Genomic DNA, 95,931 nt, shown 5'->3' with positions numbered 1-95,931 from the left:
TCTGGGCTACGCCTGCGGCAGGCGCGGCATCCAGTCGATCGGCGTGAGCCCTTGCTGCTCCAGCAGCTGATTGGCCTGCGAGAAGTGGCGGCAGCCGAGGAAACCGCGGTGGGCGGAAAGCGGCGATGGGTGTGGCGCTTTCAGCACGTGGTGGCGGTTGCGGTCGATAAAGTTGCCTTTCTTCTGCGCGTGCGAGCCCCACAGCAGGAACACCACGCCTTCGCGGTTCTCGTTCAGGGCGGCGATCACCTTATCGGTAAAGGTTTCCCAGCCCAGATTGGCGTGCGAGTGCGCGCGGCCGCCCTCTACCGTCAGCACGGTGTTGAGCAGCAGCACCCCCTGTTCGGCCCAGCTTTGCAGGTAGCCGTGATCCGGGCGTTCGAAACCGGGAATGTCGGTCGCCAGCTCTTTATACATGTTCACCAGCGACGGCGGCGCCGGCACGCCGGGGCGCACCGAGAAAGAGAGGCCATGCGCCTGATTGGGCCCGTGATACGGATCCTGGCCGAGGATGACGACCTTGACGTCCGCCAGCTCGGTAAAGCGGAACGCGTTGAACACGTCTTTCTGCGGTGGATAAATGGTCTTACCGGCCTGACGTTCAGCGGCAACAAAGGCGAGCGTTTCAACAAAATAGGGCTGCTCTTTCTCTTTGCCGATCACGTCATGCCAGGTGAGGGAGGTGGCCATAAACGCTCTCCTTTGTTTTCTTTAGCAATTCATGGGCTATAGCTTACCGTGTCGGCTCGCGCAGCGAAACCCGCTTTTCATTTCTCGCCTCCGCGCGCCATGCAATTATTTTTGAAAATTTACAAAAATAATTGGTTTTTGCCGCGGTGGGAAAATTGATATAAAACATAAATTTGCCCCTTCACGCCCTGCGCCTACCCGGTAAAAATTGACTTTAATCAAGGAACTGGCCCGGTCAGGCTGGTATACAGAACAACAAGACAACAATGGTTTTACCAAATGGCCGAAACCAGGATTGGGTTTTCTCACGACGTGAATTTTTACGCCCTTGTACGGAGGCAACATAATGATTACCGGTATTCAAATTACCAAAGCGAACGACCAGGCGCTGGTGAACTCTTTCTGGCTGCTGGACGATGAAAAAGCGGAAGCCCGCTGCGTGTGTGCCAAGGCCAACTACGCGGAAGATCAGGTTGTCGCGGTGAGCGATCTGGGCCAGATCGAATACCGTGAAGTGCCGCTGGAAATGCAGCCGACCGTGCGCGTGGAAGGCGGTCAGCACCTGAACGTCAACGTGCTGCGTCGCGAAACCCTGGAAGACGCGGTCAAGCACCCGGAAAAATACCCGCAGCTGACCATTCGCGTGTCCGGTTATGCGGTGCGCTTCAATTCCCTGACGCCGGAACAGCAGCGCGACGTTATCGCCCGCACCTTTACCGAAAGCCTGTAATTTGCGGCGCAGTCAATCAGGGAGCTTCGGCTCCCTTTCTTGCGTTTGACGGCCGAAAACGGAATGCGGATCACATTCTGTACAAAGATAAGCATTTCTAATACAGAACTCATCCGACCTGCCGATAGCTAAATCAGCACCTATTCAGGTGCTCAATAAAAAGTCTATCGACAAGGAGTCGGCATGAGTATGCCTTTAAGTTTTACCTCTGCAGTATCCCCGGTGGCCGCGATCCCTACACCTCGCGCCGTTGCCGAGACGGCGACGGCGGCGCAGTCTGCGGCAGCGCCGGCAAATCCGGCGCCGGTGGCCACTCCCTCTCAGAACTCGCTCAATGCGCAGGCCCTGTTGAATACGCTGGTCGGCGATATCTCCGCGGCGGCGCCGACGGCGGCGGCAGCGCCGGGCGTGACCCGTGGGCAGCAATCGCAGGAAGGTGATTATGCGTTGGCGCTGTTGGCCAAGGACGTTTATTCACTGAACGGTCAGGGCGCCGCTGGGTTCAACCGCTTGAGCGACAGCGCGTTGCTCGGGTTCGGCATCGATCCCGCCAGCCTGCACGACGCAGGCAGCGGTTTCCAGGCCGGGGTTTACAGCAACGACAAGCAGTATGTGTTGGCGTTTGCCGGCACCAACGACTGGCGCGACTGGCTGAGCAACGTGCGGCAAGCGACGGGCTATGATGATGTGCAGTACAATCAGGCGGTTGCCGCCGCCAAAAGCGCCAAGGCGGCCTTCGGCGATGCGCTTGTGATCGCCGGTCATTCGCTCGGCGGCGGTCTGGCGGCCACGGCGGCGCTGGCGACCGGCACCGTCGCGGTCACCTTCAATGCGGCCGGGGTGTCAGATTACACGCTGAATCGCCTGGGTATCGATCCGGCGGCGGCGAAGAAAGACGCCGAAGCCGGCGGCATCCGTCGTTACAGCGAACAATATGACATGCTGACCAGCACCCAGGAGTCGACTTCGCTGATCCCGGACGCCATTGGCCACAACATCACCCTGGCCAACAACGATACCCTGACCGGTATCGATGACTGGCGGCCGAGCAAGCATCTGGATCGCAGCCTGACGGCGCACGGCATCGACAAGGTGATAAGCTCGATGGCGGAACAAAAGCCGTGGGAGGCGAAGGCCAATGCCTGAAGGGCGTCGCTTGCGGCGGGCGCTGGCGATAGCCTTACTGGCGCTGGCCGCGGTGACCGGTTTACTGATGATGGCTAAGGAGCAACAGATGGGGCAGGAGATTTCACCGTTTGACGGCCGCGGCAACCTGGCGCTGGCTCAGGCGGTGGCGCGCGGCGATGCGCAGGGCATCCATGCGCAGGCTACGCAGGATCGCTTGCGCGAACGGGGCGATCGGCAGGTCACGCTGTTGCAGTGGGCGGTGCTTTCGCAGCAGCCGGCCAGCGTGCAGGCGTTGCTGGATCTCGGGGCCGACCCGTCGGTAGCGGGGCTGGACGGCAACAGCGCGCTGCACACCGCGGCGATACTGCAAGACGCGCAGTATCTGCGGTTACTGCTGGCTGAAGGGGCGCAGGTGAACGTGCGCAATGCCGTTACCGGCGCCACGCCGCTTGCGGCGGCGGTGCTGGCCGGGCGCGAGGAGCAACTGCGGTTGTTGCAGGCGGCCGGGGCGGACACCACCCTGAGCGATCGGATGGGGGATACCCCGCTGCATCTGGCGGCGAAGATCAACGCGCCGCATCTGGCGCTGTTGCTGTTGCAGGCCGGGGCCGATGCCCAGGCGCGCAATCAGCAGGGTTATGCGTTCCAGTTTTATTTCTCGCAAACGCCGGCGCATTTGCAGAATGACGAGCTGAAGGCGCAGTTCCGCGAGCTGGATAAATGGCTGCAGGGGCGCCGCCTGGCCACGCATTACGCACAGCAGTAAACGCCCATAAAAAAACCGCCTGTACAGGCGGTTTTTTCTTAGGCAGCGGTGGTTATTCTGCGTCGCCGGCCGGTTTGGCCTTCGCCTGACGGCGTTTGCCGACGTTTTTGGCGTCGCGATGGCGCACTTTCACCTTGGCCTTCTCTTTGTTCTTCGCTTTATCTTCCGCGCGTTTGGCCAGCACTTTCTTCGATGGCTTGCCGTTGCTCTTCTCGTTCGGCACCTTGGTTTTCGGCCGCAGTTCGTCGATCACGCGCGCTTTCAGCGGCTCGTTCAGATAACGTCCCACTTTGCCCAGCAACAGATGGTCGTGCGCTTCCACCAGCGAAATGGCGGTGCCTTTGCGCCCGGCGCGGCCGGTACGCCCGATGCGGTGCAGGTAGGTATCCGCAGTGCGCGGCATGTCGAAGTTGAACACGTGGGTGATATCGAGGATATCCAGGCCGCGCGCGGCAACGTCGGTGGCGACCAGCACGTTAACCCGGCCATCCATCATGCGTTTGACCGCTTCGTTGCGTTTGGCCTGCACCATCTCGCCTTCGAGATAGCAGGTGTTGATGCCCGCTTCGCGCAGCCAGGTGGCCAGCTCATGCACGCGCTCGCGCTTGCGCACGAAGATCACCGATTTCTGTACATCCGGCTGCTTCAGCAGGTGGATCAGCAGCGCGGTTTTGTGCTGCACGTCATCGGCGCGGTAGTACCACTGCAGGATCTTCTTGCGTTCGCGGCGCGACGGATCGGCCTCCACTTCCACCGGCTCTTTCAGGATGCGTTCGGCGAATTCGCGGATCGCTTCGCCTTCCAGCGTGGCGGAGAACAGCAGCGTCTGGTTGCGCCAGCGGGTTTCGGCGGAGATGGTTTCGATGTCCTGCGCGAAGCCCATGTCGAGCATGCGGTCGGCTTCGTCGAGGATCAGGGTTTCCACCGCGCGGCAGTCGAAATTCTCTTCTTTAATGTATTGCAGCAAGCGGCCGGTGGTGGCGACCACCACGTCCTGGTTTTCGCTGAACACTTCCGCGTGGTTCATATAAGCGACGCCGCCGGTGATGGTGGCGATATCCAGCGAGGTATGAGCAGCCAATTCACGCGCCTGGTCGGCGACCTGCATCGCCAGCTCGCGCGTTGGCGTCAGGATCAGCACGCGCGGCGGGCCGGATTTCTTGCGTGGAAAGTCCAGCAGGTGCTGCAACACGGGCAGCAGGAAGGCGGCGGTTTTGCCGGTGCCGGTCGGAGCCGAACCTAAGACGTCGCGCCCGTCCATCGCCGGCGGGATCGCAGCGGCCTGAATGGCGGTGGGGCGATCGTAGCCTTTGTCGCGCAGCGCGTCGATCAGGCGATCATCGAGTTCGAGTTCGGAAAAAGTGGTTGCTGTCATGGTCTACCTCTACTTGGGGCGCCGATTATAGACGGGTTGGCCGCGATCTTCACCTATTTAAGCGGAAAGCCGCTCTTTTCCCGCCGATCAGATTGCCTTATGCTACGCCAGTTTTATAGCCAGGTGGTGAGTGTGAGCAAGCGATCGAAAGCCGATTTTACCCCGCGCCGCGGGGGTTTTACCTTTAAACAATTCTTTGTCGCCCACGATCGTTGCGCCATGAAAGTGGGCACCGACGGGGTGTTGCTCGGCGCTTGGGCGCCGCTGGGGCAGGCGCGCCGGGTGCTGGACATCGGCAGCGGCAGCGGGCTGATCGCGCTGATGCTGGCGCAGCGCAGCGGCGACGAAGTGACCATCGACGCGGTGGAGCTGGATGAAGCCGCCGCCGGCCAGGCGCGCGAAAACGCGGCGGAATCGCCGTGGCCGCAGCGCATCCGCGTGCATGCGCAGGATATTCACCATTATGCGCAGCAGCATGCCGCTGAGTATGATCTGATCGTCAGCAACCCGCCGTATTTCGAGCCGGCGGTGGCCTGCCGCGACCAGGCGCGCCACAACGCGCGCTACACCGAAACCCTGACGCATGAGGCGCTGTTGGCCTGCGCGGCGCAGCTGCTGGCCGCGCAGGGGACGTTTTGCGTGGTGCTGCCGCACGACATCGGCGCCGAATTCGAACGCCTGGCGCAGCAAAGCGGCTGGCACACGGCGGCGAAAGTGAACGTCAGCGATCGCGCCGATACGCCGCGGCACCGGATGCTGCTGGCGCTGACCCGGCGGGAAACGCCGCTGCGGGAGCAGGCGCTGGCGATCAAACAGGCCGACGGCGGCTATACCGACGATTTCCGCCGGTTGATCGCCGACTTCTATCTGTTCTACTGAAAGGAAAAGGGCGCCGATAAGGCGCCCTGTCGCTTCGTTTAAGGCTGCAAAATGGTCGGCAGCGCTTCCGGCAGCAAATTCGGGTAGTCCAGCGTGTAGTGCAGGCCGCGGCTCTCTTTGCGCGCCATGGCGCTGCGCACGATAAGCTCGGCCACCTGCACCAGATTGCGCAGCTCCAGCAGGTTGTTGGAGATGCGGAAGTGCGCGTAGTACTCGTCGATTTCCGCCTGCAGCGTGTTGATGCGGCGCAGGGCGCGCTCCAGCCGCTTGGTGGTGCGCACGATGCCGACGTAATCCCACATGAACAGCCGCAGCTCGTGCCAGTTGTGCTGGATCACCACCCGTTCGTCCGCATCATCCACCCGGCTCTCATCCCAGTGCGGCACCTGTTTGGCCTGCTGGATGAACGGCAGGCGCTGCAGAATGTCTTCCGCCGCCGACCAACCGTAAACCAGGCACTCCAGCAGCGAATTCGACGCCATGCGGTTGGCGCCGTGCAGGCCGGTGTAGCTGACCTCGCCGATGGCGTACAGCCCGTCGAGATCGGTGCGGCCGTGTTGATCGACCATCACGCCGCCGCAGGTGTAGTGCGCCGCCGGAACGATGGGGATTGGTTGCCGGGTCAGATCGAAGCCCAGCGTCAGCAGCTTTTCGTGGATCATCGGGAAGTGCTGAGTGATGAATTCCGCCGGCTTGTGGCTGATGTCCAGGTACATGCAGTCGGCGCCCAGGCGCTTCATTTCATGGTCGATGGCGCGGGCGACGATATCGCGCGGGGCCAGTTCGCCACGCGGATCGAAATCCGGCATAAAGCGGCTGCCGTCCGGGCGCTTCAGGTAAGCCCCTTCGCCGCGCAGCGCTTCGGTCAGCAGAAAGTTGCGCGCCTGCGGATGGAACAGGCAGGTCGGGTGGAACTGGTTGAATTCCAGGTTGGCGACCCGGCAGCCGGCGCGCCAGGCCATGGCGATGCCGTCGCCGGAAGAGATGTCCGGGTTGGTGGTGTATTGGTACACCTTGGCCGCGCCGCCGGTGGCCAGCACCACCGTTTTGGCTCGGTAGGTTTCCACCCGTTCCAGCTCGCGGTTCCAGACGTAAGCGCCCACCACTCGGCGGGTGCCCGGCAGGCCGATTTTGTTCGAGGTGATAAGGTCAACCGCGTTGCGGCGTTCCATCACGCAAATATTGGGGTGAGCGCTTGCTTTCCCCACCAGCGTGGTCTCTACTTCCTTACCGGTAGCGTCCGCGGCGTGCAAGATGCGGCGATGGCTGTGGCCGCCTTCGCGCGTGAGGTGATAATGCGCCTCGCCCTGCGCGTTGACCTCGGTGTCGAACAGCACGCCCTGATCGATCAGCCACTGCACGCAGTGGCGCGCGTTGCCGGCGATGAACTCGACGGCCTCTTTGTCGCACAGGCCGGCGCCGGCAATCAAAGTGTCATCAACGTGTGAGGCAATGCTGTCCGTCTCATCGAACACCGCGGCGATCCCGCCCTGGGCGTAAAAGGTGGCGCCCTCGCTGAGCGGCCCCTTGCTGAGGACGGTAACCTTGCAATGCTGCGCCAGGCGCAGCGCCAGTGACAGGCCCGCAGCGCCGCTGCCGACGATCAGGACATCGCTAACATGTTCAGATGATGGTTGCATAACGTATGATGTGTGCAGAAGAAGAGTGAATTTCATGTTAGCCTAACTGTCCGGGCAAAAGCCACGGATAGGGTGACATCAACAGAAAAAACAATGGCGATATGGAACTTCGTGTTCTATATGAACTCCAAGCGAGTGCTTGCTCAGGAAAATAATGTATGGCTGGCAGTACAATTTTACGCGTGGAGACGGATTTGGGGAGAGTTTACCTCGGATGAGCGAGCAGTTAACGGATCAAGTTCTGGTCGAGCGGGTCCAAAAGGGCGACCAGAAGTCGTTTAACCTACTGGTAGTGCGCTATCAGCATAAGGTGGCGAGTCTCGTTTCCCGCTATGTGCCGCAGGGCGATGTGCCCGATGTGGTGCAGGAGTCGTTTATCAAGGCCTATCGCGCACTGGAATCGTTCCGTGGCGACAGCGCTTTTTATACCTGGTTGTATCGAATCGCCGTGAACACGGCAAAGAATTATCTGGTTGCTCAGGGGCGCCGTCCGCCATCCAGTGATGTGGACGCCAACGATGCGGAAAATTACGAAAGTGCGGGCGCACTGAAAGAAATTTCGAACCCTGAGAACTTAATGTTGTCAGAAGAGCTGAGACAGATAGTTTTCCGTACCATTGAGTCGCTCCCTGAGGATCTTCGCATGGCGATTACCCTGCGGGAGTTGGATGGTCTAAGCTACGAAGAGATAGCTGCCATCATGGATTGCCCGGTCGGAACCGTACGTTCGCGTATTTTCCGCGCCCGGGAAGCTATCGATAATAAAGTTCAACCGCTGATCCAGCGTTAGCAATGGCGGGCACAGGAAGGGTACTTAGGCATGCAGAAAGAAAAGCTTTCCGCTCTGATGGATGGTGAATCGTTCGACAGCGAGCTGTTGAGTTCTCTGTCGCAAGATCGAACGCTTCAACAAAGCTGGCAGAGCTATCACCTGATACGTGACACACTGCGAGGTGATGTCGGGCAAGTGATGCATCTCGACATCGCCGATCGCGTCGCCGCTGCACTTGAGAAAGAACCCGCCCGGCTGGTGCCTTCCGCCGTTCAGGAATCTCAGCCGCAGCCTCACACCTGGCAGAAAATGCCGTTCTGGGACAAAGTGCGTCCTTGGGCGAGCCAGATTACGCAAATCGGCATGGCGGCCTGCGTGTCGCTGGCGGTGATCGTCGGCGTGCAGCAGTACAACCAGCCTTCTGCGCCATCGAACGCGTCCGAATCGCCGGCCTTCACCACGCTGCCGATCATGGGCCAGGCCTCGCCGGTCAGCCTGGGCGTGCCTGCCGAAAGTTTCTCCACCGGCAGCGGCCAACAGCAGCAGGTGCAGGAACAGCGCAAGCGTATCAACGCCATGCTGCAGGACTATGAACTGCAACGTCGCCTGCATTCGGATCAGCTGCAGCTTGAGCAAGGCAACCCGCAACAGGCTGCCATTCAGGTTCCCGGAACTCAGTCTTTAGGAATGCAACAGCAGTAATGAAGCAAATCTGGTTCTCCGTTTGTTTATTGACGGGCAGCCTGCTCTATTCCAGCATCGCCCCGGCGCAGCCAACTGCGTCCGGGGCGTTATTGCAACAGATGAGCAGCGCCAGCCGTTCTCTCAATTACGAGCTCGCCTACATCAGCGTCAGCAAGCAGGGAATCGAGTCGTTGCGCTATCGCCATGCGGTGATCGGCAACGTGCCGCTCGGCCAGCTGCTGCATATGGACGGCCCACGCCGCGAAGTGTTGCAGCGCGGCGGCGGGATCAGCTACTTCGAACCCGGTCTGGAACCGTTCACGCTCACCGGCGATCACATCGTCGATGCGCTGCCGGCGATCGTCTATGCTGATTTCACTCGTCTGGCGAAGTATTACGACTTCATCTCCGTGGGCAGCACCCGCATCGCCGATCGGCCGTGTGAAGTGCTGCGCGTGGTGGCGCGCGACGGTTCCCGCTACAGCTACATCGTTTGGATGGACGAAGACACCAAGCTGCCGCTGCGGGTGGATCTGCTCGATCGCGACGGCGAAACGCTGGAGCAATATCGGGTGATCTCCTTCGCGGTCGGCGCCGACGTGCAGGGCGCGATGCAGGGGCTGCTCAAAGCCAATTTGCCGCCGCTGCTGTCGCTGCCGGCGGTGGAAAACGTCCAGCTCAGCTGGAGCACCGGCTGGCTGCCGGCCGGCGTGGATGAGGTGGCGCGCAATCGCCGCAAATTGCCGAACGTCGCCGTGCCGGTGGAGTCCCGGCTCTACAGCGACGGTCTGTTCAGCTTCTCGGTCAACGTCAGCCCGGCGGGCAGCGGCGCCGGGCAGCAGTACTACCGTCAGGGGCGCCGCACCATTCAGACCGAAGTGCGCGCGGGCAACGAAATCACGATTGTGGGCGAATTGCCGCCGGCGACGGCCAAGCGCATCGCCGACAGCATTTCTTTCAAGGTATCGCCGTAATGATGAAAGAGTGGGCCACGGTGGTTTCGTGGCAACAGGGCGTAGCGCTGCTGCGCTGTGAACCCAAGGCCGGCTGCGGCAGCTGCACCGCGCGCTCCGGCTGTGGCGCGCGTGCGCTGAACGAGCTGGTGCCGGAAACCGAGCATCAGCTGCAGGTACATATCGATCAGCCGCTCGAACCGGGGCAGCGCGTCGAGGTCGGCATCGCGGAAGGCAGCCTGCTGCGCTCCGCCATGCTGGTTTACCTGACGCCGCTGCTGGGCATGATGTTGGGCGGCACGTTGCTGCAATATTGTTTCGGCAGCGACGCCTCGGCGGCAGTCGGCGCCGTATTGGGCGGTGGTGCGGCCTTTATGCTGGCTCGCCGCTTGGCTCGACGTCTGGGTGAGCAGGCCGATTATCAGCCGGTGGTGCTGCAGATTGGGTTGCCGCCTACCGCGATGCGCATGCAGGCGGAAAACTCCCCGCTGATTTAAACCGATGGCCGCGTCATCGCCGGGTTGTGATAGGCGGGGATGCGGTTGTGGATCATATGCTCCAACAGCGCGATGAACAGATCGGCGCTGAGCAGCGAATCGTAGTTAATCGCGAACAGCACATTTCCCTGGCCATCGAATAAGCGGATGCCGCGCTGCGGATGATTTTCCAACGTGCGGATCTGTTCGATAGGCACGTTTCCCCGTTCCGTCGTCAGCAGGGTGGCGCTCAGCCGCAGCGTTTCGGCCGGCGTGCCTTGCCGCTTGCCGAGCAGCAACTGCCACAGCCAGCGCGCGTCGCCCTCTATGGTGTGAAACGACACCGTCCCCCCCTGATAGAGCGCATTTAGCGCCAGCGGACCGCGCTGCTGCAGCTGTTGGTCGACGATTACGTCCGCCAATCGCCACGAGTGGGCGACGTTGCTGAAAACCGTGCACCAGGGCTGATCCGCACCGGCGCGGAACGCCGTAACGTCAAACAGCCCGCCGAAAGCCTGGCCGCCGCGAAAGCGATAGATGTCGCTGATCTTCTCAAACGGGATGAAACGCTCTTTGTGATGGTGGCTGTCAAAGACCCGCACGCCGTGCTCGTACAGACGATAAGTCAGCGCCGGACGCAGATAATGCCGCAGCGCCAGCAGCGTACAGCCGAGTAAAATCGTGCCCGCGCCGGCCTGCAACAGCGTGATGACCTGGCTCTCGTCAATGCTGCTCAGCAGCGGCAGCACCAACAGCGCCGCCCCCACACTAAACAGCAGCGCCGCCGCCGCCAGTATGCCCCAGTTGACCTTTGAAAAATCGTGCCGGCTCAGCATTTGCCCTTTATCGATCATAATGCACCTTCCAATCAACGTACGCAGATATGCTGGTGAACCCCGGTGGGCTGCCGATGTAGTGCCCTGAATAATGTTTTGTCGCGGAGCTCATGCCCTTTCTATCCGAGGGACGGTGGTGGCGTATATGGGGTTTTTCCTAAAGGAAGTGGGGCAAAATGGAATTCTAAGAGGTTGATCCAAATATTCTTTTTTTATAATTTCGGAGAGGGTTTATTGCGCTGTGGCCGGTTATGTATTAGTGCCGGAGTTTGACGGCCACGAAGCACCGGCAAGCCTTGGGTTCAGGCCGCATCGTCCGCGTTAACATCTGTTTTCACCCGCCGGGGCGCCCTGTAACATTTAGCGGCGCATAATAGAATGCCTTCACTGCACCGATCGCTAGGTTTTCAGTGGTGTGGCATGTAGAATGCAGCGATTCAGGTGCAAGACGGCCTCACCCATTCACTGTCGCTTTAGGTCCATGCGGGTTTCTATAGGCGAGTAATTCAGAAATACCAAGGCAGAAAAACTTTTATAATGAAGCATATACGAAATTTCTCCATTATTGCCCATATTGACCACGGTAAGTCGACACTGTCTGACCGCATTATCCAAATCTGCGGTGGCTTGACCGACCGTGAAATGGCTGCGCAGGTGCTCGATTCCATGGATCTGGAGCGTGAGCGCGGCATCACCATCAAGGCGCAGAGCGTGACGCTGGATTATAAAGCGCAGGATGGGCAGACCTATCAGCTTAACTTTATCGACACTCCCGGCCACGTTGACTTCTCCTATGAAGTTTCCCGTTCGCTGGCGGCCTGCGAAGGCGCGCTGCTGGTGGTGGACGCCGGCCAGGGCGTAGAAGCCCAGACGCTGGCCAACTGCTACACCGCGATCGAAATGGATCTGGAAGTGGTGCCGGTGTTGAACAAAATCGACCTGCCGGCCGCCGATCCGGATCGCGCCGCGCAGGAAATCGAAGACATCGTCGGCATCGACGCCACCGATGCCGTGCGCTGCTCGGCCAAAACCGGCGTCGGCGTGCCCGACGTGCTGGAGCGCCTGGTGCGCGACATCCCGCCGCCGCAGGGCGATCCGGATGCGCCGCTGCAGGCGTTGATCATCGACTCCTGGTTCGATAACTACCTGGGCGTCGTGTCTCTGGTGCGCGTTAAGAACGGCACCCTGCGCAAGGGCGACAAGATCAAGGTCATGAGCACCGGTCAGGTGTATAACGCCGATCGTTTGGGCATCTTCACGCCGAAGCAGGTCGATCGCGACGTGCTGAACTGCGGCGAAGTGGGTTGGCTGGTCTGCGCGATCAAAGACATCCTCGGCGCGCCGGTGGGCGATACCCTGACGCAGGCGCGTCAGCCGGCGGATAAAGCGCTGCCGGGCTTCAAGAAAGTGAAGCCGCAGGTGTACGCCGGTCTGTTCCCAATCAGCTCCGACGACTATGAATCTTTCCGTGATGCGTTGGGCAAGTTGAGCCTTAACGACGCTTCCCTGTTCTACGAGCCGGAAAGCTCCACCGCGTTGGGCTTCGGCTTCCGCTGCGGCTTCCTCGGTCTGCTGCACATGGAGATCATTCAGGAGCGTCTGGAGCGTGAATACGATCTGGATCTGATCACCACCGCGCCGACGGTAGTCTACGAAGTGGAAACCACCGGCAAAGAAGTGATCTACGTCGACAGCCCGTCCAAGCTGCCGCCGCTGAACAACATCCAGGAACTGCGCGAGCCGATCGCCGAATGTCACATGCTGATGCCGCAGGAATACCTGGGCAACGTCATCACCCTGTGCGTTGAGAAGCGCGGCGTGCAGACCAACATGGTTTACCACGGCAACCAGGTGGCGTTGACTTATGAAATCCCGATGGCGGAAGTGGTGCTCGACTTCTTCGACCGCCTGAAGTCCACGTCGCGCGGTTATGCGTCGCTGGATTACAACTTCAAGCGCTTCCAGGCCTCCGACATGGTGCGCGTGGACGTGCTGATCAACAACGAGCGCGTGGATGCGCTGGCGCTGATCACCCACCGCGACAACTCGCAGTATCGCGGCCGTGAACTGGTGGAGAAGATGAAAGATCTGATCCCGCGTCAGCAGTTCGACATCGCGATTCAGGCGGCGATCGGCACGCACATCATCGCGCGCTCCACCGTGAAGCAGCTGCGTAAAAACGTGCTGGCGAAATGCTACGGCGGTGACGTCAGCCGTAAGAAAAAGCTGCTGCAGAAACAGAAAGACGGTAAGAAACGCATGAAGCAGGTCGGCAACGTCGAGCTGCCGCAGGAAGCGTTCCTGGCCATTCTGCACGTCGGTAAAGACGGCAAGTAACCGCGACGAGTTCGCGAAACGAGGGAGTTTGCATGGCGAATATGTTTGCCCTGGTCCTGGCGTTGGCCACTCTGGTCACCGGGATCATCTGGTGCTTCGAGCGCTTTAAATGGGCGCCGGCCCGCCGCGCGAAGATCGCGGCGGTCAACGAACAGACCGCGGGCGCCGTCGACGATAAAACGCTGGCGAAAGTGGCGAAGCAGCCTGGCTGGGTAGAGACTGGCGCATCGGTGTTCCCGGTGCTGCTGCTGGTCTTTGTGGTGCGTTCGTTTATTTACGAACCGTTCCAGATCCCGTCCGGATCAATGATGCCGACGCTGTTGATTGGCGATTTCATTCTGGTGGAGAAATATGCCTACGGCATTAAAGATCCGATTACCCAGACGACGCTCATTGAAACCGGCCATCCGAAGCGTGGCGATATTGCGGTATTTAAATATCCGCTGGATCCGAAGCTGGATTATATCAAGCGCGTGATTGGCCTGCCGGGCGACCGTATTACTTACGATCCGGTGAATAAGCGCGTTACGGTGCAGCCGTCCTGCAACAGCGGGCAGTCCTGCGATACCGCGCTGGCCGTGACCTACGCCGATGCGCAGCCGAGCGACTTCGTGCAGCTGTTCAGCCGCAGCGGCATGGGCGAGGCCAGCAACGGCTTCTATCAGATCCCGCTGAACGATAACGTGCCGTCGGGCGGCATTCGCATGCGTGAGCGCCAGGAAAGCCTCGGCAACGTTACGCATCGCATCCTGACCGTGCCGGACGCGCAGGATCGGGTGGGCGCTTACTATCAACAGCCGGGCAAACCGTTGGCGGAGTGGGTGGTGCCGGCCGGGCATTACTTCATGATGGGCGACAACCGTGACAACAGCGCGGACAGCCGTTACTGGGGCTTTGTGCCGGAGAAGAATCTGGTGGGCAAAGCCACGGCCATCTGGATGAGCTTTGAAAAACAGGAAGGCGAGTGGCCTACCGGCGTGCGTTTCAGCCGGATCGGCGGCATTCATTAATCGCTGATTTATTCCCTGTCAATTTCACGCCGCAGCCTACTGCGGCGTGAAAGATTAAGGGGATATAAACACAGCATTATGTTTCCACTCGTTGTAGAATACTTTCTCGAGCGATAAAAGTTGGCTCCTGCTGGGAGCCACTGCAAACGAAACAGCTTTGGATCGGCTTTCGGCGAAGCAGGCCTGTTCCGTGTGCTGCAAGTTTTTGACGCATTCTTGATCTATTGGTAACTCATGAACCCCATCGTAATAAACAGGCTGCAGCGGAAGCTGGGCTACACTTTTCAACAGCAGGAGCTTTTACTGCAGGCTTTGACTCACCGCAGCGCCAGCAGTAAACACAATGAACGTCTTGAGTTTCTGGGTGACTCGATTCTGAGCTTTGTCATCGCCAATGCGCTCTATCACCGTTTTCCTCGCGTAGACGAGGGCGACATGAGCCGCATGCGCGCCACGCTGGTGCGCGGCAACACGCTGGCGGAGATGGCGCGCGAGTTTGACCTGGGCGAATGTCTGCGGCTTGGGCCGGGCGAATTGAAAAGTGGTGGGTTCCGCCGCGAGTCAATCCTGGCGGATACGGTGGAGGCATTGATCGGCGGCGTGTTCCTGGACAGCGACATCCAGACCGTCGAGCGCCTGATTTTGGACTGGTATCGCAGCCGGTTGGACGAAATCAGCCCCGGCGATAAGCAGAAAGACCCGAAAACCCGTTTGCAGGAATTTTTGCAGGGGCGTCATCTGCCGTTGCCTTCTTATTTGGTGGTGCAGGTTCGCGGAGAAGCGCACGACCAGGAGTTTACCATCCACTGCCAGGTGAGTGGTTTGAGCGAGCCCGTGGTGGGCACCGGCTCGAGCCGCCGTAAAGCCGAGCAGGCGGCAGCGGAACAAGCGCTGAAAAAGCTGGAGCTTGAATGAGCGAAGTAAAACAACACTGCGGGTTTATCGCCATCGTCGGCCGCCCGAACGTGGGCAAATCGACGTTGCTGAACCAACTGCTGGGGCAGAAGGTTTCCATTACGTCGCGTAAGCCGCAGACGACCCGTCACCGCATCATGGGCATCGACACCGATGGCGCCTATCAGGCGATCTACGTCGATACCCCAGGGCTGCACATCGAAGAAAAACGCGCCATCAACCGTTTGATGAACCGCGCGGCCAGCAGCTCAATCGGCGACGTTGAGCTGGTGATCTTCGTGGTCGAAGGCACCAACTGGACCGCCGACGACGAAATGGTGGTCAACAAGCTGCGCAGCCTGCGTTGCCCGGTATTGCTGGCGATCAACAAGGTCGATAACGTTACCGACAAATCCAAGCTGTTGCCGCACATCGCGTTCCTCAGCCAGCAGATGAATTTCCTCGACGTGGTGCCTATCTCCGCCGAGAAAGGGATGAACGTCGACACCATCGCCGGCATCGTGCGCAAGCTGCTGCCGGAAGCGGAACACCACTTCCCGGAAGATTACATCACCGATCGTTCCCAGCGCTTTATGGCGTCTGAGATCATCCGCGAGAAGTTGATGCGTTTCCTGGGCGAAGAGCTGCCGTACTCAGTGACGGTAGAAATCGAACAGTTCGTGGCCAACGATCGCGGCGGCTACGATGTGCACGGCCTGATCCTGGTTGAGCGCGAAGGCCAGAAGAAAATGGTCATCGGCAACAAGGGCGCCAAGATCAAAACCATCGGCATCGAAGCGCGCCAGGACATGGAACAGATGTTCGACGCTAAAGTGCATCTGGAGCTGTGGGTGAAAGTGAAATCCGGTTGGGCGGACGACGAACGTGCGCTGCGCAGCCTGGGCTATGTTGACGATCTGAAGTAACGATCCGTGGACGGCTGGGAGCGCGCTTTCGTCCTGCATGGGCGGCCGTACAGTGAAACCAGTCTGATGCTGGATCTGTTTACCGAAGGTCATGGGCGGGTGCGCTTGCTGGCAAAAGGCGCGCGCAGCCGCCGCTCCAATCTGAAGGGCTGCCTGCAGCCCTTTACCCCCCTGTTAGTGCGCTGGGGCGGCCGCGGCGAAGTGAAAACGCTGCGCAACGCCGAAGCGGTCTCTCTCGGTTTACCCCTCAGCGGCATGATGCTTTACAGCGGCCTGTACGTGAACGAACTGCTGGCGCGCGTGCTGGAGCAGGAAACCAACTACTCGGTGCTGTTCTTCGACTACCTGCAATGCCTGCAGGCGCTGGCGGCGGAAGACAGCTCGCCGGAACAGGCGTTGCGCCAGTTCGAGCTGGCCTTGTTGCATCATCTCGGCTACGGCCTCGATTTTCTGCACTGTGCCGGCAGCGGCCTGCCGGTGGATGACGCCATGACCTACCGCTACCGCGAAGAGAAAGGCTTTATCGCCAGCCTGGTGGTGGATCATTACAGCTTCACCGGGCGCGAACTGCGCGCGCTGGCGGAGCGGCAGTTTCCCGATGCCGAGACGCTGCGCGCCGCCAAGCGCTTCACCCGCATGGCGCTGAAGCCCTACCTCGGCGGCAAGCCGTTGAAGAGCCGCGAACTGTTCCGCCAATTCGTGCGCAAACAGCCGAATACGCCGGTTGACGACGCCTGACCTTTTCCCCTTTTGCCGCCCTGCGCCCGCGTGTAAACTGCTGGCACTGAAAATCGTATTTAGAGGTTGTCATGGCTGATTTGCTGCTGGGCGTCAATATCGATCACATCGCCACGTTACGTAACGCGCGCGGAACCCAATACCCGGATCCGGTTCAGGCGGCATTCATTGCCGAACAGGCGGGGGCCGACGGCATTACCGTGCATCTGCGCGAAGATCGCCGCCATATCACCGACCGCGACGTGCGCTTGTTGCGCCAGACCATCCAGACGCGCATGAACCTGGAGATGGCGGTGACCGACGAGATGCTGGACATCGCCATTGAGCTGCAGCCGCATTTCTGCTGTCTGGTGCCGGAAAAACGCGAGGAAGTGACCACCGAAGGCGGCCTGGACGTCGCCGGCCAGCTGGACAAAATGAGCGTGGCGGTCGAGCGCCTGGCGCAGGCTGGCATTCTGGTTTCGCTGTTCATCGATCCCGATCATCGCCAGATCGACGCGGCGGTGGCGGTGGGCGCCCCTTACATCGAAATCCACACCGGCGCCTACGCGGAAGCGCAGGGCGAGCTGGCGGTACAGGCCGAGCTGCGCCGCATCGCGGTAGCCGCCGCCTACGCGGCCGAGAAGGGGCTGAAGGTCAACGCCGGCCACGGCCTGACCTACCATAACGTGCAGCCGATCGCCGCGCTGCCGGAAATGCACGAGCTCAACATCGGCCATGCGATTATCGGCCAGGCGGTGATGAGCGGGCTGCCGGCCGCGGTTGCCGACATGAAAGTGTTGATGCGGGAAGCGCGCCGGTAATGGCGGTGCTCGGGCTGGGTACCGACATCGTCGAGATGGCGCGTATCGAAGCGGTGGTGGAGCGCAGCGGCGATCGTCTGGCGCGCCGGGTGCTGAGCGACGCCGAGTGGGCGCTGTATCAGCAGCACCAGCAGCCGATCCGCTTTCTGGCCAAACGTTTCGCGGTGAAAGAGGCCGCCGCCAAGGCGTTCGGCACCGGCATTCGCAACGGCCTGGCGTTCAATCAGTTCGAAGTGTTCAACGATGCGCTGGGCAAGCCGAATATTCGTTTGCACGGTCGCGCCGCCGAACTGGCGGGGGAGATGGGGGTCACCGCGATCCACGTTTCGCTGGCCGACGAACGGCGTTATGCCTGCGCGACGGTGATCGTCGAAAGCTGAAAAGAGAAAGGGCGCCTGTGGCGCCCTTGTCAGTCCTGCGGCGATTAAATGCGATCGGCGTGGTGCAACACCACGAACTTGTCCCACAGCTGCTCATTAGTCTCGCGATGCTGCGGATCGGTGATGATGGTGTTGTCGATAGGGCAAACCTGCTGACAGGTCGGCGTATCGTAATGACCAACGCACTCGGTGCAGCGATCGGTATCGATTTGGTAAATGTCATCACCCATCGAAATTGCCTGGTTCGGGCATTCCGGCTCGCACATGTCGCAGTTGATGCATTTCTTGGTAATCAGCAGTGCCATTGTCAGTTATCTTTCCATCGGTGTGCTCGGGCTGGCGCGCAATCTATCATAGAATCGCCGCGCAACGGGCACTTTTTCGTCATCTTACCGCTTAGGGTAACTCAGGCGGATCGTCAGCCAACTGATCGAAATCAACCATTCTCTGCCCGTCAAACACCCAGCGTTTATCTGCATCTGCGATGCGTATCGTAGGCATCACTTCGGGATGGGCAATCCGTATTCCCGCCTCTTGGGCAAACAACCCGATAAAATCGAACGCGCTTAAGGGATCATCAATGATCTGGTGCTGTTGGTCGCGATCGCTCAGCATCAGAAACGGCACCTGGTAATTCTGCCGGGTATCGCCGCTGTGGCGTAAAGAACGCCCACCGCCGATATCCTTGTGGGAAAGGCCGTGATCGGAGAAATAGAACAGTTTAAACGGTGCGCCGCTCTGTTTCAGGCTGTGATAAACCTGCTCGATAAAACGGTCGGTCTTGCGGTAGGTAGAGAGATAGCAGGCCAGCTCCTTATTCGGCGACTCGACGCTCGGCGGTTCGCCGTTAAGCCGTTCGCAAAAGTCGGCGTGCGAGCCCATCAGATGCAGCACATACAGATTGCCTTGTCCTTGGCGACGCAATAATGGGTCAAATATCGGCAGCAGCGCATCGTCATCGGTATTGCGCGATTGGAAGTCGCCTTTCTTCAGGAAATAATGGCTATCGCTGAACATGGCGATTTTTGATACCGGCGTATCGAATTGTCCGAACATGCCCTGATTGGACAGCCAGTGGGTTTTGAGACCGGCTGCTTTTGCCAGGGTGATGATATTATCTCCGATGGCAATGTTGTGGCCGTTGCTCAAAGCCAGCGTGCGAGGAAGCGATTCGAACGTATTTGGCGCAGTGGAAATATAATTGCTGTAAAATCGTCCATTGGCATTATCCAGAAACGGCGTAGTGGACACCGGATAACCAAATAATGACATATGATCTTTGCGCATACTTTCGCCGACGATAATGACATAGTTTCCATTTGTCGGTGCGCCTGCGGTTATTGACCAAGTATCCGGTGTTGTAGCACCGGCACTTAATTCATCAACCTGCTGTTGGTATTGATGGTAAGCCGAGTAGAGGGATAAAAAGAAGTCAGGCAATTTAAGATTCGCCACACCGCCATTGAAGGCTCTGGCGATAATGATAACCATCAGCAGGGCTAGCAAGGGAAGTATAGTTTTTTTTGAAATGGCTTGCCGCCAAATAAATAGGCCGAGAATGGCCAGCATAACCAGAATGGCGGCGGGCAGCAGATAACAACTGGCCGGCAGGGTCTGCAAAAACTCCCTCGCTTCTATGAGGTTGGTTTGCAACAGGGCGGACATCACGGCAGCGGAAGGGGTACCGTAAATGGCCCCGACCGGCGCATACAGCGCGCACAGCAGAATAAACGGAATAATCAGGCCGTATCGGGTAAACGAATGAATAGATAATAATAGCAAAGTAAGCGCAATAAAAAGAATATCAATACCTTTTCCACCGCTGTATCCCATCGCCTTGATTAGAATCAATGCAGTAATGACATAGAGCAAAAAGGTACGCAGAATCGGATGCGTCACGGAATGCCGCAACTTATCTAAAATAACAGTGTGTGTATTCATAATGGTATCGTTAAATAATGCTGTCCATGCACGCCCAATTATTGATCGATAATTGAGCAGGTCACCGCCCGCATATTATTTTTCGAATGCAGAGAAGGGAAATAATTGAACTGGCGGCGTTTTATCGGCCGCCATTATACGCGTCAAACCAACTTTTTCATTAACTGTTCGCTGTGTTTGATGCGATCGCGGGCATGATCGAGGTCGTGCTGGATCAGCGCCATAAACAGCAGGTCGGTGAGGGCGAACTGGGCCGTGCTGGAGGAGATGGCCGCGCTGCGGGTATGGGGCTCTTCGGCGATGGTATAGAGGCAATGGTCCGCGCGCTGCTGCAGACCATTGGGCGAGAAGCTGGTCAGCGCCAGCACCCTGGCGCCGGCCTGGCGCGCCTCTTCCGCCGCCAGATTGATTTCACGCCGTTCGCCGCTGAAGGAGATAGCCAGCAGCAGATCGCGCTTGTCCAGCGCCTGCACCGCCGCCAACTGGACGTGCATATCCGCTTCGGCCACCGCCATCACGCCGATTTTCAGCAGCTTGAAGGAAAAATCCTTGGCCACCAGCCCGGAGGCGCCGATGCCGATCAGCATCACCCGGCGCGCCTGGCGCAGCATGTCCAGCGCCTGATGCAGCCGTTCTTCGCTGTTGATGTCCAGCGTCGCGCGCAGCGCCGCCTGCTTTTCCGCCAGCAGCTTTTCACCGACGGTTTTCAGCGTGTCGCTGCTGAGGATGTGGTTGTGAACGGTCACTACCGGTTCAACCTGTGGCTGAGCCAGCGTCTCGCTCAGCGCCAGCTTCAGCGCCGGGAAACCTTTATAGCCCAGTTTTTGGGCGAACTTCACCACGCTCGACTGGCTGATGCCGGCCAACTGGGCCAGCTTTTGCGAGCTGAGATGGCGCGCCTGCTCGGCGTTATTCAGCAGAAAGTCCGCCAGCTTGCGGTCGTTTTGCGCCAGTGTCGGATACATCTGGCGAATGCGCAGAAGGGTACTCATTGTTCTTTCCCTGGAAACTAGCGGCCATTTTGCCATGCAGAGGGCGAAAACGCGCGGTGAAAATTTTTGTGAGCTCACCGTTAAAATAGCAAATAGCGCTCGCTTTGTTGAATAAAATATTCAAATATTGATTAAGTTTTGTGAATTAAAAATTCAAAGGTGAACAGATGAACTTAGGCGCACTGGTATCGGAAACCCGCAACCCGGCCACCATGGGGCTGGATGAAATGTCGACGCTGGACATGGTCCGTTGCTTTAACCAGGAAGATCGCAAGGTGCCGGAGGCGATTGAACAGGTGCTGCCGGCGATTGCGCAGGCGGTCGATTTGGCCGCGGCGGCGTTGAAGGCCGGCGGCCGGTTGATTTATTTGGGCGCCGGCACCAGCGGCCGCCTGGGGGTATTGGATGCCTCCGAGTGCCCGCCGACCTTCGGCGTGCCGCACGGCGTGGTGGTGGGGCTGATCGCCGGCGGGCCGGGCGCGCTGCTCAAAGCGGTGGAGGGGGCGGAAGATGACGAGACCCTGGGCGAAGCCGATCTCCGGGCGCTGAACCTCAGCGCCATCGATATGGTGGTGGGGCTGGCGGCCTCGGGGCGCACGCCCTACGTGATCGGCGCACTGCGCTATGCGCGCGGGCTGGGCTGCCCGACGGCGGCCATCTCCTGCAACCCGGATTCGCCGATTGCGCACGAAGCGCAGGTGGCGATTTCGCCGGTGGTGGGGCCGGAGGCGCTGACCGGTTCGACGCGCCTGAAATCCGGCACTGCGCAGAAACTGGTGCTCAACATGCTGTCGACCGGCGCGATGGTCAAACTGGGCAAGGTCTACCAGAACCTGATGGTGGACGTGAAGGCCACCAACGTCAAACTGGTGGATCGCGCCTGCCGCATCGTGGTTGAGGCCACCGGCGCCGAACGCGCTCAGGCGGAAGCGGCGCTGGCGCAGACCGGCTTTGAGGTTAAACCGGCGATCCTGATGCTTTTGGCCGGCGTCAGCGCCGAAGAGGCGCAGCAGCGGCTGCAGCGGCACGATGGCTACCTGCGCGCGGCGCTGGCGCGTTAATTCACGGTGGGGGCGGCGATGGACAAGACAACGGCATTGGCGACACAGATCCTGGCGGGCGTGGGGGGCGAGGGCAATATCCTCAAACTGGAGAACTGCATGACGCGGGTGCGCGTTGAGGTCAGCGACGAGCAGCGTCTGGACCTGGCCGCCCTCAAGCAGCTGCCCGGCGTGAAAGGCTATATCAAACAGGGTGAGCAGCATCAGTTTATCGTCGGCCCGGGCGCCGCCGCCAAGGTGGTGGACGCCATGCGCGGGCTGTTGAGCGGCAGCGCGCAGCCCGCCGTCGGTGACGCCGCCCGCACCAAGGCGCAGGCCAAGCAAAAATATGCTGCGCCGATGAGCGGCGCGCTGAAAAAGCTGGCCGATGTCTTTATTCCGCTGATCCCGGCGTTTATCGCCTCGGGCCTGATCACCGGCATCATCAACCTGCTGAAACGGCCCGACATCGCCGGTCAGCTGGCCGTGGACTACCCGAACGCGCTGGGGCTGCTGGCGATCTTCGGCAGCGCGGTGTTCGCCATCATGAACATTCTGGTCGGGGTCAACGCCGCGCGGGTATTCGGCGGCTCGCAGGCGATGGGCGGCGTGATGGCCGGCATTCTCTCCAGCCCGGCGCTGGCGCAGATCACGTTGTTCGGGGAGGCGCTGCAGCCGGGGCGCGGCGGGGTGATCGCCGTGCTGCTGGTGGTGGCGTTGATGTGCTGGGTGGAGAAACGCCTGCGCACGCTGTTGCCGGAGTCGGTCGAGCTGATCCTTAACCCGCTGCTGACCACGCTGGTCACCGCCTCATTGGCGATCCTGATCCTGCAGCCGATCGGGGGTTATATTTCCGATGCCATCGCCCACGGCGCCAATCTGGCGATCGACAAGGGCGGGCTGCTGGTGGGGGCGTTGCTCTCGGGGCTGTTCCTGCCGCTGGTGCTCTCCGGCCTGCATCAGGGGCTGGTGCCGATCCACGTCGAGCTGGTGCAGGCGCACGGTTCCAACCCGCTGCTGCCGATCCTGGCGATGGCCGGCGTCGGTCAGGTGGGGGCGGCGCTGGCGGTGCTGTTGAAAACCCGCAACGCGCGACTGAAGAAGGTGATCAAAGGGGCGTTGCCGGTCGGCATTCTCGGCATCGGCGAGCCGCTGATCTTCGGGGTGACGCTGCCGCTGGGCCGGCCGTTTATCGGCGCCTGCCTCGGCGGCGCGGTAGGCGGCGCGCTAATCAGCTACTGGAAAGTGGCGACGGTGATTACCTTCGGCATTTCGGGGCTGCCTTTGGCGTTGACCATCGTCTCAGGTAAGGTGATGTTGTATCTGGCGGGGATGCTGATTACGATTATCGCCGGTTTTCTCTTCACCTGGATGATGGGGTTCAACGATCCCGAGGAGTAGCGTTTGAGCGACAAGCAGCAACAACCGGCCGCAGAGGGGCGCCGCGTGGTCTTCTTTGATCTGGACGGCACCCTGCATCAGGAGGATATGTTCGGCAGTTTCTTGCGCTTTCTGCTGCGCCGCTTACCGCTGAACCTGTTGCTGGTGATACCGCTGCTGCCGCCGATCGGGTTGGCGCTGCTGCTGCTGGGGCGCGCCGCGCGTTGGCCGATGAGCCTGCTGCTGTGGGCGATCACTTTCGGGCGCTCCGAAGCGACGCTGAAGGCGCTGGAGCGGCAGTTTATCGAGGCTTTCCGCCAGAAGGTGACCGCGTTTCCGGTGGTGCAAATGCGGCTGCGGCAGTATTTGGATGAACACGATGCCGAGGTGTGGCTGATTACCGGCTCGCCGGAGCAACTGGTGGAGCAGGTGTATCGGGATTCGGCGTTTCTGCCGCGGGTGCGGTTGATCGGCAGCCGCATCACGCGACGCTGCGGCGGTTGGGTCTTGACCTTGCGCTGCCTGGGGGCGCAGAAAGTGGTGCAGCTGGAACAGCGGCTCGGCGCGCCGCTGAAGCTTTACAGCGGTTACAGCGACAGCAAGCAGGACAATCCGCTGCTGTTTTTTTGCGAACACCGCTGGCGGGTAAGCAAGCAGGGCGAGCTGCAGCAGCTGGAATAAACAAAGGGCGGAGAATTCCGCCCTTTGCTGTTATCGCTGCCGCGATCAGTCGTCGGTTACGTCGTGCGGTTTGCGCCCGAGCTGCCAAATCTTCTCCGCATAATGCCCCAACGCCCACAGGCTCAGGCCGAGCAGCGCGAAGAAAATCGCCTTCGGCATGCTGTCCCAGAAAAACTCGAACAGGCGGGTATACAGGTTGATGCCGAGGAAGGTCAGTCCGAAACCGCGCAGCATGGCGTCGTCATGCTTCAACCCCAGCCAGATGGCGGCGAGGGCGGCCAGCCCGAACAGCAGGCTCCAGTGGAACAGCTCAATCTGGCGCGCGCGGTACCAGCTGTCGAGATCGCCGTAGTTGCCGAAGATGGACAGCAGCCACAGCGCGATGAACAGGTACAGCAGGCCCATCGCCAGCGACACCCGCTGCAGGCCGCGTTGCGCCAATAGCGGCCGCAGCAGCAATGCGGAGGCGATCAGCACCGCGCCGAAGGCGATAAAGCGGATCGGGTAGCTCATGCCGAGCCAGTAGGCGCCCCAGCCGGACAGGTAGCCGGTCTCGGCGCCGAAGGCATTGCCGAGCGATAGCAGGGCGAACCACCACACCAGCCCGGAGCGGCTGAACCAGCCGATCGCGCCGTACAGCAGCGCGGCGACCAGCAGCAGTACGGAAATCCGGCCGCTGCCGTTATCCAGCCAGACCCCCAACTGCCATAAGGCGCAGGCGGTAAGCAACACGGCGACAAACAATGCCGCCTCGTTGCTGTAGCGTTTTTCCGGGTGCCGTTGGCGGCGGCGCAGCGCCCAGACGTAGGCCAGCGCTGCCAACACCCCGGCGATCGCCATGCGTACCGGCGCGTCGAAGCGGAACAGTTCGCTCAGCCATGCAAGCAGTGCGCTGTCGGCGAACAGGCTGGTGACGGCGATCAGCAGCGAGGCCAGCGCGGCGAGAAATGCATAGCGCGCCAGCCGCCGCCAATCGAAAGGTTGTACGTCCACATGCAGCAGCAACTGCTGCCGTTGTTCGGGCGTCATGGCGCCTTCCCCAACCCAGCCGTCCAGCGCCTTGCGCACCACGACGGCGTTCTTTTTACTGAGTTTCATGTTTCTTGTCCCTGAATCACATGCTGATTCGGCCAGTATAGCCATTGGCGGGCGGCTACGACAAAGGGAGGCTAGTGTGTATAATGCCCGCCGCAAAAGCGCACGAGGAATTATGCGATGACTGAATATAACGATGAGTACTGGATGCGTCAGGCATTGCAGCTGGCCCTGCGCGCGCAGGAAGAGGGCGAGGTGCCGGTGGGTGCGCTGCTGGTGCTGGACAATCAGGTCATCGGCGAGGGCTGGAATCGCCCGATCGGCCGACACGATCCTACCGCGCACGCCGAGATCATGGCGCTGCGCCAGGGCGGCGCGGTGCTGCAAAACTACCGCTTGTTGAACGCCACGCTGTACGTCACGCTGGAGCCCTGCGTGATGTGCGCCGGCGCGATGGTGCACAGCCGTATCCGCCGGTTGGTGTATGGCGCCGCCGACGAGAAAACCGGCGCGGCCGGTTCGCTGGTGGATATTTTGCGCCATCCGGGCATGAATCATCAGGTGGAGATCGTCTCGGGCGTGCTGGCGGACGAATGCGCCGCCACCCTGAGCAATTTCTTCCGTCTGCGCCGCGAACAGAAAAAAGCGCTCAGGCTGGCGCAGCGGGCGGCGGATAAGCCGGAATAATCAGTAGTTGAGCGCCAGTTCCGGCATCACCGTCGGATAGCCTTTTCCCAACGCTTCCTGCTCGGCGGCCGCTTGCGCCGCCTTTCTCTCTTTTTCCTGCAGATAGCCCACCAGGCTGACCTGGTAGCGGCGGATATTTTCTACATAGTTGTAGGCTTCACGCCCGCGCGCATAGCCGTAGGTCAACTGCGGGTAGTAGCGCTTTTGGCTGAGCATCGGCAGGCGCTGTTTGACGTCGACCCAGCTGTCCGGGTTGCCTTTTTGCGTCTTGGTCAGCTTGCGCGCGTCCAGCATGTGGCCCCAGCCCATGTTGTAGGCCGCCAGCGAGAACCAGATGCGTTCGTCTTCCGGCACGCTGTCCGGCACCTTGGCCATCAGCCGCTGCAGGTAGAGCGCGCCGCCCTGAATGCTCTCTTCCGGATCGAGGCGGTCGTTGACCCCCAGGCCGTCGGCGGTGGCGCGGGTCAGCATCATCAGGCCACGCACGCCGGTGGGGGAGGTGGCCTGCGGATTCCAGTGCGATTCCTGATAGGCGATGGCCGCCAGCAGCTTCCAGTCGATCTCGTTGGCGTGCTTCTCGAACAGCGGGCGGAAGTTGGGCAGCACCGAGTCGATGGCCGACAGGAAGGTTTTGGTGTCCACATAGTCGAAGCTGCCGACGTGGCCGAGGTACTTCTCTTCCAGCCGCGCCAGGGTGCCGTCGTCCACCATTTGACTGTAGAAATCCAGCATCGCCGCGTACAGGCTGTCGTCGCCGTCACGTTTGAGATACCAGGTGACCGGCTCTTCGTCAGTGACGTCGAACGCCACCGCCAGCTGCGGATGGATGCGCTGCAGCAGCGCGATGGTCACCGAATCGCCGAGGGTGTAGTCCAGCTTGCCGTCGGCAACCCGCTCCAGCAGCTCTTTGGAGGTGAGATCGCTGGAGGACTCCCAGGCGAGATCCGGGTATTTATCCTGCTTGAGCTGTTTTAGCGTGCTGACGTGCGCTGAACCGGAGGCGACCGCCAGCTTGCCTTTGATGTCGGCGAAGCTTTTCGGCCGCGGGGTCCCCAGCCGGTACACCAGCTGTTGGGAAACAGAGTAGTAGGCCGGGCCAGTGCGTGCGCGGCTGAGGCGTTCCTGGTTGTAGATAAGGCCCGCCGCCAGCAGGTCTGCGTCGTCGTCGTCCAGATCGTCGAACAGGTCATTGATGTTCTGATGGGGGATCACCACCAGCTTCACCCCGAGGTAGTTGGCGAAGCGCTTGGCCAGTTCGTAGTCGAGCCCACCTGGCCCTTGCTTGGTGTTGAAATAGGTCAGCGGGGAGTTCAGCGTGCTGATACGCAACTCGCCGCGGGAAATGATCTCCTGGAGTTGCCCGCCCTGGCCGCTGCGCCAGGTGATATTGGGCCACAGCGCGAGAGCCAGAAGCAGGGTGACAACGCCGATGAGGATGTAGTTTATTTTAAGACGTTTCAAATAGTTATCCAGTGGTGGTACAGGTACGCCGGCGACGACAACCGCGACTTTTCTCATGGTTAAATCACCAGTGCGGGGGGCATTTTGCGCAACAAAACGCCAGTGTGCAACTTTTTGACACGTTATGACAATTCGACGGTGCGGCATGCTTTTATCAATAATCCCTACGCAAACGGTTTCGTCGGCGGCGAGGATTCTCTATAATGACGCGCGTTTTCCCCTGTTGCGCCCAATGAAGCGTCTTATCCGTCGCTTCGAAGACGAGAGAACTTTGATTATGGAAATTCTGCGTGGTTCGCCCGCTTTATCGGCTTTTCGCATTACCAAACTGCTGTCCCGCTGCCAGGACGCTCACCTGCCCGTCAGTGATATCTACGCCGAGTACGTCCACTTTGCCGATGTCAGCGCACCGCTAAGTGCCGAAGAACACGCCAAGCTTCAGCGTCTGCTCAAGTACGGTCCTTCTCTCGCCGAACACGCTCCCGAAGGCCGGCTGCTGCTGGTTACGCCGCGCCCGGGCACCATTTCTCCCTGGTCTTCCAAAGCCACCGACATCGCCCACAACTGCGGTTTGCAGCAGGTGCTGCGGTTGGAGCGCGGCCTGGCGTTCTACGTCAAGGCGCCCGAGCTGACGGAAACCCAGTGGCGCCAACTCGCCGCGCTGTTGCACGATCGCATGATGGAAACCGTCTTCAGCGAGCTGCAACAGGCCGAACAGCTGTTCGCGCACCATCAGCCGGCGCCGTATCAGTCGGTCGACGTGCTGGGCGCAGGGCGCACCGCGCTGGAGCAGGCCAACGTCCGGCTCGGCCTGGCGCTGGCGCAGGACGAGATCGACTACCTGCTGAATGCCTTTACCGGTTTGGGGCGCAACCCGACGGATATCGAACTCTATATGTTCGCGCAGGCCAACTCCGAGCATTGCCGCCACAAGATTTTCAACGCCGACTGGATCATCGACGGCGAACAGCAGCCTAAATCGCTGTTCAAAATGATCAAGAACACCTATGAGCAGACGCCGGACTACGTGCTGTCGGCGTATAAAGATAACGCCGCCGTGATGGAAGGTTCGCAGGTCGGCCGCTTCTTCGCCGCGCCGGACAACGGCACGTACGATTACCATCAGGAAGACGCGCACATCCTGATGAAGGTGGAAACTCACAACCACCCGACGGCGATCTCGCCGTGGCCGGGTGCCGCGACCGGCTCCGGCGGCGAGATCCGCGACGAGGGCGCCACCGGCCGCGGCGCCAAGCCGAAGGCCGGCCTGGTGGGTTTCTCGGTGTCCAACCTGCGCATTCCCGGCTTTGAACAGCCGTGGGAGCAGGACTTCGGCAAACCGGAACGCATCGTCACCGCGCTGGATATCATGACCGAAGGCCCGCTGGGCGGCGCGGCGTTCAACAACGAATTCGGCCGTCCGGCGCTGCTGGGCTACTTCCGCACCTATGAAGAGCGCGTCAACAGCCATAACGGCGTCGAGCTGCGCGGCTACCACAAACCGATCATGCTGGCGGGCGGCATCGGCAACATCCGCGCCGATCACGTCCAGAAAGGGGAAATCACCGTCGGCGCCAAGCTGGTGGTGCTGGGCGGCCCGGCGATGAATATCGGCCTGGGCGGCGGCGCGGCATCATCGATGGCGTCAGGCCAGTCCGATGCCGATCTGGATTTCGCGTCGGTGCAGCGCGACAACCCGGAAATGGAACGCCGCTGTCAGGAAGTGATCGACCGCTGCTGGCAACTGGGCGACCAGAACCCGATCCTGTTTATCCATGACGTCGGCGCCGGCGGCCTGTCCAACGCCATGCCGGAGCTGGTGAGCGACGGCGGCCGCGGCGGCCGCTTCGAGCTGCGCGATATCCTCAACGACGAGCCGGGCATGAGCCCGCTGGAAGTGTGGTGCAACGAATCGCAGGAACGTTACGTGATGGCGATCGCCCCGGCGCAGATGGCGCAGTTCGATGAGATCTGCCGCCGCGAGCGCGCGCCTTACGCGGTGATCGGCGAAGCGACCGAAGAACAGCACCTGACGCTGAACGACCGCCACTTCGACAACCAACCGATCGACATGCCGCTGGACGTGCTGCTCGGCAAGACGCCGAAGATGACCCGCGACGTGACCCGTCTGCAGGCGCAGGGCCAGGCGGTGCAGCGTGAGAACATCACGCTGGCCGACGCGGTGAAGCGCGTGCTGCATCTGCCGGCCGTCGCGGAGAAAACCTTCCTGATCACCATCGGCGACCGCACCGTCACCGGCATGGTGGCGCGCGACCAAATGGTCGGCCCGTGGCAGATCCCGGTGGCCGACTGCGCGGTCACCACCGCCAGCCTGGACAGTTATTACGGCGAGGCGATGTCGCTCGGCGAACGCGCGCCAGTGGCGCTGCTGGACTTCGCCGCTTCCGGCCGCCTGGCGGTCGGGGAAGCGCTGACCAACCTGGCCGCTACGGAAATCGGCAGCCTGAAGCGCGTGAAGCTGTCCGCCAACTGGATGGCCGCCGCCGGCCACCCGGGTGAAGACGCCGGCCTGTACGAGGCGGTAAAAGCGGTGGGTGAAGAACTGTGCCCGGCGCTGGGCATCACCATTCCGGTGGGTAAAGACTCCATGTCGATGAAAACCCGCTGGCAGGAAGGCAATGAACAGCGTGAAATGACCTCGCCGCTGTCGCTGGTCATCACCGCCTTCGCCCGTGTGGAAGACGTGCGCCATACCGTGACGCCGCAATTGCGCACCGATAAGGGCGACAGCGCGCTGCTGTTGATCGACCTGGGCAACGGGCATAACGCGCTGGGCGCCACCGCGCTGGCGCAGGTTTATCGCCAACTGGGCGACAAACCGGCCGACGTGCGCAACGTCGCGCAGCTGGCGGGCTTCTTCAACGCCATGCAGCAGTTGGTGGCCGATCGCGCGCTGCTGGCTTACCACGATCGCGCCGACGGCGGCCTGCTGGTGACGCTGGCGGAAATGGCCTTCGCCGGTCACTGCGGCGTAGAGGTTAACCTCGATGGCCTCGGTGACGATGCGCTGGCGGTGCTGTTCAACGAAGAGTTGGGCGCAGTGATCCAGGTGAGCGCCGAACGTCTTGACGACGTGAAGCGGGCGTTCGCGCAGCACGGGCTGACCGACAACGTGCATCACATCGGCAGCGCGCAGGCCGGCGATCGTTTCGTCATCAACCAACATGGCAAGGCGCTGTACAGCGAAAGCCGCAATACGCTGCGCACCTGGTGGGCGGAAACCACCTGGCAGATGCAGCGTCTGCGCGACAACCCGGCGTGCGCCGATCAGGAACATCAGGCCAAGCAGGATGAACAAGATCCCGGCCTGAACGTGAAACTGACCTTTGCGCCGCAGGAAGACATCGCCGCGCCGTACATCGCCAAGGGCGCTCGCCCGAAAGTGGCGGTGCTGCGCGAGCAGGGGGTGAACTCCCACGTTGAAATGGCGGCGGCGTTCCACCGCGCCGGCTTTGACGCGGTGGACGTGCACATGAGCGATCTGCTGGCAGGGCGCCGCGATCTGCAGGACTTCCACACGCTGGTGGCCTGCGGCGGCTTCTCTTACGGCGACGTACTGGGCGCCGGCGAAGGCTGGGCGAAGTCTATCCTGTTCAACGAGCGGGTGCGTGACGAGTTCGAGGCGTTCTTCCACCGTCCGCAGACGCTGGCGCTGGGCGTATGCAACGGCTGCCAGATGATGTCCAACCTGCGCGAGCTGATCCCGGGCGCCGAACACTGGCCGCGCTTCGTGCGTAACCTGTCGGATCGCTTCGAGGCGCGCTTCAGCCTGGTGGAAGTGGCGGCCAGCCCGTCGCTGTTCATGCAAGGTATGACCGGTTCGCGCATGCCGATCGCCGTTTCCCACGGTGAAGGGCACGTCGAAGTGCGCGATGCGGCGCATCTGGCGGCGCTGGAAAGCCATGGCCTGGTGGCGCTGCGTTTCGTCAATAACGCCGGTCAGGTCACGGAGGCTTACCCGGCTAACCCGAACGGTTCGCCGAACGGCATTACCGCCGTGACCAGCGCCAACGGGCGCGCCACGGTGATGATGCCGCACCCGGAACGCGTGTTCCGCACCGTCAGCAACTCCTGGCACCCGGAAGAGTGGGGCGAGGACAGCCCGTGGATGCGCATGTTCCGCAACGCCCGTAAGCAACTGGGTTAAAAGCGGCCACCACCGTACAGAGGGCGCAAGCAATTGCGCCCTTTTTTATGGCCGGCGTTCGCCGTCTGGCGGCAGTGTCTGCATTTTGCGACAGGCGCTATTTTTCGTGTCGCTAAATGGAGACATTTAACTATTTGATTTTATTGGTGGTAAGCAGGTTTGACTTTAGTTGTCTGCATTTGGCGACAGCGCGGCGTTTTTTTCATCATTCATCACCGTGTAATGGACGAGGGAATTTGCTGATTTTATTTTATTTTCAAATAAAATCATTGTGTTATGATTTTTATTGCAAAATTGGCACGCTACGTGCATTATTCTCGGCGGCTGCTCATTCACCTTTTTATGACGGCGCCGTCATTAGACGGCAAATCGCCTCATAAGCCTCCGAATGATGCCAAAGAAATGGTGCCTATCGTCCAACCAAACCGATAACAGACCGTGCAAGCGGCTTTATCAAGCATCGGGCGACACGTGGAGTGAGGCACCGCCTGTATCCAACTGTGATGAAGGGTTCATCAATCCTGGATACTTACGGATGCTATTCGTCCTGTTCGATGCCAGCCGCTGCGCTACATCACCCTGGGGACGAGGTTTAAGGGCATCCACACTTTCCTTGCGTTGGGGCAAGTTTCTTGCCCCGATGTCAATTCTCAACGCTGCGCTTATGCCCGTTTCGTTGCCTATGTCCTCGAACGCAGACGCTATCCCCACACGCTCGTTTTCGCACCGGTTGATGTTACCGGGGCCGCATGCCGTCGGCAGGCCAGGCCCATGGGCGCGGTTCGCCGATTCTGCCGCTTTTTCCTTGTGCGTTCAGGATTCTCCCCTGCCGGGCTTTTCTCTTTCCGGCGAGTCAGTTAGCATCGTGACAGAGCTGAGAGAATGAGATGATTTCGTTGAAAAAATGGCGTTTATTCCCCCGTTCGCTGCGGCAATTGGTGCTGCTGGCCTTCCTGTTGGTGCTGCTGCCGCTGTTGGTGCTGGCCTATCAAGCCTACCAGAGCCTGGATCACCTCAGCGCGCAGGCGGCGGACATTAACCGCACCACGCTGGTGGACGCGCGGCGCAGCGAGGCGATGACCAGCGTGGCGCTGGAGATGGAGCGCAGCTATCGTCAGTACTGCGTGCTGGTCGATCCTACGCTGCAGAAGCTGTACCAGAACCAGCGCAAACAGTATTCGCAGATGCTGGACGCCCATGCGCCGATTCTGCCGGACGAGCGCTACTACCAAACGCTGCGTCAGTTGCTGACCCAGCTGGCGGCGATCAAATGCCATAACAGCGGGCCGGACCAAGAGGCTTCGGCCTTGCTCGAATCGTTCTCCCGTTCCAACGCCGAAATGGTGCAGGCCACGCGCGCGGTGGTGTTCTCGCGCGGCCAGCAGCTGCAGCAAGCCATCGCCGAGCGCGGCCAGTTCTTCGGCTGGCAGGCGCTGCTGCTGTTCCTGGTCAGCGTGCTGCTGGTGGTGCTGTTTACCCGCATGATCATCGGGCCGGTCAAGGCCGTGGAACGGATGATCAACCGCCTGGGGGAGGGGCGTGCGCTGGGCAGCACCGCATCGTTCAAAGGGCCGCGCGAGCTGCGTTCGCTGGCGCAGCGCATCATTTGGCTGAGCGAGCGGTTGGCGTGGCTGGAATCGCAGCGCCACGAATTCTTGCGCCATATCTCGCACGAGTTGAAAACGCCGCTGGCCAGCATGCGCGAAGGCACCGAGCTGCTGGCCGACGAGGTGGCGGGGCCGCTGACTTCCGATCAGAAAGAGGTGGTGGCGATCCTCGACAACAGCAGTCGCCACCTGCAGCAGCTGATTGAACAGCTGCTGGATTACAACCGCAAACTGGCCGATGGCCCGGCGGAACACGAGAACGTCGAGCTGCGCGAGATGGTCGATTTGGTGGTCGCCGCGCACAGTTTGCCGGCGCGGGCGAAGATGATTTCCACCGAAATCGCGCTGGAGGCGGAAATCTGCTGGGCAGAGCCTACGCTATTAATGCGCGTGCTGGATAATCTCTACTCCAATGCGGTGCACTACGGCAAGGAATCCGGTAACATTTGGATCCGCAGCCGTCAGGTTGGACAACGGGTGCAAATCGACGTCGCCAATACCGGCACGCCGATCCCCGAGGCTGAAAGAGCCATGATTTTCGAGCCTTTTTTCCAGGGTAGTCACCAGCGAAAAGGGGCGGTAAAAGGAAGCGGACTGGGGTTGAGCATCGCTCAGGACTGTATCCGTCGCATGCGCGGTGAGCTGCAACTGGCGACGGTCGCCGGTGCAGACGTCTGCTTCCGCATTGAACTGCCGTTAACCGCCGAGAATGAATAAATAATGTACACATGGTCTAAGCGCCTTCGTCTTTCACAGACCGAACGTTCACCGCGTGCCACGCACAGAGCGCCGCTCGGCAAACGCCCGATCAGCTGGTTGGGCGCCGTTTTCTTTATGCCGCTGTTGCTGGCGGGCTGCGTCGATCGCGCCGTCAGCGGCGGCCTGAGCGCTCAGCAGCAAGAGGCGATCCCGGATACCAAGGTGATCGATTACCGCACCGCGGCTTGCGATACCCTGTGGCAGTTGGACGACAAGGATGCGCTGGATAATGCGCTCTACTGGCTGCGCGCGATGGACTGCGCCGATCGCATCGGCTCAACCCAGGCGCGCGCGCTGGCGAAAACGGTGCCGGGCGACAGCTGGTCCGGCGTTTTCAAACAGAGCATCCTGCTGGGGAGCGCACAGCCGACCTCCGGCGAACGCCGCCAGATGATCGACAGGATCAACAGCTACCGGATGGAGTTCCCCGGCTCGCTGCGTCCACTGACGCAGCTGTGGCGCCAGCAGCAGATGCTGCAGATCACGCTGTTCGATGAGAAAGCGCGCTATCAGCATCTGCAGGAGAGCAGCGACAGCCAGATCGATTCGCTGCGCCAGAGCCAGGCGCGCTTGCAATCGCAGCTGCAGGACACCTCGCGCAAGTTGGAAAACCTGACCGACATCGAGCGCCAGCTCTCATCGCGCAAGCAGTTGCAAGGGGAAATACCGGACAACGGCGCGGGCTCGCAAAAGGGCGACGCCGCCGGTAAAAACGGCGCGGCCGCCAAAGGGGCTGAGCCGCAGGACGAACCGGAAAAGGGCACTGCGCTGCCGGTTGAACCGGAAGACACCTATACGCCGCACCCCGCCAATAAGGAGTCCCACGCGCAATGACCGCACGCAAACCGGCCAACCTGTTATTGGTTGACGACGATCCCAGCCTGCTGAAGCTGCTGGGCATGCGCCTGACCAGCGAAGGTTTTCACGTCACCACCGCCGAAAGCGGCCAGGAAGCGCTGCGCCTGCTGGCGCGCGAGCAGATCGATCTGGTGATCAGCGATCTGCGCATGGATGAGATGGACGGCATGGCGCTGTTCGCCGAGATCCAAAAACATCAGCCGGGCATGCCGGTGATCATTCTCACCGCGCACGGTTCGATTCCCGATGCGGTGGCCGCTACCCAGCAGGGGGTGTTCAGCTTTCTCACCAAGCCGGTGGATCGCGATGCGCTGTACAAGGCCATCGACGAGGCGCTCGCGCTGTCGGCCAGCCCGGCCGGCGACGATGCCTGGCGGGAAGACATCGTTACCCGCAGTCCGTTGATGCTGCGCCTGCTGGAGCAGGTGAAAATGGTGGCCCAGTCAGACGTCAGCGTGTTGATCAACGGCCAGAGCGGCACCGGTAAAGAGGTGGTGGCGCAGGCGATCCACGCGGCCAGCCCGCGCGCCAGCAAGGCGTTCATCGCCATCAACTGCGGCGCGCTGCCGGAGCAACTGCTGGAGTCCGAACTGTTCGGCCACGCCAAGGGCGCCTTCACCGGCGCGGTCAGCAGCCGCGAAGGGCTGTTCCAGGCGGCGGCGGGCGGCACGCTGTTCCTCGACGAGATCGGCGATATGCCGCTGTCGCTGCAGGTGAAGCTGCTGCGCGTGCTGCAGGAACGCAAGGTGCGGCCGCTCGGCAGCAATCGCGATCTGGACATTGACGTGCGCATCATCTCCGCCACCCACCGCGATCTGCAAAAGGCGATGGCGAAGAACGAGTTTCGCGAGGATCTCTACTACCGCCTCAACGTGGTGAACCTGAAGATCCCGGCGCTCAACGAGCGCGCCGAAGATATCCCGCTGCTGGCCAATCACCTGTTGCGCGAAGCGGCGCAGCGGCACAAGCCGTTCGTGCGCAGCTTCTCGACCGACGCCATGAAGCGGCTGATGACCGCCAGTTGGCCGGGCAACGTGCGTCAGCTGGTCAACGTCATCGAGCAGTGCGTGGCGCTGACTTCGGCGCCGGTGATTAGCGAAGCGTTGGTGGAGCAGGCGCTGGAAGGGGAAAACACCGCGCTGCCGACTTTCGCCGAAGCGCGCAACCAGTTTGAGTTGCACTATCTGCGCAAACTGCTGCAGATCACCAAGGGCAACGTGACCCAGGCCGCGCGCATGGCGGGCCGCAACCGCACCGAGTTTTACAAATTGCTGTCGCGCCACGAGCTGGACGCCAACGATTTTAAAGAATGACAGTTTCCCGCCGGCGCCTGCCACGCAGGTTCTCAACAAATCCGGCGGAATGATTTACACTCCGTTCTCTTTGCCGCGGCGCGCCCCGGCGTAGAGCACCATGGAACGTATTAAGCGGGATCGTACACAAATGAGCAGATCACTTTCCATCGCCCTGGCCCAGCTGAACCTGCTGGTCGGCGACATTGAAGGCAACACCGAACGCATGTTGCAAATCGTGCAGGAGCAGCAGAAGGCGGGAGCCGATCTGGTCATGTTCAGCGAACTGGCGCTGTCCGGCTACCCGCCGGAAGACCTGCTGTATCGCAATGATTTCTATGAGCGCTGTGATGCGCAGCTGCTGCGCCTGCAGCAGGCTTCCGCCGAGACGGCGATCCTGGTCGGCCACCCGTGGCGCGAAGGCGACAAGCTGTATAACGCGCTGTCGCTGTTCGCCGAAGGCCGCCTGCTGACCCGCTACTTCAAGCAGCAGCTGCCGAACTACGGCGTGTTCGATGAGAAGCGCTATTTCCACGCCGGCAACGACACCTGCGTGGTGGCGCTGAAAGGCTACCGTCTGGGGCTGCTGATTTGCGAAGATCTGTGGTTCCCTGAGCCGATCGACGCCGCCAAGGCGGCCGGCGCGGAGATTATCCTGTCGATCAACGCCTCGCCGTATAACCGCGAAAAACCGTATATCCGCAAAACGCTGATGGCCGGCCACTGCCAGCGCACCCAGCTACCGCTGGTGTACCTCAACCAGGTCGGCGGCCAGGATGAGCTGATCTTCGACGGCTGCTCCAAGGTCTTCGACGCCGCCGGCACCATGACCCATCGTCTGGCGGCTTTCGACGAGCAGGTGACCCGCCTGGAATTCAACGAGCTGGATGTGGTGCCGATGGCCGATCCGGCCGCCGAACTGCCGCAGCTGGCGCAGGTGTATCAGGCGCTGGTGCTGGCGGTGCGCGACTATGTGACCAAAAACGGCTTTAAAGGCGCGGTGCTGGGGCTGTCCGGCGGCATCGACTCGGCGCTGACGCTGGCGATCGCCGTGGATGCGTTGGGCAAAGACAAGGTGCAGGCGCTGATGATGCCATTCCGCTACACCGCGGATATCAGCATCGCCGACGCCAAGGAAGAGGCGGAAATCCTCGGCGTAGAGTTCGATATCGTCTCCATCGAACCGATGTTCGACGCCTTTATGGGCCAGCTGTCGCCGATGTTCGCCGGCACCGAGCGCGACACCACCGAAGAAAACCTGCAGGCGCGTTGCCGCGGGGTGGTGCTGATGGCGCTGTCCAACAAACGCCGCAGCATCGTGCTGACCACCGGCAACAAGAGCGAAATGGCGGTCGGTTACGCCACGCTGTACGGCGATATGGCCGGCGGTTTCGACGTGTTGAAAGACGTGCCGAAAACGCTGGTGTTCAAGCTGTCCGAATACCGTAACACCGTCTCCTACGTGATCCCGCAGCGGGTGATCGATCGTCCGCCGTCCGCCGAGCTGGCGCCGGATCAGGTCGATCAGGACAGCCTGCCGCCGTACGATATCCTGGATGCGATCCTGGAAGGCTACGTTGAGCGCGACAAGTCGGTCGCCGATCTGGTGGCCGAAGGGTTCGACGAAGCGATCGTGCGTAAGGTGATCCGCCTGGTCGACATCAACGAATACAAGCGGCGTCAGGCCGCCGTCGGGCCGCGCATCACCGCCCGTAACTTCGGCAAAGACCGCCGCTACCCCATCACATCCGGTTTTGGCCGCAAAAATTGGTAAAAGGAAAGAAGATGAAAAAGATCGACGCGATTATTAAGCCGTTCAAACTGGATGACGTCCGCGAAGCGCTGGCCGAAGTGGGCATCACCGGCATGACGGTCACCGAAGTGAAAGGCTTCGGCCGCCAGAAGGGCCACACCGAGCTGTACCGCGGCGCCGAATACATGGTCGACTTTCTGCCTAAGGTGAAGATCGAGATTGTGGTTGCCGACGACATCGTCGACACCTGCGTGGAAACCATCATGCAGACGGCGCAGACCGGCAAGATCGGCGACGGCAAAATCTTCGTCTTCGACGTGGCGCGCGTGGTGCGCATCCGTACCGGCGAGCAGGACGAAGAAGCGATCTGATCCTCCGCAGGATCATCGGCCATCAGGGCGCAGCGTGCTGCGCCCTTGTCATTTTTGTCCCCCCGCACATCGCACTTCTTAGCCTCGCCGTTTCCCCCTTTTTTTCCGTAGGCATTCTAAAAAAGCGAACGCTATCGCGTTTTTGACACTTTTCCCGATCGCTTCACGGCCGGCGTCTACACTCAACGCAATGTTTTTGCTTGAGGAATCACCCCAATGATGACATTACGCCAAATCCGCCACTTCATCGCCGTGGCGGAAACCGGGTCGATCTCCGCCGGCGCCCAGGCGGTGTTTGTCTCCCAGTCTTCACTGACGCTGGCGATCCAGCAGCTGGAAACCGAGATCGGCGTGCGGCTGTTCGATCGCCACGCCAAGGGCATGACGCTGACCCATCAGGGGCACCAATTTTTGCGCCAGTCGTATCTGATCCTGGCGACGGTGGACAACGCCAAGCGCAGCCTGCAGATCGGCACCGAAAGCCTGACCGGCAAGCTGACTATCGGCGTCACCAGCCTGGTGGCCGGTTACTTCCTGGTGGAGTTGCTCACGCGCTTTAAATCGGCTTATCCCAACGTCACCGTGCAGGTGGTTGAAGACGAACGTCCGTACATCGAGCATCTGCTGGTCAGCGGCGAGATCGATATCGGCGTGCTGATCTTGTCGAATATCGAAGACCGCGACGCGTTGCAGACCGAGGTGCTGATGCACTCGCCGTATCGTCTGTGGCTGCCGCCGCTGCACCCGCTGCTGGAGCACGAGAGCATCAGCCTGGCGGACGTGGCCAAACAGCCGCTGATCCAGCTCAACGCCGATGAAATGGACGTGCACGCGCGGCGCATCTGGGCGCGCGCCGGGCTGAAGCCGGAGATCGCCATGAAGACCGCCTCGACCGAGGCGGTGCGCAGCCTGGTGGCGGCGGGGATGGGCGTCTCCATTCAACCGGACATGGCGTACCGCGCCTGGTCGCTGGAGGGCAACATGATCGAGGCGCGCAAGCTGGACGATTTGCTGGAGCCGCTGGATATCGGGTTGGCATGGCGGCGCGGCAGCGCGCGGCCGGAGCTGGTGACGCCGTTCCTCACCATCGCGCGTGAGAACGGCAGCAAACACGCCGCCGGGCTTAAGCATTCGATTTAATCGAACGCGGCGTTCAGTATTTAGAATTTGTTGCCCGCCAGAGGCTCGCTTAGGCTGATTAAAACTAACTTATTCACATTTGGTTAACGTTTTTGTCACTTAGGGGCGTCAGGCGATGGCGGATGTGCAGGTTCTCTCAGGTTTGTCCTGTCAGCAGTTCATTAACGGTCAGCTTATCGACGGCGAAGGCCAGCAGGAGTGCATCGTCAATCCGGCCAACGGCGAGACGCTGATCGCCCTTACCGAAGCCTCTGCGGCGCAGGTCGGCAGCGCGGTGAAAGCCGCGCAGCAGGCGTTTGGCCATTGGTCGCGCACTACGCCGGCCCAGCGCGCCACGCTGTTGCTGCGCATCGCCGACGCCATCGAGCGGCAGGCGCCGCAGTTGGCGCAGCTGGAAGCCCTCAACTGCGGCAAACCGCTGCATCAGGCGCTCAATGACGATCTGCCGGCGGCGGTCGACGTGTTCCGCTTCTTCGCCGGCGCGGTGCGTACGCAGCAAGGGCAACTGGCCGGTGAGTATGTGCCGGGCCACACCTCGATGATCCGCCGCGATCCGATCGGCGTGGTGGCCTCGATCGCCCCCTGGAACTATCCGCTGATGATGGCGGCGTGGAAGATCGCGCCGGCGTTGGCGGCGGGCAATACCGTGGTGTTCAAACCGTCCGAGCACACGCCGCTGACCATTTTGGCGCTGGTGCCGGCGCTACAGGAGATCCTGCCGCCGGGCGTGCTGAATATCGTCTACGGCGGTGGGGAAGGGGTCGGCAGCCAGCTGGTGGGGCACCCGCAGGTGCGGCTGGTGTCGGTCACCGGCGATATCGTCACCGGGCAAAAAATTCTCCAGGCGGCGGCCAAAAGCGTCAAGCGCACTCATCTGGAGCTGGGGGGCAAAGCGCCGGTGATCGTCTGCGACGACGCCGATCTCGACGAGGTGGTCAACGGCATTCGCACCTATGGCTATTACAACGCCGGCCAGGACTGCACCGCCGCCTGCCGCATCTACGCGCAGGCCGGCATCTATCCCAAACTGGTGGACGCGCTGGGCGAGGCGGTCGCCAGCCTGCGCTTCGCCCGCAAGCGCGATCAGGACAACGAGATCGGCCCGCTGATCAGTGCCCGCCAGCGCGATCGCGTCGCCAGCTTTGTCGAGCGGGCGCTCAGCCAACCGCATATCGAATTGATCACCGGCGCCGCGGCGCACTCCGGGCCGGGGTTCTACTACCAGCCGACTCTGCTGGCGGGTTGCCTGCAAAGCGACGAGATCGTGCAGCGCGAGGTGTTTGGCCCGGTGGTCAGCGTCACGCGCTTCGAACACCTGGAGCAGGCGGTCGCGTGGGCCAACGACTCGGAATACGGCCTGGCCTCGTCGGTGTGGACGCAAAATATCGATCGGGCGCTGCACATCGCCGCTCATCTGCAGTACGGCAGCACCTGGATCAACACCCATTTCACCTTGGCGAGCGAAATGCCGCACGGCGGCCTGAAACGCTCCGGCTACGGCAAGGATCTGTCCAGCGATTCGCTGCAGGATTACAGCGTTGTCAGGCACGTAATGGCGAAGTTCAAAGCCGGCTTCTAACGGTTATATCAAGAAAAATCAGGCGGCAGCCGTTCCCTGCCGCATACCGATAAGCAACACAGGGGTAATTACGATGGGAAAAACTACCGCAGTCACCACCACCGTCTCCGCGCTCTGTCTCACCGTGCTGTGCGGCCTGGCCCAGGCGGCCGATCTGCCGCAGTCGCTGGGCAAAGGCGAAGGCCGGCTGGACATCATCGCCTGGCCCGGCTACATCGAACGCGGCCAGTCCGACAAAAACTACGACTGGGTCACCCAGTTTGAGAAGCAAACCGGCTGTGCGGTGAACGTGAAGACCGCCGCCACCTCCGATGAAATGGTCAGCCTGATGGCCAAGGGCGGCTACGATCTGGTGACCGCCTCCGGCGACGCCTCGCTGCGCCTGATCTTCGGCAAGCGGGTGCAGCCGATCAACACCGCGCTGATCCCGAACTGGAAGAACATCGATCCGCGCCTGCTGAACGGCGCCTGGTATACCGTGGACGGCAAAACTTACGGCACGCCGTACCAGTGGGGGCCGAACCTGCTGATGTACAACACCAAAACCTTCCCGACGCCGCCGGACAGCTGGGCGGTGATCTTCCAGCAGCAGAACCTGCCGGACGGCAAGAGCAACCAGGGGCGGGTGCAGGCTTACGACGGCCCGATCTACATCGCCGACGCGGCGCTGTTCCTGAAGGCCACCCAGCCGCAGCTCGGCATCAGCGATCCTTATCAGCTCAACGAAGAGCAGTATCAGGCGGCGCTGAAGCTGCTGCGCAGCCAGCACGCGCTGATCCACCGCTACTGGCACGACACCTCGGTGCAGATGAGCGACTTTAAAAACGAAGGCGTGGTGGCCTCCAGCGCCTGGCCGTATCAGGCCAACGCCCTGAAGGGCGAGGGGCAGCCGATCGCCACCGTGTTCCCGAAAGAGGGCGTGACCGGCTGGGCGGATACCACCATGTTGCACAGCGACGCCAAACACCCGAGCTGCGCCTACCAGTGGATGAACTGGTCGCTGGAGCCGAAGGTGCAGGGTGATGTGGCGGCCTGGTTCGGGTCGGTGCCGGCTTCGCCGGCGGGCTGTAAGGCCAGCGCGCTGCTGGGTGAGAAGGGCTGCGAAACCAACGGCTTTAACCAGTTCGATAAAATCGCCTTCTGGAAAACGCCGCAGGCGCAGGGCGGCAAGTTTGTGCCATACAGCCGCTGGACCCAGGATTACATCGCCATCATGGGCGGCCGCTAAGCCGCGGGGCGCAGCCCGCTGCGCCCGAATTACATCAGAATGGAGCACAGAAAATGACCATTGCCGTGCAATTCATCGATGTTTCGCGGACTTTCGGCGATGTTCGCGCCGTGGATCGGGTATCCATCGACATTCAGGACGGGGAATTCTTCTCCATGCTCGGGCCGTCCGGCTCGGGCAAAACCACCTGCCTGCGCCTGATCGCCGGCTTTGAACAGCTCACTTCCGGCTCGATTCGCATTCACGGTCAGGAAGCCGCCAACCTGCCGCCGTACCAGCGCGACGTGAACACCGTGTTTCAGGATTACGCGCTGTTTCCGCACATGTCGGTGCTGGAAAACGTCGCCTACGGCCTGATGGTGAAGGGCGTCGCCAAACGCGAGCGGCTGGCGCGGGCGCAAGAGGCGCTGGAGAGCGTGGCGCTCGGTTTCGTCGCCGAACGCAAGCCGGCGCACCTGTCGGGCGGCCAGCGGCAGCGCGTGGCGCTGGCGCGCGCGCTGGTCAATCGGCCGCGGGTGCTGCTGCTGGACGAACCGCTCGGCGCGCTGGATCTCAAGCTGCGCGAGCAGATGCAGGGCGAGCTGAAGAAGCTGCAGCGCCAACTGGGCATCACCTTTATCTTCGTCACCCACGATCAAAGCGAAGCGCTGTCGATGTCCGATCGGGTGGCGGTGTTCAATAACGGCCGCATCGAACAGGTGGATACGCCGCGCGAGCTTTACATGCGGCCGAAGACGCCGTTCGTCGCCGAGTTCGTCGGCACCTCCAACGTGGTGCGCAGCGAGCTGGCGCAGCGCCTGCTTGGCGAAAGCCGAACCTTCTCGATCCGGCCGGAACATATCCGCCTGCTGGAGCAAGGCGGCGCGGCGCAGGACGAGATCCAGGTGCAGGGCACGCTGCAGGAAATCCATTACCAGGGCGCGGCCACGCGCTATGAAATCGCGCTGAACGGCGGCGAAAAGCTGCTGGTCAGCCAGGCCAATCCGCAGTGGATCGCCGAAGGGCAACAGCGGCAGATCGGCCAGCCGATCGTCGCCTGCTGGCCGCGCGCGGCGATGGTGCCGCTGCTGGAGGAGAGGTGAGATGGACATGAGCATCGATTCCCCCCCGGCGCGCGGCGGTACCGTGCGCGCGCTGTCGACCTGGCTCTATCGCCGGCCGACGCTGTATCTGCTGTTACTGCTGGTGCCGCCGCTGCTGTGGTTCGGCGCGGTCTACCTCGGTTCGCTGCTGACGCTGCTGTGGCAAGGGTTTTACACCTTCGACGATTTCACCATGGCGGTGACGCCGGATCTGACCTTCGCCAACCTGGCGGCGTTGTTCAACCCGGCCAACTACGACATCATCCTGCGCACGTTGACCATGGCGGTGCTGGTGTCGCTGGCCAGCGCGGCGCTGGCGTTCCCGATCGCCTATTACATGGCGCGCTACACCAGCGGCCGCGTCAAGGCGTTCTTTTACATCGCGGTGATGATGCCGATGTGGGCCAGCTATATCGTTAAAGCCTATGCCTGGACTTTGCTGCTGGCGAAAGACGGCGTGGCGCAGTGGTTCCTGCAGCACCTGGGGCTGGAGCCGCTGTTGGCTTCGCTGCTGACGGTGCCCGGCGTCGGCGGCAACACGCTGTCGACCTCGGGGCTGGGGCGTTTTCTGGTGTTCGTCTATATCTGGCTGCCGTTCATGATCCTGCCGATCCAGGCGGCGCTGGAGCGCCTGCCGCCCTCGCTGCTGCACGCCTCGGCGGATCTGGGCGCCCGGCCGGCGCAGACCTTCCGCCATGTCATTTTGCCGCTGGCGGTGCCGGGCATCGCCGCCGGATCGATCTTCACCTTCTCACTGACGCTGGGCGACTTTATCGTGCCGCAGCTGGTGGGGCCGCCGGGCTATTTCATCGGCAGCATGGTCTACGCCCAGCAGGGCGCGATCGGCAATATGCCGATGGCCGCGGCCTTTACGCTGGTGCCGATCGTCCTGATCGCCATCTACCTTTCCATCGTCAAACGTCTGGGGGCTTTCGATGCACTCTGAACGCGCGCCCTTAGGGCTGAAGCTGGCCGCCTGGGGCGGACTTGTCTTCCTGCACTTCCCGTTGGCGATCATCGCCATCTACGCCTTCAACACCGAGGACGCGGCCTTCAGCTTCCCGCCGAAGGGCTTTACGCTGCACTGGTTTAACGTCGCCGCCGGACGGCAGGACATCCTCGATGCGGTGCTGCTGTCGGCGCAGATCGCCTGCCTGGCAACCGCCATCGCGCTGGTGCTCGGCACCCTGGCGGCGGCGGCGCTGTATCGGCGCGATTTCTTCGGCAAAGACAGCATTTCGCTGCTGTTGCTGCTGCCGATCGCGCTGCCGGGGATCGTCACCGGCCTGGCGCTGCTGGCGGCGTTCAAGGCGCTGAACATCGAGCCGGGCATCCTGACCATCGTCGTCGGCCATGCGACGTTCTGCGTGGTGATCGTGTTCAACAACGTCATCGCCCGATTCCGCCGCACCTCGTTCAGCCTGATCGAAGCGTCGATGGATCTCGGCGCCGACGGCTGGCAAACCTTCCGCTATGTGATCCTGCCGAACCTCGGCTCGGCGCTGCTGGCCGGCGGCATGCTGGCGTTTGCGCTGTCGTTCGATGAAATCATCGTGACCACCTTTACCGCCGGCCACGAGCGCACGCTGCCGCTGTGGCTGCTGAACCAGCTCGGCCGCCCGCGCGACGTGCCAATCACCAACGTGGTGGCGCTGTCGGTGATGCTGTTGACCATGCTGCCGATCCTCGGCGCTTACTACCTGACCAAAGGTGGGGAAAGCGTCGCCGGCAGCGGCAAATAATTTCCTTACCCGACCTCTGATAAAAGGATAACCCTATGCAAAGCCAACTGTTGATTGACGGCCAACTGGTGAACGGCCAGGGCGCGACCCAGCCGGTGTATAACCCGGCGACCGGCGAAGTGATCGCGCAGGTGGCGGAGGCCAGCCCGGAGCAGGTCGATCGCGCGGTGCTGGCGGCGGACGCCGCGTTCGCCGCCTGGGGGCAAACCACGCCGAAGGAGCGCGCCGAGCATCTGCTCAAGCTGGCGGATCTGATCGACGAGCATGCCGAGACCTTCGCCAGGCTGGAGTCGCTCAACTGCGGCAAGCCTTATCACTGCGTATTGAATGACGAGCTGCCGGCGGTGGCCGACGTGTTTCGCTTCTTCGCCGGGGCCAGCCGCTGCCTGACCGGCATGGCGGCCGGCGAGTATCTGGCCGGGCATACCTCGATGATCCGCCGCGATCCGCTCGGCGTGGTGGCTTCGATCGCCCCGTGGAACTACCCGCTGATGATGGCGGCCTGGAAACTGGCGCCGGCGCTGGCGGCGGGCAACTGCGTGGTGATCAAGCCGTCGGAGCAGACGCCGCTGACCACCTTCAAACTGGCCGAATTGGCCGCCGGGCTGTTCCCGCCGGGCGTGCTCAACGTGCTGTTCGGGCGCGGCGCCAGCGTTGGCGATCGGCTGACCGGGCATGACAAGGTGCGCATGGTGTCGCTGACCGGGTCGATCGCCACCGGTGAGCACATCATCGCCCACACCGCCGCCGGCATTAAGCGCACCCATATGGAGCTGGGCGGCAAGGCGCCGGTGCTGGTGTTCGACGACGCCGATCTGCAGCAGGTGGTGGACGGCATTCGCGGCTTCGGTTTCTACAACGCCGGGCAGGATTGCACCGCCGCCTGCCGCATCTACGCGCAGAAAAGCATTTATCCCGAGCTGGTGAAGCGGCTGGGCGAGGCGGTGGCCAGCCTGAAGATCGGCGCGCCGGACGACGAGAGCACCGAACTGGGGCCGTTGATTACCGCCCAGCATCTGGAGCGGGTGGCCGGTTTTGTCGAGCGCGCCAAAGCGTTGCCGCACGTGCAGGTGGTGACCGGCGGCGAGAAGGTGAAAGGGCCGGGCTATTACTTCCAGCCGACGCTGTTGGCCGGCGCGCGCCAGGACGATGAGATCGTGCAGCGCGAAGTGTTCGGCCCGGTGGTGACGGTGACGCCGTTCGACGACGAAGAGCAGGTGCTGGCCTGGGCGAACGAATCCAACTACGGCCTGGCGTCGTCCGTGTGGACCCGCGACGTGGGCCGCGCGCATCGCTTAAGCGCCCGCCTGCAATACGGCTGCACCTGGGTGAACACCCACTTCATGCTGGTGAGCGAAATGCCGCACGGCGGCCAGAAATTGTCCGGCTACGGCAAGGATATGTCGATGTACGGGCTGGAGGATTACACGGCCATTCGTCATGTCATGTTCAAACATTGATTTTACAGTAATTATCCGCACAATAGCGCGGCCTTCGAGCCGGCTCCGGCCGGCTGATGATAATAAAAATTGAAAGGAAGCCTATATGGGTATCACCAGACGAGATTTTCTCAACGGAGTGGCGATCACCATCGCCGCCGGGTTGACGCCGCTGCAAATCTTGCGCGCGTCGCCGCAAACCGCCAATCAAACCCTGTACTATCCGCCGGCGCTGACCGGGCTGCGGGGCAATCATCCGGGCTCGTTCGAGCATGCGCACCAGCTGGGGCGCGACGGCAAAACCTTTGATTTCGGCAGCGTGCCCGCCGTTGAAGAGTTCGATCTGGTGGTGGTGGGCGCCGGCATCAGCGGGCTGGCGGCCGCCTGTTTCTGGCAGCAGCTGAAAGGCGAGCGGCAGCGTATTCTTTTGATCGACAACCACGACGACTTCGGCGGCCACGCCAAGCGCAACGAGTTCAACAGCGACGACGGCATGCTGCTCGGCTACGGCGGCAGCGAATCGCTGCAGTCGCCGCGCTCCAACTTCAGCCCGGTGGCGATGGGGCTGCTGCGCAAGCTCGGCGTCGATATCGACCAACTGGAGCAGGCTTTCGACACCACCTTCTACCCGGATTTGAATTTGAGCCGCGGGGTTTACTTCGATCGCAAGAACTTCGGCGTCGACAAGGTGGTGAGCGGCGATCCGGGCCGCACGGTGGCGGACGATATTCCGCGCGATCGCCTCAACGGCCGCTCTTATGAAGCGTTCATCGGCGATTTCCCGCTGCCGGAAAGCGATCGCCAGGCGCTGATCGCGCTGCACACGGTGGAGAAAGACTATCTGCCGGAGATGACGCTGGAGCAGAAGGTCGACTGGCTCGACAGCCACAGCTACACCCAGTTCTTGCGCGAGAAGGTGGGCCTGAGCGAACTGGCGATCCGTTATTTCCAGCAGACCACCAACGATTTCCAGGCGGTGGGCATCGACGGCACGTCGTGCAGCGATGCGCGCATTTGCGATCTGCCGGGCCTGAACGGCATGAATCTGCCGCCGCTGGACGAAGAGTCGCAGGCGGATCTCGACGATCCTTACGTGTTCCACTTCCCGGACGGCAACGCCACGCTGGCGCGCCTGATGGTGCGCCAACTGATCCCGGCGGTGGCGCCGGCCGGCAAGGACATGAACGATGTGGTGCTGGCCAAATTCGACTACAGCCAGCTCGATCGGCCGGAATCGCCGGTGAAGCTGCGTTTGAACAGCACCGGGCTGCACGCGGCCAACGTCGGCGACAAGGTGGAAGTCACCTACATGACCGGCGAGAAGATGACCAAAGTGCGCGCCGGACAGGTGGTGATGGCCGGCTACAACATGATGATCCCGTATCTGGTGCCGGAGATGGCGCACGAGCAGCAGGAGGCGCTGAAGCAGAACGTCAAGGCGCCGCTGGTGTACAGCAAGGTGGTGATCCGCAACTGGCAGCCGTTCATCAAGCTGGGCGTGCACGAGGTCTATTCGCCGGCCGCGCCGTACAGCCGCGTGAAGCTGGACTATCCGGTGAGCATGGGCGGCTATCAGCACCCGCGCGATCCGGATCGGCCGATCGGCCTGCATATGGTGTATGTGCCGACGCTGCCGGGCAGCGGCCTCAGCACGCGCGAACAGTCGCGCAAAGGGCGCGCGCTGCTGCTGGGCACGCCGTTCGAAGTGCACGAACAGATGATCCGCGAACAGCTGCAGGGCATGCTGGGCGAGGCCGGTTTCGATCATCAGCGCGACATTCAGGCGATCACTGTCAACCGCTGGTCACACGGTTACTCCTACTTCCTTAACGGGCTGTTTGATGACGAAGACGAAGCCAAGAAAATCATCGAAACGGCGCGGCAGCCGATCGGCAAGATCGCTATCGCCAACTCCGATGCCGACTGGAGCCCGTACGCTAACTCGGCGATCGATCAGGCGTGGCGTGCGGTGAATGAACTGGCCTACGGCAAGATTGCCGCCAAGGAGGGAGCATGAGTCTGCGCTCGCTGTACCTGTTGAGCCTGCTGGCCGCCGGCGGTTCTGCCCAGGCGATGTCGGCCGGTGAATACGTCGCCAAAGCCGGTGACTGCACCGCCTGCCATACCGCGCCGGGCGGCGCAGAATTGGCGGGCGGCATGAAGTTTCCGACGCCGCTCGGGGCTATCTACGCCACCAACATCACGCCGGACAAGCTGCACGGCATCGGCGCCTATTCGTTCGAGGAGTTCGATCGCGCCATGCGTCAGGGGGTGGCCAAAGACGGCCACCGGCTCTACCCGGCGATGCCGTACACCTCGTACGCCAAAATGAGCGCGGAAGACATGCGCGCGCTGTATGACTATCTGATGAATGAGGTGCCGGCGCAGAACGTCGCCAACCGGGGCAGCGACATCAGCTGGCCGCTGTCGATGCGTTGGCCGCTGGCGGTGTGGAACCAGCTGTTCCACGACGACCAGCCGTATCAGGCGGATCCGCAGCAAAGCGCCGAGTGGAACCGCGGCGCTTATCTGGTGCAGGGCGCGGGCCACTGCGGCAGCTGCCATACGCCGCGCGGCTGGGCGATGCAGGAGAAGGGGCTGGACGGCAAGGAACCGGTGTTCCTGAGCGGCGCCGAGCTGGACGGCTGGTACGCCTCCAATCTGCGCGGGCTGCCGCCGGAAGAGGTGACGGCGCTGCTGAAGACCGGCCGCAGCCGCCATGCGGCGGTCGCCGGGCCGATGAGCGAGGTGGTGACCCACAGCACGCAGTACCTCAGCGACGGCGATCTGAACGCCATCGCGGTGTACCTGCGCAGCCTGGCGCCGGACACCGCCGCCAAAGCCGCTGCGCCTGCCGTGCAGGCGGATAATTCGGGCGGCAAGGCGACCTACGCGATGTACTGCTCGACCTGCCACGGCAATAAAGGTGAAGGCACCGACTTCGCCATTCCGGCGCTGGCGGGCAACGCCACGGTAACGGCGGACAATCCGCTGACCGCGCTGCGGGTGGTGCTGGAAGGGGCGCATACGCCGATCACGCAGCAGGCGATGGCGTTCGACATGCCGGCTTACGGCTGGGCGTTGAACGATCGTCAAGCGGCGGATCTGATGAGCTATCTGCGGGGAAGCTGGGGCAACCAGGCGGCGCCGGTGACGGTGCAGCAGGTCCAGGACGCGCGCCAACTGCAGGCGAAATGAAGAGGGAGCGCGGCTTGACGGCCGCGCTCCGCACGCATTACAGCACTTTATGCGGGCCGAAGCATTCGTAGTGGATGCGCTCGGCCTCTACCCCCATCTCCAGCAGCTGTTTACCCACGAACTGCATGAAGGCCACCGGGCCGCAGAAGTAATAGTGCATCTGCGGATCGGCCAGGCTGCCTTGCAGCGCGCTCAAATCCATCAATCCGCGGCTGTGGTAGTCGCGGCCTTCCACGTCATCGGCACCCGGCTCGCGGTACCACACATGGCGACTCAGATTCGGCATGCGCCCGGCAATATCCGCCACTTCATCGGCAAAGGCGTGCACGCTGCCGTTTTCCGCCGCGTGCAGCCAGTGGACCTGCGCCTGATGTTGGCTGTCGTGCAGGGTGTTGAGCATGCCGAGCATTGGGGTTTGGCCAACGCCGGCGGAGATCAGCGCCACCGGCGTAGTCGGCGTCACGTCGAGGAAGAAGTCGCCGTGCGGCGGGGCGATGTAGATCACGTCGCCTTCCTGCGCCTGCTGGTGCAGGTAGTTGGACACTTTACCCTGATCTTCACGCTTCACCGCGATGCGGTAGAACTCGCCGTTCGGCGAGGTGGTCAGCGAGTACTGGCGAATTTCCTGATGCACCAGGCTGTCGTGCTTGATGTAAACCGCCAGGTATTGCCCTGGTTTGAAGTCCGCCACCCGGCCGCCGTCCACCGGCGCCAGCACGAAGCTGCAGATCACGTCGCTCTGCGGCTGTTTCTTCAGGATGCGGAATGCGCGCAGATCGCGCCAGCCGCCGTTGTCGGTTTCGCTTTGCTGATAAATCTGCTCTTCACGCTGGATAAATACGTTGGCCAGCACGCCGTAGGCTTTGCCCCAGGCGTCCAAGACTTCCTGGCCCGGGCTGAACATTTCGTCCAGCGTCGCCAGCAGGTGACCGCCGACGATTTGGTACTGCTCCGGCTGGATATTGAAGCTGGTGTGCTTCTGCGCGATGCGCTCCACCGCCGGCAGCAGCGCCGCCAGGTTCTCGATGTTGGCGGCATAGGCGCAGATGGCGTCGAACAGCGCCTGACGCTGATCGCCGTTGCGCTGATTGCTCATATTGAAAATGTCTTTCAATTCCGGGTTGTGGGCGAACATGCGATCGTAAAAGTGGGCGGTCAGCTTCGGCCCGGTTGCTGCCAGCAGGGGAATGGTGGATTTCACGGTGGCGATGGTTTGGCTATCCAGCATGGGGGCGCTCCTTGGGTTGGGATCTTGACGACAATTGTAATGATGTATTTTAAATGCATCTTATTGGGTTCCGCGCCGCTTGTAAATACCCTTGTTTTCGTTGCGGTGTTCTTCGGACGTCGATCGCGCTCACAGAACATGAAAAAAGCGCATTGTTCGCATGAGGAAATGTCCGTTGATAAACGGGAGCGTTTCGCGGATCAAAGCCTTGCGCCGCCTTAAGCCAATCGTTTGCGTAAAAACCTCTGTCAAGACCTATCTTCGGTAGGGCGAAACGGTTTACACTGTGACCCAGAACCCAAACGGGTAGTTATTTGGTGATTTTTTAGTTAGCTGATTTAAGTCAGGAGATGCCGGATGTTAAAGCGTGAAATGAACATTGCCGATTACGATGCGGAACTGTGGCGTGCCATGGAGCAGGAAGTGGTGCGTCAGGAAGAGCACATCGAGCTGATCGCGTCTGAGAACTACACCAGCCCGCGCGTAATGCAGGCTCAGGGTTCCCAGCTGACCAACAAATACGCTGAAGGCTATCCGGGCAAGCGTTACTACGGCGGCTGCGAATACGTGGATATCGTTGAGCAGTTGGCTATCGACCGCGCCAAAGAATTGTTCGGCGCCGATTACGCCAACGTGCAGCCGCACTCCGGCTCCCAGGCTAACTTCGCCGTTTACACCGCGCTGCTGCAGCCGGGCGACACCATTCTGGGCATGAACCTGGCGCACGGCGGCCACCTGACCCACGGTTCCCCGGTTAACCTGTCCGGCAAACTGTATAACGTGGTACCTTACGGCATCGACGACAAAGGTCAAATCGACTATGACGATCTGGCCAAACAGGCGCAAACCCACAAGCCGAAAATGATCATCGGCGGCTTCTCCGCCTACTCTGGCGTGGTTGACTGGGCCAAAATGCGCGAAATCGCCGACAGCATCGGCGCTTACCTGTTCGTCGACATGGCGCACGTGGCCGGCCTGATCGCCGCCGGCGTGTACCCGAACCCGGTGCCGCACGCGCACATCGTCACCACCACCACCCACAAAACCCTGGCGGGCCCGCGCGGCGGCCTGATCCTGGCGAAGGGCGGCGACGAAGAGCTGTACAAGAAGCTGAACTCCGCCGTGTTCCCTGGCGGCCAGGGCGGCCCGCTGATGCACGTGATCGCCGGCAAGGCGGTGGCGCTGAAAGAAGCGATGGAGCCTGAGTTCAAGGTTTACCAGCAGCAAGTGGCGGTCAACGCCAAGGCGATGGTGGAAGTGTTCCTGCAGCGCGGCTACAAAGTGGTCTCCGGCGGCACCCATAACCACCTGTTCCTGCTGGATCTGGTCGACAAAAACCTGACCGGTAAAGAAGCTGACGCCGCCCTGGGCCGCGCCAACATCACCGTCAACAAAAACAGCGTGCCGAACGATCCGAAGAGCCCGTTCGTCACCTCCGGCGTGCGTATCGGCACCCCGGCCGTCACCCGTCGCGGCTTCAAAGAAGCCGACGTGCGCGAACTGGCCGGTTGGATCTGTGATGTGCTGGACAACATCAACGATGAAGCCACCATCGAACGCACCAAGAAGAAAGTGCTGGATATCTGCGCCCGCCTGCCGGTTTACGCCTAATCCCGCTTTCGCCTGACAAAACCCGCTGCGGCGGGTTTTTTTATGGCCGCTTGCGGCAAACTGTGAGCTGCCTGGCACTCTAACGCATTGAAGTGGAATGAAGATTGCGGGCCGGTGTGAGCTCTGTCAAAGTATTGCCCTCACTCCGGAGGGATCATGGTTCTGCAATCCACGCGTTGGCTCGCGCTCAGTTATTTCACCTACTTCTTTTCCTATGGCATCTTCTTACCGTTCTGGGGCGTGTGGCTGAAAGGCGAGGGCATCGCGCCCGAAACCATCGGCATATTGCTCGGCGCCGGTTTGGTGGCCCGCTTCCTCGGCAGTTTACTGATTGCTCCCCGCGTTAAAGATCCCTCTCATCTGGTCTCCGCCCTGCGCCTGCTGGCGCTGCTGACCCTGGCCTTCGCGGTTGGTTTCTGTTTCGGCAACGGTTGGGGCTGGCTGATGCTGGTGATAGCGGGGTTCAACCTGTTCTTCTCGCCGCTGGTGCCGCTGACCGACGCGCTGGCCGCCACCTGGCAAAAGCAGATCCGCATGGACTATGGCCGGGTGCGGTTGTGGGGCTCGCTGGCGTTCGTCATCGGCTCGGCGCTGACCGGGCAATTGGTGGCGGTGTGGGGCCATAACGCCATTCTCTACAGCCTGATCTTCAGCGTGCTGGCGATGCTGCTGGGCATGTTGCTGAAGCCGAGCGTCATGCCGCAGGGCGAAGCGCGCACGCACGGCGGGGCCGAGCGTTCGCTGTGGGCGCTGCTGAAAGAGGGGCCGGTCTGGCGCTTCCTGCTGTGCGTCACGCTGCTGCAGGGCGCGCACGCCGGCTACTACAGCTTCGGCTCCATTTACTGGCAGGAGGCGGGCTATTCGGCCTCGACCATCGGCTATCTGTGGTCGCTTGGCGTGGTGGCGGAGGTGATTATTTTCGCCAGCAGCAACGTGCTGTTCCGCCGCTGGAATGCGCGCAACCTGCTGCTGCTTTCCGCCTGCTGCGGCGTGCTGCGCTGGAGCCTGATGGCCTACAGCACCGAGCTGGGTTGGCTGCTGCTGATCCAGATCCTGCACTGCGGCACCTTCACCGTCTGCCATCTGGCGGCGATGCGCTTTATCGCCGCGCGTCAGGGGCAAGAGGTGATCCGGCTGCAGGCGGTGTATTCGGCGCTGGCGATGGGCGGCGGCATCGCCGTTATGACGGTCATTGCCGGGTTCCTGTTCGAACATTGGCAGGGCGGGGTATTCTGGGTGATGGCGGCGGTCGCGGTGCCGGCCTTGTTCATCCGGCCGCCGGCGGTCAGCGTCAGCCGTTGATTAAGGCGCTTCCAGCAGCGCGCGGATGGCCTGGCGCTGCCGGTTTTCCAGCGGCAGTTCGGTATAGATCAGCGGCGGGTGCGGCTCGTTGTGCACCGCCGCATAAGGAGTGATCACCAGCATGACGCCCTGCGGCGCTCCGCCGCGCAGATAGTCGCTCAGCGGTAAGTACTTGATGTTCAGCGGCAACAGCGTGAGCTCGCGGATCTGATATTCCACCTCCTCTTCCAGCTGCGGGTTGTCCAGCGTCAGCAACAGCACCTGTTTTTCCTGCAGCGCGTTGTCCTGCATCAGCCAGGCGCCGAAGCTGATGGCCACCAGGCCCGCCTCCTCGTTGGAAAAATGCACGCCGTACTCCTGTTCCAGCGGTTTCAGCGCTTCCTGTGTGGTGCGCATCAGCCGCGGGTATTTGCGCACCACGTCTTCCAACAGCATATTGTCGATGCCGATGGCGAAACGGCAGCGCTCCAGCGCCGGCGCCAGGTGGGCGAACAGCTGGCTGACCAGCTCCGCCTTGTTGCTGAAGGCCATGTCGGAAAGCTGCTGGAAACGCTCGACCATACTGTCGATCGCCGTCATCAACCGCTGCTCTTGCGCCGAGTCATTGCTGTGGTAGCTGTGATTTTTCAACAGGGTGAAGGTCAGCGCCAAAAAATCGCGCTCGTCTGCCTGCGGCGGCTGGTTAAACAGCCGGTTGCAGGCCTGATGCAGCCAGGCGGCGGCCTGCTGCTCCGGCTTTTGCCGCAGCCAGTCGCGTTGAACGGCGTCGAAACGCGGATGCTGCTGCAGGCGATTTTGCCAGGCGCAGTAGAGCAGGTAATGCTGCAGAAATTGGCGGTCGCGCGCGTCGAAGTGGCGGTTAAGCAGCGGCCCGCAGGCGTCGATCGCCTCCGCCAGCGCAGACGTCGGGACGGCATCGGCCGCCAGCGCTTGCCTCAGGCGCGGGGCGAAGTCGCTTTCGACAAACAGCGGGCTGCAGCGCAGCGCCCGCCGCAGCCAATGGATCAGGCACAGGCGTTGGTCAAGCGCGCTGCCCCGCAGTTGGTAGCCATGGTCGGGATCGACGGCGATCTCCAGGTGATGGAAACGCTGGATTTCACTGGCTACCTCGGCTATATCTTGCCGGGTTATCGGGGGTGCGACGCCGTTGATTCGGCTTAGGGTCTCCAACTGTAACTCGGGCTCCGGCGTGTACAGCATCAGCAGCAGATGGCAGCGCCGTTGTTGTCCGGAGAGCGCGGGCACGGGAGAGGTGTCCAGGCTCATTATCACCTTCCGGCATAAAAGGTTGCGATTATGCCTAAGCATAGCAAAAGGCTTTGTAACGTCAGGATGACAGCGCGGCTTTTACTTCGGCTTACAACTTTCGTCACAAATATCGCCGGGAGAGGCGGGCCGTTCGGCAGTTATTTGTGTTACGTTATAACAAATGCAGGTAAGACAGGATAATGATGAAGTTACGTCGTCTTTTGGCTGCTTTCGGCGCCGTGTTCAGCGCCGGTGCAATCGCGCATCCGCACAGCTTTATCGACATGAACACCACCTTTGTCGCCAAGGACCAGCGGCTGGTCGGCCTGAAAATGGTGTGGGTGATGGATGAAATCACCTCGGCGGATCTGCTCTACGATGCGAAAAACGCCAAGAGCGATTCGGAAGTATGGAAAAAGCTGGCGGCGGAAGTGATGGCCAATGTGCTGGGGCAGCACTATTTCACCGATCTTTACCGCGACGGCAAGCCGGTGAAATACCTGAACTTGCCCAGCGAATATCACCTGTCGCGCCAGGGCAACCAGGCGGTGCTGGAGTTCGTGCTGCCGTTGGCCGAACCGCAGCCGCTGGCGGGCAAGCCGTTCGAACTTTCTACTTACGATCCGACTTATTTCGTGGATATGACCTATAAAGATCAAAATGCGCTGCATTTGCCGCCGGAGATGGCGCAGCAGTGCAGCTACAAGCTGATGACGCCGCAGCCGAATGCGTCGCTGCAGGCCTATGCGCTGTCGCTCGACAAGAACGACTCGCCCGGTGAAGACCTGGCGCTGGGGCAGCAGTTCGCCCAGCGGGTGACGCTGCAATGTCGCTGAATCTCTCGCAAGCGACGACGAGCCGGCGCCACTGGGCCTTCGGCCTGTGGCCGCTGCTGCCGTTTACGCTGGCGCTGGCGGCCGCCGCGCTGCTGGCGTGGCACTATTGGCCGCAGCTGCTGATGCAGAGCGTGGTATGGCAAAAAGCGCTGCACCAGCAGATGGCGGGGCTATTGCAGCAGGTGAAGGCCGCGCCGCAGCAGGCCGGGCTGGCGCTGATGCTGTTCAGCCTCGGCTATGGCGTCTTGCATGCGCTCGGCCCCGGCCACGGCAAAGTGGTGATCGCCACCTATCTGGCCACCCATCCGGCGCGGCTGAAAAGCAGCCTGAAGCTGACCTTCGCCGCTTCACTGGTGCAGGGCGGGGTGGCGATCGCGCTGGTCACGTTGATGCTGGTGGTGTTACAGCTCTCTTCGCGCCAACTGCATCAAAGCAGTTTCTGGCTGGAGAAGGGCAGTTTTATCCTGGTGATGCTGCTTGGCGTGCTGCTGAGTTGGCGCGCGCTGAAACGCCTGTTTGCGGCGATCAAGGCGATGCGCCCGGCGCCGGCGCTGCGCATCAACAGCCTGACGCCGCTGGCGGCGGATCATGTGCACAGCGCCAATTGCGGCTGCGGCCACCGGCATCTGCCGAGCGACAGCGAGCTGCAGGCGGGAAGCGATTGGCGCACTCAGGCCGCCATCGTGCTGGCGATGGGCATGCGTCCCTGTTCGGGAGCGATTTTGGTGTTGCTGTTTTCCAAGGTGATCGGCGTGTTCGGCTGGGGAGTGATCTCCGCGCTGGCGATGGCGTTCGGCACCTCGTTGACCATCTCCATGCTGGCGCTGCTGGTGCATTACAGCCGCCGGCTGGCGGTGCGCCTCAGCCGTTCGCGCGCGCCCGCCGCCTGGAGCGCGGTGGCCTGGGGGGCGCTGGCGCTGGCCGGCGGTCTGATCCTGTTGGCCGCCGGGCTGTTGCTGTACGTCAGCGCGCAGCCGGAATTCGGCGGCGGCATCCGCCCCTTCTCCCGCTAACGGGCATAAAAAAAGCGCTGCATCGGCAGCGCTTTTTTTCGATTCGCTTCTGGCGATTAACGCTTCAGCGCTTCGCTCAGTTCTTCACGCATGGTGGCCAGCATGGCTTTCACCACGCGCGGGTTGCCTGCGACCACGTTGCCGGAACTGAAGTGATTGTGGCCGCCGACGAAGTCGGTGACCAGGCCGCCGGCTTCACGCACCAGCAGTTCGCCTGCGGCGAAGTCCCACGGCTTCAGGCCGATTTCGAAGAAACCGTCCACGCGGCCGGCGGCGACATAGGCCAGATCCAGCGCAGCGGAACCGGTGCGGCGGAAGTCCGCGCACTGGGTGAACAGCTTGCCGACGATATTGATGTAAGGCGTGGCGTGCTGTTTGACTTTAAACGGGAAGCCAGTCGCCAGGATGGTGCCATCCAGATCTTTGGCGTTGGTGCCGCGCAGACGATAACCGTTGAGCTGTGCGCCCTGGCCGCGCGTGGCGGTGAACAGTTCGTTGCGCATCGGATCGTAAACCACGGCCACTTCGGTACGGCCTTTGATGCGTACGGCGATGGAAACGGAGAAATGAGGGAAACGTTTGATGAAGTTTGCAGTGCCATCCAGTGGATCGATCACCCATTGCACATCGCGATCTTCGCCGATCAGCTCACCGCGTTCTTCGCTCACGATACTGTGTTGCGGATAAGACTTGCGGATGACGTCGATGATTAGATGCTCTGCATCGCGATCGACGTTGGTGACGAAGTCATTGGTCCCTTTCTGGCTCGCTTCTACAGCGTCCGGGGTTTCGTAGTTTTTGGCAATCAGGTTACCGGCCTTGCGCGCAGCGCGCACGGCGATAGTCAGCATCGGATGCATGGGTATCTTCCAACTAGGATGTTAAAGAACAGGAAACGGCGCGAAGTATAGCAGCTGTTCGGCAAATTGCCTACGGCTGTGTTAAGATGCTGCGATTTTCCGCCACGCTCAGAGTTTGTATGCTGCACAATATCCGCATTGTTCTGGTAGAGACTTCACATACCGGCAACATGGGCTCGACCGCCAGAGCCATGAAAACCATGGGTTTAACCAACCTTTATCTGGTTAATCCGCTGATCAAACCCGATTCTCAGGCCATCGCCCTGGCCGCCGGCGCCAGCGACGTGATCGGCAACGCCACTATCGTCGATACCCTCGATGACGCCATCGCCGGCTGTAGCCTGGTGGTGGGCACCAGCGCACGTTCTCGCACCTTGCCGTGGCCGATGCTGGAGCCGCGCGAATGCGGCGTGCGCGCGGTGCACGAGGGCGAGCACGCGCCGGTGGCGCTGGTGTTCGGCCGCGAACGCGTCGGGCTGACCAACGATGAATTGCAAAAGTGCCACTACCACGTCGCCATTCCGGCCAACCCGGACTACAGCTCGCTGAACCTGGCGATGGCGGTGCAGATCCTGGCGTACGAAGTGCGCGTGGCTTACCTCGATCGCCAACAGGCGGGCGCGCCGCAGTTGGAAGAGACGCCGTATCCGCTGGTGGACGACCTCGAGCGTTTCTATCAGCATCTGGAGCAGACGCTGCAGCGCACCGGTTTCATTCGCCCGTCGCATCCGGGCCAGGTGATGAACCGCCTGCGTCGGCTGTTCACCCGCGCGCGCCCGGAAGGGCAGGAGCTGAATATCCTGCGCGGCATGCTAACCTCGATCGAGAAACAGGATAAACATCAAGGTAATTAATTGATGTGGCATAACGGTGGGTGACAATAGTATTAGTTATCCAAAGGTTATAACATGTATTTTATATACCTTTGTTCTTGCTAAGTTCAAAACGTGCTAATACTTGAGTTAATTACTGGGTTAAATAGTTGACTGTTTTACTCAGGAATGTCAGACTTTCGGCCATATTTGACCAACAGGTAACCATTGAGCTATGAGACTGACATCCAAAGGCCGTTATGCCGTAACCGCTATGCTCGACGTAGCGCTGCATTCCCAGGAAGGGCCGGTGCCACTGGCGGACATTTCCGAACGCCAGGGTATTTCGCTCTCTTATCTGGAACAATTATTCTCCCGTCTGCGCAAGAATGGCCTGGTGGCCAGCGTGCGTGGCCCGGGCGGTGGTTATCTGCTGGGTAAAGACGCGGGTGAGATCGCCGTTGGCGCTGTCATCACTGCCGTCGATGAATCGGTAGATGCAACCCGTTGCCAGGGCAAAGAAGGCTGTCAGGGCGGCGATCGCTGCTTGACCCACGCCCTGTGGCGCGATCTGAGCGAGCGCATCAGCGGGTTCCTGAACAACATTACGCTGGCAGAACTGGTCAACAACCAGGAAGTGCTGGTGGTGGCGGATCGTCAAAACAACGATACGCGCCGCACGGCCAACGGCCGTCCGCAAGAAACTATCAACGTTAATCTGCGCGCATAAGCAGCTGGCGAAATTATTTTAGTTTTTGGAAGTGATGTACGGAGCACAAGAGCAATGAAATTACCGATTTATCTGGATTACTCAGCAACGACGCCGGTTGACCCGCGCGTTGCTGAGAAGATGATGCAGTTTTTGACCCTGGACGGCACTTTCGGCAACCCGGCTTCCCGTTCCCACCGTTTCGGTTGGCAGGCGGAAGAGGCGGTAGACATCGCCCGTAACCAAATCGCCGAACTGGTGGGCGCCGACCCGCGCGAAATCGTCTTCACCTCCGGGGCGACCGAATCCGACAACCTGGCGATCAAAGGCGCTGCCAATTTCTACCAGAAAAAAGGCAAGCACATCATCACCAGCAAAACCGAACACAAAGCCGTGCTCGACACCTGCCGTCAGCTGGAGCGCGAAGGGTTTGAAGTCACCTACCTGGCGCCGCAGAGCAACGGCATCATCAGCCTGCAGGATCTCGAAGCGGCGCTGCGCGATGACACCATCCTGGTCTCCATCATGCACGTCAACAACGAAATCGGCGTGGTGCAGGACATCGAAGCGATCGGCGAAATGTGCCGTGCGCGCGGTATCATCTACCACGTTGACGCCACCCAGAGCGTGGGCAAACTGCCTATCGATCTGAGCAAGCTGAAAGTCGACCTGATGTCGTTCTCCGGCCACAAAATCTATGGCCCGAAAGGCATCGGCGCGCTGTACGTGCGTCGCAAGCCGCGCATCCGCATCGAAGCGCAGGTACACGGCGGCGGTCACGAGCGCGGCATGCGTTCCGGCACCCTGCCTGTCCACCAGATCGTCGGCATGGGCGAAGCTTATCGCATCGCCAAAGAAGAGATGACCGAAGAGATGGCGCGTCTGCGCACCCTGCGTGACCGTCTGTGGAACGGCGTGAAAGATATGGAAGAAGTGTATCTGAACGGCGATCTGGAGCACGGCGCACCGAACATCCTGAACGTCAGCTTCAACTACGTTGAAGGCGAGTCGCTGATCATGGCGCTGAAAGACCTGGCCGTTTCTTCCGGTTCAGCCTGTACCTCCGCCAGCCTCGAGCCGTCCTACGTGCTGCGCGCGCTGGGCATGAGCGATGAATTGGCGCACAGCTCGATCCGTTTCTCCCTGGGGCGTTTCACCACGGAAGAAGAGATCGACTACACCATTCAACTGGTGCGTAAATCCATCGGCCGTCTGCGCGATCTGTCCCCACTGTGGGAGATGTTCAAGCAGGGCGTGGACATCAACAGCATCGAATGGGCGCATCATTAATTCTCAGGTTTCAGGAGCAAGGTCATGGCTTACAGCGAAAAAGTAATCGATCATTATGAAAACCCGCGCAACGTGGGTTCTTTCGACAACGAAGATCCTACCGTCGGCAGCGGCATGGTAGGGGCGCCGGCTTGTGGCGACGTGATGAAGCTGCAAATCAAGGTTAACGATGAAGGCATCATCGAAGACGCGCGCTTTAAAACTTATGGCTGCGGTTCCGCCATCGCCTCCAGCTCGCTGGTGACCGAATGGATGAAAGGCAAGTCGCTCGATCAGGCTGAAGCGATCAAAAACACCCAGATCGCCGAAGAGCTGGAATTGCCGCCGGTCAAAATTCACTGCTCGATCCTGGCTGAAGACGCCATCAAAGCAGCGATTGCCGACTATAAGAGCAAGCATAGCGCCAAGTAATTTGTCTGAGTCGGCCCGGCCGCGCCGGGCTTTGATGTGAAGTGTGAGGTTGTGATGTCTATTACCATGAGCGACAGCGCTGCGCAGCGTGTTCAGGCGTTTTTGACGAACCGCGGCAAAGGTCTCGGCCTGCGTCTGGGAGTGCGAACTTCCGGCTGTTCCGGGATGGCGTACGTGCTGGAATTTGTTGACGAAGCCAACGATGACGACATCGTATTTGAAGACAAAGGCATCAAGGTGATCATCGACGGCAAGAGCCTGGTCTACCTTGACGGCACCGAGCTTGATTTCGTTAAGGAAGGCCTGAACGAAGGCTTCAAGTTCAACAACCCGAACGTCTCAAGCGAGTGCGGCTGCGGCGAGAGTTTCAACGTCTGACAGTCCATCGTGCTCCCCCGTTTCGGCGGGGGAACTTCATCCGCTAACGCCCAGAGCACGCTATGGATTACTTTACTTTATTCGGGCTGCCAGTTCGCTACACCGTGGACGGCAGCCTGCTTGCGTCCCGCTTCCAGGATCTGCAGCGCCAATTCCACCCCGATCGTTTCGCCAACCAGCCGGAGCGCGAACGCCTGATGGCGTTGCAGCAGGCGGCGACCATCAATGAAGCCTACCAGGCGCTGAAGCACCCGTTAAAACGCGCGGAGTATATGCTATCTTTGCACGGCTTCGATCTGGGCAACGAACAGCATACGATGCGCGACACCGCGTTCCTGATGGAACAGCTGGAGCTGCGCGAAGAGCTCGACGCCATTGAGCGCAAACCGGATGCGGAAAGCCTGCTGGCCGATTTCGGCGCGCGGCTGGCCACCTCCATCAAGCAGCGCAGCGCGCTGATGCTGCAGCAGTTGGACAGTGAACAGTGGGCGGATGCCGCCGACACCGTGCGCAAGCTGCGCTTTTTGGACAAACTCCAGCAACAGGTTGAACAACTCGAAGAAAAACTGCTGGGTTTTGAGTAACACCTTCTGATTCTGATTGTGGAAGCTTCAACATGGCCTTATTACAAATTAGTGAGCCTGGCCTCAGCGCCGCGCCGCACCAGCGACGTCTGGCCGCCGGCATCGACTTAGGCACCACCAACTCGCTGGTCGCCACGGTGCGCAGCGGGCAAGCGGAAACGCTGGCCGACGATCAGGGGCGCCATTTGCTGCCTTCGGTGGTGCATTATCAGGCGGACGCGCAGCGCGTCGGCTGGGAGGCGCGCCAACAGGCGGCGCAGGATCCGGCCAATACCGTCAGCTCCATCAAACGCATGATGGGCCGCTCGTTGGCGGACGTGCAGCAACGTTACCCGAACCTGCCGTACCAATTCCAAGCCAGCGACAACGGCCTGCCGCTGATCGTCACCGCCGCCGGCCCGGTTAACCCGGTCGGCGTTTCCGCCGACATCCTGCGGGCTCTGTCCGCGCGCGCGCAAGCGGCGCTGGAAGGCGAGCTGGATGGCGTCGTGATCACCGTTCCCGCTTACTTCGACGACGCGCAGCGCCAGGGCACCAAAGACGCGGCGCGTCTGGCCGGCCTGCATGTCCTGCGCCTGCTGAACGAACCGACCGCTGCGGCGATCGCCTACGGGCTGGATTCCGGCCAGGAAGGGGTGATCGCGGTTTACGATCTGGGCGGCGGCACCTTTGATATCTCCATTCTGCGCCTCAGCCGCGGCGTGTTCGAAGTGCTGGCCACCGGCGGCGATTCCGCGCTGGGCGGCGACGATTTCGATCATCTGTTGGCCGACTGGCTGCGTGAGCAGGCCGGCGTGGCCGATCGCAGCGATCACGGCGTGCAGCGCCAACTGCTGGATGCCGCCATCGCCGCCAAAATCGCATTAAGCGATGCCGACAGCGTGCGCGTTGAGGTGGCCGGTTGGCAGGGCGAAGTGACCCGCGCCCAGTTTGAAGCGCTGATCGCCCCGCTGGTGAAACGTACGCTGATGGCTTGCCGCCGCGCGCTGAAAGACGCCGGCGTCGCCGCCGACGAGGTGCTGGAAGCGGTGATGGTCGGCGGCTCCACCCGCGTGCCTCTGGTGCGTGAGCAGGTGGGGGCCTTCTTCGGCCGCACGCCGCTGACGTCGATCGATCCGGATAAAGTGGTCGCCATCGGCGCCGCGATCCAGGCCGACATCCTGGTGGGCAACAAGCCGGACAGCGACATGCTGCTGCTGGACGTGATCCCGCTGTCGCTGGGCCTCGAAACCATGGGTGGCCTGGTGGAGAAAGTGATCCCGCGCAACACCACCATTCCGGTGGCGCGCGCGCAGGAGTTCACCACCTTTAAAGACGGCCAGAGCGCAATGATGATCCACGTGCTGCAGGGCGAGCGCGAGCTGGTGCAGGATTGCCGTTCGCTGGCGCGTTTCACGCTGCGCGGCCTGCCGCCGCTGCCTGCCGGGGGCGCGCATATTCGCGTCACCTTCCAGGTGGATGCCGACGGCCTGTTGAGCGTCACCGCGATGGAGAAATCCACCGGCGTGGAAGCCTCGATCCAGGTCAAGCCGTCGTACGGCCTGTCGGACAGCGAAATCGCCGGCATGATCAAGGATTCGATGGCCAACGCGCAAAGCGACGTGGGCGCGCGCAAGCTGGCGGAGCAACGCGTGGAAGCCGCGCGGGTGCTGGAAAGCCTGCAGGGCGCGCTGGCCACCGACGCCGCGCTGCTGAGCGAGGCGGAAAGCCAGGCGATCGCCGCCGCGACCCAGGCGTTGCAGCAGGCGGCGCAGGGTGAAGATCCCGCCGCTATCGAAGACGCCATCAAAACATTAGATGCACAAACGCAAGATTTTGCCGCGCGCCGCATGGACGCTTCCATTCGCCGCGCGCTGGCTGGCCATTCTGTGGATGAGGTTTAACCATGCCTAAAATTGTTTTCCTGCCCCATCAAGATCTGTGCCCGGAAGGGGCGGTTCTGGAAGCCGAAAAAGGGGAGTCGATCCTCAACGTTGCGCTGCGCAACGGCATTGAAATCGAGCACGCCTGCGAGAAATCCTGCGCCTGCACCACCTGCCACTGCATCGTGCGTGAAGGTTTCGATTCGCTGGAAGAGAGCAGCGAGCTGGAAGACGACATGCTGGACAAAGCCTGGGGGCTGGAGCCTGAAAGCCGTCTGAGCTGCCAGGCGCTGGTCGCCGACGAAGATCTGGTGGTCGAAATGCCGCGTTACACCGTCAACCACGCGCGTGAGCATTAATTGTTAGCCGCGGCGCCAACCAGGAGATCATAATGGGACTGAAGTGGACCGACAGCCGTGAAATCGGCGAAGCCCTGTACGACCAATACCCGGACACCGATCCGAAAACCGTGCGTTTTACCGACATGCATCAGTGGATCTGCGATCTGGAAGAGTTCGATGACGATCCGCAGGCTTCCAATGAAAAAGTACTGGAAGCGATCCTGCTGGTCTGGTTAGATGAAGCGGAGTAAATAGCGTAACGGGCTGCCATAGGCGGCCCGTTTATTTTGTATCCGACAAGATTAATAAAAGAATAATCCGGAGTAAGAAGGCTATGACAACAGAATTCATGCAGGTCATGCTGTCGCAACAACCTGCCGACGCCCGCTGGGGCGAGAAAGCGCTGCTGAGCACCAACGGCGAAGGGATGACCATCCATCTGACCGGCGCCGACAAGCTGGGCGCGATCCAGCGCGCGGGCCGCAAAATTGACGGCCAAGGCATCAAAAACGTCAAGCTGGCCGGCGACGGTTGGGATTTGGAAAACAGCTGGGCGTTTTGGCAGGGCTACCGCGGGCCGAAAGGGCAGCGCAACGTCGAATGGGCCGAGCTGCCGGAAGCCGCGCGTCAGGAGCTGGATAAGCGCCTGAAGATCGTTGACTGGGTGCGCGACACCATCAATATGCCGGCGGAAGAGCTGGGGCCGGAGCAATTGGCGACCCGCGCCGTCGATCTGATGTGCGACGTCGGCTGCGATGCCGTCAGCTACCGCATCACCAAGGGCGAAGATCTGCGCGAGCAGAACTATGCCGGCATCCACACCGTCGGCCGCGGTTCCGAACGCCCGCCGGTGCTGCTGGCGCTGGACTTCAACCCGACCGGCAACCCGGATGCGCCGGTGTTCGCATGCCTGGTCGGCAAGGGCATCACCTTCGATACCGGCGGTTATAGCCTGAAACAGAGCGCCTTTATGGATTCGATGAAGGCTGACATGGGCGGCGCAGCGACCATCACCGGCGCGCTGGCGCTGGCGGCGGCGCGCGGTCTGAAGCAGCGCGTGAAGCTGTACCTGTGCTGCGCCGACAACATGGTCAGCGGCAACGCCTTCAAACTGGGCGATATCATTCGCTATCGCAACGGCAAAACCGTTGAGGTGATGAACACCGATGCGGAAGGGCGCCTGGTGCTGGCCGACGGCCTGATCGACGCTTCTGAGCAGAATCCGCAGCTGATTATCGACTGCGCGACCCTGACCGGCGCGGCCAAAACCGCGGTGGGCAACGACTATCACGCCCTGTTCAGCTTCGACGATGCGCTGGCGCAAGAGCTGCTCAGCAGCGCCGCCGCCGAGCAAGAGCCGTTCTGGCGTCTGCCGCTGGCCGAGTTCCACCGCAGCCAGCTGCCATCCAACTTCGCCGAATTGAACAACGTGGCCGGCCCGGCCTACACCGCCGGCGCCAGCACCGCGGCGGCCTTCCTGTCGCACTTCGTCAAGAATTACCAACAGGGCTGGCTGCACATCGACTGTTCCGCTACTTACCGCAAAGGCGCGGTGGAGCAGTGGTCGGCCGGCGCGACCGGGCTGGGCGTGCGCACCCTGGCCAATCTGTTGCTGAGCAAAGCCAAATAATTGAACGCCCGCCGCGTCGGGCGCTAGAATGCGCATTATCTTCGGGGCCCAGCATGCTGGGCCTCGCTATTTGATCCCTGGAGTTTGCCATGAGTTCCCATCATCACGATGCCGCCCCGAGCGAGAACGAGCTTGAACGCCTGCTGAAGCTGGCGGTGACGGAGCCGGCCCACCGTCCGGCGTTCTTCCGTGAACTGCTCGAGGCCACGGTGCTGATCCTCGGCGACAGCGAGCAGGTGCAGCAGGACGGCGACATCACGCTGAACGCGGATACGCCGGTCAATATCCAGCATTGGGAAAAGCAGGACGGCGGCAGCATCATTCCGTTCTTCACCTCGCTGGAAGCGTTGCAGAAGGCCGTTGAGGACGGACAGCCGTTCATCGCCATGCCGGCGCGGGTGCTGTTCGAAATCACCCAGGGCGCGGATCTGTTCCTCAACCCGAAGGCGGAGTACGGCAAAGAGTTCTATCCGGAAGAGGTGGCGATGCTGCTGGCGACCGGCGGCGTCGTCAAATCGGTTGAGCATTACGTCGACAAAGAAACCCAAATCCTGTTGGGGCAGCCCGAAGAGTACCCGTCGGCGATGGTGGATGCGCTGACCACGCTGTTCAGCCAGCGCAAACCGGTGCGCCGCGCGTTTCTGGCGCTGATGCACGACCAGGCGGCGGACGAGAAGCCGAATCTGCTGATCGGGCTGGAAGTGGATGCAGAACCGGCGGAGATCGAGGCGTTGATCAACGAGGCCGGCAGCGTCGCCAGCGAAACGGCGCCGAATGACGAACCGGTCGATTTCTGCCTGGTGTCGGAGAAAGAGCGCGGCATCAGCCACTACCTGATCGCCCATACGCAGCCGTTTTATCAGCGCCGCTGGGGCAGTTGGCTGCGCAATTTGATCCCGTCCACCGACAAGACCCAGTAACGCGGCGCGTGGTCGGAAATGCCGCAGGAAGATCATATTTTTTTAATGAAATGTTGATTTTCCCGTAGGCAAGCGTTAACGGCGCACATATAATCTGCGCCACTTGAGAAGGCCGGCAACATTGCAGACCGGCCTGTTTTGGAAGTCATACAGAGGCCATCATGACCGTAGAACGTACCTTTTCCATCGTTAAACCAAACGCTGTAGCCAACAACGACATCGGCGCTATCTACGCGCGTTTCGAGCGCGCCGGTTTCAAAATCATCGCCGCTAAAATGCTGCGTCTGACTCGCGAACAAGCTGAAGGCTTCTACGCTGAGCACAAAGGCCGCCCATTCTTCGACGGTCTGGTTGAGTTCATGACCTCTGGCCCAATCATGGTGCAGGTTCTGGAATCTGAAAACGCCGTGCAGCGCAACCGCGACATCATGGGCGCAACCAACCCGGACAACGCACTGGCCGGCACCCTGCGCGCCGACTACGCGGACAGCTTCACCGCTAACGCCGTTCACGGTTCCGACTCCGTTGAATCCGCACAGCGTGAAATCGCTTACTTCTTCAACGAAAGCGAAATCTGCGCACGTTAATCGTGCCGTTTCTGAGCTGATAGCCAGGCATTCACCGGCTGAAACAATAAAAATGCCCTGAATGCCTTTCAGCCATAGAAACCCGCTACTAAAATTTGTACAATGCCGCGCCCCTGATAAGACGACTTGTCAGGGGCGTGTTTTTAGTGCCGCCACCCGAATCTCGCGGGCTGAAATGCACAACTTACTGTCCATTCTTTAGCGCCATAACGTGTAATAACGAGGCCAGAGATCATTATGTTAGAACCCATCACGTCCGAGCACACCGTGTCTGAAAATAATTCGCTGACTACCCCCTCCGTTAACGTGGAGCAACCGGCTGCGGCCAAAATCAACCTGCTGGATCTGAACCGCCAGCAAATGCGCGAGTTCTTCGCCGAAATGGGCGAAAAACCGTTCCGCGCCGATCAGGTGATGAAGTGGATTTACCACTACTGCTGCGACGATTTCGAGCAGATGACCGACATCAACAAAGTCCTGCGCGGCAAGCTGCAGCGCGTGGCGGAAATCCGCGCGCCGGAAGTGGCGGAAGAACAGCGTTCGGCCGACGGCACCATCAAGTGGGCGATCAAGGTGGGCGATCAGCAGGTCGAAACCGTATATATCCCGGAAGCCGACCGCGCGACGCTGTGCGTCTCCTCGCAGGTAGGCTGCGCGTTGGAGTGCAAATTCTGTTCGACGGCGCAGCAGGGCTTCAACCGCAACCTGCGCGTGTCGGAAATCATCGGCCAGGTGTGGCGCGCGGCGAAGATCATCGGCGCGCTGAAGGTGACCGGCCAACGCCCGATCACCAACGTGGTGATGATGGGCATGGGCGAGCCGCTGCTCAACCTGAACAACGTGGTGCCGGCGATGGAAATCATGCTGGACGACTTCGGCTTTGGCCTGTCCAAACGCCGCGTGACTCTATCTACCTCCGGCGTGGTGCCGGCGCTGGACAAGCTGGGCGACATGATCGACGTGGCGCTGGCTATTTCGCTGCACGCGCCGAACGACACTATCCGTGATGAGATCGTGCCGATCAACCGCAAGTACAACATCGAAACCTTCCTGTCCGCGGTGCGTCGCTACCTGGAGAAATCCAACGCCAACCAGGGCCGCGTCACCGTCGAGTATGTGATGCTGGATCATATCAACGACAGCACCGACGACGCGCATCAGCTGGCGGAAGTGCTGAAAGACACGCCGTGCAAGATCAACCTGATCCCATGGAACCCGTTCCCGGGCGCTCCGTACGGCCGCAGCTCCAACAGCCGGGTGGATCGTTTCTCCAAGGTGTTGATGGAATACGGCTTTACGACTATTGTTCGTAAAACCCGCGGTGACGATATCGACGCCGCCTGCGGGCAACTGGCGGGTGAAGTGATCGACCGTACCAAGCGTACCCTGAAAAAGAAAATGGCCGGGGAACCTATCAACGTACGGGCGGTCTGAATCCTATAGCACCATTTTTTTGTTATCTAACAGCCTGTTATGTGAAATATTCACGCTAATGGGCGTTAGCTGGCGGCCGATAAGGAAATGAATGCGGGCATGAAGCTGAAACTGTGGGGTGTGTGGCTGGCGGCCGGACTGTTGGCCGGGTGTTCCGGTTCGGCGCCGGAAAAGGAAGCGCAAGTCTCTGAGGCGGGCCAGACGCGGTTGCAGCTGGGCCTGGAGTACCTGCAGCAAGGCGACATGGACGCCGCGCGCCAGAACCTGGAAAAGGCGCTGGACGCGGCCCCGCAGGATTACCGCACGCAATTGGGCATGGCGCTCTACGCGCAGCGGATCGGTGAAAACACCGCGGCCGAACAGCGTTATCGGCAAGCGCTCAAACTTGCGCCGGGCAATGGCACCGTACTGAATAATTACGGTGCGTTTCTTTGCGGTTTAGGGCAGTATGTACCGGCGCAACAGCAGTTTAGCGCTGCGGCGCTGGCGCCCGATTATGGCCAGGTCGCCGACAGCCTGGAAAACGCAGGTTACTGTTTTCTCAAGGCCGGACAAAACGATGAGGCGCGCACGCTGTTGAGCCGCGCGCTAAAAGTCGATCCGGACAAAGGCGCTCCGCTGCTGGCGGAGGCCGAAAAGCAATTTGGAGAAGGGAAGCGCGCCCAGTCGCAATTTTTATTGGATGTTTATCAGCATGTTCTGCCGGCCAGCGCCAGCAGCTTATGGTTACAGATTCGTTTCGCCGCGTCAGCCGGCCGCCAGGATAGCGTTCAACGCTATGGCAAACAGCTAGCGCGAAGTTTTCCACAATCCAAACAGTACCAGCAGTTCTTAGCTAATGAATACTGAAGCCTCCCAAGATAAAACCGTATCCATGACGACGGGCCAGCGCCTGCGTCAGGCCCGTGAGCAACTCGGGTTGAGCCAACAGACCGTTGCAGAACGCCTGTGTCTCAAAATGTCCACCGTGCGCGATATCGAGGAAGACAGCGTGTCTGCTGACCTCGCGTCCACCTTCGTGCGCGGCTACATCCGTTCCTACGCCAAGCTGGTGCATTTGCCGGAAGACGAACTGCTGCCGATGCTGGCCAAGCAGGCGCCGTTGAAGATGGCGAAAGTGGCGCCGATGCAAAGCTTCTCGCTGGGCAAGCGCCGCAAGAAACGCGACGGCTGGCTGATGAGCTTCACCTGGCTTATCGTGTTCGTGGTGATCGGCCTGACCGGCGCCTGGTGGTGGCAAAACCACAAGGCGCAGCAGGAAGAGATCGCCACCATGGCCGATCAATCCTCGGCGCAGCTTTCACAGAATAACGAAGGGCAGTCCGTGCCGCTGACCGACGGCAATGCCGACGCCGGCACCAACGTGCCGTTGACCGACAACAGCGCCGCGCCGGCTGATACCGGCGCAGCGGCTCAGGCGCCTGCGGCGACCGCCCAGGCGCCGAGCGCGGCCCAGCAGCAGCCTGCCGTGGTGTCGCCAAGCCAGACAACCCTGCCGGAAACCGCGCCGGCGGCACAAGCGCCGTTGCCGACCGCCGATGCGGGCGTGGCTGCGCCGGCGGCCGATCCGAACGCGCTGGTGATGGATTTCTCCGCCGACTGCTGGCTGCAGGTGACCGACGCGAGCGGTAAAACGCTGTTCAGCGGCACCCAGAAGCAAGGTGGCAAGCTGAACCTGACCGGCACTGCGCCGTATAAACTGACCATCGGCGCGCCGGCGGCAGTTCAGATCCAGTATCAGGGTAAACCGGTTGATTTAAGCCGGTTCGTTAAGTCAAACCGTGTTGCTCGCCTGACCGTCGCCGCGCAGTAATCGCGCGGCTGGTCGTGATGTCAGAGCAGCAATGGAGAGTAAGTAATGCATAACCAAGCGCCCATCAACCGTCGAAAATCTACACGCATTTACGTCGGCAAGGTGCCTATTGGTGATGGCGCGCCGATTGCCGTGCAGTCGATGACCAACACCCGTACCACCGATGTTGAAGCAACGGTTAATCAGATCAAAGCGCTGGAGCGCGTGGGCGTCGACATCGTCCGCGTTTCGGTTCCTACCATGGACGCCGCCGAGGCGTTCAAGCTGATCAAGCAGCAGGTCAACGTGCCGCTGGTCGCCGATATCCACTTCGATTATCGCATCGCGCTGCAGGTTGCCGAATATGGCGTAGACTGCCTGCGCATCAACCCGGGCAACATCGGCAACGAATCGCGCATTCGATCGGTGGTGGACTGCGCCCGCGACAAGAACATCCCGATTCGCATCGGCGTCAACGGCGGCTCGCTGGAGAAAGATCTGCAGGAGAAGTACGGCGAACCTACGCCGGAAGCGCTGCTGGAATCCGCCATGCGCCATGTGGACATCCTCGATCGCCTCAACTTCGACCAGTTTAAGGTCAGCGTCAAGGCGTCGGACGTGTTCCTGGCGGTGCAATCCTACCGCTTGCTGGCGTCGCGCATCGATCAGCCGCTGCACCTGGGCATCACCGAAGCCGGCGGCGCGCGCAGCGGGTCGGTCAAATCGGCCATCGGCCTGGGCATGCTGCTGTCTGAAGGCATCGGCGATACCCTGCGCATCTCGCTGGCGGCGGATCCGGTCGAAGAGGTGAAGGTCGGTTTCGACATCCTGAAGTCGTTGCGCATCCGCGCGCGCGGCATCAACTTCATCGCCTGCCCGACCTGCTCGCGTCAGGAGTTCGACGTGATCGGCACGGTGAACGCGCTGGAGCAGCGCCTGGAAGATATCATCACGCCGATGGACGTTTCGATCATCGGCTGCGTGGTGAACGGCCCGGGCGAAGCGCTGGTCTCCACCATGGGCGTGACCGGCGGCCATAAGAAGAGCGGCTTCTATGAAGACGGCGTGCGCCAGAAAGAGCGTTTCGACAACGAACAGATGATCGACCAGCTGGAGGCGAAAATTCGCGCCAAGGCTGCGATGATGGACGAAAGCAACCGCATCACGGTCAACCTGCTGGAAAAATAAGCGTTATCGCTACACGGCGGGCCTGTTGGCCCGCTTGTTTATGCACCTGAAGGGCGGAAAACCGCATCCGCGTTGAATACCGGGCGGCAAAGTCCCTATAATCGGGTTCATTTTTACAGACAACGGACAGAGAACTCACGTGGCAAAGAACATTCAAGCCATTCGCGGCATGAACGACTACCTGCCGGAAGAAACGGCATTATGGCAGCGTATTGAAGGCACCCTCAAGCAGGTGCTGGGCGGCTACGGTTACAGCGAAATCCGGTTGCCGATTGTAGAGCAGACCCCGTTATTCAAACGCGCGATCGGCGAAGTGACCGACGTCGTGGAAAAAGAGATGTATACCTTCGAAGACCGCAACGGCGAAAGCCTGACGCTGCGTCCGGAAGGGACGGCTGGCTGCGTGCGCGCCGGCATCGAACATGGTCTGCTGTACAATCAGGAACAGCGTCTGTGGTACATCGGCCCGATGTTCCGCTACGAGCGCCCGCAGAAGGGGCGTTACCGTCAGTTCCATCAGCTGGGCGCGGAAGTGTTCGGCCTGCAGGGCCCGGATATCGACGCCGAGCTGATCCTGCTGACCGCCCGCTGGTGGAAAGCGCTGGGCATCGCCGAGCACGTCAAGCTGGAGCTGAACTCCATCGGCTCGCTGGAGGCGCGCGCCAACTACCGCGACGCGCTGGTGGCGTTCCTGGAGCAGCACGTCGAGGTGCTGGACGAAGACTGCAAACGCCGCATGTACAGCAACCCGCTGCGCGTGCTGGACTCCAAAAATCCTGAAGTGCAGGCGCTGCTGAACGACGCGCCGCGCCTGTCCGAGTACCTGGATGAAGAATCCCGTGCTCACTTCGCCGGTCTGTGTGAACTTTTGGCGCAGGCAGGTATCCCATATACCGTTAACGAGCGCCTGGTGCGCGGTCTGGATTACTACAACCGCACCGTGTTTGAGTGGGTGACCACCAGCCTGGGCGCGCAGGGCACCGTCTGCGCGGGCGGCCGTTACGACGGCCTGGTCGAGCAACTGGGCGGCCGCGCCACCCCGGCGGTCGGTTTCGCCATGGGCCTTGAGCGTCTGGTGCTGCTGGTACAGGCGGTCAACCCGGAATTCAAGGCGCCGTCGGCTATCGACGTGTACGTCATCTCTTCCGGCGCGGGCACCCAGAGCGCGGCGATGCGGCTGGCTGAACAGGTGCGCGACGCGGCGCCGCAGCTGAAGCTGATGACCAATTACGGCGGCGGCAACTTCAAGAAGCAGATCACCCGTGCGGACAAATGGGGCGCGCGCATCGCGCTGATCCTGGGTGAGAGCGAAGTGGCGGCGCAGCAGGTGGTGGTGAAAGACCTGCGCAGTGGTGAACAAGAAACGCTGGCGCAAAGCGAAGTCGCTGCGCGTCTGGCTTTGATGTTAGGTTAAGGAGAAGGACACCGTGGAAGTCTATACCACTGAAAACGAACAAGTCGACGCACTGCGTCGGTTCTTTGCCGAGAACGGCAAAGCGCTGGCGGTGGGCGTGGTGCTCGGAATTGGTGCCCTGGTTGGCTGGCGTTACTGGCAGAGCCATGAAAACTCCAACATGATGGCGGCATCGCAATCCTATCAGGAAGCCAGCGATCGTCTGGCGGCCGGCAAGCCGGATGACGTGGCTGCCGCGGAGAAATTTGTCCAGGCCAACGGCAACAGCTACGGCGTACTGGCCGCGCTGCAGTTGGCCAAGCACTTTGTCGAACAGAATGATTTCGCCAAGGCGGAACAGCAGCTGGCGCTGGCGCAGGGCCAGACCAAAGACGACAACCTGTTGGCGATGATCGACCTGCGTCTGGCTCGCGTCCAGCTGCAGGAGAAAAAGCTGGATGAAGCGCTGAAAACGCTGGATGGCGTGAAAGGCGAAGGCTGGGCGGCGATGATGCAGGATGTGCGCGGCGATGTATTGCTGGCCAAGGGCGACGCCAAGGGCGCGCGCGAAGCTTACAGCAAAGGCATTGAGTCCAATGCTTCTCAGGCGCTGCAGGTTCTGCTGCGCATGAAATTGAATAACTTGTCCAGCTAAGGGGAATTCCCATGCAATTGCGTAAAACACTCTTGGTCGGACTGGTTTCCGCTGCCTTGCTGAGTGGTTGCTCGCTGTTTAACAGCGAAGAAGACGTGGTTACCATGTCGCCGTTGCCGAAAGTTGAAAATCAGTTTACGCCGAGTAAGGCGTGGAGCACCTCGGTGGGCGACGGCATCGGTGAGTATTACTCCCACCTGCGTCCGGCCTATCAGGACAGCACCATTTACGCCGCCGATCGCTTCGGCATCGTGAAAGCGATGGACGCCGACAGCGGCAACGAGAAGTGGAAGGTCAATCTCTCCGAGAAGACCGGCTTCTTCTCCAGCAACCTGTCTGCGCTGCTGTCGGGCGGCCTGACGGTCGCGGGCGACAAGGTTTACGTCGGCAGCGAAAAAGCGGTGGTTTACGCATTGAACACCGCCGATGGCGCCATCGCCTGGCAGACCAAAGTGGCCGGCGAAGCGATCTCCCGTCCGGTTGTCAGCGACGGCATGGTGTTGGTGCACACCTCCAACGGCATGCTGCAGGCGCTGAATGAAGCCGACGGCGCGGTGAAGTGGACAGTTAACCTGGACATGCCTTCGCTGTCGCTGCGCGGTGAATCCGCGCCGGCCGTCGCCTTTGGCGCCGCCATCGTCGGCGGTGACAACGGCCGCGTCAGCGCCGTGCTGATGCAGCAGGGCCAGATTATCTGGCAGCAGCGCATTTCTCAGCCGAGCGGCGCGACCGAAATCGATCGCCTGAACGACGTGGACACCACGCCGGTGATCGTTGACGGCGTGGTCTACGCGCTGGGTTACAACGGCAACCTGACGGCGCTGGATCTGCGTTCCGGCCAGATCATCTGGAAACGCGAACTGGGTTCGGTGAATGATTTCATCGTCGACGCGGGCCGCATCTACCTGATCGACCAGAACGATCGCGTGGTGGCGCTCAGCACCGAAGGCGGCGTGACCGTGTGGACGCAGAGCGATCTGCTGCACCGTAACCTGACGCCGCCGGTGATGTATAATGGTTATCTGGTGACCGGTGACGCCGAAGGCTATCTGCACTGGATCAACACCACCGATGGCCGTTTTGTCGCCCAGCAGGAAGTGGACAGCTCCGGCTTCCTGTCTGCGCCGATGGTGGCCAGCGACAAGCTGATCATCCAGGCTCGCGGCGGGAAAGTTTACGCTTTCACCCGCTAACGCCGCTCGTCGTGATCCTTCTTGCGCCCGAAAGATTTCGGGTTGCAGCCAGGCGGCAAGCGCATGAGTCCTCGGGAGCTTAGTGAGCTAAGTGACCGAGGCGAAGGTGCGCAGACAACGCCGCTGTGGCGCGAAAGATGAAGGGGAAAACGGCTCCTGAATGTTCAGGGGCCGTTTCGTATTTTATAAGCTGCACCGCTGGTGTCTATCCACAGTGCAGTAACGCATTGATTATTAAGTAATGAGGCTTCAACAATGATACCTGTCGTCGCGCTGGTCGGGCGCCCGAATGTGGGTAAATCCACCTTGTTCAACCGTTTAACCCATACGCGTGATGCGCTGGTGGCGGATTTCCCGGGGCTGACGCGTGACCGCAAGTATGGTCGTGCTGAAATCGAAGGCAATGAATTCATCATCGTCGATACCGGCGGCATCGACGGCACCGAAGACGGCGTCGAAACGCGCATGGCCGGCCAGTCGCTGCTGGCGATCGAAGAAGCGGATATCGTGCTGTTCATGGTCGACGCCCGCGCCGGGCTGATGCCGGCGGATCAGGGCATCGCCCAGCACCTGCGCAGCCGCCAGAAAGCGACCTTCCTGGTGGCCAACAAGACCGACGGCCTGGATCCGGACACCGCCACCGCCGATTTCTACTCGCTCGGCCTAGGGGAAGTGTTCGCTATCGCCGCTTCTCATGGCCGCGGCGTGACCCAGCTGATCGAACACGTGCTGGTGCCGTTCGTGCCGGAAAAACCGGAAGACGTCGAGCTGACCGAGGAAGAGGCCAATGCCGCTTACTGGGCCGAGCAAAACGGTGAAACGCTGGAAGGCGAAGAAGACGAAGAGCCGGAAGAAGCGTTCAACCCGCAGGATCTGCCGATCAAGCTGGCGATCGTCGGCCGCCCGAACGTCGGTAAGTCTACGCTCACTAACCGCATCCTGGGCGAGGAACGCGTGGTGGTGTATGACATGCCGGGCACCACCCGCGACAGCATCTACATTCCAATGGTGCGCGACGAACGCGAATACGTGCTGATCGACACCGCCGGGGTGCGCAAACGCGGCAAGGTGACCGAAACCGTCGAGAAGTTCTCGGTGATCAAGACCCTGCAGGCGATTGAAGACGCCAACGTGGTGCTGCTGGTGATCGACGCGCGTGAAGGCATCTCCGATCAGGATCTCTCGCTGCTCGGCTTTATCCTCAATAGTGGGCGCTCACTGGTGATTGCGGTCAACAAATGGGACGGCATGAGTGAAGAAGATCGCGAGCATGTGAAAGAAATGCTCGATCTGCGTCTGGGCTTCGTCGACTTCGCGCGCGTGCACTTCATTTCCGCCCTGCACGGCAGCGGCGTCGGCAACCTGTTCGAATCGGTACAGGAAGCCTACGAGTGCGCAACCCGCCGCGTAAACACCTCGATGCTGACCAAAATCATGCAGATGGCGGTGGACGATCACCAGCCGCCGTTGGTGCGCGGCCGCCGCGTGAAGCTGAAATACGCCCACGCCGGCGGTTACAACCCGCCGATCGTGGTGATCCACGGCAACCAGGTCAGCGATCTGTCCGATTCGTACAAGCGCTACCTGATGAACTACTTCCGCCGCTCGCTGAACGTGATGGGGACGCCGATCCGCATCCAGTTCAAAGAGGGTGACAACCCGTTCGCCGGTAAACGCAATCTGCTGACGCCAACCCAGATGCGTAAGCGCAAGCGCCTGATGAGCCACCTGAAAAAGAGCAAGTAATCGCTCATGAGGGGCGCGGCAGTGATGCCGCGCCCTTTTTTATTGGCCCGAAATCGTTTTATTATCTGAGGATTACCTCGCCTGCCTGAAGGAACACCATGTCCTGGGAAACCTGGAGTTTTGCGTTTAACGTCACCGTGCCGAATTTGCTGATGATGCTGCTGGGGATCCTGCTGCGCCATTGGCGCCTGATGGATGACCGTTTCGTCGACGGCGCGACCCGCCTGGTGTTCAATTTGGCGCTACCGTGCCTGCTGTTTTTCAGCATCGCCACCAACCATCCGCAGCTGCTTGGCAATCTGCCGCTGGTGCTGTTCGGCGCAGTCGGCACGCTGGCGACCTTCCTGCTCTTGGAGCTGGCGGCCAAGTGGCTGGTGAAAGAACCGCGTGAGCGCGGGGTGTTCGTACAGGGCGGCTTTCGCGCCAACACCGCCATCGTCGGTCTGGCCTACGCCATGACCGCCTACGGCAGCGAAGGCATTGCGCTCGCCTCGCTGTACCTGACGGTGACGGTGATCCTGTTCAACATACTGTCGGTCATCACCCTCACGCGCAGCCTGCAGGGCGGGCAGGGCAAGAAAATCAGCCACCTGTCGCTGCTGCGCAGCATCGTCACCAATCCGCTGATCATCGGCCTGGTGTGCGGGCTGCTGTATGCGCAAACCGGGCTGGGCATCCCGACCGTGATCCGCCAGACCGGCAGCTATATCTCCGCGCTGTCGCTGCCGTTGGCGCTGCTGTGCACCGGCGCCAGCCTGGATTTCCGCGCCATGTTCCGCTCGTCCAACGTGGCGGCGCTGTCGTCGGCGGCCAAGCTGTTTCTGGTGCCGTTCCTGATGACGCTGGCCGGCTGGCTGTGCGGGTTTCACGGCGCGGCGTTGGGCATCATCTTCCTGTTTTCCGCCACGCCGACCGCTTCGGGCAGCTATGTGATGACGCGCGCCATGGGCGGCAACGCCACGCTGGCGGCTAACATTATCGCTATCACCACCGTCGGGTCGTTCTTCACCACCGCGTTGGGGATCTATTTCTTGCGCTCATGGGGCGCGATTTAACCTGGGAGCCGTTATGGATGCGCATTGTCCGCACTGTCGTCAGACCATGAATTGGGTAGCGGGTCACTACCATTGTGCCGCCTGTCAGCGTGATTATCGGCAGCAGGCGAGCTGCCCGGAGTGCGGGCAGCCGCTGCAAGAGTTGAAGGCCTGCGGGGCGGTGGATTACCTGTGCCAGAACGGGCACGGGCTGATCTCCAAAAAACGGGTGAATTTCAGCTATCAGCCTCTGTAAGCCCTCACTCATCCACCTGGCCGGTTTTCCACAGATCCACCAGCGCTTGCGGCGCGCTGCTTTCCGGGATTAACAGCACGATCTCGGTGCTCAGGGTGGGGCTGGTGTAGTTGATCTGTACGCGGTAGTAGCGCTGGTCACCGCAGCCGGGGGAGTTGGGCTGGCCTTCTTCCTGCGCATAGGGCAGCGTCTGGTTCAGCAACTGATTCAGGCGCTGCCGCTGTTCCGGCGTGATATCGGCCAGCGCGATGCGGCGCTGGCCCGCCAGTTTGGGAATGTAGGCGAAGCCTCCCTCGCGCGCCAGCTCAATGACCGTATCCTGATTGAGCGTCGGCAGCGGTTTCATTATTCCACCCCCACCTGATGCCAGGCTTGCTGCACCTTGTCCGCCACGCTCTGGTCGAAACGCGCTTGCGCATGTTTCACCGTGGCGCGGGCGAAGGTGGCGAAGTCGGCATTTTGCGGCAGCGCTTTGTCGCACACCGTGTCATACCAGACGTAGCCGGCTTTCTCCCAGGCGAAGCCGCCGAGCGCCGTCGCCGCCAGGTAGAAGGCGCGGTTGGGAATGCCGGAGTTGAGGTGCACGCCGCCGTTGTCTTCCTTGGTCTGGATGTAATCCTTCATGCTGGCGGGCTGCGGATCTTTGCCCAGCAGCGGGTCATCGTAGGCGGTGCCGGGGGCCGACATCGAGCGCAGCCCTTTGCCTTTAATGCCCTTGGCGAGCAGCCCGGCGCCGATCAGCCAGTCGGCTTTATCGGCGGTTTGCTGCAGGTGGAACTGCTTGACCAACGAGCCGAATACGTCGGACAGCGACTCATTGAGCGCCCCGGACTGCTGGTAGTAGATCAGCCCGGCTTCACTCTCGGTCACGCCGTGCGCCAGCTCGTGGCCGACCACGTCGATGGCGATGGTGAAACGGTTGAAAATCTCGCCGTCGCCGTCGCCGAACACCATCTGTTGGCCGTTCCAGAAGGCATTCTGGTACTCCTTGCCGTAGTGTACACTGCCGACCAGCGGCAGCCCCTGGTTATCCAGTGAGTTGCGGCGGTAGGCCTGCCAGAAGAAATCGTAGGTGACGCCGAGGTAGTCGTAGGCTTCGTCCACCGCCACATCGTGGTTGCTGGGCTGGCCCTCTTTGCGCACCGGTTTGCCAGGCAGTTGGGTGCCGTTCTGGGCGTCGTAGATATCGCGGAGCGCTTCGCCGGCTCGGGCGTTTTTCTCGGTCGGCGAACGCAGCGGCTTGTTGCCGAGCAGGCTTTGCACGTGGTTCAGGGTGTGCAGCGCGCAGTCGCGCTGCGGGGCGTTGCCGTGTTCAATGATGCGGCGCAGCATGTAGGGAGGAATGACGGAACGCATGCGCTGGGCTGGCATAGTGGCTCTCCTTAGGCAAAAAATTTTACCTCATCGAATGAATGCACTGTGCCTAAGTGTAGCCTACTCGTCATAAAGCCTGTGGTCATGCGTGCTCACCGCCGGCGCGGTCTTGTGCGGGCTGATGCGCCGCACCGAGGCGCGCACCGCCAGCCGGCCGTGCAGCAGCAGATTGCACGGCGGCGCGTCGGCGCGCAGCATGCGCCGCTGCAGCAGTTGGATCGCTTCGTAACCCAGTTCGTCGCGCGGCACCTGCACCGAGGTCAGCGGCACGTCATGGATTTCCGCCAGGTTGAAGCCGTCGGTGCTCATCACCGACACGTCGCCCGGCACGTTCAGCCCCCGCTTGTTGAGCGCCTTGACCGCCCCGACCGCCATGTAGTCGCCGCCGGCCAGGATCGCCGTTGGCAGCGGGGCGTGACCGTGGATGCCGTTGAGATAGGTGGTCAGCGCCTGCTCGGCCTCTTCGCCGCCGAAGCCGGAGGTGGTGATCAGATGGCGGCCGTCGTCGAACGGCAGATGATGCCGGGCGTAGGCCTGCCGGATGCCCGCCAGCCGCAGCTCCATGGTGTGGCGGCGCAGACACTGCAGGTTGAGAATATGGCTGTGCCCCTGCTGGAACAGGTAGCTGGCGGAGTAATCGCCGATCAGCTGATGATCCGGCGAGACGCTGTCCAGCCGCATCTGCCGATCGCTGCAGTTGATCAGCACGCAGGGCTTGTGCAGATCGGCGGCCAGGGTGTGGATATGCTCGTCGTCGATGCCGATGATCAGCGCCGCTTCGGTGTGCGGATCGCTCATCTTTTCCAGAAACAGCGCGCCGTCGCTGTGTTGCTCTTCCAGCCCGCAGTAGCGGATGCGCACCTCGTGCTCCATCAGCGCGGCGGCAATGCCCTGAATGACCTTGTAGTAGAAGATGTCGGTGCGCACGTCGAACGCGCGCTGCGGCGCGAACACCATCACGTTGTTCAGCATCAGCCGGCCGCTGGAAATGCCCTGCAGAATGCCATTTTGTTGCGCACAGTCCAACACCTTGCGGCGCGCCTCGGCGCTGGTGTTGGCCTTGCCGGCCAGCACGCGGGAAACGGTGCTGATCGACAGCCCGGTTTGGCGGGCGATCTCCTGGATTTTCAGCTTTCCGTTCATTTTGTGATCTCCTTCAAATTCGTCCATGAGAATATTTTCACTGCGCATTTTCAGCGTCTTGACCGGATTTAGCGGTCATTATGGCTATTTTTTCACCCGCCAGTGAAAATCTTTGCAAAAAACCCCGTTTCGCTGTGCGCTATCGCTGAGTAGTCTGCATTGGTACACCAATTTTAACGACCTGTCAGTCCAATTCTAACGGTGTGCGAAAAAGAAAACAAAAAATAAATCATGGGGTTGTGATTGTCTGTCGGCAAATGATACGGCGCCGATCCGTTTTCACCGTCCCGTGTTTGATAGCACAACGTACCCTACCAAAACGCGCGTCGCCGTAACCGGCGGCCGCGGGGAGAGAACCGATGAGTGTGGAGATCAATCAGGCGGTCGCGCAGAGCGGCCGGCGCAAGTTCAAATCGCTGCGCTGGTGGATGCTGGCGCTGTTCTTGCTGGGCGTGACGGTCAACTACATCACCCGCAACTCGCTGGGCATTCTGGCGCCGGAGCTGAAATCCAGCCTGAACATGAGCACCGAGCAATATGCCTGGGTAGTGGCGTCGTTCCAGCTGGCCTACACGGTGTTCCAGCCGATCTGCGGCTGGCTGATCGACGTTATCGGCCTGAAGATGGGCTTTCTGATCTGCGCCGGCATTTGGGCGGTGGTATGCATGCTGCACGCCGGCGCCGGCAGCTGGCTGCAATTGGCCATTCTGCGCTTCTTCATGGGGGGCGCGGAGGCGGCGGCCACCCCGGCCAACGCCAAGGCGATCTCCGACTGGTTCCCGAAAAAGGAGCGGCCGATCGCCGCCGGCTGGGCGGGCGTCGGTTTCTCCATCGGCGCCATGCTGGCGCCGCCGATCATTGTCATCGCTCACGTCTCCTTCGGCTGGCAGGGGGCGTTCCTGTTCTCCGGCGGGTTGGCGCTGATCTGGGTAGTGCTGTGGTGGCTGTTCTACCACTCGCCGCAGCAGCACCCGAACCTTAGCCAGCAGGAGCTGGATCTGATCCGCGAAGACAACGAGCCGGTGTTGCCGAAGCTGCCGTTCTTCACTTCGCTGGCCAGCCTGTGCAAGAACAAGAGGTTTTACGGCATCGCCATCCCGGCCTTTCTCGCCGAGCCGGCCTGGGCGGTATTCAGTTTCTGGGTGCCGCTGTACCTGGCCACCGAACGCGGCATGGATCTGAAACAGATCGCGATGTTCGCCTGGCTGCCGTTCCTGGCGGCGGATATCGGCAGCGTCGCCAGCGGCTATCTCACCACCCTGTATCGCAAATGGTTCGGCTGCAGCCGCGTCAACTCCGTGGTCGCCAGCTCGGTGACCGGCGCTTTCCTGATGGTGTCGCTGGCGTTCGTTGCGATCACCCAAAATCCCTATGTGGCGATCGCGCTGATCTCGATCGGCGGCTTCGGCCACCAGGTGATCTCCTGCATGCTCAGCGCGCTGGTGGTGGAGTCGTTCGATAAAAACCAGATGGCGACGGTCAACGGCATGCGCGGCTCCAGCGCCTGGATCGCCAGCTTCCTGTTCACGCTCCTGATCGGCGCGGTGTCCGACACCATCGGCTTCAACCCGCTGTTTATCGCCATGGGCTTCTTCGATCTGATCGGCGCTGTGTTCCTGATTGCCCTGATCGCCGAGCGCGGCGGTAAGAAAACCCCTTCACACAGCTAAGTGGGATATTTATGAAAACCTTGAAAAATTGGACGCTGGCGGCGCAGCATGCCGACCATGTCGAGCTGCTGGTCGATGAACGTCACCGTTTCTGTCTGTACGTGTTGGAAGACGGTTTGTTCCGCGTGTTGATCAAGCGCAACGGCGAGCTGGCGCTGGATCGCACCTGGAGCATCGCGCCGCAGGAGGATGTGCCTTGGGAAGGGCGCGAACGGCTCAGCGTCGCCGGCTTCAGCCTGCCGGGCTATCAGCTGCGCCAGGAGAGCGGTCGGCTGGTGGTCAGCACGCCGCTGCTGCGCGTGACGGTGCATCAGCCGCTGTGGTTGGAATGGGAGCATTGCAATGCCGCCGGCGAGTGGCGGCCGCTGGCGGCGGATCGGCCAACCAGCGCCTACCTGCTCAATGCGCACGGCGACGGCGTGGCGCACTACCAACGCCGCTTCGCCGATGAGCGCTATTACGGCCTGGGGGAGAAAACCGGCGATCTGGAGCGCACCGGCCGCCGCTTCGAGATGCGCAATCTGGACGCCATGGGGTACAACGCGGCCAGCACCGATCCGCTGTACAAACACATTCCGTTCACCATCACCCGTGGGCCGGAGGCGAGCTTTGGCCTGTTCTACGATAACCTGAGCAGCTGCTGGCTGGATCTGGGCAACGAGATAGACAACTACCATACGGCCTATCGCCGCTATCAGGCCGAAGCGGGCGATCTGGATTACTACCTGTTCCTCGGGCCGAAGGTATTGGACGTCACCAAGGCGTTCGTGCGCCTGACCGGCCGCACCCACTTCGGGCCGAAGTGGAGCTTGGGCTACAGCGGCTCGACCATGCACTACACCGACGCGCCGGACGCCCAGCAGCAGTTGCAGCAGTTCATCGCGCTGTGCCGCCAGCACGCCATTCCCTGCGACTCTTTCCAGCTGTCGTCGGGCTACACCTCGATCAACAACAAGCGCTACGTGTTCAACTGGAACTACGACAAGGTACCGCAGCCCAAGCTGCTCAGCCAGGCGTTTCACGACGCCGGCCTCAGGCTGGCGGCCAACATCAAGCCGTGCCTGCTGCAGGATCACCCTCAGTATCAGGCGGTGGCGGCGCAGGGGCTGTTTATCCGCGATTCGCAAAGCGACGCGCCGGAGCGCTCCAGCTTCTGGGACGACGAGGGATCGCACCTCGACTTCACCAATCCGGCGACGGTGCGCTGGTGGCAGCAGGGTGTCACGCAGCAACTGCTGGAGATGGGCATCGATTCCACCTGGAATGACAACAACGAGTACGAAGTGTGGGATGGCGAAGCGCGCTGCCACGGCTTTGGACGGCCGATCGCCATCAAGCATATCCGACCGGTGATGCCATTGCTGATGATGCGCGCCTCGATGGAGGCCCAGCAGCGCTTCGCGCCGCAGCGGCGGCCGTACTTGATCTCGCGCTCCGGCTGCGCCGGCATGCAGCGCTATGTGCAGACCTGGAGCGGCGACAACCGCACCAGTTGGCAGACGCTGCGCTACAACATCCGCATGGGGCTGGGCATGAGCCTGTCCGGGCTGTATAACCTCGGCCACGACGTCGGGGGCTTCTCCGGCGACAAACCGGACGCGGAGCTGCTGGTGCGCTGGGTGCAAAACGGCGTGATGCACCCGCGTTTCACCATCCACTCCTGGAACGACGATGCTACGGTCAACGAGCCCTGGATGTACCCGGCCGCCACCCCGGCGGTGCGTGAGGCGATCAACCTGCGTTACCGGCTGCTGCCGTATTTCTACACTCTGCTGTGGCAGGCCTGCGCCGACGACGAGCCGATGCTGCGCCCGACTTTCCTCGATCACGAACAGGATGCGCGCACCTTCGGCGAGAACGACGATTTTCTGATCGGCCGCGATCTGCTGGTGGCCAGCGTGGTGAAACCGGGGCAACGTCGCCGTTCGGTGTATCTGCCGGATAACGGCGAAGGCTGGTACTGCTTCTACAGCGGCCAGTGGTTCGGCGGCGGCCAGACGGTGACGCTGGCGGCGCCGCTGGAGCGTCTGCCGCTGCTGGTGCGCGCCGGGGCAGCGCTGCCGCTGTCGCAGCGGCTGGCGCATGTGGACGTGGCCGCCGACGATCGGCGCGAGCTGCGGCTGTTTCCGCTCAAGGGTTGCGGCGCAAGCAGCGGGCTGTTGTTTGAGGACGACGGTGAAAGCGAACGCTGGCGGCAGGGCGATGCGCTGTGGCTGCGCTGGGAAATGCGCTGCGACCCTCAGCGCATCATGCTGGATATCACGACGGAAGGGCGTTTCCGCCCGGCCTGGCGCACGCTGCTACTCAGTCTGCCGGAAGGCGAAACGCGCGCGCTGTGGGTGAACGGCGAACCGGGCGAGCGTTTTACGCTGGAGTAAGGCTTACTCGGCCGCGCGCTTCTTGCGCGGCTTTTTGGCGACGGTGATGGTTTTCACCTCGCTTTCCACCCAGCCGTCCTGCAGGCGGGTTTTAAGCAGTTCGCCGACCTGCGCCTGCTTGGTGGTTTTCAGCAGCTCGCCGCGCGGAGTTTGCGTCACGCTGTAGCCGCGCGCCAGCGTCGCCAACGGGCTGACGGTTTCCAGTTGGCTGCAGGCCACGCCGAAGCGCTGGCGATAGGCGTTGAGCTGCCGCTCCATCGCCTGCTGCAGACGGTATTCCTGCTGCTGCACGCGCTGCTGGTAGCGGTGAATGCGGCCCTGCGGCTGCACCTGCGCCAGCCGCTGCTGGGCGCGTTCGCTGCGGCGGGCGGCCTGGCGCAGCTGCTGCTGCATGCCGTCTTCCATCCGGCGCTGCAGCTTGAACAGCAGCGTCTGCTGGCGCGCCAGGCGCAGATGCGGATGCTGCTGTTGTAAACGGTGGTGAATGCGGGTGAACTGCTGCTGGCGCTGCGCCAGGTAGTAATCCATCGCCATCTCCAGCCGCTGCTGCTGCGACTGCAGCTGGCGCAACAGCTCAAGCTGATTGCGGCTGACCAGTTCGGCGGCGGCGGAAGGGGTCGGCGCGCGCAGGTCGGCGACGAAGTCGGCGATGGTGACGTCGGTTTCATGGCCGACGGCGCTGACGATCGGAATGTGGCTGGCGAAGATCGCCCGCGCCACGCGTTCGTCGTTGAAGCTCCACAGATCTTCCAGCGAACCGCCGCCGCGGCCGACGATCAGCACATCGCATTCGTCGCGGCGGTTGGCGGCCTCGATGGCGCGCACGATCTGCATCGGCGCTTCCGCGCCCTGAACCGAGGTGGGGTAGATGACGATCGGCAGCGACGGATCGCGCCGCTGCAACACCTGCAGGATATCGTGCAGCGCCGCGCCGCTGGCGGAGGTGATCACCCCGACGCGTTTGGCCGGCGCGGGCAGCGGCTGCTTGAACTGCTGATCGAACAACCCTTCAGCGCTCAGGCGCTGTTTCAACTGCTCGAACTGTTGCTGCAGCAGGCCGTCGCCGGCGGGCTGCATGCTCTCGGCGATCAGCTGGTAGTCGCCGCGCGGTTCATACAGCGTGATGCTGGCGCGCACCAAGACCTGCTGGCCGTTTTGCGGCCGGAAGGTGACGCGGCGGTTGCTGTTGCGAAACATCGCGCAGCGCACCTGGGCGCGATCGTCTTTCAGCGTGAAATACCAGTGGCCGGAGGCGGGCTGGGAGAGGTTGGAGATCTCGGCGGAGAGCCAAATCTGCCCCATTTCCCTTTCCAGCAGTTGGCGAACCGTCTGATTGAGGCGGCTTACGGTAAAAATGGAAGGCGAAACAGGTAGCGTCATGTGACCCAGATCAAATTTCAAAACAATCACTTAATTGGTCGATACTACATGGCTGAAAAAGGTAATCAAGACTTTTTGTAAGAAAGTGCTGGAGGCAACCGATTCCGCTCTGTATAATGCCGCGGCAATATTTTATCTTTTTCACAGCCCACCCTGGTGAGATATTGCCCATGCTACGTATCGCTAAAGAAGCTCTGACGTTTGACGACGTCCTCCTGGTTCCAGCCCACTCCACGGTTCTGCCTAACACCGCAGAGCTCGGCACTCAACTGACCAAAACCATCCGCCTGAACATCCCTATGCTGTCCGCAGCCATGGATACCGTTACCGAATCCGGCCTGGCCATCGCGCTGGCGCAGGAAGGCGGCCTGGGCTTCATCCACAAAAACATGTCCATCGAGCGCCAGGCTGAAGAAGTCAGCCGCGTGAAGAAACATGAAAGCGGCGTAGTCACCGACCCGCAGACCGTTACTCCGGCCACCACGCTGCAGGAAGTGAAAGAGCTGACCGCGCGCAACGGCTTCGCCGGTTACCCGGTCGTTACCGAAGACAACGAGCTGGTCGGCATCATCACCGGCCGCGACGTGCGCTTCGTGACCGATCTGACCCAGCCGGTCACCGCGGTGATGACGCCGAAAGATCGCCTGGTCACCGTGAAAGAAGGTGAAGCGCGCGACGTGGTGCTGCAGAAGATGCACGAAAAGCGCGTAGAAAAAGCGCTGGTGGTGGACGACAGCTTCCATCTGCTGGGCATGATCACCGTTAAAGACTTCCAGAAAGCGGAACGTAAGCCGAACGCCTGTAAAGACGAGCACGGCCGTCTGCGCGTGGGCGCGGCGGTCGGCGCCGGCGCCGGCAACGAAGAGCGCGTTGACGCGCTGGTGGCGGCGGGCGTTGACGTCCTGCTGATCGACTCCTCGCACGGCCACTCCGAAGGCGTGTTGCAGCGCATCCGCGAAACCCGCGCCAAATACCCGGATCTGCAGATCGTCGGCGGCAACGTCGCGACCGCAGCGGGCGCCAAAGCGCTGGCTGAAGCCGGCGTGAGCGCGGTGAAAGTGGGTATCGGCCCTGGCTCCATCTGCACCACCCGTATCGTGACCGGCGTGGGCGTGCCGCAGATCACCGCCATCGCCGACGCGGTGGAAGCGCTGGAAGGCACCGGCATCCCGGTTATCGCCGACGGCGGCATCCGCTTCTCCGGCGATATCGCCAAAGCGATCGCCGCGGGCGCCTCTTGCGTGATGGTCGGCTCCATGCTGGCGGGCACCGAAGAGTCTCCGGGCGAAATCGAGCTGTATCAGGGCCGTTCGTTCAAATCTTACCGCGGCATGGGCTCGCTGGGCGCGATGTCCAAAGGCTCTTCCGACCGTTACTTCCAAACCGATAACGCCGCCGACAAACTGGTGCCGGAAGGTATCGAAGGCCGCGTGGCCTATAAAGGCATGCTGAAAGCCATCGTGCACCAGCAGATGGGCGGCCTGCGCTCCTGCATGGGCCTGACCGGCTGCGCCACCATCGACGATCTGCGCACCAAGGCGGAGTTCGTGCGCATCAGCGGCGCCGGCATTCAGGAAAGCCACGTGCACGACGTGACCATCACCAAAGAGTCGCCGAACTACCGCATGGGCTGATGCCTTAACCTCTCCTGAGTGAGAGGCCGGGGTGGGGCGCCAATCCCCATCCCGAAAACATACATTTTCGCTCTTTTTCTCTTGTTGCTGGAATTCGCCTCACATGACACAAAATATCCATAAGCATCGCATCCTCATACTGGACTTCGGTTCGCAATACACCCAACTGGTCGCCCGCCGCGTGCGCGAAATCGGCGTTTACTGCGAACTGTGGGCCTGGGACGTTAGCGAAGCGCAGATCCGCGAATTCAACCCAAGCGGCATCATCCTGTCCGGCGGCCCGGAAAGCACCACCGAAGCCGGCAGCCCGCGCGCCCCTGACTACGTGTTCAACGCCGGCGTGCCGGTGCTGGGCGTGTGCTACGGCATGCAGACCATGGCGATGCAGCTGGGCGGCCATGTGCAGGGCTCCAACGAACGCGAGTTCGGCTACGCGCAGGTGGAAATCGTCCACGAGAGCGCGCTGCTGCGCGACATCGAAGACGCCATCAGCCCGGCCGGCAAACCGCTGCTGGACGTGTGGATGAGCCACGGCGACAAAGTGACCGCTATCCCGTCCGACTTCGTGACCGTCGCCAGCACCGACACCTGCCCGTTCGCCATTATGGCCAACGAAGAAAAACGCTTCTACGGCGTGCAGTTCCACCCGGAAGTGACCCACACCCGTCAGGGCCAGCGCATGCTGGAGCGCTTCGTACTGGACATCTGCCAGTGTGAAGCCCTGTGGACGCCGGCCACCATTATCGAAGATGCGGTCGAGCGCATCCGCGAGCAGGTGGGTGAAGACCACGTGATCCTCGGCCTGTCCGGCGGCGTTGACTCCTCCGTCACCGCGATGCTGCTGCACCGCGCGATCGGCAAGCGCCTGACCTGCGTGTTTGTCGACAACGGCCTGCTGCGCCTGAACGAAGCCAAGCAGGTGATGGAAATGTTCGGCGACCACTTCGGCCTGAACATCGTGCACGTTGAGGCGGAAAACCGCTTCCTGACCGCACTGGCGGGCGTGGACGAGCCGGAAGCCAAGCGTAAAATCATCGGCCGCGTGTTCGTTGAAGTGTTCGACGAAGAAGCCTGCAAGCAAGAGCAGGTGAAATGGCTGGCGCAGGGCACCATCTATCCGGACGTGATCGAATCCGCCGCTTCCGCCACCGGCAAAGCGCACGTGATCAAGTCGCACCACAACGTGGGCGGCCTGCCGAAAGAGATGAAGCTGGGCCTGGTCGAGCCGCTGAAAGAGCTGTTCAAAGACGAAGTGCGCAAGATCGGCCTGGAGCTGGGCCTGCCGTACGACATGCTGTACCGTCACCCGTTCCCGGGCCCAGGTCTGGGTGTGCGCGTGCTGGGCGAAGTGAAGAAAGAGTACTGCGATCTGCTGCGCCGCGCCGACGCCATCTTCATCGAAGAGTTGCACAAAGCCGACCTGTACAACAAAGTCAGCCAGGCGTTCACCGTGTTCCTGCCGGTGCGTTCGGTCGGCGTGATGGGCGACGGCCGCAAATACGACTGGGTGGTCTCCCTGCGTGCGGTGGAAACCATCGACTTCATGACCGCGCACTGGGCGCACCTGCCGTATGACTTCCTCGGCCGCGTCTCCAACCGCATCATCAACGAAGTGGACGGCATCTCCCGCGTGGTGTACGACATCAGCGGCAAGCCGCCGGCGACGATTGAGTGGGAGTAATCCCGCGTCCGGCGTAGGCTGGCGTCAGTGAACCACACATGAGAACCAAACCCGCTTAACGGCGGGTTTTTTTATGCCCGATGTTTGGCGCCCTAAGCCGTAGACGGCCTCCGATCCGAAAGGAGGGCTGGGTTGAGAGAGGGGCGAACGGAGAAGACAGCTCGCACGGAGCAGCCTGCGCTTTGCTTACGGCTCATTTCCTGAGACGCGGCGTTTTCCATCTCGGTTTTGTGCCTATCCGCAGCACGGTATTCTGCAACCACGCGCACTTCGTCGGATAACGGGTCTTTATTCACCGTACCCGCCGGGCCGCGGCATTAAAATGAATTGCTGTATTGAGGCGCGTCGACTCATCGGCATCGGGCTATAGCGTAGCTAATTAATCCTCTGCGAAAATTAAAGGATTCTGCAAGCCTTTTTATGGGATTTTTCTGAAATACTTGGTCTGACGAATAAATATATCAGAAGGATATGGTGAATTAGTCTATTTCTTATTTTATAAATCTTTCCTTCTGTTTTTATTGGGGAAATCAGCAGTTTCATTGTATTTAATAACGCTTCTCAAGGGCGAATTCTAAGTTTTATCAGCATTCATTTCTTGGAGTTGAAATTCTAATTATATGATTTTTCTTATCTTTTAATTATCGTCGTAACATAAAGTGCGAACTGTATAATTATCTGGTATTTGATATTTTCTAAGCTATCTACATAGGCTACTCTAAATGTAAGGGTATTAAAATGCACCGCCGAGAGGGAGGCAAGTGATTTATCAATGGATGCCAGGACATGCTTTCTTTTGACTGCTTAGTTGCACAACTTCAGGATGGATATTGGTCGAGATGAAAGAGACAGGAAAAGCCTTCACTAGGGAAAAGCTTTATAAGAATTATACCAATAACGTCACGCGGAGGACGTCTACCCCAAAAGAAGTATCTCTCTGTCAATCAACTATGAAAGGTTCATCGTTTTTCACATTCTAATCCTAATTGCATGATTGCGGCAGCGCTTTGTTTTTCATTCTAATGGATAAAAGCCCAATGAGCAGGTTGTCTGGGGGTGGGTTTTGTTAGGGCATGGATGTCATTATGAGTTACCAGCATAGTATCGTGGTCGAGCTAGTTAATTTGATCGAGATGAATATACAGCATGATCTCTCGATAGAAAAGTTATCGGATTTGTCTGGTTATTCGAAATGGCACTTGCAAAGAATGTTTCAGCGTTATACGGGAATGAAAATAGCGACGTATATCAGAAATAGGCGTCTGAGCAAGTCCGCCGTCATGCTCAAACAGTCTGATTTAAAAGTATTGGAAGTGGCTACTGCTATCGGCTTTAGCTCGCAGCAGGCTTTTAGCCGCGCCTTTCAACGCTTTTTCGGTGAGAGCCCAAAGGACTTTAGAACGAGCCAGGAATGGGACTTTTCCAAGCACCTCCCTCCTTTTTTAATACAAAATCCGTCAGCATATCATTTTGTCGAAATGCCCAAGAACATATACCTGCTTAAGGGATATAAGTTTTTTCTCTATCATTCGATGAGTGCTTCCAGCTCTGGAGGAGAGGAACGACAGAAATACAGCAGCCGCACAGGGAAAAACACCGATACGTCAATGCACACGGTAAAGTTGGCATCATCCGGTTGGGAAGTAACGCTCAGCAAAGGGTACTACGAGACACGCAATCTGACGTTGATAAGAGGGCAGTATTTGTTGTTCGAGTTTAACGGCAGGTTGAACGAATACCTGGTTTTTTTTGACAGCATCTATGACGCCTATCTTCCTTTGCTTGGCGTGCGAATAAGAAACGGCTTTTTAATTGAATTGCATAAAGAAAAGAATTTTCAATACGCAGAACTTAACGTCAAGGTGTTGGTTTATATTGGCAAGTCTTGACGCTATTCGGGCAGTAAAACAGAGGGGTTATCCCAAGGAAAAGGAGGTGCTTATCAGGGTGATTAATTAGCGCTCGGGCTGTTGCCGTTTTTATCTCTATCGATTTTAATTTTAAAAGGAAGTCAGTTATGACTAGTTCTAGTTTGAACACGTTCCCTGTGGGTTATGAGTATGTCAACTTTGTTAATTGGTCAAAAGAAATCTCCGGCAATCATATTCTGACCTGCTATCCACAAAATACGGATGAGCTCTTGGCCGTGATTAACTGGGCGCATGAGAATAAATATTGCGTGCGTCCGGTTGGCATCAAGCACAACTGGTCACCGCTCGTTATTGCAAACGGGGAGGATAACAGCAATGTCGTGCTGATCGACCTCACCAGGAAATTCAAAAACATCTCAATCAATAAAGTGGAAGAGCATGGATACGTCACCGCGCAAACGGGGGTGACAATGCAGGCTTTGCTCACTGAATTAGAAAAAAAGAAACTCGGCTTTTATGCGACGCCGGCGCCTGGTGATCTGACCCTAGGTGGCGTGCTCGCCATCGGCGGCCATGGAACCTGCATCCCGGCAAAAGATGAGCGTCTGGCTGAGTTTGCCAGCTTTGGTTCCGTGAGCAATAGCGTGGTGTCGCTAAAAGCTGTCGTTTGGGATCAGGCGCGGTCGAAGTATGAATTAAAGGAGTTTACGCGTGATAATGCGGAGAGCTCGGCATTCCTGGTGCATGTCGGCCGGGCTTTTATCAGCGAAGTGACGCTGCAGGTGCCGCGCAACAGGCGTTTACGCTGCCAAAGTTATGTTAATGTCACCGCGGCGGATCTTTTTTCCACTGCGAGCACGACAAAAAATACCTTCAGCCATTTCTTGGATCTGTGCGGGCGCGTTGAAGTCATCTGGTTCCCGTTCACGGAAAAACCATGGCTGAAAGTGTGGAAGCAAGAAGATAGCTTCCCAAAAGTGTCAAAACCGGTTAATGGTCCATTTAACTATCCGTTCTCGGATAATTTGCCGGTTAAAATTTCCGATATCATTAAAAAAATTAATAATGGCCACCCGGAGCTGACTCCGACACTCGGCAAGGCGCAGATGGAGTTGGTCAGCATTGGTTTAGGGGCCACCGTGTCGGCGGATCTGTGGGGGTGGAGCAAGGATCTGCTGTTGTATGTGAAACCGACAACGCTGCGCGTGACGGCCAATGGTTACGCGATAATCACGAAACGGAGCAATATTCAGAATGTATTGCACGATTTCACGAAAAAATATGAAGAAATGGTGGCCGATTACCAGCGCAAAAATTCATTTCCGATGAATGGCCCAATTGAAATTCGCGTCACCGGGTTGGACAGTGCAAAAGAGAGCGCGGTGGCCAATGCCATTGTTCCCGATCTTTCGGCCATTCGCCCCGTTGAATCCCATCCGGAATGGGATGTCGCGATCTGGTTGGATATTCTGACCATGCCCGATACGCCGGATGCCAATAAATTCTACAGTGAAATGGAAAAATGGATTTTTAGCCACTATGCGGGCGACTATGCGACGGTTCGCGTAGAGTGGAGTAAAGGCTGGGGTTATACTTCACAGGCAGCGTGGCAGGATAAAACCGTACTCGAAGAAAACATTCCGCGCAGCTTTAATGCCGGGGCAGGGAAAAATGACAGTTGGAATCATGCCTGCAACGTGCTGAATAAGTATGATCCGCACAACGTGTTCTCCTCTCCATTGACCAAAGCGGTTTTCAAACAGAAGAGTTAGTGAGTGCGTAATTGAAATAACCACCTGATTGGGCAGGTGGTTAGCATCATTAATCTTTCAGAGGGAGTCGCTTGTTTTCAAGCACCCCATTCTTTCTCGTAATGATATTCGATACGGCTTGCATCCCCGCCCAGCAGGGAGCCTACGGCTGCAACGCTTTTAAATGCCGCATAGCCAAGCGAGTCCGCGACATTATGAACGGCGCCCAAGCCAAAACCGATCGCGTTGAACCCTTGGCCTACGGAAGAGATCAATCGGGTATTAAGCGCATCATTGGCCAATTTTACGGTATCAATGACAACATCGCCGGCAAATCCTGATACAAAGCTTGCCGTATCGGAAATAATCCCAGCACCAGAAACGATTTCGATCTCTGCAGTATTTAGCTCTTTCATAGTAAATCCTTTCAACTTTATCCCTATGCCTCAAGAACGAAACGTAAAGCGTTTCGCCACTTAATTCTCGCGGCCTCTGTGAATGACGGCTTGATGAGAATACGCTTAGATTAAAGAGGTCGGCGTTGAAATATGCAACTCATAACGCCGTCGCTAATATTAGGGTCGCACTTTTTGTGACGTTTAAGCAGTTTTATGATTTTTTAAGATTATTATTACTTGTGGGTTTTGCCAACAAGGACTAAATCTAAATAAGCGCCGTGTTGGGCCATGGATAAGATAAAAATTAACGGTGTCGCTATATATGGAGAGGTCAGAATTTGTTTAGGGAAGAGGCCTTATCGCATAGTCGTTCTAAATGGGCAGGAAAAGCATTGTTAATTGCAGGGTTGCCGGCCTGGGTCATCGCGGGCATTTCACTTTCATTCGTTTCTGTGCTGATCATTTTCGTGACCTATGGCGGTTATACCCGGCGTATCAGCGTGGGCGGAGAGGTCACGACGCTGCCAAGATCGGTCAACATATTTGCTACTCAGCAGGGATTCATTGCACAACGCTTTGTCAATGTGGGCGATCAGGTAAAAAAAGGGCAGCATCTTTATCAGATAGACGTCAGCAGGGTGACGGATTCCGGCACCGTCAGCGCAAGCACGCGGCAGGCGATAGAAAATCAACTGGCGCAGGTCGATAGCATCATCGCCAAATTGGAGACGAACAAGAAAACGACCTTGGTCAATCTGCAAGCGCAGATTGACCAATATAAACTGGCGCACAGCCAGTCCAAACAGATGGTCGAAAATTCACGCAACGGCGTTAACTTTATGCGCGAAACCATGAAAAATTACGATGAGTATCGCAGTAAGGGGCTCATTAATCGGGATCAGCTGAATAACCAGGTTTACCTCTACTATCAGCAGCAGAGCACGTTCCACAGTCTCTATAACCAAAGCATTCAAGAGTCTTTGCAGATAACTAATCTGAATAGCGATCTCGCGACAAGAGCGTCCGATTTCGATAATCAAATCTCGCAATATCAATTTCAGCGCAATGATCTCCTGCGGCAGCTGGCCGAAGCGGACGCCAGCGGCTCGTTGATTGTCAATGCGCCGGCGGACGGGCGCGTTGAATCGCTCAGCGTGACGCCTGGGCAAATGGTCAATACGGGGGACAGCCTGGCGCAATTAATCCCCAGTAATCATGCTATCTATTATTTGGTTTTATGGTTGCCCAACAGCAGCGTGCCTTACGTGAGCCGAGGCGATCATATCAACGTTCGTTATGACGCCTTTCCGTATGAAAAATTTGGTCAGTTTCCCGGCGTGATCGAAAGCATCGCTTATGTTCCCGCATCGATTCAGGAAATGTCCACTTACAGCAGTTCGCCAACTCGGCAATCGGCTGAACTGGTTGAGTCGTACTACAAAGTGCTGGTGGCTATCGATAACACGCAGTTCGGCTATCAGGGAAAGCAGCTGAACCTTTCAAGCGGCATGAAGGCGCAAGCCACGCTTTTCCTGGAGAAAAGACCCATCTACCAATGGATGTTCGCGCCATTTTATGACATGAAAAACAGTGTGTCGGGGCCACTTCGTGAATAAAGTTTATGAGAATATCGTTGGCAAGCTAAACCTGTCGCTCAGAAGAAAAGTGCCGCAGGTCTTGCAAACGGAGGCCGCCGAATGCGGGCTGGCCAGTTTAGCGATGGTGTGCGGCTATTACGGCATGCACATCGATATGCTGTCGATGCGCCAGAAGTTTGATATATCGGCCCGCGGCGCCACCCTGAGCTCGCTGATCGCGATCGCCGAGAATCTCAATTTGAAAACGCGGGCTTTATCCTTGAGCCTGGATGAGATTCACCAGGTGAAAAGGCCCTGCATATTGCACTGGGATATGAATCACTTTGTGGTCCTGGTCAACATTCGCGGTGGACGGATAACCCTGCACGATCCGGCATTTGGCCGCCGGGTAATCGGCCTGCAGGAGTTTTCCCTTCATTTTACCGGAATAGCTTTAGAGGTATGGCCAAGCAGTGAATTCACGCCTGTGGTGCAGAAAAACCGCCTGCACTTTAGAAAACTGCTCAACAATGTCACCGGTCTTAAAAGCGCGCTGGTAAAAATTTTCGCTCTGTCGCTGGTCATTGAGGCCGTCAACCTGCTGATGCCCGTTGGGACTCAGTTGGTGATGGACCACGTCATCCAGGCCGGCGACCATAATTTATTGGTCATTATTTGCGTCGGTTTACTGTTTTTTATCTTGTTCCGCACCTGCGTTTCGATGTTTCGCTCGTGGATCTCCATCGTGATGGGCGCGCTGATCGATATACAGTGGAAATCAGGGCTGTTTGATCATTTGATGAAGCTCCCGCTTGCCTATTTTGAAAAGCGCAAGCTGGGTGATATTCAATCGCGCTTTGGCTCGCTGGACGCCATTCGCACCACGTTTACCACCAGTATCGTTTCCAGCATCATTGATGGCATCATGTCGGTCGGCGTATTTATCATGATGTTCATGTACGGCGGCTGGCTGGTGTGGGTAGCCTCCGGCTTTACGGTCTTATATGTTCTGCTGCGCCTTTCGACCTATCGCTATTATCGGCAAGCGTCCGAGGAGCAATTGGTGAAGTCGGCGAAAGCCAGCTCACATTTTATGGAGACGTTGTACAGCATCGCGACGCTGAAGTCGTTGGGGTTGGCGGGAACGCGTTCGCAGTTCTGGCTAAATTTAAATATCGATACGGCAAACGCCAATATTCGGGTGACGAAGCTCGATATGTTCTTTGGCGGCGTGAATGCGTTTCTTGCGGCCTGCGATCAAATCGTTATCTTGTGGTTAGGCGCGTCTTTAGTGATCGACAGTCAAATGAC

The 95,931-nt window shown here is 60.3% G+C and carries 85 protein-coding genes (1 of these 85 only partly in view); 68 read left to right on the top strand and 17 right to left on the bottom strand.

The window, feature by feature from the left end:
* Window positions 1-6: 6 nt before the first annotated feature.
* Entirely contained in the window at window positions 7-690 is a 684-nt protein-coding gene (ung, locus tag ACP39K_RS21020; RefSeq protein ID WP_004929112.1) for a uracil-DNA glycosylase, read from the bottom strand.
* A 346-nt stretch (window positions 691-1,036) separates the two neighbouring features.
* Between ung and grcA the strand changes: the two genes are divergently transcribed.
* The 3 genes from grcA (at window position 1,037) to ACP39K_RS21005 (ending at window position 3,314) form a co-directional block, all read left to right on the top strand.
* Complete coding sequence (gene grcA / locus ACP39K_RS21015; protein WP_004929114.1) at window positions 1,037-1,420, top strand: autonomous glycyl radical cofactor GrcA; 384 nt, start codon at window positions 1,037-1,039, stop codon at window positions 1,418-1,420.
* 183 nt (window positions 1,421-1,603) lie between these two features.
* Complete coding sequence (locus ACP39K_RS21010) at window positions 1,604-2,566, top strand: Tle-like phospholipase domain-containing protein (RefSeq protein ID WP_033639595.1); 963 nt, start codon at window positions 1,604-1,606, stop codon at window positions 2,564-2,566.
* Complete coding sequence (locus ACP39K_RS21005) at window positions 2,559-3,314, top strand: ankyrin repeat domain-containing protein (RefSeq protein WP_497008813.1); 756 nt, start codon at window positions 2,559-2,561, stop codon at window positions 3,312-3,314. Before ACP39K_RS21010 ends, ACP39K_RS21005 begins: the two co-directional genes overlap by 8 nt.
* A 52-nt stretch (window positions 3,315-3,366) precedes the next feature.
* Here the strand turns inward: ACP39K_RS21005 and srmB are convergent, their stop codons facing one another.
* On the bottom strand, window positions 3,367-4,689 hold the full coding sequence (srmB, locus tag ACP39K_RS21000) for an ATP-dependent RNA helicase SrmB (protein ID WP_016929798.1): 1,323 nt from the start codon (window positions 4,687-4,689) through the stop codon (window positions 3,367-3,369).
* A gap of 99 nt (window positions 4,690-4,788) precedes the next feature.
* Here srmB and trmN point away from each other — a divergent pair, with 99 nt between their 5' ends.
* Window positions 4,789-5,568, top strand: coding sequence for a tRNA(1)(Val) (adenine(37)-N(6))-methyltransferase TrmN (gene trmN / locus ACP39K_RS20995; RefSeq protein ID WP_033639597.1), 780 nt, complete (start codon window positions 4,789-4,791; stop codon window positions 5,566-5,568).
* A 38-nt stretch (window positions 5,569-5,606) separates the two neighbouring features.
* Here trmN and nadB read toward each other — a convergent pair whose 3' ends face one another.
* Window positions 5,607-7,208, bottom strand: coding sequence for an L-aspartate oxidase (nadB, locus tag ACP39K_RS20990; protein ID WP_181817248.1), 1,602 nt, complete (start codon window positions 7,206-7,208; stop codon window positions 5,607-5,609).
* Window positions 7,209-7,422: 214 nt separating this feature from the next.
* Here nadB and rpoE point away from each other — a divergent pair, with 214 nt between their 5' ends.
* The 4 genes from rpoE to rseC are packed head-to-tail and all read left to right on the top strand — an operon-like array spanning window position 7,423 to window position 10,114.
* Entirely contained in the window at window positions 7,423-7,998 is a 576-nt protein-coding gene (rpoE, locus tag ACP39K_RS20985; RefSeq protein ID WP_004929136.1) for an RNA polymerase sigma factor RpoE, read from the top strand.
* A 30-nt stretch (window positions 7,999-8,028) separates the two neighbouring features.
* Window positions 8,029-8,682 carry an anti-sigma-E factor RseA gene (rseA, locus tag ACP39K_RS20980; RefSeq protein ID WP_497008812.1) on the top strand — a complete coding sequence of 218 codons (654 nt, stop codon included), beginning with the start codon at window positions 8,029-8,031 and terminating at the stop codon, window positions 8,680-8,682.
* Window positions 8,682-9,638 carry a sigma-E factor regulatory protein RseB gene (gene rseB / locus ACP39K_RS20975; RefSeq protein ID WP_016929794.1) on the top strand — a complete coding sequence of 319 codons (957 nt, stop codon included), beginning with the start codon at window positions 8,682-8,684 and terminating at the stop codon, window positions 9,636-9,638. Before rseA ends, rseB begins: the two co-directional genes overlap by 1 nt.
* Window positions 9,638-10,114: a SoxR-reducing system protein RseC gene (rseC, locus tag ACP39K_RS20970; protein WP_004929144.1), complete on the top strand. Its 477-nt coding sequence runs from the start codon at window positions 9,638-9,640 to the stop codon at window positions 10,112-10,114. The genes rseB and rseC overlap by 1 nt, the downstream gene beginning before the upstream one ends.
* Here the strand turns inward: rseC and ACP39K_RS20965 are convergent.
* Window positions 10,111-10,947 (bottom strand): hypothetical protein, encoded by an 837-nt coding sequence (locus ACP39K_RS20965; protein WP_016929793.1) that lies wholly within the window; start codon window positions 10,945-10,947, stop codon window positions 10,111-10,113. The two genes, rseC and ACP39K_RS20965, sit on opposite strands and share 4 nt — an antisense overlap.
* Window positions 10,948-11,466: 519 nt before the next feature.
* On the opposite strand from ACP39K_RS20965, the gene lepA reads away from it, so the two are divergent.
* The 7 genes from lepA to acpS all read left to right on the top strand — a co-directional run bounded on the left by lepA (window position 11,467) and on the right by acpS (window position 18,017).
* The gene (gene lepA / locus ACP39K_RS20960) at window positions 11,467-13,266 is read left to right on the top strand and encodes a translation elongation factor 4 (RefSeq protein WP_004929150.1); all 1,800 of its coding nucleotides are present in this window, start codon (window positions 11,467-11,469) and stop codon (window positions 13,264-13,266) included.
* A gap of 32 nt (window positions 13,267-13,298) precedes the next feature.
* Window positions 13,299-14,276, top strand: coding sequence for a signal peptidase I (gene lepB / locus ACP39K_RS20955; RefSeq protein WP_016929791.1), 978 nt, complete (start codon window positions 13,299-13,301; stop codon window positions 14,274-14,276).
* Window positions 14,277-14,510: 234 nt separating this feature from the next.
* Window positions 14,511-15,191 (top strand): ribonuclease III, encoded by a 681-nt coding sequence (gene rnc / locus ACP39K_RS20950; protein ID WP_004929158.1) that lies wholly within the window; start codon window positions 14,511-14,513, stop codon window positions 15,189-15,191.
* The gene (era, locus tag ACP39K_RS20945) at window positions 15,188-16,096 is read left to right on the top strand and encodes a GTPase Era (RefSeq protein WP_004929162.1); all 909 of its coding nucleotides are present in this window, start codon (window positions 15,188-15,190) and stop codon (window positions 16,094-16,096) included. Before rnc ends, era begins: the two co-directional genes overlap by 4 nt.
* A 6-nt stretch (window positions 16,097-16,102) precedes the next feature.
* A complete protein-coding gene (recO, locus tag ACP39K_RS20940; RefSeq protein ID WP_004929165.1) occupies window positions 16,103-16,834 on the top strand; it encodes a DNA repair protein RecO in 732 nt (243 codons plus the stop codon).
* A 71-nt stretch (window positions 16,835-16,905) separates the two neighbouring features.
* Complete coding sequence (gene pdxJ / locus ACP39K_RS20935) at window positions 16,906-17,637, top strand: pyridoxine 5'-phosphate synthase (protein WP_016929790.1); 732 nt, start codon at window positions 16,906-16,908, stop codon at window positions 17,635-17,637.
* Window positions 17,637-18,017 (top strand): holo-ACP synthase, encoded by a 381-nt coding sequence (gene acpS, locus ACP39K_RS20930; protein ID WP_004929169.1) that lies wholly within the window; start codon window positions 17,637-17,639, stop codon window positions 18,015-18,017. Before pdxJ ends, acpS begins: the two co-directional genes overlap by 1 nt.
* Window positions 18,018-18,061: 44 nt before the next feature.
* Here acpS and ACP39K_RS20925 read toward each other — a convergent pair whose 3' ends face one another.
* The 3 genes from ACP39K_RS20925 to ACP39K_RS20915 form a co-directional block, all read right to left on the bottom strand.
* Window positions 18,062-18,322: a YfhL family 4Fe-4S dicluster ferredoxin gene (locus ACP39K_RS20925; protein ID WP_033639601.1), complete on the bottom strand. Its 261-nt coding sequence runs from the start codon at window positions 18,320-18,322 to the stop codon at window positions 18,062-18,064.
* Between the two features lie 91 nt (window positions 18,323-18,413).
* Window positions 18,414-19,958: a phosphoethanolamine transferase gene (locus ACP39K_RS20920; RefSeq protein ID WP_199559149.1), complete on the bottom strand. Its 1,545-nt coding sequence runs from the start codon at window positions 19,956-19,958 to the stop codon at window positions 18,414-18,416.
* Between the two features lie 143 nt (window positions 19,959-20,101).
* Window positions 20,102-20,950 carry a MurR/RpiR family transcriptional regulator gene (locus ACP39K_RS20915; RefSeq protein WP_033639602.1) on the bottom strand — a complete coding sequence of 283 codons (849 nt, stop codon included), beginning with the start codon at window positions 20,948-20,950 and terminating at the stop codon, window positions 20,102-20,104.
* 167 nt (window positions 20,951-21,117) lie between these two features.
* On the opposite strand from ACP39K_RS20915, the gene murQ reads away from it, so the two are divergent.
* Genes murQ through yfhb form a run of 3 tightly spaced genes read left to right on the top strand, consistent with a single transcriptional unit; the run spans window position 21,118 to window position 24,051 of the window.
* Window positions 21,118-22,011 (top strand): N-acetylmuramic acid 6-phosphate etherase, encoded by an 894-nt coding sequence (gene murQ / locus ACP39K_RS20910; RefSeq protein ID WP_033639603.1) that lies wholly within the window; start codon window positions 21,118-21,120, stop codon window positions 22,009-22,011.
* An 18-nt stretch (window positions 22,012-22,029) separates the two neighbouring features.
* Window positions 22,030-23,391: a PTS transporter subunit EIIC gene (locus tag ACP39K_RS20905; RefSeq protein WP_060445250.1), complete on the top strand. Its 1,362-nt coding sequence runs from the start codon at window positions 22,030-22,032 to the stop codon at window positions 23,389-23,391.
* Between the two features lie 3 nt (window positions 23,392-23,394).
* Window positions 23,395-24,051, top strand: a complete 657-nt coding sequence (gene yfhb, locus ACP39K_RS20900) for a phosphatidylglycerophosphatase C (protein WP_004929188.1) — start codon at window positions 23,395-23,397, stop codon at window positions 24,049-24,051.
* A 45-nt stretch (window positions 24,052-24,096) separates the two neighbouring features.
* On the opposite strand, the gene ACP39K_RS20895 is transcribed toward yfhb, so the two are convergent.
* Window positions 24,097-25,149, bottom strand: a complete 1,053-nt coding sequence (locus tag ACP39K_RS20895) for a DUF2157 domain-containing protein (protein WP_497008811.1) — start codon at window positions 25,147-25,149, stop codon at window positions 24,097-24,099.
* 117 nt (window positions 25,150-25,266) lie between these two features.
* Here ACP39K_RS20895 and tadA point away from each other — a divergent pair, with 117 nt between their 5' ends.
* A complete protein-coding gene (gene tadA, locus ACP39K_RS20890) occupies window positions 25,267-25,773 on the top strand; it encodes a tRNA adenosine(34) deaminase TadA (protein WP_015378796.1) in 507 nt (168 codons plus the stop codon).
* Here tadA and mltF read toward each other — a convergent pair whose 3' ends face one another.
* Window positions 25,774-27,234 carry a membrane-bound lytic murein transglycosylase MltF gene (gene mltF / locus ACP39K_RS20885; RefSeq protein WP_004941352.1) on the bottom strand — a complete coding sequence of 487 codons (1,461 nt, stop codon included), beginning with the start codon at window positions 27,232-27,234 and terminating at the stop codon, window positions 25,774-25,776. It lies immediately after the preceding gene.
* A 277-nt stretch (window positions 27,235-27,511) separates the two neighbouring features.
* Between mltF and purL the strand changes: the two genes are divergently transcribed.
* From purL to ACP39K_RS20810, 15 genes are all read left to right on the top strand, one after another.
* Window positions 27,512-31,402, top strand: coding sequence for a phosphoribosylformylglycinamidine synthase (purL, locus tag ACP39K_RS20880; protein ID WP_033641370.1), 3,891 nt, complete (start codon window positions 27,512-27,514; stop codon window positions 31,400-31,402).
* 887 nt (window positions 31,403-32,289) lie between these two features.
* Entirely contained in the window at window positions 32,290-33,726 is a 1,437-nt protein-coding gene (locus ACP39K_RS20875; RefSeq protein ID WP_004941357.1) for a sensor histidine kinase, read from the top strand.
* Window positions 33,727-33,729: 3 nt separating this feature from the next.
* Entirely contained in the window at window positions 33,730-34,602 is an 873-nt protein-coding gene (gene qseG / locus ACP39K_RS20870; protein ID WP_050072195.1) for a two-component system QseEF-associated lipoprotein QseG, read from the top strand.
* A complete protein-coding gene (gene glrR / locus ACP39K_RS20865) occupies window positions 34,599-35,939 on the top strand; it encodes a two-component system response regulator GlrR (RefSeq protein ID WP_004941361.1) in 1,341 nt (446 codons plus the stop codon). Before qseG ends, glrR begins: the two co-directional genes overlap by 4 nt.
* 130 nt (window positions 35,940-36,069) lie before the next feature.
* Entirely contained in the window at window positions 36,070-37,692 is a 1,623-nt protein-coding gene (locus ACP39K_RS20860) for an NAD+ synthase (RefSeq protein WP_016929779.1), read from the top strand.
* Window positions 37,693-37,703: 11 nt separating this feature from the next.
* The gene (gene glnB / locus ACP39K_RS20855; protein WP_004847623.1) at window positions 37,704-38,042 is read left to right on the top strand and encodes a nitrogen regulatory protein P-II; all 339 of its coding nucleotides are present in this window, start codon (window positions 37,704-37,706) and stop codon (window positions 38,040-38,042) included.
* Window positions 38,043-38,258: 216 nt separating this feature from the next.
* On the top strand, window positions 38,259-39,182 hold the full coding sequence (locus ACP39K_RS20850; RefSeq protein WP_015378793.1) for a LysR substrate-binding domain-containing protein: 924 nt from the start codon (window positions 38,259-38,261) through the stop codon (window positions 39,180-39,182).
* 115 nt (window positions 39,183-39,297) lie between these two features.
* Window positions 39,298-40,761: a gamma-aminobutyraldehyde dehydrogenase gene (locus ACP39K_RS20845; RefSeq protein ID WP_033639607.1), complete on the top strand. Its 1,464-nt coding sequence runs from the start codon at window positions 39,298-39,300 to the stop codon at window positions 40,759-40,761.
* Window positions 40,762-40,834: 73 nt separating this feature from the next.
* Window positions 40,835-41,989 carry a putative ABC transporter substrate-binding protein YdcS gene (gene ydcS / locus ACP39K_RS20840; RefSeq protein WP_033639608.1) on the top strand — a complete coding sequence of 385 codons (1,155 nt, stop codon included), beginning with the start codon at window positions 40,835-40,837 and terminating at the stop codon, window positions 41,987-41,989.
* Window positions 41,990-42,042: 53 nt separating this feature from the next.
* Window positions 42,043-43,071, top strand: coding sequence for an ABC transporter ATP-binding protein (locus tag ACP39K_RS20835; RefSeq protein ID WP_015378790.1), 1,029 nt, complete (start codon window positions 42,043-42,045; stop codon window positions 43,069-43,071).
* 1 nt (window position 43,072) lies between these two features.
* A complete protein-coding gene (locus ACP39K_RS20830; protein WP_016929775.1) occupies window positions 43,073-44,017 on the top strand; it encodes an ABC transporter permease in 945 nt (314 codons plus the stop codon).
* Window positions 44,007-44,813, top strand: coding sequence for an ABC transporter permease (locus tag ACP39K_RS20825; RefSeq protein ID WP_060445255.1), 807 nt, complete (start codon window positions 44,007-44,009; stop codon window positions 44,811-44,813). Before ACP39K_RS20830 ends, ACP39K_RS20825 begins: the two co-directional genes overlap by 11 nt.
* Window positions 44,814-44,848: 35 nt before the next feature.
* The gene (patD, locus tag ACP39K_RS20820) at window positions 44,849-46,273 is read left to right on the top strand and encodes an aminobutyraldehyde dehydrogenase (protein WP_049186757.1); all 1,425 of its coding nucleotides are present in this window, start codon (window positions 44,849-44,851) and stop codon (window positions 46,271-46,273) included.
* 85 nt (window positions 46,274-46,358) lie between these two features.
* The gene (locus ACP39K_RS20815; RefSeq protein ID WP_033639610.1) at window positions 46,359-48,269 is read left to right on the top strand and encodes an NAD(P)-binding protein; all 1,911 of its coding nucleotides are present in this window, start codon (window positions 46,359-46,361) and stop codon (window positions 48,267-48,269) included.
* Entirely contained in the window at window positions 48,266-49,450 is a 1,185-nt protein-coding gene (locus ACP39K_RS20810) for a c-type cytochrome (RefSeq protein WP_197788130.1), read from the top strand. The genes ACP39K_RS20815 and ACP39K_RS20810 overlap by 4 nt, the downstream gene beginning before the upstream one ends.
* A gap of 37 nt (window positions 49,451-49,487) precedes the next feature.
* On the opposite strand, the gene hmpA is transcribed toward ACP39K_RS20810, so the two are convergent.
* On the bottom strand, window positions 49,488-50,678 hold the full coding sequence (gene hmpA / locus ACP39K_RS20805; protein WP_261267506.1) for an NO-inducible flavohemoprotein: 1,191 nt from the start codon (window positions 50,676-50,678) through the stop codon (window positions 49,488-49,490).
* Window positions 50,679-51,035: 357 nt separating this feature from the next.
* Here hmpA and glyA point away from each other — a divergent pair, with 357 nt between their 5' ends.
* Together glyA and ACP39K_RS20795 are read left to right on the top strand one after the other, a co-directional pair.
* Window positions 51,036-52,289 carry a serine hydroxymethyltransferase gene (gene glyA / locus ACP39K_RS20800; protein WP_004941389.1) on the top strand — a complete coding sequence of 418 codons (1,254 nt, stop codon included), beginning with the start codon at window positions 51,036-51,038 and terminating at the stop codon, window positions 52,287-52,289.
* A gap of 156 nt (window positions 52,290-52,445) precedes the next feature.
* Window positions 52,446-53,591, top strand: a complete 1,146-nt coding sequence (locus ACP39K_RS20795) for a 3-phenylpropionate MFS transporter (protein WP_033639613.1) — start codon at window positions 52,446-52,448, stop codon at window positions 53,589-53,591.
* On the opposite strand, the gene csiE is transcribed toward ACP39K_RS20795, so the two are convergent.
* On the bottom strand, window positions 53,592-54,857 hold the full coding sequence (gene csiE / locus ACP39K_RS20790) for a stationary phase inducible protein CsiE (RefSeq protein ID WP_033639614.1): 1,266 nt from the start codon (window positions 54,855-54,857) through the stop codon (window positions 53,592-53,594).
* A 182-nt stretch (window positions 54,858-55,039) separates the two neighbouring features.
* Between csiE and ACP39K_RS20785 the strand changes: the two genes are divergently transcribed.
* Both ACP39K_RS20785 and ACP39K_RS20780 read left to right on the top strand, forming a co-directional pair.
* Complete coding sequence (locus ACP39K_RS20785) at window positions 55,040-55,675, top strand: DUF1007 family protein (RefSeq protein WP_028127507.1); 636 nt, start codon at window positions 55,040-55,042, stop codon at window positions 55,673-55,675.
* On the top strand, window positions 55,666-56,688 hold the full coding sequence (locus ACP39K_RS20780) for a nickel/cobalt transporter (protein WP_243810524.1): 1,023 nt from the start codon (window positions 55,666-55,668) through the stop codon (window positions 56,686-56,688). The genes ACP39K_RS20785 and ACP39K_RS20780 overlap by 10 nt, the downstream gene beginning before the upstream one ends.
* 56 nt (window positions 56,689-56,744) lie before the next feature.
* On the opposite strand, the gene suhB is transcribed toward ACP39K_RS20780, so the two are convergent.
* Window positions 56,745-57,548 (bottom strand): inositol-1-monophosphatase, encoded by an 804-nt coding sequence (suhB, locus tag ACP39K_RS20775; RefSeq protein ID WP_004941400.1) that lies wholly within the window; start codon window positions 57,546-57,548, stop codon window positions 56,745-56,747.
* Window positions 57,549-57,667: 119 nt separating this feature from the next.
* Between suhB and trmJ the strand changes: the two genes are divergently transcribed.
* From trmJ to ACP39K_RS20665, 22 genes are all read left to right on the top strand, one after another.
* Window positions 57,668-58,402: a tRNA (cytosine(32)/uridine(32)-2'-O)-methyltransferase TrmJ gene (gene trmJ / locus ACP39K_RS20770; RefSeq protein WP_015378781.1), complete on the top strand. Its 735-nt coding sequence runs from the start codon at window positions 57,668-57,670 to the stop codon at window positions 58,400-58,402.
* 193 nt (window positions 58,403-58,595) lie between these two features.
* Window positions 58,596-59,090, top strand: a complete 495-nt coding sequence (gene iscR / locus ACP39K_RS20765) for a Fe-S cluster assembly transcriptional regulator IscR (protein ID WP_004941404.1) — start codon at window positions 58,596-58,598, stop codon at window positions 59,088-59,090.
* 54 nt (window positions 59,091-59,144) lie between these two features.
* The gene (iscS, locus tag ACP39K_RS20760; protein ID WP_016929764.1) at window positions 59,145-60,359 is read left to right on the top strand and encodes a cysteine desulfurase; all 1,215 of its coding nucleotides are present in this window, start codon (window positions 59,145-59,147) and stop codon (window positions 60,357-60,359) included.
* 24 nt (window positions 60,360-60,383) lie between these two features.
* Window positions 60,384-60,770, top strand: a complete 387-nt coding sequence (gene iscU / locus ACP39K_RS20755) for a Fe-S cluster assembly scaffold IscU (protein WP_004941408.1) — start codon at window positions 60,384-60,386, stop codon at window positions 60,768-60,770.
* Between the two features lie 54 nt (window positions 60,771-60,824).
* Window positions 60,825-61,148 (top strand): iron-sulfur cluster assembly protein IscA, encoded by a 324-nt coding sequence (gene iscA, locus ACP39K_RS20750; protein ID WP_004941410.1) that lies wholly within the window; start codon window positions 60,825-60,827, stop codon window positions 61,146-61,148.
* Window positions 61,149-61,210: 62 nt separating this feature from the next.
* On the top strand, window positions 61,211-61,732 hold the full coding sequence (gene hscB / locus ACP39K_RS20745) for a co-chaperone HscB (protein WP_016929762.1): 522 nt from the start codon (window positions 61,211-61,213) through the stop codon (window positions 61,730-61,732).
* A 32-nt stretch (window positions 61,733-61,764) separates the two neighbouring features.
* Complete coding sequence (gene hscA, locus ACP39K_RS20740) at window positions 61,765-63,615, top strand: Fe-S protein assembly chaperone HscA (protein WP_016929761.1); 1,851 nt, start codon at window positions 61,765-61,767, stop codon at window positions 63,613-63,615.
* 2 nt (window positions 63,616-63,617) lie between these two features.
* Window positions 63,618-63,953: an ISC system 2Fe-2S type ferredoxin gene (fdx, locus tag ACP39K_RS20735; protein WP_004941417.1), complete on the top strand. Its 336-nt coding sequence runs from the start codon at window positions 63,618-63,620 to the stop codon at window positions 63,951-63,953.
* A gap of 32 nt (window positions 63,954-63,985) precedes the next feature.
* Window positions 63,986-64,186 (top strand): Fe-S cluster assembly protein IscX, encoded by a 201-nt coding sequence (gene iscX / locus ACP39K_RS20730; RefSeq protein ID WP_033639618.1) that lies wholly within the window; start codon window positions 63,986-63,988, stop codon window positions 64,184-64,186.
* 83 nt (window positions 64,187-64,269) lie between these two features.
* Window positions 64,270-65,565 carry an aminopeptidase PepB gene (pepB, locus tag ACP39K_RS20725; RefSeq protein ID WP_060445260.1) on the top strand — a complete coding sequence of 432 codons (1,296 nt, stop codon included), beginning with the start codon at window positions 64,270-64,272 and terminating at the stop codon, window positions 65,563-65,565.
* A gap of 89 nt (window positions 65,566-65,654) precedes the next feature.
* Window positions 65,655-66,485, top strand: a complete 831-nt coding sequence (gene sseB / locus ACP39K_RS20720) for an enhanced serine sensitivity protein SseB (protein ID WP_497008809.1) — start codon at window positions 65,655-65,657, stop codon at window positions 66,483-66,485.
* A 161-nt stretch (window positions 66,486-66,646) separates the two neighbouring features.
* Window positions 66,647-67,072: a nucleoside-diphosphate kinase gene (ndk, locus tag ACP39K_RS20715; RefSeq protein WP_004941424.1), complete on the top strand. Its 426-nt coding sequence runs from the start codon at window positions 66,647-66,649 to the stop codon at window positions 67,070-67,072.
* Window positions 67,073-67,309: 237 nt separating this feature from the next.
* Entirely contained in the window at window positions 67,310-68,506 is a 1,197-nt protein-coding gene (gene rlmN, locus ACP39K_RS20710; RefSeq protein WP_004941426.1) for a dual-specificity RNA methyltransferase RlmN, read from the top strand.
* 99 nt (window positions 68,507-68,605) lie between these two features.
* On the top strand, window positions 68,606-69,355 hold the full coding sequence (gene pilW / locus ACP39K_RS20705; RefSeq protein ID WP_497008808.1) for a type IV pilus biogenesis/stability protein PilW: 750 nt from the start codon (window positions 68,606-68,608) through the stop codon (window positions 69,353-69,355).
* Window positions 69,345-70,319 carry a cytoskeleton protein RodZ gene (gene rodZ, locus ACP39K_RS20700; RefSeq protein ID WP_004941432.1) on the top strand — a complete coding sequence of 325 codons (975 nt, stop codon included), beginning with the start codon at window positions 69,345-69,347 and terminating at the stop codon, window positions 70,317-70,319. Before pilW ends, rodZ begins: the two co-directional genes overlap by 11 nt.
* A 45-nt stretch (window positions 70,320-70,364) precedes the next feature.
* Window positions 70,365-71,486 carry a flavodoxin-dependent (E)-4-hydroxy-3-methylbut-2-enyl-diphosphate synthase gene (ispG, locus tag ACP39K_RS20695; RefSeq protein ID WP_016929756.1) on the top strand — a complete coding sequence of 374 codons (1,122 nt, stop codon included), beginning with the start codon at window positions 70,365-70,367 and terminating at the stop codon, window positions 71,484-71,486.
* A gap of 139 nt (window positions 71,487-71,625) precedes the next feature.
* Window positions 71,626-72,900: a histidine--tRNA ligase gene (gene hisS, locus ACP39K_RS20690; protein ID WP_049299977.1), complete on the top strand. Its 1,275-nt coding sequence runs from the start codon at window positions 71,626-71,628 to the stop codon at window positions 72,898-72,900.
* Between the two features lie 13 nt (window positions 72,901-72,913).
* Complete coding sequence (locus ACP39K_RS20685) at window positions 72,914-73,534, top strand: YfgM family protein (protein ID WP_033635592.1); 621 nt, start codon at window positions 72,914-72,916, stop codon at window positions 73,532-73,534.
* Window positions 73,535-73,545: 11 nt separating this feature from the next.
* Window positions 73,546-74,727: an outer membrane protein assembly factor BamB gene (gene bamB, locus ACP39K_RS20680; protein WP_004941440.1), complete on the top strand. Its 1,182-nt coding sequence runs from the start codon at window positions 73,546-73,548 to the stop codon at window positions 74,725-74,727.
* A gap of 255 nt (window positions 74,728-74,982) precedes the next feature.
* Window positions 74,983-76,473, top strand: coding sequence for a ribosome biogenesis GTPase Der (der, locus tag ACP39K_RS20675; RefSeq protein WP_015378774.1), 1,491 nt, complete (start codon window positions 74,983-74,985; stop codon window positions 76,471-76,473).
* Between the two features lie 98 nt (window positions 76,474-76,571).
* Complete coding sequence (locus tag ACP39K_RS20670) at window positions 76,572-77,528, top strand: AEC family transporter (RefSeq protein WP_048795796.1); 957 nt, start codon at window positions 76,572-76,574, stop codon at window positions 77,526-77,528.
* A gap of 13 nt (window positions 77,529-77,541) precedes the next feature.
* A complete protein-coding gene (locus ACP39K_RS20665; protein ID WP_028127372.1) occupies window positions 77,542-77,763 on the top strand; it encodes a zinc ribbon domain-containing protein in 222 nt (73 codons plus the stop codon).
* Between the two features lie 4 nt (window positions 77,764-77,767).
* On the opposite strand, the gene ACP39K_RS20660 is transcribed toward ACP39K_RS20665, so the two are convergent.
* The 3 genes from ACP39K_RS20660 to ACP39K_RS20650 all read right to left on the bottom strand — a co-directional run bounded on the left by ACP39K_RS20660 (window position 77,768) and on the right by ACP39K_RS20650 (window position 80,280).
* Window positions 77,768-78,109, bottom strand: coding sequence for a protealysin inhibitor emfourin (locus ACP39K_RS20660; RefSeq protein WP_016929750.1), 342 nt, complete (start codon window positions 78,107-78,109; stop codon window positions 77,768-77,770).
* A complete protein-coding gene (locus ACP39K_RS20655; protein ID WP_033639624.1) occupies window positions 78,109-79,134 on the bottom strand; it encodes a M4 family metallopeptidase in 1,026 nt (341 codons plus the stop codon). The genes ACP39K_RS20660 and ACP39K_RS20655 overlap by 1 nt, the downstream gene beginning before the upstream one ends.
* A gap of 63 nt (window positions 79,135-79,197) precedes the next feature.
* The gene (locus ACP39K_RS20650; RefSeq protein ID WP_033639625.1) at window positions 79,198-80,280 is read right to left on the bottom strand and encodes a LacI family DNA-binding transcriptional regulator; all 1,083 of its coding nucleotides are present in this window, start codon (window positions 80,278-80,280) and stop codon (window positions 79,198-79,200) included.
* Window positions 80,281-80,639: 359 nt separating this feature from the next.
* Between ACP39K_RS20650 and ACP39K_RS20645 the strand changes: the two genes are divergently transcribed.
* Both ACP39K_RS20645 and ACP39K_RS20640 read left to right on the top strand, forming a co-directional pair.
* On the top strand, window positions 80,640-81,950 hold the full coding sequence (locus ACP39K_RS20645) for an MFS transporter (RefSeq protein WP_273835827.1): 1,311 nt from the start codon (window positions 80,640-80,642) through the stop codon (window positions 81,948-81,950).
* 11 nt (window positions 81,951-81,961) lie between these two features.
* Window positions 81,962-84,328, top strand: coding sequence for a glycoside hydrolase family 31 protein (locus tag ACP39K_RS20640; protein WP_497008807.1), 2,367 nt, complete (start codon window positions 81,962-81,964; stop codon window positions 84,326-84,328).
* Between the two features lie 3 nt (window positions 84,329-84,331).
* Here the strand turns inward: ACP39K_RS20640 and xseA are convergent, their stop codons facing one another.
* On the bottom strand, window positions 84,332-85,708 hold the full coding sequence (gene xseA, locus ACP39K_RS20635; RefSeq protein WP_497008806.1) for an exodeoxyribonuclease VII large subunit: 1,377 nt from the start codon (window positions 85,706-85,708) through the stop codon (window positions 84,332-84,334).
* A 170-nt stretch (window positions 85,709-85,878) separates the two neighbouring features.
* Between xseA and guaB the strand changes: the two genes are divergently transcribed.
* From guaB to ACP39K_RS20615, 4 genes are all read left to right on the top strand, one after another.
* A complete protein-coding gene (guaB, locus tag ACP39K_RS20630) occupies window positions 85,879-87,342 on the top strand; it encodes an IMP dehydrogenase (RefSeq protein ID WP_004941460.1) in 1,464 nt (487 codons plus the stop codon).
* A gap of 103 nt (window positions 87,343-87,445) precedes the next feature.
* The gene (guaA, locus tag ACP39K_RS20625; protein ID WP_497008805.1) at window positions 87,446-89,023 is read left to right on the top strand and encodes a glutamine-hydrolyzing GMP synthase; all 1,578 of its coding nucleotides are present in this window, start codon (window positions 87,446-87,448) and stop codon (window positions 89,021-89,023) included.
* Window positions 89,024-90,108: 1,085 nt separating this feature from the next.
* Window positions 90,109-90,912 carry a helix-turn-helix domain-containing protein gene (locus tag ACP39K_RS20620; protein ID WP_028127791.1) on the top strand — a complete coding sequence of 268 codons (804 nt, stop codon included), beginning with the start codon at window positions 90,109-90,111 and terminating at the stop codon, window positions 90,910-90,912.
* Window positions 90,913-91,040: 128 nt separating this feature from the next.
* Window positions 91,041-92,666, top strand: coding sequence for a cholesterol oxidase substrate-binding domain-containing protein (locus tag ACP39K_RS20615; RefSeq protein WP_028128327.1), 1,626 nt, complete (start codon window positions 91,041-91,043; stop codon window positions 92,664-92,666).
* 77 nt (window positions 92,667-92,743) lie between these two features.
* Here ACP39K_RS20615 and ACP39K_RS20610 read toward each other — a convergent pair whose 3' ends face one another.
* Window positions 92,744-93,061, bottom strand: a complete 318-nt coding sequence (locus ACP39K_RS20610; RefSeq protein ID WP_016929740.1) for a hypothetical protein — start codon at window positions 93,059-93,061, stop codon at window positions 92,744-92,746.
* A gap of 320 nt (window positions 93,062-93,381) precedes the next feature.
* On the opposite strand from ACP39K_RS20610, the gene ACP39K_RS20605 reads away from it, so the two are divergent.
* Together ACP39K_RS20605 and ACP39K_RS20600 are read left to right on the top strand one after the other, a co-directional pair.
* Entirely contained in the window at window positions 93,382-94,659 is a 1,278-nt protein-coding gene (locus tag ACP39K_RS20605) for an HlyD family secretion protein (RefSeq protein ID WP_033634326.1), read from the top strand.
* Window positions 94,652-95,931, top strand: partial view of a peptidase domain-containing ABC transporter gene (locus ACP39K_RS20600; protein WP_244757759.1) — the 5' portion only. 835 nt of this gene lie beyond the right edge of the window; 1,280 of the gene's 2,115 nt are visible here — the first part of the coding sequence; its start codon is at window positions 94,652-94,654; the stop codon falls past the right edge of the window. Before ACP39K_RS20605 ends, ACP39K_RS20600 begins: the two co-directional genes overlap by 8 nt.

Source organism: Serratia sp. EC4 (assembly GCF_059652115.1).
Note: the sequence above shows the minus strand (reverse complement) of the source record. Positions and strands in the feature narration are given on the sequence as shown.

What these genes read in the sequence shown, in the direction of transcription:
- iscS (WP_016929764.1), top strand. Translation starts at nt 59,145, where the DNA reads ATGAAATTACCGATTTATCTGGATTACTCAGCAACGACGCCGGTTGAC.
- ACP39K_RS20895 (WP_497008811.1), bottom strand. Translation starts at nt 25,149, where the DNA reads ATGAAACTCAGTAAAAAGAACGCCGTCGTGGTGCGCAAGGCGCTGGAC.
- rpoE (WP_004929136.1), top strand. Translation starts at nt 7,423, where the DNA reads ATGAGCGAGCAGTTAACGGATCAAGTTCTGGTCGAGCGGGTCCAAAAG.
- ACP39K_RS20810 (WP_197788130.1), top strand. Translation starts at nt 48,266, where the DNA reads ATGAGTCTGCGCTCGCTGTACCTGTTGAGCCTGCTGGCCGCCGGCGGT.
- nadB (WP_181817248.1), bottom strand. Translation starts at nt 7,208, where the DNA reads ATGCAACCATCATCTGAACATGTTAGCGATGTCCTGATCGTCGGCAGC.
- trmJ (WP_015378781.1), top strand. Translation starts at nt 57,668, where the DNA reads ATGCTGCACAATATCCGCATTGTTCTGGTAGAGACTTCACATACCGGC.
- era (WP_004929162.1), top strand. Translation starts at nt 15,188, where the DNA reads ATGAGCGAAGTAAAACAACACTGCGGGTTTATCGCCATCGTCGGCCGC.
- fdx (WP_004941417.1), top strand. Translation starts at nt 63,618, where the DNA reads ATGCCTAAAATTGTTTTCCTGCCCCATCAAGATCTGTGCCCGGAAGGG.
- guaB (WP_004941460.1), top strand. Translation starts at nt 85,879, where the DNA reads ATGCTACGTATCGCTAAAGAAGCTCTGACGTTTGACGACGTCCTCCTG.
- ACP39K_RS20835 (WP_015378790.1), top strand. Translation starts at nt 42,043, where the DNA reads ATGACCATTGCCGTGCAATTCATCGATGTTTCGCGGACTTTCGGCGAT.
- srmB (WP_016929798.1), bottom strand. Translation starts at nt 4,689, where the DNA reads ATGACAGCAACCACTTTTTCCGAACTCGAACTCGATGATCGCCTGATC.
- rlmN (WP_004941426.1), top strand. Translation starts at nt 67,310, where the DNA reads ATGTTAGAACCCATCACGTCCGAGCACACCGTGTCTGAAAATAATTCG.
- trmN (WP_033639597.1), top strand. Translation starts at nt 4,789, where the DNA reads ATGCTACGCCAGTTTTATAGCCAGGTGGTGAGTGTGAGCAAGCGATCG.
- ACP39K_RS20665 (WP_028127372.1), top strand. Translation starts at nt 77,542, where the DNA reads ATGGATGCGCATTGTCCGCACTGTCGTCAGACCATGAATTGGGTAGCG.
- bamB (WP_004941440.1), top strand. Translation starts at nt 73,546, where the DNA reads ATGCAATTGCGTAAAACACTCTTGGTCGGACTGGTTTCCGCTGCCTTG.
- purL (WP_033641370.1), top strand. Translation starts at nt 27,512, where the DNA reads ATGGAAATTCTGCGTGGTTCGCCCGCTTTATCGGCTTTTCGCATTACC.
- ACP39K_RS20845 (WP_033639607.1), top strand. Translation starts at nt 39,298, where the DNA reads ATGGCGGATGTGCAGGTTCTCTCAGGTTTGTCCTGTCAGCAGTTCATT.
- ydcS (WP_033639608.1), top strand. Translation starts at nt 40,835, where the DNA reads ATGGGAAAAACTACCGCAGTCACCACCACCGTCTCCGCGCTCTGTCTC.
- ndk (WP_004941424.1), top strand. Translation starts at nt 66,647, where the DNA reads ATGACCGTAGAACGTACCTTTTCCATCGTTAAACCAAACGCTGTAGCC.
- ispG (WP_016929756.1), top strand. Translation starts at nt 70,365, where the DNA reads ATGCATAACCAAGCGCCCATCAACCGTCGAAAATCTACACGCATTTAC.
- pdxJ (WP_016929790.1), top strand. Translation starts at nt 16,906, where the DNA reads ATGGCTGATTTGCTGCTGGGCGTCAATATCGATCACATCGCCACGTTA.
- ACP39K_RS20640 (WP_497008807.1), top strand. Translation starts at nt 81,962, where the DNA reads ATGAAAACCTTGAAAAATTGGACGCTGGCGGCGCAGCATGCCGACCAT.
- rnc (WP_004929158.1), top strand. Translation starts at nt 14,511, where the DNA reads ATGAACCCCATCGTAATAAACAGGCTGCAGCGGAAGCTGGGCTACACT.
- ACP39K_RS20610 (WP_016929740.1), bottom strand. Translation starts at nt 93,061, where the DNA reads ATGAAAGAGCTAAATACTGCAGAGATCGAAATCGTTTCTGGTGCTGGG.
- ACP39K_RS20920 (WP_199559149.1), bottom strand. Translation starts at nt 19,958, where the DNA reads ATGAATACACACACTGTTATTTTAGATAAGTTGCGGCATTCCGTGACG.
- ACP39K_RS20785 (WP_028127507.1), top strand. Translation starts at nt 55,040, where the DNA reads ATGATGAAGTTACGTCGTCTTTTGGCTGCTTTCGGCGCCGTGTTCAGC.
- pilW (WP_497008808.1), top strand. Translation starts at nt 68,606, where the DNA reads ATGAAGCTGAAACTGTGGGGTGTGTGGCTGGCGGCCGGACTGTTGGCC.
- ACP39K_RS20860 (WP_016929779.1), top strand. Translation starts at nt 36,070, where the DNA reads ATGAGCAGATCACTTTCCATCGCCCTGGCCCAGCTGAACCTGCTGGTC.
- murQ (WP_033639603.1), top strand. Translation starts at nt 21,118, where the DNA reads ATGAACTTAGGCGCACTGGTATCGGAAACCCGCAACCCGGCCACCATG.
- rseB (WP_016929794.1), top strand. Translation starts at nt 8,682, where the DNA reads ATGAAGCAAATCTGGTTCTCCGTTTGTTTATTGACGGGCAGCCTGCTC.
- qseG (WP_050072195.1), top strand. Translation starts at nt 33,730, where the DNA reads ATGTACACATGGTCTAAGCGCCTTCGTCTTTCACAGACCGAACGTTCA.
- suhB (WP_004941400.1), bottom strand. Translation starts at nt 57,548, where the DNA reads ATGCATCCGATGCTGACTATCGCCGTGCGCGCTGCGCGCAAGGCCGGT.
- rseA (WP_497008812.1), top strand. Translation starts at nt 8,029, where the DNA reads ATGCAGAAAGAAAAGCTTTCCGCTCTGATGGATGGTGAATCGTTCGAC.
- ACP39K_RS20875 (WP_004941357.1), top strand. Translation starts at nt 32,290, where the DNA reads ATGATTTCGTTGAAAAAATGGCGTTTATTCCCCCGTTCGCTGCGGCAA.
- ACP39K_RS20660 (WP_016929750.1), bottom strand. Translation starts at nt 78,109, where the DNA reads ATGAAACCGCTGCCGACGCTCAATCAGGATACGGTCATTGAGCTGGCG.
- hscB (WP_016929762.1), top strand. Translation starts at nt 61,211, where the DNA reads ATGGATTACTTTACTTTATTCGGGCTGCCAGTTCGCTACACCGTGGAC.
- ACP39K_RS20670 (WP_048795796.1), top strand. Translation starts at nt 76,572, where the DNA reads ATGTCCTGGGAAACCTGGAGTTTTGCGTTTAACGTCACCGTGCCGAAT.
- ACP39K_RS20850 (WP_015378793.1), top strand. Translation starts at nt 38,259, where the DNA reads ATGATGACATTACGCCAAATCCGCCACTTCATCGCCGTGGCGGAAACC.
- pepB (WP_060445260.1), top strand. Translation starts at nt 64,270, where the DNA reads ATGACAACAGAATTCATGCAGGTCATGCTGTCGCAACAACCTGCCGAC.
- ACP39K_RS20925 (WP_033639601.1), bottom strand. Translation starts at nt 18,322, where the DNA reads ATGGCACTGCTGATTACCAAGAAATGCATCAACTGCGACATGTGCGAG.
- glnB (WP_004847623.1), top strand. Translation starts at nt 37,704, where the DNA reads ATGAAAAAGATCGACGCGATTATTAAGCCGTTCAAACTGGATGACGTC.
- ACP39K_RS20825 (WP_060445255.1), top strand. Translation starts at nt 44,007, where the DNA reads ATGCACTCTGAACGCGCGCCCTTAGGGCTGAAGCTGGCCGCCTGGGGC.
- iscR (WP_004941404.1), top strand. Translation starts at nt 58,596, where the DNA reads ATGAGACTGACATCCAAAGGCCGTTATGCCGTAACCGCTATGCTCGAC.
- iscU (WP_004941408.1), top strand. Translation starts at nt 60,384, where the DNA reads ATGGCTTACAGCGAAAAAGTAATCGATCATTATGAAAACCCGCGCAAC.
- guaA (WP_497008805.1), top strand. Translation starts at nt 87,446, where the DNA reads ATGACACAAAATATCCATAAGCATCGCATCCTCATACTGGACTTCGGT.
- ACP39K_RS20830 (WP_016929775.1), top strand. Translation starts at nt 43,073, where the DNA reads ATGGACATGAGCATCGATTCCCCCCCGGCGCGCGGCGGTACCGTGCGC.
- grcA (WP_004929114.1), top strand. Translation starts at nt 1,037, where the DNA reads ATGATTACCGGTATTCAAATTACCAAAGCGAACGACCAGGCGCTGGTG.
- patD (WP_049186757.1), top strand. Translation starts at nt 44,849, where the DNA reads ATGCAAAGCCAACTGTTGATTGACGGCCAACTGGTGAACGGCCAGGGC.
- ACP39K_RS20815 (WP_033639610.1), top strand. Translation starts at nt 46,359, where the DNA reads ATGGGTATCACCAGACGAGATTTTCTCAACGGAGTGGCGATCACCATC.
- ACP39K_RS20915 (WP_033639602.1), bottom strand. Translation starts at nt 20,950, where the DNA reads ATGAGTACCCTTCTGCGCATTCGCCAGATGTATCCGACACTGGCGCAA.
- xseA (WP_497008806.1), bottom strand. Translation starts at nt 85,708, where the DNA reads ATGACGCTACCTGTTTCGCCTTCCATTTTTACCGTAAGCCGCCTCAAT.
- tadA (WP_015378796.1), top strand. Translation starts at nt 25,267, where the DNA reads ATGACTGAATATAACGATGAGTACTGGATGCGTCAGGCATTGCAGCTG.
- rodZ (WP_004941432.1), top strand. Translation starts at nt 69,345, where the DNA reads ATGAATACTGAAGCCTCCCAAGATAAAACCGTATCCATGACGACGGGC.
- rseC (WP_004929144.1), top strand. Translation starts at nt 9,638, where the DNA reads ATGATGAAAGAGTGGGCCACGGTGGTTTCGTGGCAACAGGGCGTAGCG.
- hmpA (WP_261267506.1), bottom strand. Translation starts at nt 50,678, where the DNA reads ATGCTGGATAGCCAAACCATCGCCACCGTGAAATCCACCATTCCCCTG.
- glrR (WP_004941361.1), top strand. Translation starts at nt 34,599, where the DNA reads ATGACCGCACGCAAACCGGCCAACCTGTTATTGGTTGACGACGATCCC.
- sseB (WP_497008809.1), top strand. Translation starts at nt 65,655, where the DNA reads ATGAGTTCCCATCATCACGATGCCGCCCCGAGCGAGAACGAGCTTGAA.
- lepB (WP_016929791.1), top strand. Translation starts at nt 13,299, where the DNA reads ATGGCGAATATGTTTGCCCTGGTCCTGGCGTTGGCCACTCTGGTCACC.
- ACP39K_RS20620 (WP_028127791.1), top strand. Translation starts at nt 90,109, where the DNA reads ATGAGTTACCAGCATAGTATCGTGGTCGAGCTAGTTAATTTGATCGAG.
- ACP39K_RS20780 (WP_243810524.1), top strand. Translation starts at nt 55,666, where the DNA reads ATGTCGCTGAATCTCTCGCAAGCGACGACGAGCCGGCGCCACTGGGCC.
- iscX (WP_033639618.1), top strand. Translation starts at nt 63,986, where the DNA reads ATGGGACTGAAGTGGACCGACAGCCGTGAAATCGGCGAAGCCCTGTAC.
- ACP39K_RS20655 (WP_033639624.1), bottom strand. Translation starts at nt 79,134, where the DNA reads ATGCCAGCCCAGCGCATGCGTTCCGTCATTCCTCCCTACATGCTGCGC.
- der (WP_015378774.1), top strand. Translation starts at nt 74,983, where the DNA reads ATGATACCTGTCGTCGCGCTGGTCGGGCGCCCGAATGTGGGTAAATCC.
- ACP39K_RS21005 (WP_497008813.1), top strand. Translation starts at nt 2,559, where the DNA reads ATGCCTGAAGGGCGTCGCTTGCGGCGGGCGCTGGCGATAGCCTTACTG.
- ACP39K_RS20965 (WP_016929793.1), bottom strand. Translation starts at nt 10,947, where the DNA reads ATGATCGATAAAGGGCAAATGCTGAGCCGGCACGATTTTTCAAAGGTC.
- ACP39K_RS20645 (WP_273835827.1), top strand. Translation starts at nt 80,640, where the DNA reads ATGAGTGTGGAGATCAATCAGGCGGTCGCGCAGAGCGGCCGGCGCAAG.
- ACP39K_RS21010 (WP_033639595.1), top strand. Translation starts at nt 1,604, where the DNA reads ATGAGTATGCCTTTAAGTTTTACCTCTGCAGTATCCCCGGTGGCCGCG.
- ACP39K_RS20650 (WP_033639625.1), bottom strand. Translation starts at nt 80,280, where the DNA reads ATGAACGGAAAGCTGAAAATCCAGGAGATCGCCCGCCAAACCGGGCTG.
- csiE (WP_033639614.1), bottom strand. Translation starts at nt 54,857, where the DNA reads ATGAGCCTGGACACCTCTCCCGTGCCCGCGCTCTCCGGACAACAACGG.
- ACP39K_RS20795 (WP_033639613.1), top strand. Translation starts at nt 52,446, where the DNA reads ATGGTTCTGCAATCCACGCGTTGGCTCGCGCTCAGTTATTTCACCTAC.
- ACP39K_RS20905 (WP_060445250.1), top strand. Translation starts at nt 22,030, where the DNA reads ATGGACAAGACAACGGCATTGGCGACACAGATCCTGGCGGGCGTGGGG.
- ACP39K_RS20615 (WP_028128327.1), top strand. Translation starts at nt 91,041, where the DNA reads ATGACTAGTTCTAGTTTGAACACGTTCCCTGTGGGTTATGAGTATGTC.
- glyA (WP_004941389.1), top strand. Translation starts at nt 51,036, where the DNA reads ATGTTAAAGCGTGAAATGAACATTGCCGATTACGATGCGGAACTGTGG.
- lepA (WP_004929150.1), top strand. Translation starts at nt 11,467, where the DNA reads ATGAAGCATATACGAAATTTCTCCATTATTGCCCATATTGACCACGGT.
- iscA (WP_004941410.1), top strand. Translation starts at nt 60,825, where the DNA reads ATGTCTATTACCATGAGCGACAGCGCTGCGCAGCGTGTTCAGGCGTTT.
- hscA (WP_016929761.1), top strand. Translation starts at nt 61,765, where the DNA reads ATGGCCTTATTACAAATTAGTGAGCCTGGCCTCAGCGCCGCGCCGCAC.
- ung (WP_004929112.1), bottom strand. Translation starts at nt 690, where the DNA reads ATGGCCACCTCCCTCACCTGGCATGACGTGATCGGCAAAGAGAAAGAG.
- acpS (WP_004929169.1), top strand. Translation starts at nt 17,637, where the DNA reads ATGGCGGTGCTCGGGCTGGGTACCGACATCGTCGAGATGGCGCGTATC.